This is a genomic window from Staphylococcus nepalensis (assembly GCF_014635045.1).
In the GTDB taxonomy this organism is placed as follows: domain Bacteria; phylum Bacillota; class Bacilli; order Staphylococcales; family Staphylococcaceae; genus Staphylococcus; species Staphylococcus nepalensis.
Window position 1 is genome coordinate 288,357 of record NZ_BMCF01000001.1, and the last position, 115,343, is coordinate 403,699.

Genomic DNA, 115,343 nt, shown 5'->3' on the forward strand with positions numbered 1-115,343 from the left:
TTTTGTTGACTTGTTTAAACAAACTAATGTATCAGCAGGACTAGCTGCTAGTATACTACATGATAAAGAAACAACGGTAGATGAAATCAAACAAACAATGGCACAAGGAGGTATCCCAATTAGATGACTCAACAACCAGATTTTAGTAAAGGGCTTATACCCGCAATATTACAAGATGTCAATACGAAACAAGTACTGATGCTTGGATATATGAATGAAGCAGCTTATAACAAAACAGTCACTCATGGATTAGTTTGTTTTTATTCTCGTTCTAAAGAGCGCTTATGGACTAAAGGTGAAGCATCTGGCCATACACAAGTTGTGCAAGATATTCATTTAGACTGTGATCAAGACACTTTACTAATTGATGTAATACCAAATGGCCCCACTTGTCATACTGGTAGTCAAAGCTGTTTCAATACTGATGTACCGTTTTATATACAACAATTAGAAGATGCCGTGAGCGATAGCGCAGCATCTCATAAAGAAAATTCGTATACGCAATATTTGTTAAACGAAGGTTTGGAAAAAATAACTAAAAAATTTGGTGAAGAAGCATTTGAAGTTGTCATCGGTGCGATGAAATCTGATCACCAAGAAGTGACAAACGAAACTGCTGATTTAATGTACCACCTTTTCGTACTATTACATGCTTTAAATATAGAATTTAAAGATGTTGAAGCGGTGCTTGCACAACGGCATCAAGTAGCAAATAACTTTAAAGGAGAACGTTCAGATATTAAAGATTGGTAATTCAATTACTTTGAATATATCTTTATTGAACATAAAAGCAGGAGTGATTTTGTGAATTTCACACAATCACGCCTGCTTTATTTTATCGATATAAATACAAGTTTTTAAATAATCATTATGACTTCATAAGTTCTTTTTTAAATAATTCTGCTTGTTTTTCGACAGAAATCAAGTCTGCATAAATAGCTTCGTCCATTGGATAAAAAATGACATTATCATTTTTTACAGCTTTATTGTTATGCCATATATCAGAGTTTACAAAGTTATTATTCGGTTTTTGGCCATCTTCAGTTGGTACTAATAAATAATCACCTGAGTATTCATTGAATTTTTCTTTTGGCACTTTCATGTATTTTTCTTTTGGCATCACTTCTTTAGCTTCAGGATCTTCTTTTAAGCCAAACCCTTCGTATATTGCTTCACTACCCCGCCCAAACCTGGGACCGAATTGGTAAATATCTTTAGCTTGGATATCCATAATTGAAAATGTTTTATCTTCACCGATATGTGATTGGATTGCTTTACCATCTTCCGCTAATTTTTTCGAAAGCTTGTCGGCTTGTTTTTTAGCTTTTGCTTCTTGATTGACTAACTTCCCTATTTCGATATGTGTATCTTTGTAATCCATATTTTGAACTTTAAGTGGCACAGTTGGTGCTATTTTCGATAACTTTTTATTATTTTTATTTTCTTTATATGTAATGATTAAATCTGGTTTCAATTTGGCTGCCGCTTCAACGTCCTCTGGGTCAATCTTTTTAATTTTATCCATATTTAAATATTTAGAATCAGGAAAAACACTCGTTATCGCAATAGGTTTAACACCTAATTTTTTAAAATTGCCATAATTGGCAGTTAATACTAATACCCTTTTAGGGTTTTTTGGTATTTTAACTTTACTACCATCATCCGTAGTATAGGATTTTGTACCTTTGTCCTCTTTAGAATTGGACTTACTTGAATCATCCCCGTTGCCGCATGCTGCTAAAAATAATATTAAACATAACATTGTAATTAAAATTCTTTTCAAAATAATGACCTCTTTCATAATATATTACTTTCATTATAATTGAAAACGATTATCAATATCAACTTAATTATTATTATTTTTAAAATAATAGTTATGTAATAATTTCATGTTTATTATATAGACGTTATTTAGTAAATTAACTTTTCATATTATGATACTTAACATAAATCACTGAAATAAAAATCTTTCACCAATTCACTATAATGTACAGCTATATAATATATTACCGCAATACAATAAGCGTAGGCATGTAATTGCATTATTATACTACTGTCTAGTAAAGAGGCTATATCTCATATACATATTTCAAATTAGGCATTTACAGCATATAACAAAAATTCAGGCTAAGACATTTAATTAATGTCCTAGCCTAGTTTAATTTCATCTATTATTATGTTTTTTATCTCTTATTAAAAGTAAATCACTTTAAACTACAGTTCCAATATCATTAAATCTTCATCGTAATAAATAGTACCATCGTATAGCGCTTTAGGTTCTACACCATATTTGCTAAAACCTAATTTTTTATACAATGAAATAGCAGCGTTATTTTCCGAAAGTACTGATAAGTTTATCGTTTTAATTAAACCTTGTTCAGTCACAACATCAATTATTTTTTGAATTAATTGTTGCGTGATGCCTAACTTTCTATAATTTGGGTCACAGTAAACCCCGACTAAATTACCTTTATGCTTAATTTTATTTAAGGTTTCGCTATAAAAAGTTGCAAAACAAACCAATTTTCCGCCATCAAACGCACCTATCGTAAAATGGGTAGAAGTACAAACTAACCTTTTTTTAAAATTTTCAATGGGGAAATTAATTTCTCGTTGATACGTTGATGCAAACCCTCTAGGATCCGTTTGAAGTGATTTCAAACGAAGTGAACGATATGCTTCTACATCATTGATATTAAGATACCTAAAATTCATTGTCTTCCTACTTTCCGTGGACGATATACATGTCTAATTTGCCGAATGATATCCAAAGGCATCAGAAAAATAGCTTAAACTGGCCTAACTGTTATTTCATTTACATTCACATGGCTTGGTTGTTGTAATGCATAAACTACTGCTTCTGCAATGTTTTGAGGGTCTAATTTCTTACGTCCTCCCCAATCTGTATCTCCGCTTAAAGGTGTATCCACCATGCCAGGAGATATGCTCGTAACGCGAACGCCTGTTTTAGCTAATTCCTTTTCTAATCCTTGCGTAATCGTATGTACAGCTACTTTTGTAGCACTGTAAATTGTACTCGATTTCGTGACTTCAAAACCAGAAATAGAAGCAATATTAATAATATGTCCACTGGATTGTTGTAAGAAAGTTGGCAAGACTGCATTAATACCATATAAGGTGCCTTTTACGTTTACATCAATCATTGAATCCCACGCGGTTACATCACCTTCAGAAATAGCGGAAGAAAGCATTTGTCCTGCGCTATTAACCAAGATATCTACATGACCAAACTTATCCTTTGCATACTGAACTAAACGTGCTACATCGTTTTGTTGTGTTACGTCGACTGTTAATAAGTCAATATATGTAGCATTCTCCTTAGAACGAATATGATCAGCAACATCTTTAAGTCGTGTTTCGTTACGTCCAGATAATAATACTTGTACACCCTTATTAGCTAATTCCTCTGCTATACTAGCACCTATACCACTGCTTGCGCCAGTAACGATTGCAACTTTATTTTCTATTTCAACCATTTAATCTTCCTTTCATTTCATTATTATTTATATTACTAAATTACCCTATTCACATGTATTCTACCATGGATAACCGCTTACAAAACAAAAATTCATCTTATTAAGAAGCACTTGCTATATTTCATAATTAATTATAAAGTGGGTATATAATACATATCTTAATCATTATTTCATCATATCGTTAAGGAGGGGTTATTATGGACTTTGAAGACAGCATCACACAATTAAGACAATCCATTGATAGAACCAGTTTTAGTTTCCGCTTTGAACAATTATTTGTTAAAGAAGATTGGCTTAAACTATCATTAACTAAACGACAACAATTAGAACGTGAATTCCGCAAGTTTGTAAACGAAAGTGATAAGTTACGCATTCCATACGCTTCAGAAGATCACATTCGAATGCGTATGTATAATGCTGTTTATGACTATAATGAAATCAAACATAACTTTAAAGCTTATGTTTAACATTAAAAACGTTACATGAACTTAAACGACATATAATACAAGAAAAGCCTACATTACTAAATGAACAGTAACATAGGCTTTTCTATTTTTTAAGGGCTCTAAATAAATCATGAAAGATGATACTAGGGAGAAAAATATGCATGAAGTTGAATACAAATCATACGATGAAAGATACGTGTATTCAACTTCAATACTGCTAGATGAATACAGCATATTAATTATTGACTAGTAGCTTTTTTTCTAAACCATAGTTGTATATTTTTTCTGCATCAATATAAGCTATATAATCAATACTTCTGTATCCATCTTTAATATCATTGATAATACCTTGGTTCACACCCGTACGAGTGTAAATTTCATAACTGCTTTCATTTGAAAAAATGACTTCTTCAATTACTTTTCTCATTTAATAATCACTCCGTATTTTTTCTTTCGTTAAGCATTGGTATCTTCTACACTCTTATCATAATCTATAATATTAAGAATTAAAAGGTTTTTGTGATTCATTTCACAAATTTATCACTTTTCATCTTTTTCTCTTTTTTTAGCTACCATTCAGATTGACAATCTTAATTTCCTTAATGCTAAAAATACTTTTGTTAGGTCTTTCATAGGTGTTCATAAAAAATGATTTATGCTTTATCATTTTTTGAACGCATCTGCGGTTATGCTCAGTTCGCACTTATACAATTTATATACAAGTTCTATCTTTTACATTCTAAAGTTTATTTAGACGCCTGAATATGCATTAAATTCGCCATCTACGGGTAAGACAACACCATTAACAAAACTAGAGGCTGGCTTACTTATTAAAAATAATAATGCGCCTATCAATTCATCAGGTTGCCCAAACCTTTTCATAGGTGTTGCGTTCAATATTTTTTGAGAACGCTCTGTATAAGTTCCATCTTTATTTAAGTGTAGTGATTTATTTTGATCTGTTAATAAAAATCCAGGTGCAATCGCATTAACGCTTATATTCGTTTGTGAGAAATAAACACTTAGCCATTGGGTGAAATTACTTACTGCAGTTTTAGCACCACTGTATGCCGGTATTTTAGTTAAAGGGCTAAACGCGTTCAAAGATGAAATGTTAATCATTACTGGTCCTTCTTTATCTATCATATCTTGTGCAAACACTTGTGATGGAATAAATGTACCTATAAAATTTAAATCGAAGATGAAACCTAGAGATTGTTCATCTAAATCAAAAAATGTTTTCAAATCTTTTTGACTGTTGACATCGTATCGCTCATCGTCTGTGGTACCTAGGGGTGGTTCTCCCCAGCGCCATTAATCAAAATATCTATCTTGCCAAATGTATTGTGGACGATTGTCTTAGCTTTTTCTACTGCTTTTTTGTCTATAACATTAGCAACAATGAATATTGCTTTACCTCCCATACCTTCAATGCGTTTGGCTACTGCTTCACCTTTTTCTTGATTCATACCAATGATTAATGATTGCAACATTAGCACCACATTTTGCTAAGGATTTTGATCATTTACTTCCGATAACGTCGGCGCCACTTGTTATCACAACTGTTTTATACGTTAAGTCTACTTTAAATGGTAGCATGTAACAGCCTCCTTATACTTGATTGCTTTTTTGTATTGCTTCATATAAACCATTTAAATATGTTGCACCTAGAGCGCGATCATATAAACCATATCCAGGCTTGCCTATTTCTCCCCAAATCATGCGTCCATGGTCAGGCCGAATGGGCCCTTCATACTCAAAATCATGTAATGCTTTAATAACTTTATACATATCGATTGATCCCTCTTCAGATAAGTGTGCAGACTCTTGGAATGATTTATCTCCAACTAATTTCACATTACGCGCGTGAACGAAATGTACGCGCCCTTTTTTACCAAAATAGGTTAGCATATCTGGAAAATCATTTTTCTTATCTGAACCTAGCGATCCGGAACACATCGTTAAACCATTATGTTTTGAAGGATGTAATTGAATAAAACGTTCTAGATTTGCCTTACTCGTTATAATTCTTGGTAAGCCAAATATATTCCAAGGTGGGTCATCTGGATGAATGGCCATTAATATGTCTTCTTCTTCTGCTACTGGGATTACTTTATTTATAAAATATGCTAAATGTTCCCATAATTTTTCTTCATCTATCACTTTATACGCCTCAAAAAGAGACGCCAAATCTTCTTTAGAATAACTTGAATCCCAACCAGGCAATGATAATTCTCCTTTTAGTGGGTCCATTTTAGCAATGTCATATTCATTATATATCAGTGCTGTAGAACCATCTTCTAACCGATAATCTAATTGAGATCGTGTCCAGTCAAAGACAGGCATAAAATTGTAGCAAACTACTTTGATACCGGCTTTTCCTAGGTTACGTAGGGTTTGACAATAATTTTCAATATATTGGTCTCTAGTCGGTTTACCTAATTTAATATCTTCATGTACTGGTACACTTTCTATCACTGAAAGTTCTAAGTTTGCTGATTCAATTTCTTTTTTCAAAGCGCTTATTTTTTCAAATGGCCATACATCACCTACTGGAATATCGTAAATCGCACTAACAATACCTCTCACACCTGGAATTTGCTTAATATACTCTAAACTGATTGGATCATCTTTCCCGTACCATCTAAACGTCATTTTCATAACAAATAGCAGCTCCTTTTCAAATTAATTTAAAATAATAATATGCATTGTTGTAACAAATATTTTCTATTAATTTTTTGAGTAACATTGGATCATTTGGAATTTCACCAATTTCTACTAAATTCCCTATAAATGTACATAAGATTCTACGGAAATAATCATGTCTCGAATATGAAATAAAGCTTCTTGAATCTGTTAACATGCCAACAAAGTGCATTAATAACCCTTGATCGGCGAGTGAAGTCATCTGATTTAACATGCCGCGTTTTGTATCATTAAACCACCATCCTGCACCGTGTTGTATCTTACTTTGGATGCCTGGTTCGTTTTGGAAATTTGCAATTGTTGAACCTATAATGTCATTAAACATTGGGTTCAAATTATAAAGTATTGTTTTAGGTAAATGACCTTCGGATGCCATCATATTGAGCAAATGATTTAAATTGAATGCTAAGTTTTGTTGATCACGAATGGAATCAAATCCAGCATCTGGACCTATTTCTTCAAATCCTTGACTATTATTATTTCGTATTGCGCCAAAATGTATCTGCATAACCCATTCTCTTTCGGCGTAAAATTTACTTAATTCGTTTAATAAAAAGGTTTGGAATTGGGCATTTTCGTACGATGTTACAATTTCCCCTACTTGACCTTTTTTAAATATGTCTTGAATTTCCTGTTCAGTGTAAGGTTGATATTCTAATGTATTCAGTCCATGATCTGCTAGTCGTCCGCCTTTACTATGAAAATATACTATCCTTTGCTCCAATGCATCTATAAATGTTGAAACATCACGAATGGGTTGTGTCAATGCGCTCAATGTGTCAATAAATATGACAAATGCTTTTTCACCTATTTTAAAAGCAACATCTGGTCTAAAGGCAGGTAATACTGTTGTCTTAAATTTTGTTTGAGCTTTGATTTCATCATGGTACGCTAAATCATCTGTAGGATTATCCGTTGTACAAATTAATTGTACATTAGACTGTGTAATTAATGTTTGTGTCGTCACGTGGTTTTCTTTTAAATATTGGTTCACTTCATCATAAATACGGTCAGCATTTGCTTCGTTTAAAACTTCATGTACATTAAAATACATTGCAAGTTCTAAATGAGACCAATGGTATAATGGGTTCGCTACAGCATTTTCTAACGTTTGTGCCCATTTTCTAAACTTTTCTCTGGGGTGTGCATCGCCTGTAATATAGTATTCATTAATGCCTTGAGCTCTCATGGCTCTCCATTTATAATGGTCTCCACCTAACCATAATTCTGTAATATTATCGAAGTGTCTGTTATCGCTAATTTGCTTAGGATCTAAATGACAATGGTAATCATAAATAGGCATATCTTTAGCATAATTTTGATACAATGATTTTGCTGTCTCATTGTGCAACATAAATGTTTCAGTGATAAATGATGTCATAGTATTTTTATTTCCTTTCATTTCATTAAATTTCTTCTCTTAAAGCGAGTTCTTTAACAATTTGTTTGTGACGTTTATCTGTTAATGGATAGCCAAACAGGAATATAAGTAATGCAATTAAACATCCTACGCCAGGCACACCAAAAAATAATATTTTAAGACCAGTTAACGTTTCCGCTGATTGGGCAACATTCGGTTGATATCCTATCATTGTCAGTGCAACACCTGGAATAAACCCAGCTAACGCTTGCGAAATCTTACGTGTGAAACTATAGCTTGAATATGTAATCCCTTCAGAACGAATGCCAGATTTCCATTGTCCATACTCTACAACATCTGCAATGAAAGCCCATGTCACTGTGTTAGGAATCACGAGAAAGAATGAAGAGATTGTGTTTACAATTAAGAAAGTAGTAAGATGACCCCCAAAGTATATAAAATTCAAAAACTCACAAATTACAAACCCACCGATACCTATAATAGCGGTCATCTTTTTACCAACGCTTTTACTTAACAATGTTGTTAAAAATAACGCTGGTATTAAAACAATAAAATTCAAAGTACTAACTAATCCTACTAAATTAGGTGCGTCCATCACATACTGGAAGTAATACAATTGAGATGACTGTTTCAAAAACATCGCCATAATCGTTAATAATGTATAAATTGCCAAGATTGCAAAGGCACCGTTGTTCAAAACACTCAAGAAAGCTTTTTTCCCTAATCCTTTTTGTTTCGGTCTTTGAATGACGTGTCTTTCCTTAACATTTTTATAACAAGTTAAATGCAAAATAACACCAACTACTGCCAGTATTGCTACTGCTACAGGATAACCAATCGCGTGGTTTGGAAATTGATTAACTAAAGGAATTACCACAATGCCAGCAACAAACAATGCAGCTTGTGAACCTAAATTTCTATATACAGATAGTTGCGTTCTATCTTCTGAATTAACTGTCATGGATGCTGAAAGTGAACCATAAGGTATATTCACGCAAGAATACGCTGCGTTAAATAACATATACGTAGCAAATGCCCAAATGACTTTTCCAGTTTGATCTAAATGAGGTGAAATAAATGATAAAACTGTACAAATTGCTAGAGGCACTGTTCCATAAAGTATAAAGGGCCTGAATTTACCGCGTTTGCCGATATTGGTTCTAGAATCTATATAAGTGCCTACGCCTGTATCTACAAAAGCATCAAATATTTTAGACACTAGGAAAACCAATCCTCCATAGAATGCAGATATCCCTAATATATCTGTAAAAAATTTTAATAAATAAATTTGCCCCATATCGAACATCATACCGTTCCCTAGATCTCCCAAACCGTATGATAGTTTTTCTTTAAATTTCAGTTTGGGTGTAGCTATGTTTTCAAGTCTACTTTGAGTTGAATGTGCTTGCTCGGATGTTTTAGAAACCATAACCTATCTCTCCCTAATCGTTTAATATCGTGGTTGCCTATTATTGTTCATGTCATGCGATTAAAAACACTTTAGTTATAAACTGTCACACTATGTTTATAAAACATAGATGCATATCTCATTGGATTCACATTTCTATACCAAACCCTTTCATTCTTATATAAATCGTTTCCTCAAATCTACTGATCTCGTACAAATTTCAATTGCTAAACCAAACACATCATGGGTATATATCATCTTTTTTCTTAGAAAAGTAATTAATGTAAACGTTTTCTAATAGTGCTAAAATTTTTTCTACTCTATATGCAAACTCATTTTTGTTTCGTTCACCCTTTAACAATCTCCAATTGAAACGATAATGTTAACAACCGACAGCACATCAATATTTTTTAATTTATGTACATTTACTATCTGTATGACTGTCTACTGGGTTGTTTACAAAACACACGTTAATGATAATTCTGACTGTCGCAAATCACCTAGAGACTAGATTTATATTTGTATTACTCATATCAAATAAGACTACTCGTTCTATTTTGAATAAGTGATAGCTTAGCGTTCGTACTATGATTTGGAATGTGATGACGCGCATGCTACTTATGTCGTATTGATTGAAATTTCTGTACAAATTCACGTGTTTGGGCCACAATGATATCTTCTTCGCCTTCTTTAACATTTCGGGTTAAAGCACTACCAATACCGATTGCAAAGGCGCCATTATTATACCACTGTTCCATATTTTCTAACGAAATACCACCGGACGGCATCATTTTCGCTTGTGGTAACGGACCGTGGACATCTCTTATAAATTTAGCCCCTAGTAGGTTACCAGGGAACAATTTAACGACTTCAACACCATGTTGAAGTGCGTTTGTAATTTCTGTTACTGAACTACACCCAGGTAAATAAGGAATTTGGTATAAATGACATATATGAGCTACTTGTACATCGAAATGTGGGCTAACAACGTAACGCGCACCATTCATAATGGCTATACGTGCTGTTACTGCGTCTAATACTGTACCTGCACCAATAACAACTTCTTTGTTAAACTTCTTTGTTAATGCTTTAATAGCCAATTCTGCATAAGGTGTTGTAAACGTTATTTCTATATTCAGAATACCACCTTCAATTATTTTTTCGCTTTTTAATATTGCATCTTCACTGGAATTCCCTCGGACAACTGCAACCAGATAATTATCGTTCATTTGTTGTAAAATACGTGTCTTTTCCATGCTGCTGCTCCTCTTCGTTTTATTTACATCGCTCAATTTAATTATATTTTTTATCTAATTCTAGTCAATTACTATAGTATGTATACATAACTTTGCTTCATTTATTTCAATACGCATTCGCTCGCCATAATAACTTGAAAAGTGTTGATAGTACTATATATTTGTATATTTTTTCACAATGCATAGTTAAACAATATTTTCTTAAATAAATGTTGTTTCCTACAACCTATATGGCGACTATTTTTGGTATATTCGATGTATTTTATAAATAAAATGACTTTTTTTATAAAAAAATGTCATAAACTGGCAACTTTGTGAATTTAATCACTATTTCCCGAGGAAATGGCTAGTTTTTTTTAAATATGCGTGCTAACTTTAACAGTATAAAGAAAGCGCTTTATTATATTTTAACCTTCACAGCGAATTGTCGTTTCACACTTGAAGCAAACCATTATTAATTCATTTCTTTGAGTATGTAACATACATAGCTTATCTATTATTCAATGAATATAAAGAAAGTGCGTGTCTATATCTTTAATTAAATAATCATAATGATTGTAATTTTATTTGAGAGGAACATTTAAAATGATTGATTCTTTACCGAACTACCAACCTAAGTTCAAAAAACTAATTTGTGTTGATTCAGACGGATGCGCTATTGATTCTATGACAATAAAACACGAGCGTGCATTCGGCCCTGCACTTGTTGCAGAATGGCAGTTAGAAAATATCCAGTCTGAACTATTAAAACGATGGAATGATTTAAATTTATATGAAATCACTAGAGGTATTAATCGTTTTAGAGGATTAGAACGTATGTTAAGTGAACTTGTTGAACAAGGTATAAACATTGAGGGATACAAAGATATTAAGCATTGGGTCCAAACAACACATGCCTTCTCTAATCCTGCATTGGAAGAAGCGATACAAGCGAATCCTAATCAAACCGGATTAAAAAAAGCACTCTCTTGGTCGCATAACGTCAACGCTATAATCAAAACATTACCAAGCATAGGCCCGTTTAAATATGTACAGGAATCGTTGCAAAGTGCTTCAACTTTTGCTGATATCGCAATCGTATCGTCTGCAAATTTATCAGCAGTAGAATATGAATGGGAAACTTACAAGCTTACGCCCTATTTAAGCGGTATGTTTGCACAAGAAGCAGGCACAAAAGAATACTGTTTAGCACAATTAAAGCAGCATTATAATTTAGAAGACATCATTATGTTAGGAGATGCTAAAGGCGATTTAGAAGCAGCTCAATCACATAATATGTACTTTTATCCGATACTTGCAGGCCATGAAAACCAATCTTGGCTCGATTTCAACAATAAATATCTAAAATTATTTAAAGAAGGTAAGTTCAACCAAGAGATACAAGAAGCATTAAAAGATTTATTTTTCAATAATTTTGAAGGAGAGGAATAAATTATGGTTAAAGTAGATTTAACAGCAGCACCATATTATTTAAATACGGATCAGATAACATGGGTGGAAGAAACACTTAACAATTTAACAGATGAAGAAAAAATAGGTCAGCTATTTTTTAATTTATTTTCATTAGAAGGTGGAAAAAAATTCTACGACGCCGACTTAACTAACGAAGATGTGCTTAAACGCTACCATATTGGAGGCGCACGTTATGAAGGTGGCAATAAAGAAGATGTGCAACACTTACTTAATGACTTACAAAAGCATACAAAAGTGCCCGTACTTGTAGCAGCAAACTGTGATTCAGGTGGTAATGGGGCATGTAAAGACGGTACCTACATAGCAAGTGCTGCACAATGTGAAGCAGCACAAGATACAAAAGTTGCCTATAACGCTGGCCTAGTATCGGCACGTGAATCTTCTGCATTAGGAGTGCACATTAACTTCGATCCTTGTGTTGATATTCTAAAAAATTGGCGTAATACGATTGTTAATACACGTTCATATGGCACAGATGCTGAAACAGTGATTAAATATTCAAGCGCATTTATAGACGGTTTTAACGCTGAACGTAACATGATCACGTGTATTAAGCACTTCCCAGGTGACGGTACAGAAGAACGTGATCAACACTTAGTGCTTGGCGTAAATGAATTAACAACACAAGAATGGGATGATAGCTTCCGTAAAGTTTATCAACATCATATCGATCGTGGTGTACAAATGATTATGGCTGGTCATATCGCACAACCTGCCTATTCGAAAAAATTAAACCCTAATCTTGAAGATAAAGATATCTTACCTGCAACGCTTTCTTCTGAGCTCATCACTGACTTATTAAAAGATGACATGAAATTTAATGGTTTAGTCGTTACCGATGCAAGTCACATGCTCGGTATGACCGCTTCCATGCGCCGTGAAGATTACGTCCCATTAGCAATTGCTTCCGGTTGTGATATGTTCTTATTTTTTAATGATTTAGAAGAAGATTATCAATTCATGCTTAAAGGCTATGAGAAAGGCGTTATTACTGAAGAACGGTTAAATGACGCAGTACGACGCGTACTAGGGTTAAAAGCACAGTTGAGCCTTCATAAAAAACAAAAAGATGGTTCAATTATTCAACCTAAAGAAGCGTTGGATATCATCGGTTGTACGGAACATTTGGAAATGCGTGCAGAAGCTGCAGATCTAGGTATTACGCTTGTAAAAAATACTTTAAACCAATTACCTATCCGTCCTGAAACGCATAAAAATATTATGCTTTATGTCATTGAAGGTGAAAAAGACGGCATTTACAAATCTGCTAACAACGTAGCAGACGATATTATTAAAGAACTTGAATCTCGAGGGTTCAACGTCACATTAAATGACGGTTCCACACGTATTAAAGGCAAAACGCTAGCATACCGCAACAACGTAGATGCAGCTTTAGTATTTGCAAATATTATTGGCTATGCAGCAGAAAACAACTACCGTATCAAGTGGGGCACTGCCATGAGTAATGAAATTCCATGGTACGTACATGAAGTGCCAACTGTGTTTGTTTCAACTAATTTCACTACACATCTACACGATGCAACAATGGTTAAGGCATATATTAACGCATACCATTCAAATCATGAAACAATCAAACAAACTATTGATAAAATCATGGGCGAGAGCGAATTCAAAGGCGCCTATAACGACTTAGTATGGACAGACAAATGGCAAGCAAAATTATAACCCATTATACCTGTTATCATGAAAAAATAAAATTATCAAAAAATAATAATCCTTTCAGAGTACACACAATAAGTGAAAACTTTGAAGGGATTGTTTCATCTTAATTTTAGTTATATTATATATTTCACAATTTCATTAAATAAAAACCACCTCAAATTTTACGGCTAATAACAAAATTTGGGGTGATTATGATAATATTTATTTTTATTGAGTGCGGTAACTTATGATTTATAACCAAAATCAGGTATATTTTCCCAACGCTTTTTAAAGTAATGCGCCACTGCTTTAGGACGTCGTTCACGTGTGAAGATACCTTTCTTATTTCCTTGAACTCTGATAATATCCGTAGATGTTTCAAAATCTGCAAAATTCCATGTTTGTTCACCAATAAACTGCGGATATCCATCTATTACTTCGTGGTTTGCTTCATAATATCGAACTTGATACTCTTCAGTAAATAATTCATCACTAATTGCATGTATCCCCGCTACCGTATCCGCTCCATATTCCGTAAACATAATCGGTTTATCTGGTTGTTTTTCAGTCCATCCATCTAATTCTGTTCTCAGGGCTTCTTTAGCTGCTACCAAATCACCTGTTTGTGTATACCATCCATAATATCTATTCAGACATAGTACATCTACTAAATCTTGTACTTGGCATGTGTCTGGTTGCGAAGTTAATATGGTAACTATTGTGACTGGTCGGTGTTGCGGGTCACATGCACGCGCTAAATGAACTAACGGTTCAAAATATGCTTTTGCCCCCGCTTCGGTAGAAGCAGGCTCATTAGCAATGGACCACATGACTACACAAGCATGATTTTTATCACGTTCGATTAACCCTTTAATCACTGATTCATGCGCTTCTTTCGTACCAATTTCTTCAAAAGTATTTCTTAAAGTAACACCAGACAATATCGTGCTAAAGTTAAGATGCACACCAACAGCTGTTGTTTCGTCTATTACTACAATACCTTGTTCATCTGCTAACCGCATCATCTCTTCAGAATATGGATAATGAGACGTTCGGAATGAATTACCACCAATCCACTTAATCAGATTAAAGTCCATTACATTTGCAACTTCATTTAAGCCGCGTCCGTTGTAATATGTGTCTTCGTGTTTTCCGAAGCCTTTAAAATAGAATGGTCTATTATTAATTAAAAACTGCCCTTTTTTTACTTCTACAGAACGAATGCCAAAGCGCTCAGCATAACTATCTATTATTTGATTATTATCTAATAGCGTCACTTCTAAATGATATAAGTAAGCATTTAATGGTTCCCATAAGTGAGGTTGCTCTACTTTAATAGAACCGTTAAAACCAGATGTTTCAGCAACAATATGACCTTCTTCATCGATTAATCGAACTAATACTTCATCCACTGTGGCATTGGTAACAACCGTATAACCTACTTCTGCTATATCGCCTTTAAGCTCTGGTATAATTTCAATATCTTCTATAAACGTTCTAGGTGTTGTATAAATTTTAACAGGTCTATGAAGCCCAGCATAGTTAAAGAAATCAAAATTAGGTTTGTTCTTTTTAATTAAATTGCCATCTTTATCTGTCGTTTCACTATAGTCACCAACGGGTAAAGTGGTTTCGTCTAATATATTATTTACACATACTGTTAAGCGATGCTGTCCTGAATAAAACTGGTCATTTAATTCTACTTCAAAGGGCAAGAAGCCACCTTGATGTGATGTAACTTCTTGGCCATCAATATAAACAGTTGCTTTGTGAGTTGCTGAACCAAACCGTAAAACAATGCGCTCATTTGATAAAACTTTAGGTATCGTAAATGTTCTTTCATACCAAACATTTCCAACATGATTACGTATGTTTGTCGTCACGCCTTGGTCATTATACGAACCCGGTACTGCCATCACTAAATCAGTATTTAAGGGTCGTGTTACGTCTATCGTGTCATGATTACCTTCTAACTTAAACTGCCAAATACCGTTTAAATCAATAATGCTTCTGTGTTCATTCGTTACTGGATATAGCATATCGATGCTCCTCTCATAATATTAAAATGTGAATTATCTATATTTCTTCTCTAAGCGCTAATTCTTTAACAATTTGTTTGTGCTTCTGATCCGTAAGTGGATATGCAAAGAAGAATAAGATCACTGCAATTAAACAAATTGTTGCGGGTACGACAAAGAATAAAACTTTCAAACCAAATATTGTATCTGGTGTCTGAGCCGCATTAGGGACGTAACCAATAATTGTTAACGCCATCCCTGGTATAAAACCTGCTAAACCTTGGGAAATTTTTCTTGTAAAACTATAACTTGCATAAATAATACCTTCAGATCTTAGCCCTGATTGCCATTGTCCATATTCTACAACATCTGCAATAAATGCCCATGTCACCGTATTTGGAATAACTAAAAACAATTGTGCAATCGTATTAATAATTAAAAACGGTACGATTTGTTCTGAAAATAGTGAGAAATTTAATATTTGGAAGATGATAAAACCACTTACACCGATGATCGCTGTCATCTTCTTACCTACTCGTTTACTTAAAAACGTTGTAAGGAACAACGCTGGTATTAATACAATAAAATTCAATGTACTCACAATACCAATTAAGTTATCGAATCCCAGTACGTTTTTGTAATAATACAGTTGTGCACCTTGTTGTAAGAATAAAGCTGTAATCGTTAATAAAGTATAAATGGCTAAAATAATAAATGGTCTATTTTTCAGTAAATTAAAAAACGCTTTACGACCTAGCCCTTTAATTTGAGGACGCTCTACTGTATGACGCTCTTTAACACCTTTATAACACAACATATGTAGCGTCACACCCGCAACCGCAAGAATTCCAACTGCAACTGGGTATCCGATGGCATGATTAGGAAAAAGACTCACTAAAGGAATGATAATAATACCTGAAATAAACATTGCACCTTGCGAACCTAAATTACGAAATACTGATAATTGTGTACGGTCATCCGCATTGATTGTCATTGAAGCAGATAATGAACCATAAGGAATATTAACGATAGAATAAGCAGCGTTAAATAATAAATATGTTCCAAACGCCCAAATAATCTTACCTGTTTCACTTATATCTGGAGAAATAAAGGTCAGCACCGTTAATATTGCTAATGGAATACTGCCATATAATATAAACGGTCTAAACTTCCCACGTTTAGAAAAATTCTTTTGATTGTCAACAAGCGTCCCTACACCCGTATCTACAAAAGCGTCAAAGAACTTAGCCACTAAGAATACCAGTCCACCTATGGCTGATGGAATTCCCAATATATCTGTATAAAAGAGCAGCAAATAGATTTGCCCCATATCAAACATTAGTCCATTCCCTAAATCTCCAAAGCCATAAGATAATTTCTCTTTAAATTTTAATTTTGGTGATTCGATTTCGTTAAATTTTTTCAGCTTAGAATTTGCTGGTTTTAATCTCGCTGTAACCATAAGGATTACCTCTTTCCACTATCGAAATCAAAGTTATGAGCTTTAACTTTGTCATTTCATAGTCAGTTTTAATGATTGTGGCCCTCAATCGTTATATCATCCATAGGTTTGAAAGCGCTTTCTACTATAGATAAATTTTTTTACCCCTATAAATTAATTCGATTTTTATTATCGCGTGTTTACATCTTTAACACATTATTTATAGAGAGCTTACTTTTATTATATTTTTAAAATAATAACAGTCAATGAAATAATAACAACGTTGTTATTATTAAGTAGTTATCTTTTTAATTTCTTTTCATTTTGAACTATAGTTAAAGTCTGTAACAACGCCAATCGAAATTGATACGTTACTTTGTATATTAACCTGAGCGAGATACCTATTATATACCTCTATCTTAATGTGAAGTGGTTTAATTTTAATGTTTTTTTAAAGATATTATCATATTTTTGATATTTTTCTAATTTTATTTACAAATTTTATTTGTAATTATTAATTTTTACGTTTTTTTAACTCAAATTTATTAGTAGAATTCTTTATGCTCTATGCGATATTTCAATGGCGTCACACCATAGTGCTTTTTAAAACATTGAGTGAAGTAACTTTGTTCTTTAAAACCAACATAATTTGAAACTTCAGATACAGTCATTTTTGTGCGTGCTATTAAGTCGCGTCCTTTTTTAACTCTTAAAGTTGTAATAAATTGAGACAGTGACTGATGGCATTCTTGATTAAAAATCCTTGATAAATAACTCGGTGCTAAATCTACATAATTTGCTAACTCATCTAACGTTAAATGTGTATCTAAATTTCTTTCAATATATTGAATCACTTTACTTATTTTAGGACTATACGCGTTTGCTTTTATCTTCATAGCTCTTTCAGCGTATGCTTTAACAATCGAATGCGTTAATTCATCTAATAATTCAATATCCATTGTTTGATCAATCATAGTCGCGAATCTAGCTGAAATTTCATCAATATGAATCAAACTAACCCCTGCTTTTTCACCTGCTTTACGACATAACGTATTAATTAAATATGCTTTATATTGCTCGTTTGAAATATCGTCTTTAACTCTTCTCAAACCAGCGACAGATATATTCATATTATTTAAGATGGACAAAGCTTCTTCGACATTACCATTTTCAACCGCTGTCAGTAGCTGATTCTCTAAATGATAACGATATTCTATTTCTTGTAATGTGTAATCAATTTGTGCTTTAGATTCTGCTAATATTGCTTCATTAGTATGAAAACTAAAATCAATATCTACAGTTTCATAAACAATATTTCTCTTCTTTAAAAAGCGAATTGCTAAACGACACATTTTTTGTGCTTTAACATGATGGCATAGTGGTACTTTTAATAAGTATTGTTTCAGTATCGATAGTTTAGAAATTTTAATGTTCATACTTTGCAACATTTCATTACATTGCCGTTCATTTGGTCTTTTTTCCATATATGGCCCAATAATATAAACTTGTCTGTATTTTTTAAATTTGAAAATTAAAAAACTTACATTGAAACTATTTTTATAATGGTAAATTTTATTGCTGTGCATATGCACGATAAAATGTTTTAATTCGTTTTTAAATTGCTTCCTTGTTGTATTTATAAATGGTGTCTTGATATGGTTACTAATCCCCTTCATGTCATCCATATCATAACCTTCTAATTGAATACTTAATAATTGCAAAGCATGCATTTTCAAAATTTCTAGCGCTTCATCATTCATAAAAAAACACCCCATTCCTTATAATTGTATTATATCTAAATAATAAGGAATAGAGTATCAAATTAATAGAAAATTTCAAAAATGTTTTTCTTTACACTTTATAGACCATTATGATTTAAAACGTTTATAACAATATGGTTTTTTATTTATTTTTCTTTCCAAATTTCAATTTAAATGGTGCATAAAATAGGACGAAAATGAGAACTAAACCTAAATAACCAATTAAAGGATAGAAAATAGCTACAAGGTCTGTAAAGCCTACAAAACTTAAGCATAGTCCTACAAGCACTGTAATGGTATAGAATACTTTAAAACGCATAGAGTCTACTATCGTAAATCGTGTAGCGAATGCGTAAAACATACCTAAACCTGTATTGAAAATCATGCCAAATATCACGATTGCCATAACAACACCAAGTATTGGAGATATATGGTTCACAATGCCTAACATAGGCATTTCCATGTCGCCTACGATGTTAATTTGTGTGAAAATAGCTAAGTGACTTAATACAATCATGACACCTAAGGTTAAACCACCTAGTAGTCCACCAACAGCTGCGAGTTTGCTATTTTTTTCTGCTCCTCCCATAACGATTGCCATAGATGCGCCTACTGCTGTATTAAAAGAAGCATAATTGACACCTGCTACAAACCAATTCGGTAATGTAGATGGTTTAGCATCTGAAATTGTATCCAGTTCAGCAAATGGCACGTTTGTGGTTAAGAAACTATAAACCGAAATAATTAATATAAACAAAATTAAAAAAGGTGTAATATTCCCGATAACCTTAACGACACCTTCTACACGCAACATACCTGCAAGTATAATCAATATAGTCATTAAAATTGTACCGACGATTGATGGAAGTCCAAATTGCTGGTTTAAGTTTGAGCCTGCACCTGCAATCATTACCACGCCTACGCCAAATAAAGTGAAAATAATGACTAAATCAATAACCCAGCCTAGTATTTTTCCAAATAATGTTCCACCTGTGATATTATGTATGACATTTTTATGTGAGTCTGTGTTAAATCGGCTACCTAACCATACTAACATCATCCCCACATAAGCGAATAATGCTGTAGTGATGATCGCACCTAAAGTACCTAAAATACCAAAACTGGTAAAATATTGAAGTACTTCTTGCCCGGAAGCAAAACCAGCACCTACAATGACGCCAATGAAAGCACTTGCGATAAGTAATATTCTTTTCATAATTTCCCCCCTTATTGTGTCTACTATATACAAGTTAAGTGAAATTTCAACTGTAATATATTGATGTCACATTATGCTTTTTTGAAACAAACGCTTAGCATAGCTGTATATTTACGATTTGAAAATCACTATAATTATCTAATTTTATCATTTTATCTGTAAATTATGTTGAAATACCATATACAACTATATTTTTGGTACAAATGTACCAAAACTTCAAACCTATTTTTCAATTGTTATATAAAAAAAGCAGGCTAGAAATCACAAAAACTTTGACTGATTTCATATACCTGCGTTTTAAGCATATTAATTTATTTTAATACCTTTGGTTGACTGTATTTTGTGAAACAAACCCTTAATTTGATTGATAGGTTTGACCTATAGCAGTAAATGCTATAACGCAATCTACGTTTTTATTTCCTTTAATATACTATCTAAGTAAGTATCCACCATCAACCGGTAGGGAAACACCTGTAACATAATCTGACGCTTCACTTGCTAGGAAAATAAGTGGCCCCATTAAATTTTCAGGCACACCCCACTCGCCAGATGGAATATGACTTTTAATTTCTGGGCCTCTCACTGGGTCTTCTTCTAATACTCTTGTCATATCTGTTCGAATATAACCTGGAGATAATGCATTAACTTGAATGTTATATTCTGCCAACGCATCTGCATAAGCTTTCGTGATACCTACAACACCATGTTTGCTTGCTGCATATGGAAAAATATTTTTACCTGCGCGGTAGGATTGCATTGAGCCTATATTAATAATTTTTCCTGATTGTTGTTTCGTCATCACTTTAGCCACTTCGTGAGCCATATAATAAGATGAATTTAAATTGGTATCAATTACTTTTTGCCAATCTTCATCTTTGAAGTCTAGTACATTATTTCTAATCTGCACACCAGCATTATTGACAAGAATATCTATATTTCCCCAAGTAGTTACCGCTTCATCAACTACTTTTTGAGCAGCGCCTTGTTTCGTGATATCTTGTTGTATAAATGCTATATTGCCTTCATGATCATTTACCATTTGCTTTAAATATTCCCAAGATTGTGTCGATGAACTGACGATAGTTACATTTGCACCATACATTGTTAAAGCAATGGTATAATACATGCCTAATCCACGCGCGCCCCCCGTTACAATAGCGTTCTTGCCTTTTAAAGAAAAACTATTCAAATCAAATTTTGTCATCATTTACGCCTCTTTTCTCAATATTAATGATTTCTTTTAAAAAAAGTCCTTAACTATATCATACTGTTAAGGACTTAAAAAACAACTATTCATTCATACTGCTGTACTGAATATGACATTATACAAAAATACTTAGTATTAAAATAAACACGAGTCCTGAAACAGAAATCACCGTTTCAAGTAATGACCATGTTAAAAACGTCTCTTTCACAGTTAAACCGAAATATTCTTTAAACATCCAGAAACCTGCGTCATTCACGTGAGATAAAATAACACTACCAGCGCCAATCGCTAATACGACCAATGCAACGTTAACATCAGATGCTTGTAGTAGTGGTAACACAATACCTGTTGATGAAATCGCAGCTACTGTAGATGAACCTAAGGCAATTCTTAAAACAGCTGCAACGACCCACGCTAAAAGAATTGGTGACATTTCAGTACCTTCAAACATTTTAGCTATTGTGTCACCAACTCCGCCGTCGATAAGTACTTGTTTAAAAGTACCGCCACCACCAATAATTAGGATCATCATACCTATTGGATAGATGGCATTAGAAACTGAGTCCATTATTTCTGAATTTTTTCTACCTTGTTTCACACCCATCGTAATAATAGCAAATAATACTGCAATTAACATTGCTGTGCCTGCTGTACCTATAAAGTAAATGAATGATTCAAATCCATTCGTTGCTTCTTCATTACCAGTTATTAACTGAACGATAGTGGCTAGTAACATTAAAATAACTGGTGATATTGCAGTTAATAAACTAATTCCAAATCCTGGCATTTCAGATTCTGAAAATTCCTTTTGTGCGCCTAAAGCTGAAATGTCGCCTTCTCGGCTATAGGCAGAAGGTGTAATCTTTTGTGCTACTTTATTAAATAATGGTCCAGCCACAATTGTAACTGGAATCGCAATAATAATACCATAAAGTAATACATGTCCTAAGTTAGCTTGTAACTCTTTTGCAATAACCACTGGACCTGGATGTGGTGGTAAGAAACCATGTGTAACAGATAACGCCACAACCATTGGTAAGCCAAGTTTTAATTGTGAAACGTTAGCACGTTTAGCTATCGTAAATACTAATGGAATTAATAATACGAGTCCAACTTCAAAGAAAAGCGCTATACCTACAATGAAAGCTGCAACAAGCATTGCCCATTGTACATGTTTATGACCAAATTTTTTAATAAGTGTGTCAGCAATTCTTGTAGCGCCTCCGCCGTCAGCTAATAATTTACCTAATATAGCCCCTAAACCAAAAATCAACGCAATATGACCTAATGTACTACCCATACCGTTTTCAATGGTTTCAATAATTTTATCTAAAGGCATACCAAGTAAAATTGCAGTGACAATAGATGTAATAATAAGTGAAATAAATGTATTCAATTTTAAGAAAATAATAAGTGATAATAATACGACAATCCCTATAACCACAGTAATTAATGGCCAAATTGTTTCAAACATAATCGTTCTCCCTTTCAACACTGAAAACATCATCGTAAAGATATCAAACCGACTCTCTTTTTGATAACGCTTACTTTCGTGTTTAAAATTTTTATTTTTCTATTATGGTTAAAAGTACAGCTATAAATAGCTCTAGCCCAACTAGATGATTCAGTTCTATTTATAGCCTGTCTTTTATTTAATCTCTTTCTATTTTTGTTCCTTGTCTTTAGTTATATGTTCACGCTGAAACGTAGCGATTTCAGCATAACGGTCTTCTAAAGAGCGGCTTAAATTGATAAATATTGAAATCAGTTTCTGGTAAATTTTCACATTATCTTGATTAGGTTTATGATCATTTGTAGTTCCAACCATTTCTTCGATAATAGAAAAATCATCAATTTCACCAAGTGCTTTCATACCAAGCACGCAAGCGCCTAGACATGAACTTTCATAACTTTCAGGAACAATTAAATTAGTGTCAAAGATATCAGCCATCATTTGACGCCAAACTTCACTTTTCGCAAAACCGCCTGTTGCTTTTATTGTTGAAGGTGTTTCGTTCATCACTTCTATCAAAGCTAAATAAACGGTATAAAGGTTATAAAGCACACCTTCTAAAGCTGCTCTAATCATATGTTCTTTTTGGTGCGTTAAGGTTAAGCCAAAAAATGAACCTCTTGCGTCTGCATTCCATAACGGCGCACGTTCCCCTGCTAAATATGGGTGGAATATTAATCCATCTGCACCCGGTTTAACTCGGTTCGCAATTTTAGTAAGTACATCATATGGATCGACACCTAAACGTTTTGCCGTTTCGACCTCGCTTGCCAATAATTCATCTCGTAGCCAACGTAATACCACACCGCCGTTATTGACTGGACCACCAATTACATAATGATTTTCGGTTAATACATAACAGAAAATTCTTCCCTTGTAATCTGTGCGTGGTTGATCTATCACAGTTCTAATTGCGCCTGAAGTACCGATTGTGACAGCAACTTCTCCTTTTTTAAAAGCGTTGACACCTAAATTAGAAAGTACACCATCGCTTGCACCAACAACAATTGGTGTATCTTCATCTATGCCCATCAATGTTGCATAACGACGTTTCATTCCCTTTAAAATATGTGTCGTTGGAACAACTTTAGGTAACTGTGATGCACTAATACCTAATAATCTTAAAGCCGCTTTATCCCAATCTAAATCTTCAAGATTAAACATACCTGTTGATGAAGCCATTGATTGATCAATCACATACTCTTCAAATAATTGATAAAAAATATAAGTCTTGATATCAGCAAATATGGCTGTTTGGTTATATATTTCTTGTTGTTCATGTTTCATCCAAAATATTTTAGATAACGGAGACATAGGATGAATCGGCGTACCTGTTCTTCTATATATTGCATCGCCATCGTGTTTTTCCTTAATTTCTTCTGCGTATTTAATCGCACGGTTATCAGCCCATGTTAAATTTTCAGTTAATCGTTCATTACTCGCGTTCATTGCAATCAAACTATGCATTTGCGCACTAAATGAAATTAATTTCAAATCTTTTTTATCGATGTTCGCTTCTCTCATTACATATTTGATGGTCATTAACACGGCATCGAACAGTTCATCAGGATTTTCTTCTGAAACTTCTACGTTTGGTGTGTGTAAAGGATAACCGATATTATGTTTCATTATGAATTGTCCTTTTTCATCATAAAGGACAGCTTTAGTACTTGTAGTACCTATATCAACGCCAATCATATATTTCATGATTTTACCTCCTACTATCACTTCTTATTTTAACCAAAAACTATCAATATCTTCCCCAACGTCATCAAAGTTCAAATGAAATGCATTTCTAAGTTTTGTTGCATCTTTATCTGCAATCGCATCAATAAATACTTCGTGATTATGGTGGATTCGTTCAAAGTCTTCAGGTTTTTTATTCATACGTTCACGCATTGATAATAAAATAAGCGCTTCCATCACTGGCCTTAAGTTATTCCAAAACGTTTTCAAGTATTGATGCTTTGAAGCTAATATGGTTACTTCATGAAATTTCATATCATGCACTGTAAATGCTTCTGCATCCTCAAATTTCACAGCAACTTTCATCATCTCGAGCTGTTTTCGCATCTCTTTAACAATTTGTTTGTGATTACTTGCTTTAATTTTATTAAATGCAAAAGATTCTAACATAATTCTTAGATCATATAGTTCTTTCTTTTCATTATCATTAAATGGCAAGACATCTGCGCCCATACGCTCTAAATTAATTAATTGATCTTGTTTAAGTAGCTTAAACGCGTCTCTAACTGGAGAACGACTGACATTAAATTCTTTAGCGATTTGGTTTTCAGTCAGCAGTGTATCTGGCGTAATTGTCCCATCAACAATCCTCAAACGTATTTCTGAAGCAATCATTTCACCTTTAGATACACCTTCAAGCCATTGTTCTGGATATAAATATTTCACCGCGCCGTCACCTCATTATCAATTCGATATACTTGTATACAAGTATATTAATATACAAGCAACAAAAATGCAAACGCTTGCACTTTAAAATTCACGTCTTTATTTCACAAAAAAAGCGGCATGCCTAATTTGAATAGACATACCACTTTTTTTAATATTAATTATTTGATTGAGCTCAATGTGTACCATTACACGCCCATTAATGTATTTGATTACAGTAACAGGATGACCTATTACCTTAATCGTACAAAATAACTTAAGTTAACGAATACAAGTTTGGGTTAAAAAATCTTGCCTTAGTTCAGACAGTAACTTAATTGTCAAAAACTTCAGTATGGATATTTTGCATTTTACTTTCAACCGTCGTTATTTCATTTGCACATTGTTTTAGAACTTCTCTATAATCTTCAGTATTTTTTTGATTTTTATAACGAATCTTGTGCTCTAAACTCGCCCACATATCCATACCAATTGTTCTAATTTGAATTTCTACTGGCACCTTTTCTACAGAGTGAGCTAGAAATACTGGTATTGAGACTACAATATGCAAACTTCTGTAACCGTTACCTTTCGGCGTTTTTATATAATCTTTACGCTTTATAAGTTGCACATCCGCTTGTTTTAACAATAGTTCTTCGATTACATAAATATCATCCATATAATTGCAAACAACTCTAATACCCGCAATGTCTAAAATATACTCTTTAGCTGATTCAGTATTAATTGGATAACCTTTTCGGTCTAATTTTTTAATCAAACTTCTCATTTCTTTGACTCGGCGTTCCATATGATGAATTGGATTATGCTTATACATTTGTTTGAAATGATCATCTAAGATATCAAGTTTAGTACTGATTTCTTTAAGTGCAGAAGAGTACAATTGTTCTAAAGATACAAAATCGATAACCATTTCAAATGCTTCTTCGTAGTTGTTTATATAGGCCAAACTCTCTTTAAATTCTGCTTTTAAATCATCCATATTTAGAGTAGGCTTGCGTTCAATGTACATAAATCGTACCTCCATAACTCTCACTTTATAAATATTATAGCTGAATTAAAATACATTTAAAATAAAATAGTATATAAATCAGCCATAATATTAGACTATTGAGACTAAGATATAAAGGAATTATTATCTTAGGGGGCATATCATATTAACAGTAGACAACTGTAAATACACGTGTATGCGAACGAACACTTTAAGTGACTTTCAAACGCCCACGCTCATAGTCATTTTTGATATTACTCATCCTTTTTGTGTTCAATGATTTCAGTTTTTCTATTATCTGCGATATTGCGTGCGCGTTTCATAGCATCTTCTTTTTTATCAAAACTATCAGAAGCTTGTTTCGCATCTTCTGATTTTATTTTCCAAGCATCGTCTTCATAATACACATGTACGTCCTTATTATTTAATTTTGGATTGCTTGATTCATCTTTTTCATGTACTGTAATTTTTTTATTTTTCAACTCTTCTAATTCTTTTTTAGAAGCCATTTGATACCAATTTTCTGCTTGTTTGGTCGCAATTGGTATCGTATTTTCTTCTTTATAGCCATCCTTTAACATCGCATTACCAATATCTATAGCTTTCTTCCGTTCTAAGGGCTCCATGTTTTTCCAACTTTGTGGGTAATCTTCCATAGTCCAAGGCATAAATTAAAAACCTCCTGATTATATTTATTAGTTTTCTTTTACCACCTTTTGTTTAAACTAATCAAGCCTATGCTATTTAAATTTAATGAATTGTAAAATCAATATGATTTATCTTTGATTTATCGGGAATTAATTATAGGAAGTGTAATAGTTAAAAAAGGAGGTCAAACTAACATGAAGGTCACAATCGGGTTAATACCATCTCCTGACATGCCACATAAACTCATCAACAAAATATATTCTGAACTCCCAAAGGATTTTAAAAATCACGTTGATTCAGAGGTTGAGTGGCAGTTTGATATGCATATAGCATCCATGATTGGTACTGCTGAACATATGGATAAAGCCTTAGATATCGCTGCTAATATTAAAAAGCAAAAAAATTGGGATTATACTATTTGTATCACTGATTTACCTAATTTTTCTAAAAACAAAAGTGCGTTATGTGACGTGGATTTTGATAATAAAACAGCTTTATTATCACTACCAGCATTAGGTGCTTTTAAATTAAAAAATAAATTACGAGAATGTTTAATTTTTATAATTGAGTACTTGCATACTCCAGATAAAAATCAACTTGATTTAAATTCCAAATATTTTAAGCTAACTCAGTTTAATGAAGTCATTCCTAATGAGAAGAAATCAGATCATAAATCACGCGTTATTGCTAAATCAACTATACTAGGTTGGTTTCATTTAATTTGTGGCATGACTTATGCCAATGAACCATGGTCTGCCATTTTTGATTTTAAAAAAATTATTTCTGTTTCTTTTGCTACAGGTACTTATATAGCCATTTTTTCTACACCATGGGATATCAGCTTAGATTATAGTTATTGGCGCTTTATTTTATTGATGTTTCTTTCTATTTTTGGAATGGTTGGTTGGTTGATATACTCGTACAAATTATGGGAACGACCAAGTCCGAACACGCAAAAACTTTATCGCTTTATATATAATATAACGACTTTTGCGACGCTTTCGACCATTACATTTTTCAACTTTATAGCGCTCTATATTCTATTAACTGTAAGTACATTGTTATTTGTACCACCAGAATTGTTTTCAAACTGGACGTCATTAAATAGCAAAGAACCTACTGTACTCAATTATATTAACTTAATCTGGTTTATAACTTCTCTAGGTATATTGGCAGGTGCTATGGGATCCACTGTTGAAAATGCTGAAAAAATTAAAAGAGTAACTTATTCCTTCAGACAATATTATAGAGCTAAGTCATTAGAACAAGAAGATGAAAATAACTCTAGTGATTATGCTCAAGATGATTATTATGAAGGCAAGAAACAATCACACCACGAGGAGGGATTAAATGAGCACGACAGTCGCTAAAATAGGTATTGTTGCCGCGCCAGGTATCTCTGAAAAAATTGCACGTAATCTTGAAATAGATTTACCGAATATACTCAGCAACCAATACGACAATTCAATTGAGTGGAAAGTTGAAACAGTCATCGACCCTTTAACAGGCTCTGCTGAAACGGTTCATGATATTTTTACTAAAATCACTGACTACCAAGATAACAATAATTGGAAATATACGATTGGGCTCACTGATTTACCTGTCATTGAACAACAAAAGGTGGTTGCTATTGATATTAATAGACAAAATGGCGCTAGTTTAATTTCTTTACCTGCTTATGGATGGCGTCCTATCAAAAAACGTATTCAAAATTCTATTTTAGCTATGCTTCAAGCCATCGATGAATTTAAAAATCCAGAAAAAAATAGTGAACATCATCGGGGCATGCAGCTTATGAATGCTCAATTTCCTTTATCGAATTTACAAGCGCGTACTGTTTATTTTAAAGATACTACTTCTCAACATACACAGTATTATGTCTCTTCTCGAGCCAAAGGTATGTTTCGTTTAGTTAGTGGCATGACATTTGCTAACAACCCATTCAATATGCTGAAAAGCCTAAGTAGCGTTGTCGCAATTGCATTTACCACAGGCGCATTCGGTATTATTTTCACTACTATGTGGAACTTAAGTTTTGCGTATGCTGGATGGCGGCTGCTATTGATGATGCTTGCCGCTATATTCGGAATGATGATTTGGATGATTGTCGCTCATGGCTTATGGGAATCTAAAAAAGAAAGTAATAATAAAAGGATCACAACGTTATACAATTTAACTACGACTATGACTTTAACTGTTTCTGTAATGATTTATTATACTATTCTATTCATACTATTTTTAATCGCTGCGTTAATCGTGCTCCCATCGGGTTATTTAGGACAAACGTTACAATTAAAAACATCTGCAAATTTAACAATATATATAAAGCTTGCTTGGTTTGCGGCATCTATTTCAACCGTAGCTGGTGCAATTGGTGTAGGATTAAATAACGAAGCACTCATACTTGAAAGTACTTATGGTTATAGACAAAAGCAACGTTACAAACAGTTACATGAAGAACAACAACAATCAAAAGAGCAACAAAAACAAACACAAAAAGATATTCAAGAGAAAAAACAAGAAGAAGAACAAAAAGCGAGAGAACAAAGTGATTCTAATTAAATTTCAGACTACAGTGAGGCTCACCTCGTTTTATTTCAATGCTTATCCTATATAAATCAACCGAGTTAGCCCGAGTGATATGATTGTTTTAAATTTATTTAATTGCTTTTATCATATGAATCTATATTATGTCTTTCACTATAGCGTTGTCGTTATTTAAACACAAAAAGTCACCTCCATGACATATGGAGGTGACTTTTATTTGCATCATAAATATTTGTACCCTGAAATATGATATTGGTTATAAATAATTATAGACTAACGTTTTATATCCTATTAAGCGTAAGATAATTTAACTTCTTGTCTAGCATTTTTACAATTACTTTGAATACTCATTAGAGAAGTTCTAATATACATATATTGTGGTAAAGTTGTGAGTGCTTCAACATTAATGTTTGAACCAATTTCAAAATGTTTAGCAATGTTTTCAAACACTAATAAATATTGTCCCATTGTTTCATCATCAATATGGTAACGTTGTTCATTGCTTAAAGCTCTCGTTAACATAAAGCTTATTTCTTCCAATGCATAGATACTAGGATAATAGTATTGAATAACCATTTTATTACTAAATACTTCACCATTTGCACTACTGTAAATCTGTTTCATATTATTAAGTTGAACACTTAAATGTAGCATTTCTTTTTTATCACGTTCTCTTGACGAATATTTATTACTTGAGAATAAATAATGGAAGAGGACTGCTTCATTACGTGCCACTTTAGCAAGCGTGCCAGGTAACATTGATGAAGCTGTTTTTCTTCCTATGACGAGTAAACATACAACAGCAATCAGTATACCTACGATTACATCAATAATACGTGGTAACGCAATTAAGATAGATAGATGATTAGATGCTAATCCATTTAATAAAATAACTTGGATTGTAATAAATATTACAGCAAATGAATAATTAGCACCAACAAATATTTCTGTAATACCTGCAGCAACAGCTAAGAGTATAATAGCAACTGGAACGGGTGGCATAGATAGTAATATTAAAGAGAGTACTAGAACTCCAATAATTGTGCCAATCCCTCTGGAACCTGCCCGTTCAAAGCTGTGTAATGTTGTTGACCCCAATAACACGGTATGTGTACTAAGCGGAATCCAGTATGCCTTATCAAAATCAAACATTAATGCTATAAAAATAGCAATGGCCATGATAACGCTATAACGCAAAGTATTTCTAAATACGAAAGAATCTATAGTAAGATTATTAACTAATCGGTGTCCATAAATAGGCACACGAATGTCTACTTCATGTTCTAATCGTTTTTCATCCGCATTCATGATAGCATCTACCTTAAATATGTTATCGACGAGTTTTTTGTATGTTTCTTCTATATCAACTTGTTGTGTCCATGTTTTGTTTGTCTGACCATGTGTAAATACCAAGTTGATCACGTAATCTGCCATCGCTCTAATTTCTTTAGGTAAAGGGCGTGCGTTTTCCTCATTTAATTCTAATAATTCTGAATGTATACCCTGAGCAATATTATGGAGCAATATTAAACGTTGAAATTCTGGAGATTTTTGAGATTTGGCAGAGCTTGCAGTAATCAGTTGATTATCTGTATTTCTAAACGCAGTAACAGCAAATTGTGATACTTTTGCAAATGCTTTAGGATCATCAAAATTATAAACCAATTGTTTAATAATATTATAATCATTTTTTATGGATTTAACTTCTGCAGATTCTTTTGATAGTAAAATGACGATGATAACTACAAGTGTTGCTAATAAACCGCCAATAAATACCGCTATACCTCTAGTTACAGCTTCTTCAGGCGCAACTGGTAAATTAATTGGCAAACTAAATGCTACAATAAAGAAAGTTGACGATGGGCCCGGAATGTTTAAGGAACTAAACACATAGTATGGCACAACTGCTACGATTAACAGCAATATTCCGAATATAACAGGTTGATTGACTGTTAAGGTACCGAGCATCATAGCAATTGCAAATACAATAGATGTTAAGAAGACAGTGCGAAGCTTGGACTTAGCAGTACCGCCAAACACATAAATATGAGCTAAAGTACCAGTTGAAATTAGCAGACCTATTGAAAAATACCCTACTAAGTAACCAATCATTAGAGGAAGGAACATTAATATACCTTGTCTAATACCTTTAGCAACATCGATTTTCATAGCATTAAATTTGGTAAGTGATTTTAAATATTTAATCAATGGTGGTACACATCTCCTTTTTATTTTTTAATTTAATTATTACATTTGATTTGCGTTTTCTCTAAAACATAAAAAGAGCGGGTTAGAAATCTAAAATTTATAATTTGATTTCATATTCCCGCCCCTTAAAGGTGATTTGATTTTTTAAAAAGCTTATTGATAGAAGCATCTAAACACGAGTTACTACTGCATTTTACCTGCTTTCACTCAAAATGATAGACATTAATATATGACTCAAATTACTTTAGCGCGCACAAGTATCTATGAAGGGGAAGTATCATTACAAAATCAGAACTTTTACAATTATTGATTACGAAATCATATACACTCTTTTTAATGATTACTAAACTATTTTAACACTTTTATTAATTTCTGCTAGGGTGTTTCCTACAAAACGCTTAAATAAATATGTTAAATAAATACTATTTTACATTTTATTGAGCACTTATTCCGACTGTTTTATATCCTCATGAACAGTCGAATAATCAACATCTGTTTCTAAAAAGTCTTGATTGTTTACAGGGAAATGTTGCTCTAAAGTTTCAATATTGCTTATCTCTATTTCACCATGGTTCATTTCAAAATCTAGTACATGTCCACCTATCGTTTTCTTTTCATCTACAAAATGTAAATGGAAACCACCGGCTGCGATCCCATGGAAGAGCTGCGGCGCGTAAAAACCAACAATGGTACCCTCTATTTGATCATACATATACTCAGGTTGTTGCTTTGCTGATTCAATTAATTTCGTATACGGTTTCTCTTGTCTTGGCATCATTCTGACATGTACGCTTTCAAATTTCCCAGTTATTTTCACTGCCAAAAATATATTTTTGCTTTTAGCATGATACATTGCTTTATCTAATAAAGTATCTGAATCAGTGATATGTCTCACTTCAAAACGGTTATCTGGTTTGAAAGGTGTTACAGTAGAAAATGGTGTCATCTCATCACCATTTAATTGTTTGAAATTACCTTGAGCATCAGCATGGTATGCAACACCATCTAATATAATAACTTCGCCATCAGATCCTGTTAGGGTGCCTATGCCTAAATCGCCATGTTTTAAAACTTCATTGATTTTCATTGTGCCATCTAGCAATCCTGCCATCAGCGTACCGAGCGTCCCATGTTGATATAACATGATTTTTCTCTCCTTATATAAGTATCTTTTTAAGTGTCATACCTGTTACAATTATTTACAACAAACTATTATACAATATAAATACATAGCATAATAACATTGTGCTTACAAAGCATAACAAGTTATGTAAAAAGACTGTAAACGTATGAGATTGGTTTACAGTCTTTTGATAATATATTATTTTCTTATAGCGATTTCTATTTCTGGTTCTGCAATTAAATAAGGTTCAACTTCTTTAAAAAATACTTGAAAATGCTCTGATTGATTATGCGCTTGTAAAGCCGCTTCATCTTTATATTTTTCTATAAAAGCAAATGTATCTGGCTCATCCGTTTTTTCAAAGTGAGCATAATATAATGCGCCTTCTTCTTTATTCGCTTGTAACACCAAACGCTCTACTAGGGCTAAGTAATTATCGCGTTGGTCGGGATTAACCTTCATTACTGCAGTTACTATAATCATATACTGGCCCCCCTTGATTATGGTTTGTTTCCTTTTATTGTTTACCTAAAACGTACTTTAACAAACATTATAATGTATCCTTTTCAATAATTAATGGTTGATCTGGTTTTACAAAAAACCACATTACTATTGCAAATATTACAGGAATAATGACTAACTCTAAAGTCACAGTCCAACCTACAATATCAACCAACATACCTGCTAACAATGGGCTAAGCAGTGCACCAATATTTCCCCATAAGTTCATCCACCCTGATACAGAACCAGAGAAATTACGTCCTAAATCGGTTGCTGCTGCCCAACTCATACCAGTTGCAATACCAATCCCTCCCAAACATAACGATAGCCATAAAACATTAACTACTAAATTGTTAGTTTGAATTGACATAAATAATGAAATACAAAATACTACAAATCCAATAACGGCTATCGTTGCTCTTGCAATAAACCTAGATTTGCCTTTTTGTAATAATTTATCAGAAATTGCACCGCCACATAGAATAAGTAAAAACATAGCAATCCATGGTGCACCAGCTGCCCATGCCATATCAGGATCAGTTAGTTTTACATTGTACTGTTCAGTTAAATACGTAGGTAACCATATCAAAAATAGTGATACGACAAATTGCACAACAAAATACTGTGCTGCCAATGCGTAAAAACTAAAGCGTCTTAAAAATATATTCCATGGCGCATTATTTTTTTCAATTTTGATAATGTCACGGTTTGCCATAATATATCTTTTTTCTGCTTCATTTACCATCTTATGTTGTTCTGGTAAATCTTTCGCAATGACTATCCATAACAATGCAATAACAATACCAATTGCACCAAAAATATAAAATACAGCTTGCCATCCAAACATATTAACAATCGCAATCGTTACTACTGGAGCGATAACAGGCCCAAAATAGGATCCTGCTAATAAAGCACTTGATGCGCGTCCTTTTTCTCCCTTTGCAAACCAAAATGAATTAAACACTGCATTGGAAGGATACATTGGCGCTTCACCAACCCCAAATAAAAAACGTACTGCGTATAATAGACCATGGTTTTTAACAACACCTGTTAAAATCGTGAAAGCACTCCACCAAACAAGCGCAATTGTTAACATTTTTTTCGAACCAAATTTTTCTGCTAAAAAACCCGAAGGTACTTGCATCAATGCATAGCCAAGCGAGAAAAATGAAGCTAGTAAACCAAATTGCGTTTTCGTTAAATTTAAATCTTCCATCATAGGACCAGCAATGATCGATATATTCGATCTATCCATATAAGCAATAACGCCTATAATAAAAAATGCAATAGCGAAATACCATCTTATGTTTGTTCTTTTTTGTTCCATGTTGTCTCCACACTTTCTCCCTATTTCACTAGTCATCATATGACCTATTGTGTGCCTAGATATTACCACAATATGAAATCGCTTACAATAACTTTTTTTCCTTTCATCAAAGTATTTATGGAAGTTATAAAATACACTGGCATAAACACATATAAAGTTTGAAATTATTTAATTTTGGTTAAAGTAACCTTTTAAGACAGTAAACCATTTAACTACCCATACATTATTTCGTTATCATTAGCTTCGCTTAAATCTATTAAATCATTTTAGTCTGATATTTTATTCAATTATGCATAATGTGATAACTTGGATTATAATGTATAAGTAATATAAAAATCATAGTTATAGTTATACTTTTACTATATAAAGGAGCGAATTTTGTCGCCATGGAACAAATACTGACAAATTTTATTAATACTTGGGGTTATACTGCGATTGCAATATTAATCTTGTTAGAAAATATATTGCCTTTCATACCGTCTGAAATTATTTTAACTTTTGCCGGTTTAATGACAGTTAAATCTGATTTGTCGATACCTTTACTCTTTATGATATCCACTATTGCGTCTTTGATTGGGTTAATACTACTTTATTATATAAGTAGCATTATATCTGAACCACGCTTATATCGTTTTGTAGATAAATATGGGAAATGGATTAAGCTAAGAGGTAAAGACATCGCCAGAGCGAATGAGTGGTTTAAAAAATACGGTGCCATTGCCGTATTTATTTGTCGTTTTATACCAGTGTTACGTGTATTAATTACGATACCTGCTGGCATTAATCGCATGAATATCATTTTATTTACTGTGCTCTCATTAATAGGTACGACAATTTGGAATATAGCCCTAATCTTTTTAGGAAGTATGTTAAGTAACAGTTGGGATGTACTAATGAATGGTTTACATACTTATTCATACATCATGTATATCGTTATCACCATTGCAATCATCTATCTGTGCATTCGAATCTATAAAAAGAATAGTACACAGCAATAAATATATACTTTCGTAATAATGGTTATATAACTTTATATTTATTTTCCATTAAGTTAAGTCATTAGGTGAAATGAGTTTTACCTGATTTTTCTATATAAAAAAGACTAACTTCCCCCTTAGAAGTTAGCCTTTCACGATCTATATTTTCTCCCTAAGCTTTAAAATACAAGCATTTTAAAGCATTTCTTTATTTTTGTTTAATATGATACATAGTTAATATTTTACCCCTTAATCAACTATGTTTAAGCTTTTTGATTGTCACCTTTAACCATTTGACGAACTTCTTCTAAATCGCCTTCAACGTCGATTTGAGGTTTCTTCGTTATTTTACTAACTACAATGGTAACAATGAGACTTGTTAAAAATCCTGGCACGATTTCATATAAATTAAAGAAATCATTAATGTCACCCAGAGGTTTAACAAATGCAATCCAAATGATGACTACAATTGCGCCTGATAACATTCCGCTGACTGCACCAGTACGACTTAAACCTTTCCAATATAAACTTAATAGTACAAGAGGTCCAAATGCTGATCCAAAACCAGCCCAAGCATTACCTACAAGATTTAGAATTGTATCGTTTGGTGTCCACGCAATCATAATTGATGCAATAGCGACTACAATTACAGATAGACGACCAACAAGCACAAATTCTTTTTCATGTTTTTTAGCCGCTTCTTCACCACGAAATAATTTATAAAAATCTTCGGTTAATGAACTTGAAGTCACTAATAATTGTGATGATATCGTACTCATAATCGCAGCTAAAATGGCTGCTAGTAAGAATCCACCAACAAGTGGATGGAAGAGTATTTGACCCATTAAAATAAATAATGTTTCTGGATCTTGAAGCGTTACACCGCCATCATTGACAAATGTAATGCCTACAAGACCAACACCAACTGCACCTAATAAACTAATCGCCATCCAACTAATACCAAAGCGTCTAGCTGTTGGTAATTGTTTCACTGACTTAATAGACATAAAACGCACAATAATATGTGGTTGACCAAAATAACCTAATCCCCAAGCAAAGAATGAAATAATACCGATGATTGTTGTCCCTCTAAATAAATCTAGATTTGTAGGTTTTAATTCTGCAGCTTGTGATAAAGTATCTAACCCACTCAATTGCATCATTGCTACTATCGGCACCATCACCATCGCGATTAACATAATGACACCTTGGAAGAAATCCGTTAACGATACGGCTAAATAACCTCCGAAAAATGTATACGCAATGACGATAAAGGCAACTAATAATAGACCAAAATGATAGTCCAAGCCGAAGGCGCTATCAAATAATTTACCACCTGAGACCATCCCCGAGTGCGTGTACAACGTAAAGAATACAACAATAATACCACCTGAAATAATTTTAATCACGTTAGATTTATCATCTAAACGGTTTCTAAAGAAATCAGGTAATGTAATTGCATCTCCTGCTTTTTCTGTATAAACACGTAAACGTGGCGCCACAACGAGGTAATTTATGTATGCACCAATTGTTAGACCAATGGCTAACCAAGCAGCGGATAAACCTGTAGTGTAAACTTCACCAGGTAATCCCATAATCATCCAACCACTCATATCGGATGCACCAGCAGATAACGCAGTAACATAAGGTCCAATGTTCCTACCGCCCAACATATATTCACTAATATTTCCCGTTGCTTTTTTATAACCATAATATCCAATAATTAATAAAACAACGAAGTAAGCACCAAGCATAATATATGTTTGCCAGTCTGGATTAACTTGGCTCGATAACGATGCTCCCAATGTAAACATAAAATAAACTCCCTTTATATAATTTTGTTACATGCATTTATTATACAAAACTTAAAAAGAATTTAAACCGTTATTTTGAAAAAAATTTTTATAACATAGAGACGAAATGCTGTAAATACGCCTTGAACAACTGTTATTAAAGCCTTCAGGCACATTAAAATTATAATTGTAATTTTACATTTAAAAAGACAAATAAGTAATATAGTGATTCAAAAAAATGTATGTTTCCTACAACTTTTATGTTTATACCCTAAAATACATATTTGAGTAACATCAATGTCATTTTAAATATGACGTCACAGTGCTCTCAATGAATAGTTAAAACTTAATACGCGTATGTTTTCATCCCTGACATCTTCTGCTAATATCGTAATTAAGCTTGAAATATGTTTGATATTCCAAGATGATTTATAACTAGTACTCATAAACGAATTAGAACTAGACATTCTCTCTAGAATAAATGCTACAATATCATATATACGATGAAAGCGGTTTATTATATAGAGATGAATAACAAAACAACTTAAATGGAGTGACATAAATCATGCATAATACAACAGAAAAAAGTGTAAAAGAAAGATATTTAGATTTGCTATCTCAACAATTTAATAATAAAGAAGAGTTAGCCACTGAAATTATTAATCTTGAATCTATATTAGAACTTCCCAAAGGCACTGAACATTTTGTCAGTGACTTGCACGGTGAATTTCACGCATTCCAGCATGTATTAAGAAACGGTTCAGGTAATGTACGTTCAAAAATCAACGATATATTTCAAGACACGTTAACACAAAAGGAAATCAATGAATTTGCTGCTCTTGTTTACTATCCAGAAGAAAAATTAAAGTTAGTAAAAAATAGTTTTACATCCAAAGAAAGTCTAGACGCGTGGTATATCACGACGATCAATCGTCTTATTAAATTAGTCACCTACGCCTCTTCAAAATATACACGTACCAAGTTACGTAAATCATTACCTCAAAATTACGTATTTATAATAGAAGAACTTTTATATAAAAGTAACAAATATAATAACAAACATTCTTATTATCAAACATTAATGAATCAAATTATCGAGCTTGAGCAATCAGATGATTTGATTATCGGACTATCTTTTACTATTCAACACCTAGTGGTCAATCATTTACATGTGGTTGGCGATATATATGACCGTGGTCCAGAACCAGATAAAATCATGGATACGTTGATTGATTACCCATCGGTAGATGTGCAATGGGGAAATCATGATGTACTGTGGATTGGTGCATATGCTGGTTCCAAAGTGTGTTTAGCCAATTTACTAAGAATTTGTGCGCGTTATGATAATTTAAATATTATTGAGGATGCTTATGGTATTAATTTACGCCCTTTATTGACTTTAGCTGAAAAACATTATTCAGGTGACAATTCTGCTTTCAAGCCTAAAAATGCTGAAGCATTATCTCAATCTGAAATTGAACAAATTACAAAAATCCACCAAGCGATTGCTATTATTCAATTTAAATTAGAAGCGCCTATCATTAAACGCCGTCCCGACTTTGAAATGGAAGAGCGCCTAGTATTAGAAAGTATCGATTATAAGCATAACGAAGCGACACTTTACGGTAAAACTTATCCATTAGAGCATACTTGTTTTCAAACTATAGACCCTAACAATCCTAATGAATTAACTGAAGACGAGCAAGAAGTGATAAATAAATTATTATTATCAGTACAACAATCTGAAAAACTGAAACGTCATATGACCTTCTTAATGCAAAAAGGTAAGCTGTACCTTCCATACAATGGTAACCTCTTAATCCATGGCTGTATCCCAGTAGATGAAAATGGTGAAATGGAATCTATGGTCATCGATGGGGAAAAATGTTATGGCAGAGATTTGCTTGACCACTTTGAATATTTTGTACGAGAAGCGTTCGATCATAAAGATATACATGATGATTTAGCAACTGACCTTGTATGGTATTTATGGACGGGTAAGTATTCTTCATTATTTGGAAAACGTGCAATGACAACATTTGAGCGTTATTTCATTAAAGATAAATCAGCACACAAAGAAACTAAAAATCCATATTATTATTTACGTGAAGATGTGAAAATGTGTAAAAAAATGCTCAAGGACTTTGGCCTTGACCCAGAAGAAGGACATATTATTAATGGACACACGCCAGTAAAAGAAATTGATGGTGAAAACCCAATCAAAGCTAATGGAAAAATGATTGTCATTGATGGTGGATTTTCAAAAGCTTATCAATCCACCACTGGTATCGCAGGCTACACGTTACTTTATAATTCCTTTGGTATGCAACTCGTGGCGCATCAACATTTTAATTCTAAAAAACATGTGTTACTTAATGGAGGCGATGAACTTTCTATTCGTCGTGTCGTTGATAAAGAATTAAAACGTAAGAAAATTCGTGATACCAATACTGGTCGTGAAATACAAGAGAAAATTGATGTTTTAAAAGTGTTGATGCACGACCGTTTTGTCCACTAAAGGTTCATAAATCACACACTTTTCATATCATAATCTAAATTATGATATGAAATATTTTAAGAGGTGAAGTTTAAATCAATGTTGATTTAAACTTCACCTCTTTTTTGATACCTTTTTAAATTTCAGGTCGCTTGATAGATTTTCGTTCATACAAAAAATACAAATGTATGTTTCATATAAACTTTTGTGTTTATTTCTCGTTTATTTTCAGCTAAAATAGGTACTTGTGATATTTTATTAAATAAGTGTTTTTTACAAAGTAAATTGCATGAAAGGATTCTAAGTATATGCCTAAATTAAAAGAAATGATTATAGTAGCCTTTGCCTTTGTAGGCGTTGTTGTAGGCGCAGGCTTCGCAACAGGACAAGAAATATTCCAATTTTTTACAAGTAATGGCAAATTCAGTGTGTTTGGTGTTTTTATTACTGGATTTATTATTACTATAGGGGGTGTGTTTGTTTTAAATACAGGGTACCGTTTGCGCTCACATAATCACACCGAACCTATAAAATTTTATCTTCCACGAACAATTGCTGCCATTTTTGATATTATATTAACTTTATTTTTACTTGCGTTAGCAATGATTATGACAGCTGGTGGTGTTTCAACACTTCATGAAAGCTTTGGCATACCTTACGCCATCAGTTCTTTAATTTTAGTACTTATTATATTAGCCACACTCTTTTTAAAATTTGATCGCTTGATTACCGTTTTAGGAATGGTAACGCCATTTTTAGTTATTATTGTAACAATCATTGCTATTTATTATTTTACTACTGGTAGCTTTGATTTTAATTCAGCAGATCAATACGCTAATAACGATAACCGTACAGATAAATGGTGGTGGTTTGATGCTATTAACTATGGTAGCTTACAAATTGCTGCTGCTTTTAGTTTCCTTTCTGTTATGGGAGGACGCTTAAAATACGAAAAATCTACAATATATGGTGGTATTTTAGGTGGCGCCATTGTTACATTTTTATTATTAATGTTAAACCTTGGTATGGTAACTGAATTTACAAATATAACAGACGTCGCACTACCTTCGTTATTATTAGCTAATCATATTTCACCTATTATCGGCACATTTATGGCGATTATTATGATATTAGTTATTTATAATACAGTTGTTGGTTTAATGTATGCATTTGCTTCTCGTTTTACAGAGCCATATCAAAGAAATTATTATATTTTAATCATTATAATGGCAATCGTTACATTTGCTACTACGTTTATTGGTTTTATAGAGTTGATTGGCAAGGTATTTCCAGTCATGGGTATTTTCGGTTTTATATTATTAATACCTATATTTATCAAAGGTGTTTTTCGTAAATCAAATCAATCATGATAAAGAACCCCAAATGATAATGACGCTATGATCTTCAGTCAGTTAGACAAGATAATACGTTAAATTCATCATCTGGGGCTCTTTTATAGTCAATATTTTACTATTAAATTCAGCCAACATTACATAAAATACGTAGCTTGTTATATTAATTAATCATCTTTTAATAATGATTGTCCTGCGATAATACCTTCGCGCGTCAATTCGTGACTATTTACCCACACTTGTTTTACAGTAGCGCCTCGATTTTCAAAAATATCTATAACATTTTGACTATCTTGAATTGAAACGATAGGGTCATTTTCACCCATAGATAATAATACTTCTACATTACTTAAGTCTTTATCATTTACTAAATCCACAGGGTATAATGGCGCATAAAGTAATGCTTTATTAAATGTAATATCTGGATGCAGTATCATACTAACCGCAATATTTGAACCATTTGAAAAACCTACAGGTACAGCATTAGTCAAATCGAAATGGTATGTTTCTGCCGCTTCTTTTAAAAATTGAATTAATCTGTCTGTTCTATAGTTTAAATCTTCCACGTCATATTGCCCTTCGCCATGACGTTTGAAGAAACGGTTCATTCCATTTTCTGAAATTTCTCCTCTTACACTCAATATATTATATTTAGGATTAAGCGCTTGTGCTAAAGGCAATAAATCATTTTCGTCACCACCAGTTCCATGTAATAAAATAAAGGTTGGTGCGTTTGGCTGGCCTTCTCTAAAAATATGTTCCATACTCTTCATCTCCTTTAAGTGTTTTTTAATTATATACGTATCGGTGGTAATAAACGTAATAGTTCATCTTCTCTTTCTTCGTATTGAGGGGGCATTATCAAGCGTGTACCTAAATCTTCGAAACGTTCATCGATTGTAAAGCCTGGCCCTTCAGTGGCAAATTCAAAAATAATGTCACCACGTTCTTTCATGTAGACTGCATTAAAATAATGACGATCTTTGACTTCAGTTACATGGTAACCTCTATCTAACATTTTCGTTTGCCATGCTTTATGAACATGGTTATTTGGCGCTGACCATGCGATATGATGGACCACACCTACGCCCCAACGAACATGTTCATTTGGTACATCTTTTTTTACCATAACGTGATGTTGCCAATCGCCTACTGTTTTCAAATGGATATACATATCATTTTCATTTACACATGCTAAGCCCATTTCTTCAGTTAACGTTTGAACTGTTTGATATGGATTATTAGACAACATAGTAACACCATAAAAACCAACAATATCTATGCTATGCTTATCTAAAGCTTCCTTGTCATCTTCAACAAGCGCCAAAGGCAACTCATGTGCATCTACAAATTCAAGCGTATCTTTTCCAAATAATTGTGTTCTTACTGTCTCAATTTCGTGTACCTTTAGATGTGTTTCCCATTGCTTTAATGAACCCCGGGGCACCCTAAATGCAATATGTTGCACTTGTCCCGCGCCAGTACGGCCTTTATAATGATTGGGCCAGTTAAAAAATGTCAATATCGTGCCATTGTCAACGCCACCATTTGAAAAGTATAAATGGTATGTTGATGGGTCATCAAAATTCACTGTTTTCTTTATTAATTTTAAATTGAGAATATCTCGATAAAATTGAATATTTTCTTCTGGATTACCTACAATTGCTGAAATATGATGAATGTGATGAATAGGATCCATCTCCACCCCTCCTAGTTTATTATTAAAAAAACAATCCAAAAAATTTAGTGTGATCGTTTCGTATCAAAAGGACGTACTTCCGATTCTATATAATCACGTTTTTTCTCTAAAAATGGTGGCAATGCAAGACTCTCACCTAATGTTTCATAGGGTTCATCTCCCATAAACCCTGGTCCATCTGTAGATACTTCAACTAATATATGACCAATACGGGCATACAATGCTTCAAAATAAAATCTATCTACTAAACCTGAATTTCCGATGCCATATTGTTCATATTTTTCTAACCATTTTGAAATAGCTTCATGGTCTTCTAATCTGAATGAAACATGATGCACTTCGCCGTAACCTTGTCTAGCTTCAGGGGCTGTCGTGTCTTTTCTTAAAAATACTTGACCGCCATTGCCACCTTCACCAACTTCTAATACTGCAACATCTTCCTCTTCAATAATTGTTCTCATACCAAATATTTCTTCCAAGATTTTTTTGAAATCTTCAAAGTAGCTTACAGTGATTTCAATAGGTCCCAAACCATAAATTGCTTTATCAGTAGGTACTGGCCCTTTTTTCCATGGTTGTCCTGGTGCTACGCCTTTATTATTTTCATCAGAAATTAATTGATAACTTTGTCCATCAGGCTCTTCAAATGGCAACACTTTTTTACCAAATAGCGCTTGTATGCCTTCATGTTTAACCCCATACTCATTAAATCGTGCTTCATAATACGCTAACGCTGCATCATCAGGTACGCGGAAGGAAGGACGCGTAATTGAATTTGTTCCAGAATGACCTTTAGGAACGTGAGGAAAATCAAAAAATGTCATATCTGTACCAGGTGAGCCGACATCATCTGCAAAAAATGTATGATAGGTATAAATGTCATCTTGATTTACTGTTTTTTTCACAAGTCTCATACCTAATACTTCAGTAAAAAATTTATAATTTCGTTCAGCATCATCTGTCATTGCTGTTACGTGGTGTATACCTAATAATTGATTATTCGTCATAATAAAACTCCTCTTTTTATATTTATCTCGATTTCGAAGTAATTTTAAATAAAATTTTTAAGTGCTAAGCCTAAATCATAGGTTGTGCACTTAATTTTTTCAAAACGTGCTGTAATGTTGTTAATTCTTCATCTGACAAAATTGAAAAAGTTGATTCTAATGTTGCAGCATGCTTAGGAAATATCTCATTCATCAATGTACAACCTGTTTCAGTGAGCGAAGCATTAGTCACTCGTTTGTCTTGTACATTTCGTATTCTTATTACATACCCTTTTGTCTCTAATTTATCTACAACATATGTGATACTACTACTCGCAATTAATACTCTATCACCAATACGTTGTATCGGTTGATCGCCTTTATTGTACAGTAACTCTAATACCGCGAACTCTGTCACATTTAGTCCATAACGTTGAATGTCATTCCTAACTATTTGTTCCAAATGATCGATAGTTCGGTTCAAACCAACAAATGTATTTAACGACGCTTTAGTTCGATTCATCACATCACCAACTTTCAATTTATTTCGATTTCGAGATAAATTATAATACTGTTTTTTAAACAAGTCAACACATTGAGTATAAAAATTATACTGTCATTTAAAAGTCATATAAAAATAAACTTACATTTGCTTATTTATTCAGTTTCTACCATTCAAATTAGTGGTATATATCATAATGTGGAGGTGTCATAATGAATCAATTATTTATAAACAATGAATTTGTAGAAAGCAAATCTACTGACACAATGGACGTCATTAACCCTGCAACTGAAGAAAAGATAGACACAATTACTTTCGCAACAGAATCTGAAGTTAACTCAGCTGTAGAAAAGTCAAAACATGCACAATTAGAGTGGGAAAAAGTGCCTCAACCAACACGAGCAGACCATGTAAAAATGTTAATCCCTTTATTAGAAGAACATAAAGATGAAATTGCAAAATTGTATGTTCAAGAACAAGGAAAAACACTTGCTTCGGCAAAAGGTGAAATAGATAAATCTATACATTTTATAGATTATATGACAAGCCAAAGTATGAATAATAAAGGCGAAGTCTTGCAAAACAGCCGTGAAAACGAAACGATTTTGTTAACTAAAAAACCAATTGGTGTAACAGCAGGTATTGTGCCTTGGAATGCGCCCATAATGGTGTTAATGAGAAAAGTGATCCCTGCTATTGTAACTGGTTGTTCTGTAGTTATTAAACCTAGTGAAGAAACCTCACTTGTCACGCTAAAAATTGCTGAACTATTTCGTCAATCTACTATACCTGCAGGACTTATTCAAATTCTTCCAGGTAAAGGAGAAGCGCTAGGTACGCAATTAGCTGAACACCCAGATATACAACTCATTTCAATCACGGGTAGCATGCGCGCAGGTAAATCAGTTTTTGCTAAGAGTGCAAATACAGTTAAAAAGGTAAATCTTGAACTTGGAGGTAATGCACCTGTATTAGTCACCTCAAATGCGAATTTAGATAAAGCAGTTGATTATATCGTTACAGCAAGAATTAATAATGCCGGACAGGTATGCACTTGTCCTGAACGCATTTTTGTACACAAAGCTATTCATTCAACATTTATCAATAAGTTAAAAGAAAAAATGCAGAGTTTAACTGTAGGAGATCCATTTGATAATAAATCAGACTATGGTGCGCTTATTAATCAAAAACAATTAAATAATGTGGATGAAAAAGTTCAAAATGCAGTTAACAATGGGGCTCAATTAATTACAGGTGGCCACATCATCGATCGTCCTGGCTATTTTTATGAACCTACCATTTTAGATCAAGTAGATCCAGAAGATAGCGCGTTTAAAGAAGAAATTTTCGGACCTGTGTTGCCAATTGTGCAATATAACAACTTTGACGAAGCCATCGAACAAGCAAACAACACAAATGCTGGTTTATCATCTTATATCTTTTCAGAAGATTTAAAAGAAATTATGACAGCAACCGAATCGCTTAAATTTGGTGAAGTTTATGCCAATTGCGAAGCAGAAGAAGTTGTAAACGGATATCACGCTGGTTGGAGAGAATCAGGTTTAGGTGGCGCTGACGGTGTACGCGGGCTAGAAGAATATTATAACACTACTGTTTCATATATTAGATATGATTAAGATAATTAGATATTAAGAAATGCCTCAACATTATGATTTAAAGTATCAAACTAATGTTGAGGCATTATTATTATATAACTAAATCTGTACTACTCGTTAAGTGCTTTATCTAAAGATTTCATATTTTCTTTCATCAATGATTGATAAGTGATTTCGTCATCACTTACTTCTTCTTTTGATAAAGTAGCCATATTGTGAAATTTTAGCGGTGTAGTATTGGACTCTTTTTGAATCACATCTGTTACTTTGGATGTGATATTTTGTTCATATAATACATAAGGTTGTTTTGTTTTATTCATATTTCGAACAATATTCATTAATTCCCGTTGGCTAGGTTCTTCATTATTCATGCCACTGACACCCTGCTGTTTAAAATGATAGCGATTAGCTAAATAACCTATAGAATCATGAGATATAATAACTGTGTCACGTTTAGGATGCTGTGTTATCTTTTTCATCTTATTATCAATTTGATTGATATCTTTTATCAATCGTTTATAATTCTGCATATAATAAGATTGATGTTTAGGATCTTTCTCTACCAAGTCATCTTTAATTGCTTTAACAAACTTTTTATTTAATACAGGGTCAAGCCATACGTGTGGATCTTGTCCTTCATGATTGTGACCTTCATGGCTATCATGGCCATCATGTTCTGTATGCGTTTCGTGCTCATGCTCGTGGTCGTGCTCATGTTCGTGTTCGTGACTAGCAATTAAATCACCATGATTAAGATCTTGCGCAACTGGTAACTTCAAACGATCATTATTAATTGAAGTTGCAACTTTTTTAGCAACTGGGTCCATTTCTTCATTTGAATAGATAAATAAATCACTTTTAGCAATATTAATCATTTCTTTTTGCGTAGGTTCAAAAGAATGCATGTCTGCTCCAGGTGGATAAATTGAATTGACATCTACGTATTTACCACCTATTTGCTCAGTAAAACTTTGAAATGCAAATGCCGTTGTATATATTTTAAGTTTATTGTTAGAACTGACGTCTTTTTTCTCAGTATTTATATTTCCGCAAGCACTCAACAATACGATAAATATACAAGTCAGTATAAATAATACTCTTTTTTTCAAAAAACGCCCCTCCAAATCGAAATTATTCCGTTAAAACTATAAACTTATTTTCTTAATTTTTCAATGGTTTTTACTTATTCTATAATAATTCTTAGCTAATTTTTCCCATAAATATAGATTAATTCCTATTATGAGTTTAACTTTAGCTTAAATGTGATATTAAATAAGTATGAAGTTAATCTACAAGGAGTGATTTAAATGGCGGAAATTAAACAAGGTACAAATAAATTTTATGTAGGCGATAATGAAAATAACCCTCAAGCTGAAATTACTTTTCAAAAACAAGGTGATAACCAAATCAATATTGATCATACAGGCGTACCAGACGAACTTGGCGGCCAAGGTTTAGGTTCACAACTTGTAAAATCCGTAGTTGATTACGCTCGCGATAATAATTTAAAAGTTACTGCAACATGCCCTTTTGCTAAATCTGTAATTGAGAAAAATGCAGAATATCAAGATGTGTACTCAGGTTAGTTTTTTACAAACTAAATTCAAATATAAGAAACGGGACAGAAATAAAATTTTAATTTCTGTCCCGTTTTTTAACCATTTTGCAATAAATACATATTACGATAAATACCATTTTGCTGAATTAATGTTTCATGTGTACCTTGTTCTACAATCCTACCATGATTCAACACCAATATCTTATCTGCATCTTGAATCGTAGAAAGTCTATGTGCGATGGCTAAAGTGGTTCTTCCTTGTCTCATCGTGTCTAGAGACTGTTGAATTTGTTCTTCCGTTTCGGAATCAATATTAGCTGTTGCTTCATCTAATATTAATATTCGAGGATTTGTAGCAATCGTTCTCGCAAATGCTAATAATTGGCGTTCACCACTTGAAAAAGCACTCCCTTTTTCAATCACTTTATGTTGATACTGACCTGGCAGTTTTTCAATAAAATGATTAGCGTGCACAAATTCTGCAGCAGCTTTGACTTGTTCAAATGTCATCGTCGGGTGGTACAGTTTAATATTTGATTCCACAGTACCATAAAATACAAAAGCATCTTGCAACACTAATCCTATTTTCTGCTTTAATTCTTCTTTTGGTATTGTTTTAATTGAGTAGCCATCTATTTCGATAGCGCCACGGTTAAATTCATAAAAACGCATAAACAAATTGATGATTGAACTCTTTCCAGATCCTGTGTGACCAACAAGTGCAACCATTTCACCAGGGTTAACAGTAAAATTGATATTTTTTAATACATCTGTCTCACCGTCATAACTGAAACTAACATTTTTAAACTCAATCTTCCCTTCTTGGATGCCATGGTTTAATATTGGATGCTGTTTAGGTTCATAAGTACGGTCGTCAATCAATGTAAATACTCTACTCGCTGACACCAATGCCTGTTGTAAAATATTTAAATTCTGACTTACTTGATTAATCGGTTCAAAAAAACGTTCCATATATTGTACAAAGGCAAACACGACGCCTGCAGTAATTCCTGTGGTAAAGCTAATTATTCCAAAATACCCCAAAATCATAACTGTCGCAAATACAGAAATCGCGCTAATTGCTGGTCTCAATAATAGGCTATCGAGTTTTACTGTTTTCAACATATATTGGTAATGTTCATCATTAATATCATTAAACTCTTTATTTAATCGTTTTTCTTGATTAAATGCTTGGATTATCTTCATACCTTCTATAGATTCTGCTAATTTTGTATTTAAATCTGACAATCTTTGTCTTGATTTTGCAAATAAAACAGCTGAATATTTACGATAAATTGCTAGCATTATAATGATAATGGGCAGAAAAACCAAAGCGATTAAAGCCAATTTCACATCCAAAATAAACATCATAATATAGCTTGATATCATCATAAAAAATGCTATTACAAATGTTGAAAACACGCCTACAATCATATCTACAATGGTCTCTGTATCATTAGTCAATCTAGAAACAATACTACCTCCAGGCACTTTATCAAAATAGCTCATTCCTAATTTCCCTAATTTATTAAAGGCGTCAATTCTTAACTGTTGAATGACTTTAAAGGCAAGATATTGAAAAAGATATTGACTTAAATACATTGTTAAAGCACCAATAACCTGAATACTAATAAAAATAACGACAAGCCAAATCATCGATTGTTGAGGAAAATGGCGCGGCGTAAGATAATCATCAATAAATATTTTTACCATATAAGGTGTTAGCATACTTGCAATTGTTGATAAAGTTAATGTAAAGAATGCTAAAGCAATAATGCCTTTATAAGGGACTGTATATTTGAATAATCTAACTAAAACTTGAGCTTGATCTTTTGCAGTTAAGTTAACATTTTCAGTCATTTGCATCGTCCCCTTTCGCAAGGTCATCTAAATTACGAGTGAGTTGTTGTTGTAATGCTTGAGCTCGATACGTTTCATAATACCAACCTTTTTGATTCATTAATGCTGTATGTGTCCCACTTTCAACAACCGTGCCACCTTCCATTACAATAATTTCATCAGCGTGTTTCACCGCACTCATACGATGAGCCGTTATGATATTGGTTTTACCTTTCCTCAATTTTTCTAAGTTACCCAATATCACTTCTTCAGTTTGCGCATCTACCGCGGAAAGAGAGTCATCTAAAATTAACACCTCTGGGCCAATTAATAACGCTCTAGCAATCGAAATACGCTGTTTTTGACCTCCTGATAAGGAAACACCACGCTCACCTACTACCGTTTGGTATTGGTTCGGAAAAGATAGAATATCATCATGGATATGACTGGCTCTACTAGCTTCAAAAATACTATTATCATCGATTTCCTCATTACTAAAAGCAATATTGTTTCGAATCGTAGTTGAAAATAAAAAGTGTTCCTGTGGCACATAGCCGAACTGTGCGCGTAAATTTTTCACATTATAATCTCGTATTGGATAACCGCCATACTTAATTTCATTAGCTTCTGCTGTATCAAATTCTCTAAGTAGCAATCGGATTAATGTACTTTTTCCTGAACCAGTACGACCTACAATACCTACAGTTGAACCTTGTTTAACTTCAAAATGAACATCATGAATGCCATCTTTTTTATTACCCGGGAAATGGAATTTTTTGATATGAAATTCAATATTTCCTACAGGGCTTGCATCTATTTTAAAATGTGTATCTATACCATTTGGTGTATTACCTATTTCTTCGATCCGTTCATAAGATGCTTTAGCTCTTTGGACAATATTAAAAAACAAACCTAAAGCTAATAAAGGCCAAACCAACATACCTAAATATGTTGTAAAAGTAATGAGTTGACCTAACGTGATATCATGATTAAATACTAATTTCGCTCCAAAGACGATGGATAAAAAGTAACTAATTCCTATTACCAATGTAATTGTGGGGTCAAATAATGCATCAATTTTTGAAACTTTTAAATTTTTTACTACAACATCATCGCTTAAATTTTTAAAGTCCTTTTGATCACTTGTTTCGTAACCAAACGTTTTAGTTACTTTGATACCTGCAACACTTTCTTGTGTCTTATCATTTAATCTACTAAACGCCGCTTGTGCTTTTTTAAAGCCTTTACTTAGTAGTGAACCATAATAACTTGTTAACAAAACCATAAAAGGCAATGGTATCATTGCAATCAATGTCAATTGCCAACTCACTGTCGCAGCCATTGTAATCACAACTGTTCCACCAGTTATTAAAGCATCTGCGATCATTAAAATACCTGCCCCTGCAGCATTTTGAACTGCCCTTATGTCATTCGTTGCATGTGCCATTAAATCGCCAGTCCTTCTATTTTGAAAAAAAATAGCACTCATATTTGTATATTTCTTATATAAAGAAGTTCTTAATATCTGCCCCAATTTTTGACTTGTGCCAAAAATTGATAATCTCCATACATACCTTAAAATATAAGTGAAAATAGCAACAAATACTAAAATGACAAGGTAAACAGCTAATACTTTAGGCGTTAATTTGTTCGTTGTCATCTGATCAATGGTTTTACCAATAATTTGAGGTGGTACAATTTCAATTAAAGCAATTAATAACAAAGTGATAAGTCCTAAAATGTATTTATTCTTATGTTGTTTAAAAAACCATCCCAACTTCCAAAACACCTGCATGCGCTCACCCCCAAAATTAATCCAATTGCTTATGCACACATCTTACCACAAGTTATTAAATGTAAATATACAAGTGTTTTTGCCCTTTTATAAAATTTAATCTTCCTCTGAGACAGACAAATTGACTCGGTATAATTTTTATATTAACTTATATTTATAAAGCATAAGTTAATATAAAGGAGCAAGATGATGACTTTTCACGATAAATCTGCAATACAAGTAACGAACGTTACACTAAATGTTAAAAATTTAACAGATATGGTTGATTTTTATACACATATTCTAGGCTTAACAGTTATGTCCAAAAATGAAAATACTGCGACTTTACAAGTTGGACTGAATGGTCATACAATGACATTATTCGAGATTCAAGACGGACGTCAGCCTTCTATCAGAGAAGCAGGACTGTTTCATATTGCATTACTATTACCTGAAAGAAAAGATTTAGCAGACTTTCTTTTTCACGTTTCTCAATTAAACATTCCAGTAGGTGGCGGAGATCACCTTGTAAGTGAAGCTTTATACCTTAATGATCCTGAAGGAAATGGTATCGAAGTTTATTACGATAGATCTGAAAATGAGTGGTTATGGAAAGACAATAAAGTAAAAATGGATACACTACAAGTAGACATTAATAATTTGCTTAAACAAAGAACAGAAATAGGTTGGAAAAAAATGCCATCTAACGCTAAAATTGGACATTTACATTTAAAAACTTCTGATTTAGAAATAGCTCAACGTTTTTATATTAACCAATTAGAACTCACACATATTTCCAATTTTCCCCAAGCTCTGTTTATGTCTACCAAAAATTACCATCACCACATTGCAGTAAATACTTGGCAAGCTAATATGCCTCGAGTTAAAAACGGTAAAAGTTATGGGCTGGCTCATATTGATATTTATAAACCTCATACCAACACTGTACGTACGTTTACAATTGATGGATTAGCTATTACAGTGCACAATCATACAGAATTAGTAGCTGATAAGACATAAGTAAAAAGCTTGGAACAATGAAAAACAATTCATTGTTCCAAGCTTTATATTATTCAACCCATTCTACTACGTGAGATTGAGGTTGGCGCACTTTTTCTTTTGAATCACTTTCTCTATAACCAAATGCAACCATAACAGATGGTGCAAAATGCGCTGCATCCATAATATTTTCCTCGATTAAGAATTGTGTAACTGCATCTAAATCAAAACCTTCTATAGGGCAAGAATCAATATTCAATAATGCGGCACTTGTCATCATGTTTCCTAACGCAATATAAGTTTGCTTTTTCGCCCATTCTAATAATGTATACTCACTATCATTTATATGAAAATTTGTTTGGAAATTATCAAATTTCACTTCTGTTGCAGGTATGCTTTCTTCACTATATTGTTTGATTTCACGGATCATATGTTGTACGAATGGCGATTTAGAAGTTACATTTTTACGAGCCAATATAATTACAAAATAACTTGCAGTATCTAATTGCCCTTGTGCCCCCCAACTAATTTCTTTTAATTTATTTCTAATTTCGCGATTTTGTATTACCACAAATTTCCACGGTTCTAAACCTAACGAACTTGGAGACAATCTGCCCGCTTCCAGTATAGTATTAAAATCACTTTCACTCACTTTTTTATTTGAATCAAAGCGCTTCGTTGCATGTCTAAAATTAAACGCGTTGATGATTGTTTGTTGCATATCATTCATTTCTTGTTTGCCATCCTTTCGAATTATATATTATACCTTTTAGTATAGGATAATTTATAATCCTGATTAAAATAATATGTTTATAGTCTATACTAAATGTGAGCGAAAAACTTAATTATTAATTTTAAGTACTTCATCTTCAATAACAGATAAAACGCCTTGTTTATTATTTGAAGGCGCTACATAATTTGCGGCTTCGAATAATGAGGCATCCTCACAGTTTTCCATCACATAACTATAATGTGCTAATTGCAACATATCTAAATCATTATTTGCATCTCCAAATGCCATTAATTCATTTTTAGTTAAATCCCATTTATTTAATAATCTTTCTAATGCACTTCCTTTAGTCATACCAGGTATAATAAGATCGATACTATCACGACCACTGGACACTAATGCTAAACCTTTTGAAAAGTAATTTTTTAAATCTTCATCGAGTGTAGGGTGTGTACCTCTATTAATATTTAAAGCAATTTTTACATATTCATCTTTAGGTAAATTTTGAAATGACTCAATTTCTTTCAATTGGCGATAATAAAAATGCGCCTCTTTTTTAAATGATTCTCGGTTGTCTTTTAATATGTAAGCACTATCCAAACCACACACAATGATCTCTTTAATACCACGATCTATATTTAAATAGTTAACGACACTTTGGTAAAAATCTCTTTCAAAAGCTTGATAATCATATAACGTATTTCCTTCATAAATAACAGCTCCATTTTCAGCAACAAAAAACATGTTTCTATCACCAAAAATAGATTTCAATTTAGCATATTGATTACCACTGGCCGCTATAAATTTAATATGCTCGTTTTCTAATTGTTGAAAAATACGATTAAACCTTTGTTCATCGTATTGTTTGCTTGAATCTAAAAAAGTGCCGTCCATATCTACTGCAATTGCTTTTATCATATGCTTATTCCCCTCGAATCTTATGTTATATTTGTAACCTATTATATCTACAATAATCGCTGAATCAAAGTAAATAAATCGCCCATATACATTGATTTGTACTTCATTTATATCAAAAACTGAATAAAAAACAGAGCAGGATAGAAACCTTTTCTTACAAGATTTCGTAGCCCTGCTCTGTCAAGTATGACAACAAGTCACATTATCGCAATTTTTCAATCATTCATCACTAACATGCTAAACCTAACTAAACTATCGATGTATATTTCCTATTACTGAATCAATCCTTTAAAATATATGCAGAAATGATAGCTTGATTTAATTTAAATGTCTACAATTCATATAAAACTATAATATATAATTGAAAACTGTTTTTAACTTAATTTTCCTTACTGTCTTCTTTAAAGTGTACGATAGAAATATAATTTGTTTCTTCTTTGATATCATAAATAGTTAAACCTGTAATGTCTTTTTTCTTTCCTGGTACAACAATACTTATAATATAAGCGAAAATAAATGCTACTAAAAATGAAATGATAGACACGTAGAATGGCGAATTGCCACCACCCATACCATTAAAGATATAGGCAAATATGATTCCAAATATTAATCCCATCAAAACACCAAACGTATTTGTACGACGTGTAAATATGCCTACTGCAAACACGCCTGCCAATGGTACACCTACTAATCCAGTAATAAGTAAGAATAAGTCCCAAAGATCATTAGAATCAGATGCAATTAAATAAATCGACATACCAAATCCAAACAGTCCTGCAAGTATAATTATCCATCTAGCAAACCCTACTTCACTTTTCTCATTTCCTTTTCCAAAAAATCTATGCTTAATATCGACAGAAATACAAGCTGAAATTGAATTTAAACTTGAAGAAATCGTTGACTGAGCAGCTGCAAAAATCGCCGCAATTAACAAACCTGCAACAAATGGTGGCATTTCAGTCAAAATAAAATATGGTACGACAGAAGATGTATTAAATCCTGTAGGCAAAGCAGTATTATGACTATAGAATGAATAAAGCATTGTTCCCATTCCATAGAATAATGGCGCTGATACTAAAGCTAAGACGCCATTTGTCCATAATGATTTTTTAGTCTCTGACATAGATTCAGATGCTTGATAACGTTGAACTACGTCTTGGCTTGCTGTATATTGGTGCAGGTTATTAAAAATATTCCCTAGAAAGATAATTGGGATTGCTGCTGCTGCAGTATTAAATTTCCAGTTATCCGTGCTAATAATCTTTTTATGCTCAAGCGCATCGCTCATAACAGTACCTATGCCGCCTTGAATGTTTATAACACCTAATATAATAATTGCTGCTGCGCCACCTAAAAGAATCACACCTTGAATAAAATCACTCCATACCACCCCTTCAAATCCACCAAGAAATGTGTACAATATACACAAAATGCCAACAAGACTCGCGACTACATATGGATTCATATCAGATACTGATGTAATAGCTAACGTAGGTAAATAGATGACAATTGCTACCCTACCGATATGAAATAAGACAAATAATAGCGAACCAATAACGCGAATACTAGGGCCAAAGCGAGCCTCTAAATATTCGTAAGCAGAAGTTACCTTCAATTTTTTGAAAAATGGTACATAAAAATAAATAAGTAATGGAATTATTGCTACAATCGCAATATTCCCCGCGATATACGACCAATCTGTTAAAAATGCCTTTTCAGGCGTCGACATAAATGTAATCGCGCTTAATGTTGTAGCGTAAATAGAGAAACCAACTGCCCAGGAAGGTAAACGGCCGCTAGCAGTAAAGAAACTATCTGTACTTTGACTTGCCCTTTTGGTAAAATATGCGCCTACTAACAGCATCACAACTAAATAACTAACAACTGCAACCCAGTTCCATATACCAAAACCAACTTGTTCCATTCATTTCAACCCCTTATACGGTAACCTATAAATTATACGTATTAATTAATGCTCCCAATTTTTCTCTATTATCTTCATCGAATGGTTTAAATGGTCGTTTTGGTACACCACCATCAATACCACGTGTAGCTAATATTTCTTTAAGTGTGGAATAAATGCCCATAGACAACACATTCTCGATAATGTCATTTGTATCATGTTGAATTTGATACGCTTCTTCAATCTCTCCATTTTTAGCTTTTTCAAAAATTTGTCTTGCACGTCTACCATTGACGTTATAAGTAGAACCAATTGCACCATCTACTCCAGAAATAGCTGCTTGTACTAGCATTTCATCAAATCCAGAAAGTATGAGCTTGTCTGGATAAGCTTTACGAATACGCTCTAGCAAAAAGAAGTTAGGTGCTGTGTATTTCACACCTACCACTTTTTCATGATTAAACAGCTCACCAAATTGGTCGATTGAAATGTTAACTCCAGTTAAATCTGGTATAGCATAAATAATTAAATTGTTTTGCGTGGCCTCAATTAATTCGAAATAATAGTCTTTAATTTCTTCAAATGAAAAAGGATAATAGAACGGTGTAACTGCTGAAATAGCGTCATATCCTAATTCAGTTGCATATTTACCAAGTTCTATCGCTTCATTTAAATCTAAAGAACCTACCTGTGCAATCATTTTCACATCATCGTTAACAGCTTCTTTAGCTACTTTAAAAACTTGTTTTTTTTGTTCTTTATTTAACAAGAAATTTTCGCCAGAGCTACCATTAACATAAAGCCCATCTAAGCCTTCAGTTTCAATCGCATTTTGCACAATTTGCACTAATCCCTTTTCTTTCACTTGTCCTTTTTCATCAAACGGTACTAATAACGCCGCATATAATCCTTTTAAATTCTCTTCCATTGATAACCCCTCCATCTATGTATTTAAGTTATTATTCCTAGGCATTTATATAACTATATAATGCAATAAAAAACATCTTTTATTTTTCTATTTACAGTTCAAATTGTAAACGCTATCATAAAATGTGACAATAGCTTTTTGAAAAAATACATCATTTATCAATAATATTTATGAAAATAATTTTCAAAATAATTCAGTATATTTGATAATCTGAGGAGGTTTCATAAATGAATCTATATAATATCGCTATTGATATTGGTGGTACAGAAATTAAGGCAGCTGTTTTCAATCAACAGCTAAAGTTCATAGATTACATAAAAATACAAACACCGAATAATGTCGACACATTTATTAAAGATACAGTTTACGAACTTGTAGCTATGTTTAAAGCAAAATATGGCATTGAACCACTCAATGTAGGTATTTCTAGTGCAGGGGTTGTAGATGAGCATAATGGTTTAGTTGAATATGCTGGGCCAACGATTCCAAACTACACGGGGACGAACTTCAAAACTATACTCAAGCCATTAAATGCTCAAGTACAGGTTTTTAATGATGTAAATGCAGCGTTATTAGGAGAACTTTCATTTCATGATTACGAAGCACAAAACATATTTTGTCTAACGCTTGGAACAGGCATTGGAGGTGCTTTTTATAATCAGTCGTCTCAACTCTATAATGGCGAACGAAATCGAGCCAATGAAATTGGGTATTTGCTTTATGATGCCCAAACAAAAAAGACCTTTGAACAACGCGCTTCAACATCTGCTTTGAAATCACTCATGATAGAAAAATCCTTTGCTTATAAAGATGATGTACCCAAATTATTTGAACTAGCAGATCAGCAAGATGCGCTCGCCTTATCTATACTCAATCAATGGAGTGATTCAATCGCGGAAGGGGTTGCCCAAATACAAATCATTTATGATCCTGGATTAATTCTTATCGGAGGTGGCGTCTCTTCACAAGGTCAAAATTTGTTAAAGTATATTATTCCTAAAGTTGCGCTTTACTTACCTGTTCAATATGGTCATGCTTCAATACAAACTACACGAACACAAAACCACGCTTCTCTTTATGGCGCCGTTTCTAAATTTTAAAAAATAAAGCTAAGGCATCAACAGATGCCTTAGCTTTTATTTACGTTATGAATAATAACAGCTGTAAAAAAGTAAAACAGCTAAAATTATTACTATTTTTATTCGTTTAAAATGATTTTTTTAGTATGTTGATATACATGATGCATGTAGTCATCTTCCAATAATAAATAACTCACAATATCGATTAAAAATAATGTTGCAATTTGGGTATTTATAAATTGGGTATCTCGATTTCTCGATTGATCAGTAGTAATTAATACTAAATCTGCACATTCTGTTATTGGACTTCCTTCATAATTAGTGATGACGACAACATAGGCGCCGGCGTCATGTGCGACTTTAGCTGCAGCAATTAATTCGGTTGTTTCACCACTATTTGAAATAGCTACAAATGTATCCGATTGCGTTAAAAGAGAAGCAAATATTTTCATTTGATGTGCGTCGGTAGAAACGTTACCTTTCAACCCCATCCTCATCATGCGATAATAAAACTCTGTAGCTGATAATCCAGAACTACCTAAACCTGCATATATAATTTGCCGGCTTCGAATAATTTGATTAACAAAGCTTTGAATTTTTTCATCAGAAATAAACTCTCCTGTTTGTTGAATAATATTTTGATGATATTTATGAATACGCTGAATTAATGGACTATTTTCAATCACTCTTTCTGACATTTCTTGCTGCAAATTAAACTTCAAATCTTGAAAGTTTTCATAATTTAACTTATTGCTAAATCGCGTAATAGTTGCAGGCGAAGTACCAATCGCGTATGCCAATGAATTAATTGTTGAAAATGTGTCATCAAATTCGCTGTTTTTAATATATTCTACAATGTATTTATCTGTTTTAGTAAACAAATGATGATAACGCTGAACGCGATTCTCAAATTTCATCATATACACCCTTTCCATCCCCATATTAGCTATATTATAAATGAAAATGTTTTTCAGAACAATGAAATATATTGATTATTATTTTCTCAATGTTATATTAAAACTATAAATCAATTAACAAATTAAGCATTTTATAAAATCTACTAAAGTTACGGAGTGTATAATTATGTTACCACAAGGATTGATTGTCTCATGCCAAGCCTTGGAAGATGAACCGTTACATTCGTCTTTCATTATGTCTAAAATGGCTCTAGCTGCTTACGAAGGTGGCGCTGTTGGTATCAGAGCAAACTCTAAAGAAGACATCATCGCAATTAAAAAAGAAGTGAATTTACCTGTCATCGGCATAGTAAAAAGAAATTATGCTCATTCAGACGTTTTTATCACGGCTACTAGCAAAGAAGTTGATGAATTAATAGATAGTAACTGTGAGGTCATTGCTTTGGATGCTACAAAACAAAGACGCCCTCAAGAAACTTTACAAGAACTTGTTTCATATATCCGTCATAATGCGCCAAACGTAGAAATTATGGCGGATGTATCTACGCTTGAAGAAGCACAGTACGCTGATACATTAGGTTTTGATTACATAGGCACAACACTACGTGGCTACACTTCTTATACAAAAGGGCATATTCTATACGAAAACAATTTCCAATTTTTAAAAGACGTACTAACACACGTCAATGCGAAAGTCATTGCTGAAGGAAATGTCGTCACGCCTGAAATGTTTAAGCAAGTTACAAATTTAAATGTTCACTGTACAGTGGTTGGGGGTGCAATCACACGGCCTAAAGAAATTACTAAACGTTTTATTGAAGCAATCGAAAAATAAACATTAAAAGCCTGTATTCAAGCGCACCTAAAGTAGGTTGCTATTGGAACACAGGCTTTATCTTTTTATTATTAAAATTACACCGCTTCAGCAATAAATATCTTTCTATCTTCCCACTCCCCCGTTTGCTCATTATAATTATCGCAAGTAATTAATGTCAGTTGCTTCTTGTCCGTTGGTTGCTCATCCAATATTTCTACCGCATCTGGTTTTACGTCATAGATTTCTGTAATCTTATATTCTCGTTGTGCTTCTCCAACTTTAAAATAAATCTTGCTTCCCTTTTTGGCTTCAGGTAACCTAGAAAATTGGTAATCCGAATGTCCTACCATTGTATGACCAGCAATCGCTATATTTTGATCATCTAATGATTCATTCTCCTCTGCAAAACTCACGCCCCTATCTAATTGTTCGGGCGTGGCTGGTCCAGGATAAACAGGTGTTTTAATATCTGCATCTGGTACTGATAAATAACCTGCCATTTGAGTTTTATCTTTAGGTATTTCTACTTTTTTATTTTTATTTTCTTTAGAATGTTTATCATAATGTTCTATTTTATTTTCATTGTCTTTTTGTGCGAAGTAATCATCTATTTTCGGTTTTGCAAATAAATAAATTGCAAATAAAATGAGTGCCACGCCAACTAATGTGACAAGTTTGCTTACCCATTTATTCATATAAATATGACTCCTTTTTCTTTGTAAACATATTCAATATAAGTATAGCACAACTTTTTAATAAAAAAAGTTACTTTATAACAACTTCCCAAGTTTTGAAATTTCAGTATAGTGGTATGTATGATTATGAATTAATTTATACAAAAAGGAAGTGTTTGTATGTCCGTACTTTCAAGTGACGAACGTGTTAAAATTTTATCTGATATGATTGAAATTCAATCTGTAAATGAAAAAGAACTTGATGTTGCGCATTACTTAGAAAAACTATTTAATAAACACGGTATCCAAACCCAAATTGAACAACTAGAAGGTGAATCTACGCGAGCTAACTTAGTAGCTGAGATAGGTAATGGGAAACCAGTCATCGGCGTTTCAGGACACATGGATGTTGTCACAACAGGCGATGATAGTTTATGGAATTATGATCCGTTTAAACTGACAGAAGATGACCAAGGTAGATTACATGGTCGTGGTTCAGCAGATATGAAATCTGGACTAGCTGCATTAGCAATTAGTTTAATAGAAATTAAAGAAGCTGGTACATTAGAGCAAGGTACAATTCGATTTATGGCAACAGCTGGAGAAGAAATAACAAGTAATGGCGCAGCTTTACTACATAAGAAAGGCTACATGGATGATGTAGAAGCGCTATTAATTGCAGAACCTTCACAAGATGGTATTGTGTATACACATAAAGGGACAATGGATATACAAGTTGTATCCAAGGGTAAATCTTCACATAGCTCAATGCCTGAACTAGGCTATAATGCTATTAATCCTTTAGTAGATTTTATCCATTATTTAAACAATGAATATAGTAAAGTAGATATTAAGAGTGACTTATTAGGTACACCGACCATGAATTCTACAATTATAACTGGCGGAGATCAAGTCAACTCAATACCAGCTTATGCTGAATCATTGTTTAATATGCGTACAATTCCAGACTACGATAACAATAAATTCGAAAATTTATTTAACAGCATCAAAGATCGAGTAGAACAAGAAAGCAATGCTGATATCACTGTTAATCCTTATGTCAATCGTGATCCTGTATACACTAAAGGGGATAATGAATTCTTAAAATTAGCTAAATCTTTAGGCGATGAATACTTTGACCGAGATTTAGAAGTGACATCTTCTACTGCAACTACAGACGCATCATATTTAATGAAAGACAAAGACGACAACTTTTCATTTGTTATGTATGGCCCCGGCGAAACTGGGCAAGCACACCAAGTCGATGAATATGTTTATAAGCATACTTACCTTAAATTTATAGATTTATATAGTCAATTATTACCACAGTATTTAAATAATGCTAATTAATATGAATAGAAGCGTATAGATAATGATATCTTTTCTAACAAATTTCCTAACCTCGCTTCTTGTAGGAATGGCTATAGGCTATCCTAGGATGAAACATTATTTATGTCCTAGAAAGATTATAAGAGGACGAGACGTTTATTAAATGTCTCGTCCTTTTTTCTATCAATTCGTCATACTATAGCTTAATTTTCTCTATTTTATTTCTAACCAATTAACTATTTCGTTTAAATTATTAACCGTTATTGTAGGTGTCTGTCCATTAAAATCGAAAAGCTCATTATGTCTATTGACCCAAACAGTATCAAAACCAAAATTATTTGCACCTGTAACGTCCCATGAATTAGAAGAAACAAACAAGATATCTTCTCTCTTCAAATGATAATATTTTAATATTAATGCGTAACTCGCTGGACTTGGTTTATATTGTTTAATTTCATTTACACTTATAACCGTGTTAATATAATCACCTAACTCAGAGTTATCAATCAATGGCATTAACATATTGTCATTTCCATTTGATAATATACCGACATCAATCTCTTTACTATTTAATAGTGATACCACTTGGGGAACTTCTTCAAAATATTCTAAATCTAAAAATGAATCAAATAATTGATTAACATCTTCCCTATTATATTGTATTTCATGGCTCTCCATTGTATAACGTAACGCTTCTTTTGTTAATTCATCAAATGGAATATAACGTTGCATAATTTGTTTTAAAAACATGTGATTTAATTGCGTTTTTCTCCATAATTTAGAAATTGATGTTGCTTGCGCATCATCAAACTGAACCATATCTTTCTTTAAAGAGGACATATCAAATAGTGTTCCATAGACATCAAAAATAATTGCTTTATACATAACGAACCTCCCTTTCTATTTACACACTTATATATTCATTAACACGTTTTAGTAAAATAAAACAATTTCTTCTTCAACAATTATTTATTCTAAAAAACTAAAGTTGCTTGATTTAACTATCCTTTATATTAATTTATTGTAAATTTTTCAAATATAGCATTAATACGCCTTAATTCGGTTATAAGAAAAGTAAGAGAGGAGGCAGTTTATTATGAGAAAAACATTTCTATTTGATTTATTAAGTCTCTTTTTTATCGCAATTGGTTATATGTTAATCATTACGTTAATTCTATTTTCTTTTGACTTTTTAGAAATTCAAACAACTGGTTCAAGCTTTTTAGAAACCCTTAGTACAATAACTATATTTCAGTTTTTCAATCATGATATATTTAATGGGTTATTCACATTATTTTTAATTGTCTCTTTCTTATTGTTCTTGTATAAAACCATTGAACTCTATCAAAAAAATAAGTGAATGACTTCAAAAACTTTAACCCCCAAATTTGTCGCTCTATTTTATTTAAAATGCATCACATTTATTTCATTTTAGGTTTTTATGAATTTTATATTGTAACACTATATTATAAGTTATATAATATTCTAAGAGAATGTATTGTGCTTAAGTTTTGTAGTGCCATCTATCATCATAGTTATATTCCATTCCCATAATTAAACTTTATGCACCCATTTTCACTAATGGTATTGCACTACATTCTCAGCAAATGAGTAAAATTTTACTCATTTGAAAAGAGATCTAAAACCACTTTCAGGCAGTGGTTTTAGATCTTCTTATATGAACTATTTATTTGATTTTCCGTTTGGGTATACCATCACTTTTAATGAGCCACTCTTGTTCGTTCTCGCTCTTTCCATAGCCTCTTGCGCCTCTTCTAAATCGTATGAATCAGTGAACATGGTATTTAAGTCCGCAGTAGTAGATGATAACATTTCAATGCCCATAGGATAAGTATTAGCATATCTAAAAATGCCAACAACATTAATTTCATGATTAGCAATAAACGGTATGTTTAATTCGATATTTTCTTGTTGAGGTAACCCAACAATAGCTAAAGTACCGCCATTATTTAATGCTGCTAATGCGTTTTGTAACGCTGTAGGGTTACCGGCAGTTTCAAAGGCATAATCTACACCTTTGTTATTTGTTATTTCATTGATACGCGTAGCTACGTCCTCTTGTTTAATGTTTATAGCGTGTGTTGCACCAAGTGCTAGTGCTTCTTCTAATCTTATTTGTTCAAGGTCTGACACTATAATTTTTGTAGCACCAAACGCTTTAGCCGCTACAACAGCCATTAAACCTACTGGGCCCATACCCATAATTACTACTGTGGAACCTGGTTGAACATTTGCTCGTTTACATGCTTGAACTCCAACTGAAAATGGTTCATTTAATGTAGCTTCTTCAAAAGATAACTCATCCGGGATATGGAATAAGTAACCTTCGGGATGACTAATATATTGACTAAATGCCCCATCAATCGGTGGTGTAGCTAAAAATTCAACATCAGGGCATAAATTATATTTACCAGATTTGCAATACTCACATTCTCCACATGGTACACCCGGTTCAATAGCCACTCTATCTCCTTGCTTAAAATGTGTAACTTCAGATCCGACATCTGCGACTACACCAGCACATTCATGCCCTAAAATCAAAGGTTTTTCGACTACAAACTCGCCAACTCTACCGTGTTCATAATAGTGAACATCTGACCCACAAACACCTACTGCCATTACTTTCACTAAAACATCCGTTGGACCTATTTTAGGTACTTCAACTTCTTTAAGCTCCATATCAAAAGGTTTATTTAATATTGAAATATTCATCGTTTCTGGAATGTTATTATTCATTTCAAATTCCTCCTAAAGTTAATTAATATTTAATAAGTTTTGTGTTATTTCTTTTGTTTGCTTATATATCTTTCTATAAATTTCAAAATATTGATTATATAATTTATGATTATCTAAATTAGGCTTATAAGACGTTCCTATTTCTATAAATGTGTCAGTACAGTCTTCCATAGATTCAAACCATCCTAAACCGTAAGCCGCTAGCATAGCTGCTCCCATGCTTGGCCCTTCTTCGTATTTTAATGCAGTAACTTTAGCGTTAAAAATGTCAGCTTGCATTTGTAACCAGAAGCTATTTTTTGCGCCTCCACCTATTGAAATAATCTCATCAATCTGTCTACCACGTGCTCTCATATATACTATAGATTCATATAATGAATAAGTAATGCCTTCAATAGTGGCACGCGAAAAATCTTCCTCACTCGTGTTACTATTTATTCCAATAAAACTCCCTCTAATATATGCATCTCCGTGTGGCGTGCGCTCTCCTTGTAAATAGGGTGCAAACAATAAGCCATTTGCTCCAATGGCTGATTTTGTCGCTAAATTCAAAATTTCATCAAAAGACTTTTGCTTAAAAAATGTCTCTTTCAACCAATTCAAACTGTGTCCTGCACTTAAAGTAACGCCCATTGCATAAGACATGTTGGGCATAGCATGTTTAAAGAAATGAATATTATAGCCATAATCATCTTCATTACTCTGAGTACATGATAAAATCACTCCCGAAGTACCAATGCTGCACAACGTTTGCCCCTCATCGATCACGCCTGAGCCCAGTGCACCACACGCATTATCTGCGCCACCAGCAAAAACTGCAATATCTTCTGTTAAATTTAACTCTTTTTTTATATCTTCAGTAATATGTCCGACATAACTATGAGATTGTACAAGCGGTGGGTAAATGTCACCAAGCCCCAACTGATTACCAACTGCTCTATCCCAATCATTTGTATTCGGGTTAAGTAAAAGCGTACCTGCTGCATCACTATATTCCATAGATATATTTCCAGTTAATTTATAACGCACATAATCTTTAGGTAACAGAAATACCTTTAATTGTCGCCAATGCTTTGGTTCATTCTGTTTTAGCCATAAAAGCTTAGGCAACGTAAACCCTTCAAGTATTGGGTTTTTTAATAATGTGTTTCCAAACTTACTTTTTATTTCCTCACACTGTTTAGATGTTCGAGTGTCGTTCCATAAAATTGCATTTCTAATAGGCTGATAAGCATGATCTAAAGGAACTAAACCGTGCATTTGACCAGAAAATGAAAGACCACTAATTTGCTTATCATTCATTGTTTCTCGGTTAATTAAAATTTTAATGCCTTCTTTAACTGCAATCACCCAGTCTTCAGGGTCTTGTTCATTATAACCAGGGTAAGGCTGTATCAACGTTAAAGGAACGCTTGATTGATCAATGATATGCCCTTGCTTATTTGCAGCAATAATTTTTACTGAACTTGTACCTAAATCGATACCAAGCACAACATTTTCCATTTATATCTTACCTTTCTAATAGTTTTGAGTTTGGGTATTTAATGGCGTTATTTTACTATCATCAATGCCCGGTTGATGAACTTTGATATAATAAGTGATACCTGCGCCGACGAAATAACAAATTGCAAAGGCCCAGACTACGCCTACTTCATTGAATATCGGTAAAATAATAGTTGCAATTAAAGGTGCGATAAAATTACTTAATCCTGCAGCAAGATTATGTGAAGAAAGTGTAGCACCGATATGATTAGGTTCTAATGCAGTAAAAATAGCAAAAATTGGTACAAACGCTGACTGAGTAATACCAAATAAAACAGCACATAAAATTGCGATAGCAAATACATCGCCGCTGAGTATTGGTAAATAATAGAATAATAAGGTCGTTATTCCACAACCGATACAACCAAATATCATAACTTGGCGTTTCCATCCAATTTTATCAGCAATAACACCCCAAATGACATCACCTACAATACATGTGACATGCATCGTTCCCCATGTCCATAACCATTGTTGCATTGAAAAGCCTATAGTATCCGTAAATAACACAGGGAATATAATAACTAAACCAAATAAAGATAATTGATTTATAATTCTCACTATAAATACTTTAATAATATCTGGGTTTTTATATACAATACCTATATCTTTTAGAACTTTTGAATATCTTTGTTTTACCGATAACATTATATTTGGTTTCACATCATGTTTACCAACAACTATAAACGCTATTAAACCACCGACAAAAATCCATATTAATGACATCCATAATGTTCCATTAAATCCCATAAAAGGAATTGTAAAGCTAGGTAAGTAGGTACCAATAACACCCATGCCTACTGAAAACATTGCCCAAAACCATCCAATAGCTGTCGCTAATCTAGCTTTATCAGTGATATAAGTTACCCACACTAAAAATCCGTATAAGAATAATGGATAGCCTAATCCTCTAATACCATATAAAACAAGCATCATTGGCAGACTTTCCATTCCTAACCCAAACACTAAAAACAACACATGAAATATTAACCATATTATAGTGCCTAAAGCCATGATTTTTTTCGGTCCATAAACGTCAGATAAAACAGCGGCAAGCCATGATCCAACAACAACCATCACACCATAAACAGTAAATACTAAAGATGCTTGGCCACCTGAAAAACCTATATCAACAATATTCTTTGATAAAAAAGCTTGTTCAATACCGTCTCCTGTCATAAAAATAAATATAGCAATAAGTGCTATAAAAATAATTCTTGGAATACCCATCCATGTTTTCATACTATTTTTAGAAATCGTCTCGTTATTCAAACTAATTCCCCCTTTATTTTAATAAGACTTATAAATCAGCTTAAACGTTTAAGTTTTGGCTATGAAACAAACGGGATGGAAAACAAAAACTTGATTTCTTAAGCCCGTATTTATAATAATGCGTGTTATTTCTGAATAACTAAGTAAGTATCACTTATAAGGTTCAGTCGCCAACTACAGGTAATAATATTGCAAGTATCTTCTTTTTAGTCAAAATGATTTATCTGAAACAAAAGAACAAGATTCGCGAATTAATAATTTTGTAGACAGTTCAACTGAAGCAACCGCTTTACCTTGAATAAGATTATGAATCATTTCCCCAGCGACACGCCCTATTTCTTTTGTTGGTTGTGAAATTACAGATAGTTTCGGCGTGTAAATTTCATTCCAATAACTATCATCAAAGCCAACAATGATAATATCTTCGGTTATTTTCTTTCCGCTTTCTTTTATAGCTTGTAAAGCACCCAACAACAATAAATGGTTCGTTGCTACTATAGCTCGAACACCCTGATAAATCAGCGCTCTTGTTGCGTGGTAACCACTATCAATTTGCGCATCTGTACCTAATTGTTGATTACTATAATAAATAAGTTGTTGATCTATTGTAATGTTATTTTTAGCTAAAGCTAGTTCATACCCTCTTTTTCTTTCTGACGTTGTGCTAATATCGGGATTAGCTAGTAGCAAACCTATATTTTCAGACGTGCTATCAACTATCCTTTGTGTTGCATTAAAAGCTGCTTTTTCATTATCAACACTTATAGATGGTAATGCTTCTCCATATATTTTCCTATCTATAGTCAAGATAGGGGTTTGATGCCACTCTTTTTTTAGATTCAATCGAGATTTCACAGGAACTAAAATAATAGCGCTTACATTTTGACCTATAAAAGTTTCGATTAATGCTTGTTGTTTGAGTTCATTTTCTTCTGATGAAACGACAGCTACATGTAAATGATGTTTTTGACATTCGTTGTTTAATTCTGTCAGGATTTCTGTAAAAAAAGGATTTTGATCAGGTACAATAAAAACAATCAGGTTAGATTGGCCCGTTTTTAAACTTCTTGCAAAATGGTTGGGTTCATAATTTAACTTTTCAATCGCGTCTAGCACTTTTTGTTTTGTCTTTATACCTAGTTCGGTACTTTTGTTATTTAATACATTTGAAACTGTTGCAATAGATACGTCAGCAACTTTTGCTACATCATGTAGCGTAGGTTTATTGTTTGCCATGACACTCACCTTAAACGTATAAGTAATAATTTGACTTATTTATGTCAACACGATTCATTGTAAATACTTATGTTAATTTTTGCAAGCGTTATCATAAAACTTTTTAATTTCATCTTAATTTTTATTAGTTTGTGACCAATTAACACTATTTTTAATTCATCAGGTCTTTTTATTAATCAAAATTAACTTTTTTCATTTTTTGTAAATTCTTAAAGTACGAATTATTAATTCAAACTATCACTATAATAATCTTCCCTTTTGACTCAACTATTTTTTCAGTGTCAATTGTACAATAACGTTAATAATTTAATGTGAGTCTCACATAATAAAGTAAAGGTGATATTTGTGATTAGTTCTCTGTCTATTAGGAATCATTATACAACTGAATTAGAGCGATGTATAAATGAGATTATTATTTTAATTCCTATAAATAAAGTATGCAAAATAAATTTAAATGGGACCGTAATAACTATAAATAACGGATGTATTATTAACAATGCAGACTTATATCAATACATTGATGTTGAAAATCTTGTAGAACTCAAAATTCCATTACCTTTATTTGTAGAAAAAGATAAAACCATTGCTAACGCATTTTTTGACTTTAAACAAATTAAATATGCAGAGCAATTTAGAAATTTAGTATTGCAAAAATTACATGATAATATTCAAGATAAAGCTGTTATGAATATTTATATATCAAATATTATTGATTTTTTACTAAAAGAAGCAAGAGTTAATTTAAAACATCCATATTTGCCATACTTATATACAAAACACCCTTTAGTTCAACGCTTAACCCAATATGTACATAAACATATTGATGCGTCTTTATCTACAAAACAAGTTTCCAATGTTTTTTATATTTCACAGTCCTACATCTCCATATTATTTTCTAAAATATTAAATATGAATTTTAAGCAATATACAAGTTCACTTAAGATTGCATTATCATTACATGATTTACTAAAAGAAGAACAAAGCATTTACGATGTTGCAATGAAATATAGTTTTACAAATGTTAGTACATATTCTAAAAATTTTAAAACTTATGTCAATGTACCACCTAAACACTATATTTATCAGTTTAGAAAGAATCGTTTTAACGAACCTTATCAAGTTTCATTAAAAACGCCGAATTTATCTCAAACTATTACTGAATTACATCATCTTTCCCATCAACAATATATCTCATCTAACCGTATTATTTTAGATAAACTTAAATACAATGAAAAATTTAATATGATGCACACTTTTATAAAAATTGAAGATTGGCATATGCTGCTATCTTTCAATCAGTACGATCTCCAATATAAGATTAAAGCACTGATTCCAAATCCAAATTTAATAATTATTCATACTGGTTTCGAGCATTTAAACAAACTAGAGTATCAAAAAGTATTTAATGTCCTAAAACGGTTAACTAATCAAGGTTATGATATAACATTGAAAGTTGATAATTCATCATTATCTCAGACTATTGATTATCAAATCATTAAAATACTGGATTCATTATCAACTGTTAATGATAGCCTCTCACACGTCAGTTTGCTCTTTGTCACTAATCAACATACACTATTACAAACTCAAAGCTTGATTCAAAAATTTAAGCACCAATTTCCGAGCATCGAGTGTGGCGTAAATATTGATCGTTTAATTGAAAATGGAGGCATTTTATCCAAACTTTCGCAACGCATGAGCGCCCTAAAAGCAGATTTTTATTTCATCGATATGGATTGGTTAACATTAGGTAACATCATTTCAACAAAATGGATTAATTCAAAAAATGATTTTGATATACATCAAGTAGTCACATTGTTTTTAAGACGCATACATCCCACGTTGGCTAATAAAATTATATTAGGTTGTATAACTCATAAAACACTAAAGCATTATTATAATGACATGTCACCATCACCATATATTCTATTACTCCATTCTTTAATTGAATTTCAATCTTCCATCAAAGGCTTTGCTTTTCCATATTTTTCTGAAGATGATGATCAATTTATGTTTGTTAATCGTACTCATAGTACTATGCCGCTTGTACACATTTTAAGTCTGTTGAAACCATTTTTAAATCTGAATATAGTCAAATTTAAAAATGGCATTATAGGTAAATCAAAATATCATACGCATGTATTGTTATATAATCAACTTTTTTCTTCTACAGAAAAATCCTATTTAGTAGCAAATATTATGCATAACTTTATCAGTGACTTTCCTGTTTATACGCGTATTCTCAACCAAAACCATGGTATCATTTCTCATTTAATACCAAATAATCTTGATTTGAGTTATATTGACCCAAAAATACTAGAACAAATTAACAAATCAAATCATCCACTTTCTAAACTAAGCATGCATTGTCATCATGATCCGTTAACTATCAGAATGAATACATCAGAAATCCAATACATTATGTTCCCAAACGTTTAATCATACAAAATAGACAATAAAAAAACGAGATAGAAATCAAATAAAAAGTTATGATTTCTATCTCGCTTATATAATAATCACAAGCGTATGTTTTTAAACTTATTCAAAATGTTTATATTATATTAAAAAATGTTTGTAATTTCTCTATAGTATCGTTATTAATTTCATATTGTGCTTTAACTTTTCCATCTTCTAAATGTAAAATTTCATCTGTGCAAGACAGTAACATTTCGTAGTCGTGTGTGATAACTAACACTGTGTGCCCTTCATATGCCAGACGATTGATAATTTTACTCATCTCTCTCATATGGTGGCCGTCTAACCCACTTGAAGGTTCGTCGAAAACTAATATTTCTCGTTTAGTTTCAACTGCACTAGCTATTGCTAAGCGTTGTTTTTCTCCACCTGATAATGATAACGGATGTCTTTGTAAATGTTCCGAGATACTATAATTTCTAAGGCATCGTCTAATCATCTCATCATCTAATGTTGGGTTACTTAACTTCAACTCTTCTTCTACACTTTCAGCAAATAATTGATTGTTAACATCTTGAAATACCATATATACATTTGACAGTCTATGACGCGGTTTTAACGTTACTTGATTGTAATCCACTGTGCCTTTAAATTTTTTCTCAACCCCAGTTAAACCACGTGCTAATGTTGATTTTCCTGACCCGTTTCGACCAATAATTGTTGTTACCTTGCCTTTACTAATATGAACATCATCTATATTTAACGCTAACGGCTGATTTCTTTTATATTTAAAATAAAAACGATGTAAATTCAAATATCCATTTCTACTATTGAGGCTAGATTTTGCCTTTAATTGACGCAAATGAATCATTCGTAAACCTAAATTGGTTAACTGTACATGTGATAAACGATTAAATTGCTGATTATTATATATTTTCTTTATTGATCCATACGACATAACAATAAAGCGATCTACAATTTCAGTTAAATAATGTAAACGGTGCTCTGCAATTACAATGGTTTTTCCCTCAGATTTCCAAATTTTAAGCATTTGTTTTAACTTTAAAATTGTATTAAAATCCAGGTTTGAAGATGGTTCATCTAAGATAATCAGTTTGTGTCCATATACTTGAATCGCACTACAAGCAAGCAATTGTTTTTCTCCACCTGACAAATTAAATATATCTCTGTTTAAAAGATGTTCTAAATTAAATTGCTTTACGCTTTGATTAATACGTTGTTTAATTTCATTAGGTGGGGTGCCATAATTCTCCAGTTCAAATGCTAACTCACTCGTTGTATTCAAACAAAAAAATTGAGATCTTGGGTTTTGAAAAACAGAACCGCTTTGTTGCGTTAATTCATATACCTCTTGAAGTTGTATATCCTTATCATTCATTAAAATTTGGCCGTCAATTTCTCCATTATAAAAATGAGGTATAATACCATTAAGCATCCTTGTTACAGTCGTCTTTCCACACCCTGAAGCGCCAGTTAAACAAATAACCTCTCCATCATCTATAGTAAGGTTAATATCGTTCAAAATATTTTGTTCGTTTGCTTCGTATCTAAAAGATACATCTTTAAATTGAATCATATTCTACCCTCACACTACATAATAAAAAATACAAAGTAACAGTGTTATCATCAAAAACAACCAATCTAACCAGCGTATGTTAAGTGAAATAATGGATGTACGCTGATGTGTTAAATTTAAGCCTCGTGTTATTGAAGCAATCGTTAATTCATTACCAATTTTCACGACACTGTTTAACAATGGAACCACGCGGTATTCAACGTATTGAATAGGTTTTATAAAAGCAAATTTCAATGATATGCCTCTCATTTTCATAGCGTCTTTGATGGAAATTGACTCCTCTTTGATTGTTGGTAAAAATCTAAACATGACTGCAATGGGTATAGTCACCTTTCTAGATAATTTTAACCGTTCCAAGCCTACTATTAAGACTTCAATTTGTGTAGTTTTAAAAATATAATATCCCATTGCTAAAGACGGTAAAAACCGTGTAACAATACCCGAAGGTACAAAAATTAATAAAGTTGCAACTTGATTGTGATCAATAATTACAAAAGCCTCTCCATACCAAGCTAAGATGGTTAAACACAAGATAATTAACCCTACTGTATATTGTTTTATACATATTAGTAGTAATGGTGGTATGAACATTAATAGTAATCTTATATAAACTTCGATACCTGTTACTCCACCTGTTAAGGCAACAAGAGAAATCATCAGTATGAGGCCAATTTTAATTCTAGGATCTAAGTTAAATAAATGGTCTTGTCGGATTATGTGATTATACATATTAAATCATACCTGTACGTTTGAAATGTTTTTTTAAAATCATTTTTGAGATATAAGCTCCAATCACTGCACCGATAACTGTGGTAATAATAATAACGGGTATCATTTCAACTGAAAACAAACCAGCAACAGTCGTCTCATATTCAACACCATATTTTTCTTGAATAAAAGATAAATATGAAGTTCTCATAAAGTAAAATGGTATAAAAGTACCAATTGGCCAAAATGAAAAGATAATATAGCCTAAACAATTTTGTTTCCAATTCTTATAATGTCCCCAAGCCATTATGCCATCTGAAATCAGTATAACGGGGACACTAAACACTAAAGCTATCCAAGGATGGCCCATAATAGCTAATATCAAACTAACTATAATACCACATATAGATAATGCACCAAACTTTTGAACTTTTGAAATAAGCAACATGATAGGTATACCACCTACTAAACCAACCATTGCAGGAAGCAACAACATGAAGATGGGTATAATGCCTAATATGCCTGGAGGTGCTATAAAAATGAAATATATTGCCGTAAAGAGTCCAATATTTATTAAATCCTTAACTTCTAACTTACTATTTTCCATCAGAAACTCCCTCTTTACATCATTCACTAAATATTATTAATACGCGTAAACGTAACTAATTTGCTAAACTATTACACATTAAAGATACTATAATTGAAAATCATTATCAATTACAGCGAACTAATCTCTCACCTAAATGCTATTTATATAAAAAGAGATTAGGTTAAAAAGTTACGTGAGCCATGGCTTATGCATAAGTGTCACTAACTTAATAAATTAAATTGAGACTTAGAGCTTTAAAAGTATAATACAAGCTTACTTTTATTCAGACATCTATCTCTAATTTCAAAAATAATCATGATTTCGTTTTTGTATCGTAAACGAATCATGCTCTTTATTATTATAAACGAAAAATCCCTTAAAAACTAACTATCCATTTCAGTTTACAAAAGTCATCCTAGCGCTTAATTTTGCATTAAATAAAATAACTACAAACGTAAATTGAACACACTTTCTATTATCACAAATCTAATCCCCAAAGATTATATGTGTTATATTACATATTTTTAGCGTTATTCAACTTTAAATTTTCAGAATATATTTACAATTCGGAATTTTCTTAGTATATTCATACGTATCAGCATTCTATCGTTATTAGAAAATACAATGAAAGCAAACGTATAAAAAATGCTTAACAACACAAATTCACTTTATAAAAAGGGACTAAAAGTGAATTCTTTTATTTAAGTTTTTACAACTTTTAAATCAGATGATATGCAACAAAACGTGGGAGGATTTGAATTATGGAAAAAATGAAAAAATCAGAGCAATTAATCAATCAGGATAGTCAATATTTTGCAAAACCAGGACGCATAAAATATTATCCACTAGCTATTTCTCATGGGTATGGTGCCACATTAGTAGATGTTGATGGGAATACATATATCGACTTACTTGCTAGTGCTAGTTCACAAAATGTCGGTCATGCACCTAAACAAGTAACAGAAGCGATCAAATCACAAGTAGATAAATTCATTCACTACACACCTGCTTATATGTATCATGAGCCTCTAGTAAAACTTTCAAAAAAACTTTGTGAAATTGCTCCAGGAAATTATGAAAAGCGCGTACTTTTTGGACTTTCTGGTTCAGATGCAAACGATGGTATCGTAAAACTTTCTCGCGCCTATACAGGCAGACCTTATATCATCAGTTTTGTTAATGCTTATCACGGCTCTACTTATGGTTCATTATCCATGTCTGCTATCAGTCTTAATATGAGAAAAAAATACGGTCCGATGTTACCTGGATTTTATCATATTCCTTTTCCGGATAAATACAGAGGTATGTTTGGTAGCCCAAATGTAAATACTGTGGAAGAATACTTAGCCCCCCTTAAAGAAATGTTTGAAAAATATGTACCTGCTGAAGAAGTCGCATGTATTGTTATTGAAACGATTCAAGGGGATGGTGGATTATTAGAACCAGTTGAAGGCTATTTTGAAGCATTACAAGATTTATGTAAGTCTCACGGTATTTTATTGGCTGTTGATGATATCCAACAAGGTTTAGGACGCACTGGAAAATGGAGTTCGGTGACGCATTATAATATCGAGCCCGATTTAATTACTTTTGGTAAATCTTTAGCCGGCGGATTACCGATGTCAGCCATTGTCGGTCGCGCCGAAATAATGGATACATTAGATGCCCCTGCGCATTTATTTACTACTGGTGCAAACCCAGTAAGTTGTGAAGCTGCTTTAGCCACAATTAGTATGATTGAAGATGAAAATCTGCTGCAAGGCAGTACTGATAAAGGCGCCTATGTACGTCAGCGTATGGATCAATGGAAAGAACGATTTGAATCTGTTGGGGATGTTAGAGGTAAAGGATTATCTATTGGTATAGATATTGTTTCTGATAAAAAAAATAAAACGCGTGATGGTGAAGCTGCACTGAAAATTTGTAACCGTTGTTTCGATAATGGTGTTGTTATTATTGCAGTAGCTGAAAATGTACTCCGTTTCCAGCCACCCTTAGTCATAACTTATGAGGAACTAGATACAGCGTTAAATATTTTAGAATCTGCCATTGAAGACTTAGAATCTGGAAAATTAAATGATTACGACATTGCTGGTCAAGGTTGGTAATAAATGGGAGGGACAACTATGCAACAACAAATCAAAATCACAAATATCATTAAACTTAGCGGTGCTTATATCGCTTACTTAATTGGTTCTGGTTTTGCTACTGGACAAGAAGTCATGCAATTTTTTGCATCTTTTGGTGTATACGGTATATTGGGTGCTTTAGTGAGTGCAGTACTATTTTGCTTACTTGGTTCAACATTAATGATGAAGGGTTACGACCTTCAATTAAAGCAACCAGGTCGAATATTTAAGTATTATTGCGGTAACATTGTAGGAACAATTATTGAATATTTTACAATTGTTTTCATTTTTAGCATTGTAGTTATTATGATTGCTGGCACAGGCGCCGTTGTAGCAGAACAATTTCATTTACCAAATTTAGTTGGCGTCTTAGGTATGGGTGTGGTAGCAATGCTTACAGTAATTTTAGGGTTGAATAAATTAGTTGATATTATTGGTACTGTTGGCCCAATTATTGTCATTTTAACAATAGGTATTTGTTTAATTGTCTTCTTCTCAAATATCGGTAACCTATCTAATATGCTCTATTTACCTGAAAGCGCAAAAAGCTTACAACCAACCAATCATTGGTGGCAATCTGGCGGACTCTTTTTCTGTTATAACATTTTAGCTGGAAGTATTTTCTTCTCACAACTTGGCCAACAATCAAATAGTAAAAAGGAAGCTGGCGTTACAGGTATTATTGGTGGGGCGGTATTAATGTTAACGGTCATTGTGATGATTATCGCGCTACTCGTACACTCAAATCATGTATTTGATTTAGAAGTACCAGTACTTTATCTAGGTAATACCATTGCACCGTTTATCGCGCTATTGTTTTCAGTATGTATTTTATTAGGTATTTATTCTACAACTGCACCTATGTATTGGTTAGTAAAAAATGAATTTATGAAATTGGTTCCTTCAAAATTAGGCGTACTTGTCACAGTTGTACTAGGCATTATATTTATTATTTGTGGTACGTTACCTTTTGGAGAACTCGTTTCGATTATTTACCCATTCGTTGGATACGTGGGCGCCATCGTTGTAGTTATCATCTTTGTCCGTACACTATATAACTATTTTACTCAAAAACAAAAAGCATAATCCACAAATGACACGCAGTCGTTTTATTCAAACATAAAAAAGATGACGTTCTAATCACTCAAAAGAACGTCATCTTTTTATATTTTAATATCTATTGCCTAAAGCAATATTATCTATTCCCGACGTCATGACCGATTTCTACTGTTTTATCATTTTTATTATAAACTGCAGCTTGGACGCTACCAAAGTTAGGGTCATTACGTTTTTCTTCAGTTTCAAAACCTAAACTATTAAATATATCTATGTCTTGTTTACTTGTTGCGTTTTCATAAAATACCTTGCCATTATCGTTGTAAAAACGTGGTTTATCAATCGATTCTTGTAATGTTCCGTCACCACGTAAATAGTCGATAATCACTTCGTTTAATGTAGTAGGTATTTTGTTTCCTCCAGGTGTGCCAATGCCCATGTAATAATCCGGTCCAACTATAATGCTAGGTGAAGTAAATGACCGTGGTTGCTTATGCTTCTCACCATAATTTGGACTTGCAGGATCAGAAGAGAAGTTACCTAATGAATCATTCATATAAAACCCTTCTTTCATATAGTCACCTGAACCAAAGAAACTCGCTAGTGTATTGGTAGTACTTGCTATTTCTCCGTTTTTATCAACTACTACAAAATGCGTTGTACTTGTATTATCAACATTATTTGTATTGAAATCACTACTAACATTGATTTTGTTTAATTTATCTAAAATATAACCTTGAGAAAGATATTCATCATAGTCTTCATCTTGACCGTTGACAATATCTCTATTTCCATACATTAAATTTCTAGATTTTAAAATACCAGTAATATAATCTAACCGGTCATTTGATGCTGTTTGGCTATTTGTTGCTTCATCAATTTTTAAGCCTTGTAACATCAGTGTACCTCCTAAAGGATTGGATGCAGCATAAACCGTATTATTTAAATATTGTGTACTAACTGGTTCTTTTTTCTCTGTTTTATAACTTTGAAAATCTTTTTCTGTTAATTTATTATCCATTTGTTTAGAGACGCTTTTTCCTACTTTATCATAGAAATAATCTGGCCCGTTATCTCTAATACCTTTTAAGGTTTTCGCTAAAGCTGGTTGCTTGATAACATCACCTTCTCTTTTGGTTTGTGCGCCATCAAAGAAAGGTGAATCTCTATCCACATCTGAGCCATATAACTTCAAACTTCTTTCAAGTTCTGAATCTACTTCAAATCCTTCTTCAGCTAAAGGGATAACATAATTCATCACTTTCTTTTTGTCCATCTTTCCCGCTTCATTATGCGCATCATCAATACCTCGAACGAAACCTGGCACGCCAACTTGGTCCTTTTGTTTATAATTAAACGAAGAGATGTCCTTGTATTGCCACTGTTTTGGTGCTACATTTTCTTGACCATCATAAGCTAACATTGCACCTCCGCCACCAAGCCCTGAAGAGTGTGGTTCCGTAATAGCTAAAGCATAAGAAACACCCATAGAGGCATCCACTGCGTTGCCTCCATCTTTCAATATTTTTTCTCCCACACGTTTAGCAATCGGATTATTTGAAGCAACACCGTAATTTTTATCTGATGCATCATGTTGATGATCAGCGATTTTATTCTCATATAAATCATCTTTATTATAATTATCTTTTTTCGTGACTAAAAAAAACATAAAAGAAATGATAATAGTAAGGAGTAGTATTACGATGAGCGTTTTTTTATTATAAATACTCATAGTTATGCTCCTTTAGATAAATACTGATGATGCGAAGTTTTAAGTTCATTTTGTTCATAGTGATCTAAACCTTCGTTTGCTCTCGCGAATACAATTAATATTGTGATAATAAGAATGACTGTAATTATTGTAAGACTTACCCAATGATCTTTAATGTTCATATACATAACCTCCATTCTCTTTTTTCAGTTCGACGTTTTCACCTTTGATGTTATTTAATAATTTGGTTTCTTCTATCTTGTTCGGTGTAGCTTTCGTTAGCTTACCGCCTACTGATTTGATAGGTGTTACCATAAATTTTGAATGCTCGCCATTCCAATTTTGCTGAACAGCTAAACCTTGTTTATTTTTTGATAAGAAATCTTCTGAAGTTACATTTCCTAAACTATAAAAAATATTTGTGTCTTTATAATTTTCAATTTCTTGAACTACGGTATTATGACCAATAATAGTATCTGCACCCGCGTCTGCTAAAGAATGTGCATATTGTTTTTGTCTTGTCGTAACAGACCTTTCATCTGTCATGCCCCAATCTACATTAACAACCACGTAATCATTGTTTTCTTTTAATTTTTTTATTATCGGTATATAGATATTGGGTTCTAAACTGATGGATGTAGTATTTTTTAACGGATCTGCGTAGTCAGATTCAATATCTGTAAAAGATACATTGGCAATTTTCTTGCCTTTTATTGTTTGTTGTACCGTTTTACTATTAATTGGATTTGAGCCATTTCCAGTTAAAAAATTATAACCATTTTGTGCTTCAACAGCTCTACTAAAATCTCTAGCAGTAATATTATCAGTAACTTGATTAATAATATTTAAACTTTTTATATTTAATCCTTTTAAAAACATTACATTTTCTAAATTTTTATGAATGTTGGTTTTTCTATCATCTGAAAAATCCGATAACTTCAAACTGGCTGTTGAATAATCACTTCCATGTAAAAGGTCTTTAATAGAACTAAAAGTATCATTTAAATCATTTTTTCTTATATGTTTATTTAATTCCACGTTACCTAAATATGTCAGTTTGATTTCTTCTCCATTTTTTTCCATAGCTTTAACAGGTACAAAATCTTGATTTTTTAAAACAAATCCTAATAAAACAAGTGCAACAAGCAATATTAAGCCGGTATATATGGAATTTCTTTTTTTATGGCGTTTTGTCCATTTCAATACACGCTCATTTATAGAAAATCGTTTGGATTGCTTCATATCTCTGCTCCTTACTAATTAATAAAGCTATAAAAGAATAAGATAACGTACGTAATACATGTTAGTAACATACATGTGGATAGGGTAATAACGACGCCTTGCTTTTGTATTGTGTTCGCAATAATACCAGGAATCACAACACCAATACCGGACATTTCAACCATTTCAAACGGTGTTATTGGATAAATTAAGTCAAATACAAATTTTAATACCATGCCTGTTAATATCATAGCAGCGAATTTTCTACGTCCATATAATATAACGAAGCGACTTATACCATGATTAACAATGAAGTATGTAATACAGCTAATGATTAAGACTGATAGTAGCATAATGGGTTGATCAAAAATGAGTGCTAGATACCCTGGAACGACTAAACCAGCAGGACTAATACCAAATTTTTCGGCAAAGATAAGACTAAGAACAATGCCTACAAATAATGAAAAATATAACTCTGAACCTATCATATTAATTTATCCCTTCTATATATTGCGCTATTTGTTTACCTGGTCCGTGAATATTACCTACACAAAATATCAATGCGTTTTTAGATTCTGTGTAAAGCGCATGTTCAACTTCTTTTATACTTTTGCCTTCAAAATTTAAATATTTTTTGTCAGGCAAATCATGCATCACTTCAGTGACCATTTGTGTGCTCTTTCCAGTACAAATTAATGTATCGAACGGTACATCTTTTACAAAGTCTTCAGCAAATTGTCGTGTTCGATCTACTCTGTCAGCACGACAATTTAAGACAATCACAATTTTTTGGTACGGGTAATTGTAAGATTCTACCTTATTTAAAATTGCTTTAGTAGACTGTGGTTCATTGGCTGCAAAAGCATTGACGTATACGTTTGTAGTTTCATTTGCATTAAAGTATTTTACTTCAACCGCGCCAACATCTGGCGGAGCGTTAAGCATACCTCTTAGCGCCGTATCACGATCAATACCTAAGGCTTCTGCCACACCCATTGCAATAGCCACATTATCTGGAAAGACAATGTACTCAAATTTTCTCAGATAGGATTCTGGTACTTCATCCTTATCAACAACGATTAACTTTGTCTTACGTCTTTTGGCAACTTTTGCAAAAAAGGGGGTGTAGTCATCTTTCATAACTATCAAATGCCCTTTATAAGGGATCGTAGCGGTAAATGCTTGAGCAACTTCATCTAATGTTGGTCCAAGCACATCCATATGATCTTCCATAACATTTACAATGACGCCAATATTAGCCTTCACCAAATCTTTTTGAAATATAATTTGATAATCAGGGTTGACAGCCATACATTCATTTACTAATGCATTCGCATTTTGTTTCACAACTTTTCTTACGATATCTCGTTGCTCACCAATATTTGCTCCTTGAGGTTTCCTGTATACAGGATATTCTCTAGGCGTAAACCAGTACATCATACGCGCGTCTGTACCAGTTGTTTTACCAATCACACGGTACTTATCTTCCCGTAAAATACTGTAAATCAAGCGGGTGATTGTTGATTTACCTCTGATGCCATTAATATTGATACGTATAGGAATCTTTGCTAATCTGTCAGAATGTCTTCGTTTTTCAACGATGCCTAACCAAAGAATGACGCCTACACAAATTATGATTAGTAGCAAACTTTGTCCCTCTTTTCCTGCTTATATTTTCAGTCGTGTACTAAAGTCATCAAGCTATTTGAAAACTTTAATTAAAAGAAATGGTTCAATGTGTTATAACCTTTCAATAAAGACATAATATCATCTAGTTATTGATCTCATATTAAGTCTATAAAATATCTGTTAATTAAATGTAAAATTATATTTAATCTCTCAATAAACTCTTTTATAAAATTATATTTAATATAACAACAGTTCCTTTTATAACATTGATTTAATATAAAGTCTATAAGATATCTATAGATTAAATATGAAACACTATCTACATTTTATAAAAAGTTATATTTAATGCAATAACAATTCCTTTTATAACAATGATTGCATACTTTTATTAAAAAATAAATTTGAATAAAAAATTTTATAAAAATTTTTAACAACAAGTATTCACTCTTAAAAGAAATAAATACAATATTTACTTGAAATTTACATAGTATTAAAATTCAAATGTTATCTTGAAGTTGAAAGTAATCATAGGTTGTTTAGGAGGATGGATATGAGCAAGCCAGTAAAGTTAACTGTCTCACTGTATCTTATTGTCGTTGCACTTTTATGTTGTAGTTATTTAATTATGATTTTAGTAGGAAGTTTTCAAGGTAATGATATGCGCGGCGCAGTGCTTGATACAGATAACACAAGACATATTGAAAACGTGAATGAAACAAATAACGCATCGCAATCTACAAAATCATCTACACAACAAAATCGCTCTATTCCTAAAAATTGGCAGTCTCAACACATGAATCAACCTACAACTAATCAATTCGATACTATAAAAACATGGTCTTTAGATAACGCATCCTCTAAAAACCATGTTTAATTTTTAATAAATTCACTCGGCATATATTTTTAACAATACGTTCAAAATTCCTATAAAGATGCCTTTTTCAAATGTGTCTAATTTCAAAGTGTCTGATTTTTCAGATATAATAAAAGCGATAGATGTTTTATTAATTTTGGAAAAGGGGTTTTATGATGAGTAAATTTACTAAACAAGAAAAAATTCAAATCTTAGAAGATTTAGTAAGTATTAAATCAGTTAATGACAATGAAATGGAAGTATGTAAATATCTACAGAATTTATTATCAGAGCATGGTATTAAATCTGAAATTATTAAAATAAGTGATAGTCGCGCTAACCTAGTGGCTGAAATTGGTGAAGGCGCACCCGTGCTTGGTATATCTGGCCATATGGATGTTGTATCTGCTGGCGATGAAAACAAATGGACATACGATCCATTCAAACTTACAGAAGTAGACGGCAAACTTTATGGTCGTGGCTCAGCTGATATGAAATCAGGCTTAGCCGCGTTAGTACTCAGCATGATTGATATTCACGACCAAGGTTTATTAACACATGGAAAAATACGCTTACTTGCAACTGCTGGTGAAGAGATTGTTGGAGAAGGCGCAAAAGCATTTCATGATAAAGGTTATATGAAAGACGTGGATGCATTAGTCATTGCTGAACCTTCCCAAGATAGAATTATTTATGCTCATAAAGGATCAATGGATATTCGTGTCACTTCTCATGGTAAAGCTTCACATAGTTCTATGCCACAACTCGGTTTTAACGCTATTTCACCACTTGTTAAATTTGTTTACAAAGCAGATGAAGGGTTTAACAAGTTTAATAAAAATAATGACTTATTAGGTAATGCGATTATGAATGCAACGATTTTCAATGGAGGCAATCAAGTGAACTCCATTCCCGAACACGCAACATCCGAATTTAATATTCGTACCATTCCTGAACATGATAACGATCAATTTATTTCTTATTTCAATGAAATCTTAAAACAAGTTGCTACTGAAGAAACTGATATTGAAATTGACACTTATATGTCTAGACCCCCTGTTTACACTACAGGCCAAAATAAATTAATAGCACTTGCTGTTGAAATGGGTGAAAAATATCTCAATACAACATTACCAACAGAAGCTTCGCCTGGTGTGACGGATGCCTCAGATCTATTAGTAGATAAAGACGAAAACTTTTCATTTATTATGTATGGTCCAGGTACTGTCAGTCAGGCTCACCAAGTAGATGAGCATGTAGACAAAGAAGCATATTTAACATTCGTTGATCTATTTACGGACTTCTTCCCAGCTTATTTAAACGGTTCAAAATAATTCAACATGCTTATATCCTTTTTAAGGGCAAGCCATGATTTTTTTATATCAGTCTCAATATAAAAAGAGCGAAGATACGCAACCACTATTTGATTGCATATCTTCGCTCTTTACTTTATAACTTTAATGATTCAATTGTAATTTCATCGCTGTAAAATAAAGTTTAAAATTTAATCTATAATTTCTTTTAATTTATGAATCAATTGTTCTCTTTCAGGAATAGGAAAAATAGGGTGAATGTGAAACAACTGATATCCAGGAATAAACGAATGCTGAACACCTTGTTCATTTAACATTTGAGATAATTTTACAGCATCGGGATAAAGTGTCTCTTTCGTTCCAATGGAAATCGTAATGCGCCCTAGACCATTGAAATCTCCGTAAATTGGTGAAACTCTCCAATCTGTTAAAGGTAATTTATCAGCCCACAAATTAATTAAATATTTACTCCCCTCAATTCCTAGCATTGGATCAATCTTTTCATACACACGTGCTTCAGGATGGCTTAAAGTGCCGTCTAATACAGGTGAAATCAGCACAATATCACTTGGTTGTGTTAAGTTAACCGTTTTTAAATACTGCGCAAATGATAATGCTATTTGACCGCCTGCAGAATCACCTATAATAGTAAGTTTTTGTGCATTCACTTTTTGTTCCAATTCGTTTCGATATATAGCTTCTAATAATTCAAATGTTTCTTTATATGTGGCATGCGGTATTTTTGGATAGATAGGCATGATGACTTTAGCATTAAAAGCCGTAGCGAGTTTATCTATATATTCAAAATGGTATTTAAGTGGATTTTGGAACCAAGCGCCGCCATGAACATAGATTAATGATCTTTGTTGATTATCTTCTTTATCATTTACCACATAAGTTGTGACATTTTGTATCATTTTTGTATAAACTGTATTTTCAAAATGATAATCTGTTCCTTCATATTTACCTTGAGTTTGATGCTTAACTGCCTCAAGTGCTTCTTGTGCGTATGTTGCCTTTTCAAATGCACGCTTCATCTTCGTAACTCTAAGCAGCATTTCATATAAAAAACTTTTATAACTACGTTTTTCTACAATTTCAGCGTACAAATATGAAGTAGCCACACCCATACTTGTAATAGTAGCTATTTTTTTTAACATCTCATATGACCTCCAATATATCATTATCTGAGAGCAAGACAGAAGTTTTATTTCATAATAACAATGACATGCATCGCTTTACTTGGTATTCATAACTAGAAAAAACGGATATAAATAGATTTCAAATTTGCTATCTGCTGCCAGTAAAAATTTAATGCATCCTATTTATAAATCACTTTATTTTTTAGTAAAGTGTTTATCCTAAATTATATTAGTATGTATGAAATACACGAGTTATAAATGCTCTACATACAAAACCACATTTATCATGACGCAGTTTCATCCTATAGTTGAATCTAATAAAGATGCTTGATTAATCATCATGGACATATATAATTCATCATAATAATGATCATCCATAAAAATAGATTCGTGTTTAATGCCTTCAATTTTAAAACCCAATTTTTCATAAAATTTTACTGCTGGCGTGTTCGTTGTTATTACAGTTAACTCTAACCGTCTTAACCCTTTACGTTCTGCCCATTTTATCGTTTCTTGAAACATCTTAGTCGCCAAACCTTGATGATGCATTTCATTAATTACACCCGTTAAGATATAACCTATGTGTTTTATTTTAGCTAATCTACTAATGTGCACTGATAAATAACCAACAATGTCATTTGTTTCTGTTTTTACACCGATATAAAAATTTTGCTTAATATCTTCTATTAATTTTTCTTTATTAAAACTTCTTTCATCCGGTAAATAGAGCATATATTGTGTTTCTTGATCAATCTTTTTCATACAAGTATACAGCGCTTCTGCTTCATCTGGGCAAATTCTTTCTATGCGCATAAATACTCCCCCTTTGACTCTATAGATTAATCTTATCATACAATATTTTTATTATAGATGACACTTATAATTTAATTTAACCCGTTTTTATTTCGAACTATTCATTTTCACTCAATAGTTTTAGCATAAATTGAAACATCCTATTATTACTTTTACAATAGTAAGCGAATAACAGGATGTCTAAGTGCGTTACGTGCATATTTATTTAATTTATAGTCTTATGTTTTTAAACTTTCGTACATCATTGTTAATTGATGTTCTATTTGTTGCATATCAATAAATCTGCCTTGACGATGCATTTCTTTACCATTTAAAAAAATCAAATCTACCGGTACAGTGAAAATAGATAATTCACCTGCTATTGCTTCTACTTTGCTTTGATTAATTACACCTAATGGCACGCCAGGAAATCCACGTACTAAATCTTCTATTTGGGGCAAAACTGCATGACAAACACTGCAATTATCTCTCATTACGTGGACTACTGCGAGTGGATTTTGCTCAATAAATGATTGGTATTCATCAATTGAAGTTAATATTTGAGTCATTTAGAATACCCTCCTTAAATATAAAGTGTTTTATATTATGAATCATATGCACTAGAATTAGCAATATTTATGCTCTAAACTGCAGGTGGCATATTTCAATCAGCTATCTTTCCAGTCGTTTATAAATCTTTATTAAAAGTCGGGAGTAAACGTTGGATACGTGCTCTAGTTTCTTCAGTGTAACCTTGTAGACCACCTGTATGAATAAATAAAATCGCTTTTTGATCGTCATACTTTCCTTGTTTGATTTCTTCTACTAAACCACGAAATGCTTTTCCAGTATATGTTGGATCTAACACAACGCCTTCTTGTTGTGCGATATCAATATAAAATTGTAACTCTTCATCTGTTGCTTGAGCGTATCCTAATCCGATGTATTGATCATTAATCGATAGCGTATCAAATGTTGTTATATCTTCATCTAATTCATTAATGATTTCAATCACCTTATTTTTGAAAATAGACGCACTCTCATTGACAGCATATCCAATAATTTGAGTTGATAAATTATGTATATACTTTCCATACCACAAACCTGCATATGTGCCCCCAGAACCGACAGCTAGATTGATAGAATCAAATTGAACATTTAATTCATCTGCTTGCTTTACAATTTCTTCAAAAGCATTGATATAGCCATGAGCGCCAATCCAATCTGATGCACCGCTTGGTACTATAAAAGGCGTTTTATTTTCACTTTCTAAATCTTTACTTAATCGTTCCATCGCTTTTTCCCGAGACTGATGTTCATCAATCACATGTATATGCGCACCTAACATAGCATCTAAGAATAAATTCCCTTCAAATGCTTTTAGCGCTCCTCTTAAAACAAGATGACATTCAATATTGTATTTAGCGCACAAAGCTGCTGTTGCTCTAGCATGATTAGAGGTAATGGCGCCCGTAGTAATAATCGTATCATAACCATTATCTAACACGTATTGTATGGTATATTCTAGCTTTCTCACTTTATTACCTGATATTTCAGTTCCAGTATAATCGTCTCTTTTAATATATATATCTTTACCTAATGTTTGGCTTAATGTTTCTAATTTTTGAATAGGTGTACTTAAATTGGCCACGTTTAATTTTCTTTGTAACATATCATTTCCTCCTTTATCTACATTATTCATGGTCTTGGTATAAATACTGTTGATTCACTATCTGATGGATAATAATAACCGTTAGGTATCGTCTGTAACTCGATTAAACTTCCCCATGGTGCTCTAACATATACTGTGCGGTTATCTTCAGTATCTTCGTACTTCGTATTACTATGCGGTCTTGATAATGGTTGACCACCAGCTTGCTTTATGCTTCTAAATGCCGCTTCAAAATCATCTACATAAAATGAGATGTGCGTAAAGCCAATATCTTGTAATGTATCTGCGTTGTTTTGTGTTGCACGCACAAATTCAAACATCTCTATATTCGGCCCATGATTAAACACCATCATTCTTTTTTTAATAATTTTGGCTCCATGTTCTAGTCCTAAGACGTGTTCAACAAATTCTCCACCTCTAGGATCATCCATCCTAGTTTGGCTGTCATAAGCAACCTGACCATCTAAAGCTTCTTTAAAGAAAGACGTTGCCTTTTCAATATCTGGAACAGTTAAACCAATATGGTTAATTCCTCTTGTTATCAAAACTTAAAGCCTCCTTTATACATTGCTGCTTACTTCATTTTCATATGTCATTTAATATAAAGATTACTTATTTAAAAACAACCTTATATAACCAACAATGATAGCGATTTAAAATATCTTTCATAAATATATATGATTTTAGTGATCTTGAGATAAATCAAAATCATCTTTCAATAACCTATACCGATTCATATCTCGGTAATGTTTGCCGTCATATATATCTTGAACATCCGTCGCGACAAAATGAAATCCGGCGTTTCTGGCTACTTTATTACTTGCCAAATTTCTAACGTCAGCAACAATTGTTAGTTTATTTAACCCTAGGTGGTGAAATGCATAACCACAAATAAATTTAACGCTTGCTGTAGTGATTCGTTTACCAGTATAACCTTTAGCAATCCAGTAACCAACTTCTGCTTTACTATTTTTAGTATCTATTTTATGTAAATCAATTGTACCAATGAGTGTATCTTCGTAATAAATTAAAAATAGTTGTCCTTTTTGTTCAGCTTGATGTTGAATCATCATTTTTAAATATGATTTTTCTTCATCTACTGTCATGTCTTCCGTTATAAAATCTAAAAATCTAGATAAATGTGAAAAGTTTTCTTGTATTGTTTGAAATAACGCTTTCGCCATTTGAAGATCCGGTGGTACTAGTGTGACTTTCGGCAAAATTGTTATAGATGGTCTGTAATGCATAGATTCACCTTCTTTAATAACGTCTTATTTATTATCATATTTGTAATTTCTGAATATTTCAACTTTTTAATGATTGATAACTTAAAAAATAAGAGCGACTTAGAAATCAAAAATCGTTGATTTCCAATTGCCGCTCCGCATAAGATTGACTTAATGCTATTATGAAAGTCATAAATTGATTTACAAATAAAATCTTTTATTTATATCATTTAACTTTTAACAACGTGTTCGCCTATAATTTGTTTCTAATAAGTTATCATTGGATATGTTACATTTAATAACCAATCATTAATGCAATAGACATGCCGATACAGCAAATAACTACCCAAACAACAATTAACTTCCAAGCAAATTTAAGCCATTGTGTATAAGTTATTTTCCCTACCGCTAATGCACCCATCAAGATGGCAGATGTCGGGAATAATACATTGCTAATCGCGTCTCCATATTGAAAGGCAAGTACCGTGATTTGTCTATTGATATTCAGTAAATCAGAGATAGGTACCATTAATGGCATAGTCGTTAATGCTTGTCCTGAACCGGATGGAATAAAGAAGTTTAAAAAGAATTGTAAAACAAACATAGTGATAATAACCATTGACGAAGGAACATCAGCAAGTAACGTGGTCATCCCGTGTACAATCGTATCGATAATGTGACCATTTTCTAAAATATAAATAATACCTTTAGCAAAGCCGACAATCATCGCGCCAAATAGAATATCCTTCATACCTTCTATCATCGCTTCAAACGTGCCATTAATACCTAAACCGCCTATTACGCCTGCAAGTAAGCCTGCCAATAAGAAGTTTGCGCTCATTTCATTAAACGACCAACCATAAGTGAAAATGCCATATACATTTAACACTATCGCTGCAACAATAAGTAACAATCCTATGCCTTGACGCTTCGTAAAGCGAGGCGTTTCTATTGCTTTTCCTGACTGGCTTTCAGTTTGCTCTAATTCATACACAATACTTTTGCTTGAATCATGCTTAACTTTACGCGCATATAACATAACAGTTGTAACAGCTGCTAACAAAATAAAAACATAAATAACAGAACGCAAACCCCAACCTGAGAATAAAGTTAATTCCGCAACAGATTGAGCTACGCCCACTGTAAAAGGATTTAGCATGCCTCCTATAAAGCCACTGGAGGCGCCTAATATAACCATTGCTGCGCCGGTCATCGCATCGTAACCTAAAGTTCTAGCAATAATAATACCAATAGGTACGAATATGATTGTTTCTTCTGCTAATCCGATAGAAAATCCTAATATTGAAAATATTGTCATCGTCAATGGAATCATTAACGCTTTGTATGAACCTAATACATTCATAGCTTTGTTCACACCATTTTCAAAGGCGCCTGTTTTATGTACAATACCAAACGCACCGCCGACTAAAAAAATGTAAAATACAATTTCGCCACCGCTGATTAGCCCTTCTGGTATCGCACGAAAAATATCAAAAAATGAGACACCTTGCTGTGATACTTCTTGATATGAGCCTGATACAACAAGCGTTTGTCCATCTTTTTTTTCGCGTGCATATTCTCCTGCCGGTATGATATATGTAAGTAAACTTGCTACTACTATAATGAATAGTAATAGTCCATATGTATGTGGTGTTTTAAATTTTAAATTTTTAAATAAAGATTTGAACATCTCAAATTACCCCTCACTTGGCGTTTCATATATTTGAAAAATTAACCCAAACTTCAACGAATGAATCCATCATTTCAATATAATTACTTATATCTATAATATTATACTTTATAGGTATTAAGCTGAATTTTCAATCAATTTTCAAATTATATCCTTATTTCATAGAACAAACTAACTTATAAAATAAATCAATAATAAAAGGAACCAAAATATCTTATGATGTCTTGCTCCTAATACTATATAAGCAGTAGACAACTAGACTAAAAATGTAAATAAAAAATTAATTCTAAAGCGTTACGCTTTTAGTTATTGCTTTGGGAGCACTTACGCATGCGCTTTACATGAGCTAAAGCTCATAATTCTTTTAACGTTTACCGCACTTATGTATGAACTTGATTCATGTATCACTCTTAACTTAAATATCTTTGATATAAAAAAGAGACCCAGTTGGGTCTCTAATTGTTTTATAACCACTTCAACGTTTATACTTTGAGATTTTAACAAGACGCGAAGTCATTGAGCATAATATATTGTCTCTGCCACTCTGTCTACATTATCTACTTATTTAGAAGAAACGTTTAACAGCTGTAGAAATTGGAGGTAATTCATCTAAGTCTAATTTTTTATCTTCTGTAATAGATCTAAATGCCCATTTACCATAATTCATTGCTTCTTCATTTACAATTTTACCTGGTAATGGCGCTGCGGTTTCATCTACATAAACATTAACAATTGTTGGTCTATCTTCAGCCATAGCTGATTCGACAACTTCATCAATTCTGTTTGGATCTTTAAGTGTGTATCCTACGCCACCAAAGCTTTCAGCAAATTTTTCTAAATCAATATCAGTGAAGTCAATGGCATATTCTAATTCACCTGCAGCTTGTTGTTCATATTTAATGAATGAAAGTTGTTCATTGTTTAATACAAATAATGTCATTGGTAAATCATATTGCACTGCGGTAGCAAAATCTTGCATAACCATATCAAACGCGCCATCACCAATAATACCAACAACTTGACGATTTGGATATTCACGTTTTGCTGCTAATGCTGTAGGTAAAGCACAGCCCATTGTACCTAACCAACTTGAGATAATAAATTTATTATTTACTGTTAAGTTTAGATAACGCGTAGACCATACAGTCGCTGTTCCAACATCTATAGCAAATATAGCATCATCAGTTCTAACTTTATTAATTGCACCCATTAAACGTTCTGGTCTAATTGGTTTGCTGTCATTAGCCATGTCTTCAGCCATCCAAGCGTCCCATGTAGCTTTTCTTTCTAATATTTTATTTAAGAAATCGCGGTTAGCTACATGTTTAGCTGAATCAGTTAATTGTTGTAATGCGAGTTTACTATCACCTAGAATACCCACATTTATATCAAAACGATGTCCTATATTTTCTGAATTTGTATCAATTTGTATAGCTTTGATGTTTTTCTTAGGTAGATAATCTAAATACGGATAGTTAGTACCTACCATGATTAATAAATCTGCGTTTTGAATTGCTTGATATGAAGTTTTAGTACCAATTTTACCTAGGTTACCTAAATTATAAGGGTGCGCATCTGGCAGAATCGTTTTCGCTGGTAACGTTAAGATTGTTGGTATTTTGAATGCTTCTATAAATTCACGTACTTCATCTTTGGCATGTTTTGCACCAGTACCAAGTAGCACAACTGGTTTTTTACTTTTATTAATTAACTTAGCCGCTTTTTTAATACTGCGTGGTTTAGGCGCTACGCGTGCAGGTGGTGCAGTGTCTACTTTTTGGTCTGTAGTATCTTTTACTTTACGTGTTAATAAATTATTAGGCAAGATTAAAACGGCTACACCTTTTTTCTCATAAGCTGTACGGATTGCTTCATTTACAATACCAAATATATCTTTATCATCTTCAGATACTTGGTGTTTATACACAGCTACGTCATCAACCATTTTATTAATATTCGTTTCTTGGAATGCTTTTGTGCCTAATGCTGTACTATCTGTTTGCCCTGCTAGAATTAATTGCGGCACGTTATCCATTTTTGCATCATACATACCATTTAATAAGTGAATCACCCCTGGGCCACCAATACTGAGTGCAACACCGATTTTACCTGTTAATTTTGTATACCCTGCAGCAGCTAAACTAGCAACTTCTTCATGACGCACATTAATAAATTCTATATTATTTCTTTCTGTTCTTAATCTATCCACTACTGCATCTATTGAATCACCAGGAATACCATATAAGTGATCTATATCCCATGCTTGTAATGCTTTTACTAATGCCTCATTTGCTTTAATTTTTGCCATTGTAAAAATTGCTCCTTCCGAATTTTAGCGATTTAATTTTTCATTACATAAAATAGTTAATATTTTTAATCATTGCTAGGTTTATACTTAGTATAAAAAGATCATGAGTATAGGCAGTACAATTGAACTCAATAACGCTGTCAAAATCATACCAATTGAACTAAAAGCACCTGCTTCTAAATCAATATCAAGCGCTTGTGCTGTACCAAATGCATGCGATGCGTTGCCAAATGTTAACCCCTTGGCAATTGATGTTTTAAACCTTCCAAATTTAATCAAATACGCGCCTAGAATACTACCTATTAAACCAGTAGCTATAATAAACAACACAGCAATTGCATCCACACCTCCCATTTGATGTGATACTTGAATACCAACTGCCGCCGTAATTGATCTTGGTAGCATCGTAACAATGACTTCTTTTGAATAGCCAAATGTTTTCAAAATGACGTATACAAATACGAAATTCAATATCACAGCTGCAATAACGCTACTAAATATGATTTTTCCATTAGCTAATATTTTATGACGGTTTTGATACAGCGGATATGCCAAAGCGACCACTGTACAATTTAATAAATAGTGAATCCATTTACCGCCAATCATATATTGCTGATAATCTATATTAAATATTAATAGTACAATAATAATCCCAATGGATGACACTAGTGCTGGATTTAAAAATGGGCTTCTATATTTAAACTGTAATTTTTTTGCTCCAACGTACATACAAACTGTTAATACAATCATTATTATTGCTTTTAGAAATGTCATCTAATTTTGACCATTCCCGTATTGCTCAGTTTTAACCATTTTTTCAGCAATGTACCCTGAGATTAAAGCAACGCAACACGTGCCTATTACAATCATAATAAAGAATAAAATAAAATTGAGATTAATCATAGACGCAACATCCATAACACCTACTACAGATGGGACAAAGAAAAATACCATTGTTGCTAAGAAAAATTTAGAACCTTCTTCTACCCATTTTGTTGGAATTATTTTAAATTGAAGTAACAAAAAATATAAAATCAATCCAACAATACTACCTGCAATTGGAATATGGAAAATCATTTGAATCTTATTACCAATAAAAGTAATACCCATAATAATTAACGCTTGAAACATAATTTTGACTATCTTTAATGCTACCTGCAATACTCATCATCCTTTGTTCCTTTATTGTTTTATTCACTTCGTACTTTTATATAACTATTTTATTGATTACATTATTAGTATAACGCGCCACAATTTATAATAAAAATATTGTTTTTTTATACTAGCTATTACTTTTATCTATGGAAACGTTTTTACATATTATGTAAGTCTATACTTTATCTAGAAATAGCCATATCTATCACAATTATTTACGTTATGAACTATTTATAAATGAATGCTTATATCTAAAAAATAACGGGAGCAGCACGGGACCAAATAGCTTTAATTGGATTCCCGTTCCGACTCCCACAAGTTAACTAAATTACTGTAAAAAACGCTATAATCAAACAGTAATGATTAACCTCATTTGTATATACCTTTTTCATGCAACAAAATATCTACTTTAATAAAGCGGCTTGTTTGGTTTCTCGCTTGTCTATATATTATAGTCGTTGCTTCATAAAATCTATCCATTGCCTAGTTGCATAACTTAAATATTTGTCCCTCTTCCAAATCACGCCTAATTCCCAGCGCATGCCAGGATCTTCAAGTGTTATATTTTTAAAATTACTATCCAATAAATTCACAATATTTTCAGGTAAAATACTCACACCTAAATGTGCGTTTAACAAGTTTTCAATAAAGTTCCATTGTGAAATTTTTGATACTGTATTAGGGATATAACCAGCATTTTTTGCTGCTTCAATTATTTTATCGTTTAAATAGAAATCTTCATTAAATAGTATAAAATCTTCATCTTTTAGCATGGCCATTTTCACTTTCTGGTAATTAGCTAAATGATGCTCTTGATTCAAAACCAATTTTAACTCTTCTTGATATAATGGCAACGAATGAAAAATAGATTGGTCGACTGGCAACGTTGTAATACCAATATCTATTTCATCATTAATCAATTGATGCTCAATCATTTTGCCACCATTTTCAACTAAATTATAAGTGACATTAGGATATTGTTGATGGAACTCACCTAATATATGAATAAATTTATTCATATTCATGACAGCAGATAAACCGATGCTAATATGTCCTGTTTCTAAGCCAACTAAACTATTGATTTCTCTAGGTAAATCTTTATATAGCGCTAATATTTCTTTACATTTTTGATAAAAAACCATTCCAGCATCCGTTAGCACAAGTTGACGATTACTTCGATCAAATAACGGCATATTTAATTCTTTTTCTATATCTTTAATCGCTTTACTAATCGTTGGTTGTGCAATATATAAAGATTTAGAAGCGTTCGTCATACCATGCTGGTTTACAACCTCAACAAAATATTTCATATGCTTAATATCCATATGCGTGCTCCTCTATACCTAACTTCAATTTGTACATTCTAGTATACGGCTAAATTCTAATTTTTCAATCTTTTTAATTCACAGATATCATAAAAAGAAATTGACGTGCTAAGTTATCATTGTAGATAACTTAGGTTAACACAATAAATCATTTGTTATGGCGTTCATTACTGTTATTTATCGTTTTAAGCTTCATCATTAAACTATAAATGTCTAGTTTCTACTATTGAAATAAAAATAACAATCACCTTTTTTGATTTACCTTGAATTTTTTGTAATTAACGATACACTTCTAATACTCAACCACATCTTAGCTTATCATGTTAAGTTTTAAGCCAAGTTTGCATTATCTGAGTCTTCTTTATCTATTTCTTTTAATTTAATTATTTTAAAGCCAACATAACCAAAGATAACTGAAATAATTGGTACCGTATAATTAACAATCGCAAACGGTGCGTATTCCATTACAGATACGCCTAGTGTTGATGCTATAAACACACCACACGTATTCCAGGGTACAAATACGGACGTTAACGTGCCACCATCTTCGAGTGCCCTCGATAGGTTTTTAGGATGTAAATTCTTTTCTTTAAAAGCATTAGCGTACATTCTTGACGGTACAATAATAGATATGTATTGTTCTGAGCACGTAAAGTTAGTCCCAATACAAGATATAATGACAGATGCAATTAATGAACCAGTAGTTTGCGCTACTCTTAAAATCAGTGAAATCAATGCTGATAGCATGCCTGAGTATTCGAGCACACCACCAAAAGTCATCGCTACTAAAGTCAGTGATATAGTATAAAACATCGATTCTAATCCACCACGATTAAATAGTTCATCTACAAGTTTGTTTCCTGATTCGATCGTATAACCTGTTTGTAAAGCTGTTAATGCTTCTGTTATCGATCCACCTTGTACAAATATTTGAGCAAAGAAACCAAATATAATACCAACACAAATGGCGGGTATCGCTGGCACTTTAAATATGACTAGGACGATTACTATTAAAGGTATTAATAATAACCAAGGTGTTATGACAAAGTTATCTTGCATTGTGTTAAGGATTGCATCAATTCTTTTTGTATCAAAGTTTTTATTGCCATATTGCATACCCATAAAGAAAAAAGCGATTAACGCAATGATTACAGCTGGTATCGTCGTGTAAAACATATGCTTAATATGCTCGAATAATTCAACGCCTGATAAACCTGAAGCAAGATTTGTTGTATCAGACAGTGGACTCATTTTATCACCAAAATAAGCACCACAAATAACTGCGCCAGCAACCATGCCTGGAGAAATGCCCATGCTAATACCGATGCCCATTGACGCAACACCAACAGTTGCCATTGTGGACCAGCTACTGCCAATAGCTAATGCGACAACACTACATAAAATGACCACAACTGCTAAAAAATAACGTGGATCTATTAATTGTAAACCATAATAAATCATTGTCGCCACAACACCACTGCCAATCCATGAACCAATTACTAAACCTACAAGTATAATGATTACAATAGCTGGTAACGCATGCCGTATGCCTTTATACATCATTTCTTCTACTTCACGAAATTCATAGCCATGCATCATTGTCATTATAATTGCGACTGCAGTTCCTATCATTAATGGAATATGAGGTTCTTTTTCTAATACAGCCACTGTAAATAACATAGTAATAATCATAATTGATAAGGTAATTACTGCAGATGTCACACCTAATGGCTTCTTCGTATTTACGTTATCTTCGTCATTCTTATTTTTTCGCGTAAAAATAACGAACACCTCCCTTTGTTAATTAATATCATACTTAAAAATGAATACGCTTTCAATCGTGTATTTATAACTTTTTCATAAATTTTACCTTAAATATTTTACTATTACATCAAAATACCATGAAATTTTTTAATTACAACGTACTTATTTATTACATCTATTCTTACCTGATCCCCTAAAGTACTACCATACACTGACGTTGTCTTATATATTAAAATTTACTTTTTTTGAAAATTTTTTAAAATAAAAAAACCTGTAACTAAGCAATATCAAATGACTGCTCATTACAGGTAAATATTTTAAAGTTTGATTGTGTTTAATGAAATTGGTAGCTATGGTGTCCTTTAGCGAATCCTTTTACTGTATAAACCCAAGAGCCACCATCATTTTCAATATCATTTGAACAAATAATCAGTTGATCTGTTCCTGGAATAAATGCAGGATGCGTTGAACGAAGCATATGACCTTGATCCCTTCCTGGAATCAATATTTGCCCTATTGGATAACCTCTCTTATTAAATACTAGCACTCTTCCTTGACCATACATTGCAACATATAAATTATCATCACTATCTATACAACACGAATCAGGACCTTCATGCCCTGTGAAATGATAAGGTATAGACGCTCCAAATGGTGCGATGGTCACACCGTCTTCTAATAAATCAATACGATGTAATCGGTTCGTATTCGTTTCTGTTACCCACAATGTTTTTTCATCCGTACTAAGTGCTACACCATTGGCAACCGCTAAGTTTTGTATAACAGGTGTAATAGATTGAAAGTCTGGTGAAACATAATACACGCCACCTTTAGGATTTGTAGAATAACCTCTGAAATCCGTAAAATAAAACCCGCCTTTACGATCAAATACTAAATCGTCCACACAATATTCTGTTTCAATATCTGATACAATTTCTTGAATCTTATTGCCATTTGCATCAACAGCGTAAATACCACCTGAACAATCAAAATCACCTAAATAACAGACAAATAAACGTCCATCTTTATGTATTTTAACGGCTGCTGGATTTTCTTTATGTGACTTTAATAATCGAGTTATTTTTTTATCAGGCAGGGCTACATGAAAAATAGTTCCCCCAAAAACTTCGCAAAGGAACAAGTCTCCATTTCTGTCAAAGCAGAGTCCTTCGAGTTGTAATCCCTTATCAGAAATTTCTAACCATGGTTCTGCCGTAATAGTTTGTATCCCTTGTTCATGAGCAAGGATAGGCACCTCACTTTTAGCGTTCCCCGTATATAATAATGAAGGTAATTTATTATTTATCATTAATCATTTCCCCTTTTTTTAATTTCTTCATATTTTAATTATATGGTATACAAAGTTTCAAATAAATCAATTACTTTAAAATTTACTATCTAATTTACTTATATGCAAAAAGCCCCTAAAAGTTAGATTTTCAGTCCAACTTTTGGGGCACACATCAAAATCATTCAGGGGTTATTTTAATATTATTGTTTTTGCAATCTTAATTCTTCTAACAATTGTTGTGCAACGGCTGTATTTGCACGATCTTGTGTTTTTAAGCGTTCTGCTACTTGAGCAATTTCTTCACCTTGCGCACCTACTACAATTGCTAATGATTTATATTGTAAACTCATATGGCCTTGTTGAATACCTTCAGAAACCAATGCACGACATGCCGCAAAATTTTGTGCTAACCCCACGGCAGCAACGACGTGACCTAATTCTTGCGCAGAATCAACCTTCATTAATTCTAAAGACGCTTTTGCGATTGGTAATACTTTGGTGCCACCGCCTACAGTAGCCAATGTCATAGGCACTTCAATTGTCCCTACAAGCACTTGTTTTTCTTCATTATAATGCCACGTAGCTAGGCCACGATATTGACCGTCTTTACTTGCATATGCATGCGCTGTGGCTTCAGCCCCACGAGTATCATTACCTGTCGCCAACACTACAGCGTGAATGCCATTCATCACACCTTTATTATGTGTGGCTGCACGGTGAATATCAACTTGAGCCAATACAGATGCACGTTCCATTCTTTTGGCTACATCTTGACCATCACGCCCACCTTTTGACAATGCATCAACTGTGATTTCTCCCTGTACTTTAACGACAGATGCAGTTGCATGATTAGATAAAATGCTCATCAATATATCAACATGTTCTAATTCATTTTTTAAATATGCTGTTATCCCTTCTAAAATGGTATTCAACATATTTGCGCCCATTGCATCTTTTGTATCTACGTAAACTTTTAATGACAATAAGCCTTCCTCGGGGAATGTATCTATTTCAATTTTACGAAAACCACCGCCACGCTCAATTATTGAAGGATATACTTCATCCGCAATACGTTTCATTTGTGGTTCAAGTTGTTGAAGACGTTGTTCTAAAACTGCAGTATCTAACACACCATCAAATACAATTTGCCCAATCATTAAACGCTCACTAGAAACAACTTTAAAGCCCCCAGTTTGATTTACAAGCTTTGCACCATAACTGGCTGCTGCAACTACTGAAGGTTCTTCGACCATCATTGGCACAACATATGATTTATCGTCTACTTTGATTTCAGGTAATAAACCTACAGGTAATGTCCCTTGACCAATGACATTTTCTATAAGACTATTCGCAATCTCTTCTGAAATTAAAGGGTTATTGAGTAACACACTTTTATTTTCTTCAGATAACCATCCTTTAATTACTAATTCCTCTAACTTTTCTGTTCTGGACAAATGACGAAATGTCTTGCCTAATGGATCCATTAGTTATTCTCCTTTTCAATTTGGATTGCAATGCCTAAACCGCCACCGATACAGGCAGTTGCTACGCCCGATTGTTTATCTTCTTGAGCTAAAATATTAACTAAAGTTGTGACTAAGCGAGTACCGCTTGCACCAATAGGATGACCTAATGCAATCGCCCCACCATATAAATTTAACTTATCCTCAGATATACCTAAATGGTCTCTTACAGGAATACTTTGCGCTGCGAAAGCTTCTGTCATTTCTACTACATCAAAGTCATCAATGACTTTATCTGTTTTATCTAATAATTTTGTCACAGCATGATATGGCGCATAGCCCATATACTCAGGATCACACCCGATTTCGGCATGCGCACCAACTATAGCTAAAATATCATAGCCTTCTTGTTTCGCATAGTCAGCATCCATTAAAATGATAGTTGATGCGCCATCGTTAATACTAGACGCATTACCACCTGTTACGGTACCATCTTCTTTAAATATCGTTTTTAATGTACTTAATTTCTCAACGCTACTATTTCCGCGAATACCTTCATCCGTAGTCATCATTTCTCCATTTACATCTTCTAACGGAACGATTTCATTATTAAATTTACCTGCTGCTGACGCTTGTTGTGCTTTTTGTTGAGATTCATTAGCAAAATGGTCTTGTGCTTCACGTGATACATTGTACTTTTCAGCAATTTTTTCGGCTGTAATACCCATAGGCACGTTTAAAAATGCATCAGTAAGGCCATCGTGCATAAAACTATCTACAGGGGCTTCGTCTTCATTAAGTACTAACTTAGGCGCGTTTGTCATGCTTTCTACGCCACCTACAGCTATTACTTTAGCTTCACCTAATTGGATTAATTGCTTTCCTAAAATAATAGATTTCAAGCCAGACCCACACACTTCATTAATTGTCATAGCTGGAGTTGTATTTGGAACACCAGAATGGATTGCTATTTGACGGGCAGGATTTTGACCACTCCCACTTTGCAATACATTGCCATAAATCACTTGCTCTATCATTTCTGGTTTAATATTAATTGCTGACATAGCAGCCTCCAGTGTTTTTGTGCCTAATTCTACTGCGGTATAATTGCTTAATTTCCCTCTAAATCTCCCGATTGGTGTACGTTTGGCACTTACAATTGCTATTTTTTTCATTGTTCGTCTCCTTTATCACGTGTTATAAATTATTGTATTTTATACGTATCATTTGGTATGATACAGTTGCTTATTTATATAAAGAAAGGTGTCGTTATGCTTTATGACAGTTGGTATTGATCAAATCAATTTTTATGTTCCAAGTTTTTATGTAGACATGGCTAAACTTGCTGAATCTCGACAAGTTGATCCAAATAAATTCCTTATTGGTATTGGCCAAAATGAAATGGCAGTGAGTCCTATGAGTCAAGATATTGTATCTATGGGTGCAAATGCTGCCAAAGATATTATTACAGAAGATGATAAGAAACAAATCAGCATGGTTATTGTTGCAACTGAATCTGCTATCGATTCTGCTAAGGCTTCAGCAGTTCAAATACATAATCTATTAGGTATTCAACCTTTTGCGCGTTGTATTGAAATGAAAGAAGCATGCTATGCTGCAACACCTGCTATTCAACTCGCAAAAGATTACTTAGCAAACCGCCCTGATGAAAAAGTTTTAGTCATTGCTAGTGATACTGCACGTTATGGTTTAGAATCTGGCGGCGAGCCAACTCAAGGTGCAGGCGCAGTTGCTATGATGATAACACAAAATCCACGCATTCTTGAACTAAATGATGATGCTGTAGCATTTACTGAAGATGTATATGATTTCTGGCGCCCAAGTGGTCAATCATACCCACTTGTAGACGGCGCGTTATCAAAAGATGCTTATATTCATTCATTCCAAGAAAGTTGGAACGAGTATGCGCGTAGACATCATATTTCACTAGATTATTTTAAATCCTTATGTTTCCACGTGCCTTTTACAAAAATGGGTAAAAAAGCACTTGATTCAATTTTAACAGATGATATCGATGAACAAACCAAAGAACGATTAACATCAGGGTATGATGCAGCGACTTATTACAATCGTTATGTTGGTAATATCTATACTGGTTCATTATATCTAAGTTTAATTTCATTACTAGAAACGCATCATGAACTCAATGCTGGGGATACAATTGGCTTATTCAGCTATGGATCAGGCTCAGTTGGTGAATTCTTCAGTGGTAAAATAGTAGAAGGCTATCGAGATGCACTTGACATCGAAGGCCATAAAAATTTATTAAACCATCGTACAGAAATCTCTGTTGATACGTACGAAGCGTTCTTTAAACGTTTCGATAATCTTGAGTTTAATCACGAGGTTGAATTAGCAAATGAATCAAAAGGTATATTCTACCTTGAAAGCATTCATAATCATATCCGTAATTATAATACCTTAAATTAGAATTCAAATCACTTAATCTTATCTCATTCTTCCTCATTAACCGAAAATATAAATATATAACAAAATAGTCTAGAATATCATTTCTAAGATTAAGTAAAATGCACCTTTATTTTTAAAAATAAAGGTGCATTATTATATTTAACATTTGTCGCTTATCAATCTATATACTTGCCTAGATGCCGTTTTCCTATCCTTTAAATTTAACGCTAAATATGACCATCACGCTCATAACCTAAATTTAAACATGTACGAATATAGTCTCTCAATTATTTTATATTTTAGTAATATATTTATCTCTGTTGAAAGTTTTAGAAATGAACAAGTACACTGAAATATCTAAAATGATTAATATCACAATATTTCTATATAAAAATATTAAAAAGGATGGTTTTTACGTTATTTTTAGTAAAAACCATCCTTTTTTCTAATGTAACTGAGCTATACCTGTCCAATTCTTAGTAATTATTTAATCACGATCTTGGCTTTGGATATGTCTTTTTGGTTGTAAAGATAAGCCTAAATGTTTACGTTCTTTATTACCATCTTTGTATAAAGATATCATCATTAATATCACTACAAAACTGAAAGGTAAAGCAGAGATAATGGCTGCAGATTGTAATGCGTCTAACCCAGTATCTCCACCAGCAAGTAAGAGTACGTAAGCAATAGCTGCCAATGCAACGCCCCATACAATTTTTATAAAACCTGAAGGATTTAATGTGCCATAGGCTGTTTGCATGCCTAACACAAAAGTTGCTGAATCCGCAGATGTAATAAAAAATGAAGCAATTAAGGCTAGCGCGATAATTGATAGAATAAAACCGAACGGTAATTCATTAAAAATACCAAACAATTGCGTCTCGGGCGGCATTTTAAATATTTCATTATGAGATTGGCCAGTATCTATACCAGTCATACCGAATGCACTAAACCAGATAATACTAACCACTACTGGCACACCTAAAACTGCAATCACAAATTCACGAATACTACGCCCTTTTGAGATTCTCGCGATAAAAATACCAACGAATGGACTCCAACTCATCCACCAGCCCCAATAATAAATTGTCCAGCTTTGGAGCCACTCCGCTTTTTGCTCATTTAACGGTGCGACATCTAGACTATTAAAAATAAGTGAATTGAGATAATCCCCCGTGCCACTGGTCATCATATTTAATATAAGTACTGTAGGACCTACGATAAAAATAACAATAAGTAATAATGCTGCTAAAAACATATTTAAATTACTTAAATATTGAATGCCTTTACTCAAGCCGCTCCAGGCACTATATAAAAATAATACTGTAACTACAGCGATAATAATACCTTGAACTACAGCGTTATTCGGCACACCGAACAAATAATTCAAGCCACCGTTTATTTGTATTGCGCCAACACCTAAAGAAACTGCTACCCCTATGATCGTGGCAAATACAGCTAACACATCAACAATAACACCGATGGGACCATCTACTCTATCTCCAAGCACTGGTCTTAATGTCCTTGAAATTAATCCATTTTCTCCTTTACGAAATTGTGAATATGCTAAACCTAACGCAACTACGCCATAGACTGCCCACGGGTGAAAGCCATAGTCAATAAATGATGACCTAAAGGCTTGTGCCATTGCTTCCTTTGTTTCTGGATCTGCAGTCGGTGGAGATAGAAAGTGTGATATCGGTTCAGATGAACCATAGAATACGAGACCGATACCCATACCAGCGCTAAACAACATTGCTAACCAAGACACTGTATGAAATTCTGGTTTGTCTGTTGGTTTACCTAATTTCAACTTCCCAATCGGGCTAAACAACAAAAACACACAGAAACCTAAAATCACTGTGTATAACAACATATAATACCAACCAAATGTTTTCGTTACCCAAGTAGATATAACACCTGTAATTTCTCCAAATTTAGCTGGAAAAATAGCACCAATTATTACTAATATACCAACTACTAGTGCTGAATAAATAAACACACTAGAAAATGATTTTCTTGTATTTTCCAAATTTTCCACCCCTCTAGTATAAATAGGAAAGACGTTTTTTAGGATAACACAATGAGATTAATAAGCAACTTGGTGCTAAAATAATTTTTTATTTTTTAAAAATATAATTTTTTAAATGAAAAATGAAAGTGAATAGCATTTCTAGCTTTGGCTTTATCTTAATATCTAGTTACGCTAGCTCGACACTGATAAATTGCATATATATACAATAATCTAACTTTCATATTTCTATGTTTTATACTTAATTGTTCTGAGCATAGAAAGCTACGCTATTTTGTGCGCCATTTATGGCTTAGTGCTATGTTTGGGTCTATAAAGTGGCTTCATATTGACTTGTTCAAGTTGTAATAGCTCAATTTTCGTATCGATGCCGCCTCCATAACCTGTAAGACTGCCATCTTTACCAACTACTCTATGGCAAGGGATCATTATAGAAATTGGATTGGTACCGACAGCACCGCCAACTGCTTGTGAAGACATTTTTTGTTTATTTCTTTTAATTGCTATTTTTTTCGCAATATCGCCATAAGTCACTGTTACGCCATATGGAATGTCTAATAAAATCTCCCAAACTTGTTCTCTAAATTCCGTCCCTGTAGCTTTTAATTCAAAATCAATTTTGGGATTATTTCCTGCGAAATATGCGTCAAGCCATGTAATTGCTTTTGTAAATATGGGTAATTTTGCTTCTGTTAAAGGTTCATTATAATTTAATTCAAAATCGTTATGCTTGGGCAACCATAAACCTGTAATCGCCTCTCCATCTGAAGTAATTGCTATTTGACCGATTGGCGATTCATAATATGTTTTGTATTGCATAGAACCCCCCCTTTCTCGTATATATTTGTATTAATCATAATCCTTTTAATTTTCTATGTAAAATTATGAAATGTAATTTAGTTTTATAACGTAAAAAATTAAATAAAGCGAGATAGAAATCTAATTAAAAGAATTAAATCTCTATCTCGCCCCTAACCAAAATGATTTGGGTAGTTAAAAGCTGGTATAAACATATGCCTAACGCATGCTTTCATATGTCGTTTATATAAAACTAGATCTTTTGTTTATATTCCAGAAACAGCTGGTAATTATACGTTAGCCATATTTAGTTTATTTTCCGTGTTGGTATTACAATCGCACTCGTTAGCACGCCGCATAATACTAGACAAGTACCCACAATAAAACCAATACCAGCAGCGCTGTGCACGCTTTGGCCACTCTCAATGATCCCAGTAAAAATAGAAGTCATAATCGCAATACCAAAGGCACCACCTAATGTAGAACCCATTTTAAAAATACCTGATGCCACGCCAACTTTTTCAGGAGGCGTCGTAGATACTGCTGTACTTAATGCCGGTGTAGCAAATAATCCTGTGCCCCCACCAAAGAATACGGCACCAATTAATGCAATCACCACGTAAACAGGTGTATCAAAAAACGTTAAGCTGAATAACAGAACACCTAATCCTGTAAATATCGGGCCAATAACCATTGCACGCTTTGCGCCAAATCGTTTAATACTTTTTTCTCCTAAACGTATAATAAGCAATAATGAAATTAAATACGGCAACGTCAGTAAGCCAGCTTGGAAAGCTGTTAGCTTTAACCCACCTTGCACATACATATTAAATAGTGCAATAACGCCAACCCCAGTATTTAATAAAAAGTTAGCTATGACTGCGCCAATATACGGTCTATTTTTAAATAAATCTAAATCTATAAATGGCGCTTTTTTGACACGTTCTACTTTGAAAAATATGTAAATACAAATTACAAATACAACAAATAAAATCACTGTTATAGCGTTAAGCCACCCTATTTTGTAACCTTGGGTTATTACAAAACTAATACTGCCAATCATTATAATAAAAATGGCTAAACCGATATAATCAAACGGATTAGATTCAGCTTTATTTATACGACTTTCTGGTAATTTATTCAATAAAAACAACGCTACGATTGATAATATAATTGATAATATAAAAATCGATTGCCAAAATATAAATGTAGCCATGGCTCCAGCAAAAAATGACGATAGTCCAGTGCCACCAAATGCGCCAATTGACCAAAAACTCAATGCTTTCTGCCTATCGTCTCCTTCGAAGAAATCATTTACAATTGAAATTGTTGCCGGCATAATAATCGCTGCCGAGAAACCTTGTACAATCCTACCGAGTAAAAGTAGTACAACGTTTCCTGAAACAATAAGCATAAGTGAGCCAATAATACTTAATACTAACGCTATCCTAGTCATTCTTACTTTTCCAAACTTATCTGAAATATTCCCTGCAACCACCATAAACACGCCGGTAACAAATGAAGTTAAACTCACTGAAATGTTTACGATATCTGGGCTCGCATCAAATGTCGTTTGGATCTTAGGCCCGATATTTAAAAAAGATTGGGCAAACAGCCAGTAAGTTAATATAGATAATACAATACCAGTCAATAACTTACTACCTGAAACCTTATTCGTTTTCACTGTCATAAAAACATCCCCTATGTTTTAAAATAATAATTACTTTGAACTTACTTATTAGGAATTTTATAGATGCATCATTATAAAGCAAATTATTCAATTTATAAAATCCATATAGTCCAAATTTTACCATTATTTTGTACAAAGTTCAGATTTTTATCGTTACTATTACGAATTTTCTGATAATTTTAGCCTTAAAGACTTAATTTCTTCTTAAAATTGACAAAATCAAAATAATTTTTTGATTGCTCTTGCAAAATACTTTTTAAAATAAGATATTTCATGGTTACCTCTTTTATTTGTCTCATAATAAAATGAAGCATTTTCCGAAATCATTAATTCGTTTAATATACCTACACCTAATTCTGTCTGAGTGAACATTTCTTGTTTTATGCTAATGTGTTGTCGTCCCTCTTGTTCACCCACATACCAATAGATACGCTTATCTTGTTTTATAATTTCTTGTTGTTTCATAAATTCAACAAATCTTGGATACCATATCGATGGAGATATCAGTATATAATAGCCAAATGTTTCTGGATCTTTCAATAATGTATATAAAGTAAATAACCCACCTAAAGAAACGCCACCAATCCCAATATCTTTATGTTCTTGTGATATATTAAAACATTTTCTTAAATAAGGGATCAATTGCTCTATTATCCACTTTTTATAAGTATCTGCCCCTCCATCATAATGACGCCGTCTACTACTGCATGGCATGGTGTAAGTTCAAGTTTTCTATCATTCGGAACCAAGTCTGCAAATATCACATCTGCTTCAATGTCTTTAAATAATGCATAACCTTCTTGTACTAGCATAAGCGGATATGGATGATGACGCCTTTCGTCATAGCCTTTCGGTAGCTTCACTAGGATATCGTGTTGTTGAAAATGAATTTTAACTGTTTTCGTATTCATTTTAATCACTGCTTTCTTAACAGACCACAGAAATACAACATGGGTCATTATACAAAATTGAATAATTTTATATTATTATTTTTGGCGTATTCTAAAGCTAATATTTCTAAAATATTAATGAATGCTCTATTTTCTTTAACTTTAATATACTGAAATTTAAAATCTTTTTCTACTGCTTTAATATGTTTCAGTTCTGAATCATCTAATTCATGTTGTTCGATATAAGCTTTTCTAAATTTTGCAGTTCCAGTATCTGAAGCTAAATTAAATTGCCCTAATTTATCATATAAATCTTTTTGCGTTAATTTATAACCAGTCATAAATCCACCGGCTTGCCCAACAAAAATAGGTGTTTTGTTTTCAAAGATTACAAAAACGCCCTTTTGGTCTCTAACTTTGCTTCGCTTATCATTATCAAATGTTAAAGCCTTAGAATGATCATATTTAAATAATTTTTTTAATTGCTTATTATAGTCTTCTAACAAGTCATTTATTTTTTTCTCGCCATTCAATGCAATCATCCCCTTCTATTTTTCATTTTACATATACACTAAATAGAGATATATTAAACCTTCATTTTTAATTGTTAGTTTAAATTGCATTCAAATTTATTACAATCATTTATTTCTGTTCCACAATATATGAAAGTGCAAAATCCCATACTTATCTCAAAAAAAGAGTGAGAAAGCGGTCTATGTTTAGGTCATAGGTTCCATTTTCTCACTCTCATAAATATCAATAGATGTTTAATCATTTGATTCAAATACATTGCTTAACCAAATATCTGTCACTTTAGTCTTCCTTCTATAGTAACTCCATTTTTATAACTTTCATCATTCAATATTTAGCAGGAATTGCTTTTATTTCAAATAATTTAATACAGCAATGCCTACCGCTTCAGCAGAAACACGCATCGCTTTTTCACTAATATTAAATTTAGGATGATGATGCGGGTGGATATCACCGTTTTCAGGTGAAGCACCTGCGTAGATAAATGTGCTAGGAATTGCTTTAGCATAATACGCAAAATCTTCAGATGGTGGTTGTGGCTCACATCTTTCAACATTGTTAATCGCATCTGTTTCTGCATTTTCTAATGTATCTACCACAAATTGAGTAAACTCAGGATCATTGTACAGTGCTGGATAATCATCGTGATAGTCTAATTCACATTCGACACCGAACATTGCTTCTAAACCTGCTGATAAACGGTTCACTTCTTTTTTAATTGTATTTTTGGTCTCATCAGTCAACGCACGTACATCGCCTTCTATTTCGATACTATCTTTAATAACATTAAATTGACCTTTACCATCAAATGAACCTATCGTTACGACCCCAGTTTCAAACGGGTTTAAACGTCTAGATACGATTGTTTGTATGGCATTTACAAAGTAAGCACCTGCTACGATACTGTCATTTGCTGTGTGTGGCGATGAACCATGGCCGCCTTGGCCATTCACTTTTAATTTAAAGAAGTCACGTCCAGTTTGTACGTTGCCCTCTCTGTAATATATATTGCCAGCAGGCATATGACTCATGACATGAACACCTAATACATGGTCGACGCCATCTAAGACACCGTCTTTAATCATTGCTTGCGCGCCACCAGGTGGCACTTCTTCAGCTGGCTGATGGATGACAACTACTTTGCCATTAAAGTCGTCTTTCATTTCGATTAACGTTTCTGCGAGTATTAACATGTATGCTGTATGTGCGTCATGTCCACATGCATGCATAACACCTTCATTTTTTGAAGCAAATGCTAATCCTGTATCTTCTTGAATTGGTAAAGCATCAAAATCAGCGCGAATTGCAATCGTCTTACCTGGTTTTCCACTGTCAATCGTAACTTTCAACCCGTTAGGACCCACATTTGTTTCGACTTTACAATCTTTTCCTTCATAAAATGATTCAATATATTTTGGCGTTTCTTTTTCGTGGAAAGAGAGCTCAGGATGTTGATGTAAATAACGACGTATTTCAATCATACGCGGTTCTTTTTCTTTCAATTTTTCAATTAAATGTTTCATCATGGTTATTCCTCCTATTGTAAATATATAATATCTAATTGCTATTATATACTTTTTAAACTAAAGCGTTGTATTTTAGAATTATGCTTTCATTTGCTTTTTAAAAGATGGTACTGTCAATAAAATAATAACAAATGATAAAAGTGCCATGATGACGTTCAGCCATAAGCCTGCCAATGCACCGATTTGCACGTTTGTTGCTGCCGTAACAACACCATATAATGCACCAGATAAAGCTATACCAAATGCGCCGCCTAATGAAGAAGCCATTTTATAAATACCTGAAGCTACCCCCACTTTATCTTCAGGCGAATTAGATATCGCCATATCTGTAGAAGGTGTTGCATAAAAACCTAAGCCTAAACCATATAATAAATAACCAATAATACATACAATGACATATAATACACTTGGTAAAAACGTTAATGAGATTAAAATAATACCTATCATATTAAAAGTAGTTCCTAATAACATAGGTTTTTTTGCGCCTACTTTTTGTAACACTTTTTCACCAACTCTAATCATCAATAATACAGTTACTAAATATGTGATTGATAAAAGCCCTGTTTGAAACGCATTAAAACCTAATCCCTTTTGAACAAAAGTATTTGCCACTAATAAGGCACCGGCCACGCCGTTAAGTAAGAAATTCGACAACGTTGCGCCTGTATATGCTTTATTTTTAAATAATTTAAAGTCAATAAGTGGGTTACGTTTTTTATTTTCAATTTTTATAAAGTACATTGTAGTTAATACAAATACAATAATCAGACCCAATATTAAAGGTGAAACGATGCCGAATGTACCACTTTGTGTAATAACAATATTAATACTTAACATCATCACTACAAAAAGTATGAGGCCTGTAAAATCAAATTTTAAATCGGTTGTATTATCTGATTTTGTTTCCGGCGTCCCTTTTATAAGTAACATCGCCATCAAAGCAATAATTATTGATAAGATAAAAATCCATCGCCATCCAATAAATATGGCCACCATGCCACCAAATAATGATGCCAATCCTGAACCGCCCCATGAGCCGATAGACCAGTAACTTAATGCACGTTGTCTATCTTTGCCTTCAAAATATGTTTTCATAATTGCTAATGTTGATGGCATAATTGCAGCTGCTGATAAACCTTGAATCACTCTCCCTAAAATGAGTAATACTGGTAAGTTGCTAATAATGATTAATAGTGAGCCAATAATACTCAACCATAATCCAATATAAGTTATTTTCACACGTCCTACTTTATCAGCAAGACTGCCAGCTCCAACTACAAACATCCCTGAGAATAATGCTGTAATACTTACAGCGATACTGATTGTGCCAATATTACTATCAAACGATTGTTGTAACGTTGGCACTACATTTAATAATGATTGTGCAAATAACCAAAAAGTAACGACGCCTAATACAATACCTAATATTAATTTATTGTCGCCTCTATACGTTTGCACGTTTCCCTGTTGAGTCATTTGTTCGTCCTCCTAAATTATTTTGTTAAATGACAAATAGGGAAGATTAGCTCGATTGAAAAATGTGCTTGTTTATCGACATTTTCAATAAATGATACTCGCTATCCTCTCTACAAAACATCATAACGAGTACCATTTTTGAAAAATATAGAATATTTGTGTTTCTAGTATCTAATATTTTCTACTTATTTTTTTCATTTAAAGAAGACAAAAATGTAATATATCTTTTTTGTCTTTTCATTGATAACTAAAAAAGAGAGAAACATAAAAATCATTACTTACAATAAATAAATTGATTTCTATGTTTCTCTACCTGATAAATGATTGCAGTTCCAATAAATATGCTAAAGCATTTTATATTAACGGTTGTTCTAGGATGCGTTTTAAATTGTAACCCGCTATTTATATATAACAGATGGTATTCAAACGTTTTATGAAGATGATTAAAAGTATTTTTTAAACTCAATGATTTGTATCGCGTTGGTTTGTAACTTTAAATGATAAGACACTGTATCTACTATATCCACTTCGCTAACGTCTAATTTAGGGTAAGATACTCTATTCACATAATTAATAGTTTCTTCATCCATACCATGACGCGTATTGTATTGCTGCCAAACTTGATAAAGTGCACCATTATTTTTGTCCAGAGTTAAGTGTTTAACTTTGTAAGTGCCTTTGTCTGCATTCAAAATATTGAGTTGATACTCTTTATGTAGCAAATAATCCGATTTCTCATTTATAGTGTAGTATGGGTTATAATGTTCTGCATCCCATACCACGATTTGAAATTGATCATTACACCCTAAAACTATACAGTCTTCATTCTTAAATAGCACTTGTTTAAATAATTTCTTAAAAAACATACTTGTAAAAAATGCTGGTCTTTTTCCATCAAATTGGTGATATAAATCGATACCATTCAGCTCTGATATCACATCATTTGCATTATATTGGTGATGTAATTCGTGATTTAACCAATAACCAATTGCATGGATACGATGATTCATATCAATGAGTTGTTCAAAAATAATACCTGCTCTAAAGTATTCTCCGTTAGTGAGGTGCGTGTTACCAGTTAAAGTATTCCAATTAAGAAGCACCACTGGTATATTTTTATCCTTCACTCCTAATAATCGTGTCATGGTATTATATTGTGCGATGATATGTCTTTTTGCTAAATCATACTGTTTACTTTCTATAGATTTAAAATTAATAATATCATTTTGGTTTGCGTTAAACGCTATACTATCAATATTTGTGATTGCTTCTGACAGTAGTTTTTTAGCTGTCGCTAACGCATTCATATTATCCATATCAATATTAAGTACAATATGGGCGAACTCAAAATATTGCTTAAACAAAGTGATAACGTTTAATATTTTCTGCGTATGGTTACACTTAAGATAAACAACAAGTTTAAAACAATCTCTATTAGGAACCATATTATAAATATGTTCTAATAAGCACTTTAATTCTTTTGTGTATTTTTCAAATTGTGAAGGCAACGTTGGCGGATGCATTTCGATACCTAACCCTATTTGATGCTCATATAGAAAATTTAAACATTCATCCACTTTCATATAAGGGTGCATATTGGGAATCATTTCGTCACTTTCAATCACATTACGATCAACATAACCTTTTAATATAGGGTCTTTAATTAAAATATGATCTAATCCTAAATCGTGTTGTACTTCTATTAATTGTTTTCTATATCTTTGAATGAGTAACGTGTCAAAGCTCCCAATTTGAATAACATGTTGGTAATGTGATAATTGTTGGCTTAGATTATTTTCTAATGTAATATCAATTACTTTTTGATTATCAGGAGATTGAATGATGGTTCCAAGCGTTTGTTGTATATATGAAGATAAATAATATAAATACCTTTGATAGTTTTCAAATTCTGTTGTTTTTTTTATTTTCGTTGGGTGATCTTCACTTTGATATTGGGTTCTATATTGTGATGGTGTTAGCCCAGTATTTGCTTTAAAATACTTTAATAACATAGTCGAGTTGCTAAAACCATTTTTTAAAGCAATTTGTGTGATTGATGCATTTGTATGAACCAAATCATTTTTACAATGTTCTGTTCTAATATGATTAATATAATGATTAAAACCAATGCCCATGTGTTTCGTAAATAGTTTCGAAAGATACGTCGTACTCAAATGAACTTTTTCGGCTATTTCACTTAATGTAATAGGTGTATTAAAATATTTTTCAATATATTGACATACAAATTCCAAACGTTCATCGTTAATGTCATTTTCAAGCGTTGCATTGTCATGTGTTGGTAAATAACGCACAATAATAAATATCAAATCAATTAATTGCTGTTCTAAATATAAGCGATAAAATTTCCCTTTTCTAATATAGACAATACCAATTTTAGCAATTGCATTAATAATTTGTTTATAAATCACACCTTGTAACGTTTGCTGATTTAAAATATACATTTTACCATTAAAGTCGTTAATATATTGTCGTAAATAAGCTTCCGCTAAATGAATACTGATATATAAAGCATCATCCTCTTCTATAAATTGATAACGTTCTCTATGATTAATAATAAATACATCACCTGCTTGAAAAGTCTGAAATTGACTCCCTCTTACAACTTTCAACGTACTTTTAAGCACTAATACCATACGTACGCCATCGTTAAAATTCACTACTGAATTACCACTGTCATTAAATTCTATATCGTAAAAGATTTCCATATCACACCTCTTTATTTAAATACATTTTAATAAAGTAAATATGAATTTTCATGTTCTTTTTTGATTTGTCAGTAATTAGACATAAAAAAAGAGCAATGCAGAAACCAAAATACGAATTGGTTTTCTACACTTGCTCTTTTAAAATTACGTTTAGTTTTTTCAGAAATGTTTGTAGCACATACCACATTCAAATTTTAACTGTATGCTCAAACTTTAAAAACTAATGTCTATTTATTTTTATTAATCGCTTTTTCAATTAACTCATTTAAATGACGAATATTTTCACTTTGTTGCGATAACAATTCAACAATTTGATCATCTGCATTGCCTTGTTTATTCACTTGCTTATTACGAGGTTTACGTGCTACAGATGATTGTATTTCACTTTCATCTTGTGACGATAATAAATCTTTTTTGTATGATTTTAAAGCTTCATACAAGAATTCAGGTTGTGTTGTTTGTTGCGCAATTTCGTTATATAATACTTTCGTTTTGTGATCAACGATAACCGTATGATTGTCTTCTTTAGCGTAACTTGGTTGCTTCTGAATACTAAATGAACGATCATAATTATCATGATGTGTGGACTGATTTATATTGGCATAATTGCTTGAAGGCATCTCACTTTGTAAAGCGTGTCCTTCAATATCTACATGCGGCAATATTCGGTTTAACCACGCTGGCATATACCAAGAAGCTTTACCAAATAATTGCGTTAATGCAGGAATTAATAATAGACGAACAATAAAGGCATCGAATAATATACCAAAGGCCAATGATAGCCCCATAGATTTAATCATCACGTCGTCTTGGAAGACAAATGCGATAAACACACTAAACATGATAAGCGCTGCAGCAACTACAACTGGACCACTTTCTTTAATACCTACTTTAATTGAATGCTCATTATTTCTTGTCTTACTGTATTCTTCGTGGATACGAGACATTAAGAAGACTTCGTAGTCCATAGCTAGACCAAATAGTAGACCTATTGTGATAACTGGTAAAAATGCTAATAACGGGCCGGTCGTATCTACACCAAATAAGCCTGACATAAATCCTTTTTGCATTACTAAGGTTGTGAATCCTAATGTCGCTACTAAGGACAGCACAAAACCTAATACTGCTTTTAACGGGATGATAATAGAACGGAATACTACCATTAATAGAACAAACGCTAATGCCACAATCACACCAGCAAATAATGGTATAGCTTCATTTAATTTTTGGGACATATCAATATTGATAACACTTTGTCCAGAAACTTCTGTTTTGAAATTATATTTATCTCTAGCATCGTCATCATAATCTCTTAAATCATGAACTAAATCATTTGTGGATTGTGCATTTGGTCCTTTTTCTGGGATGATTGCTACTAATGCATAATCTTTACTGTCGCTTAATTGGGGTGGCGTCGCCATATCCACATGATCCATATCATTAATATCTTTAGTTAAGCTTTGTAAATCTTTTTGTAAATCTTCTGGATTATCATTTTGGTCTTTCACATTCACAAGCATTGCGATTTGACCATTAAATCCTTCACCAAATTTATCTGAAACAATGTCATATGCTTTTTTCTGAGTAGTATCTTCTGGTTTCATACCGTCATCTGGGATACCAAGACGCATGTCATTAATCGGTATAGCAGCTACAACTAATATAATCAAGCCAATAAGCACAGCTGCTAAAGGTTTACCAACAACAAATTTAGACCATTTTGTGTCCACATCTCCATCAAACTCTGATTTCGTTTGTTTAGG

97 protein-coding genes and 1 pseudogene (2 of these 98 cut by a window edge) are annotated in these 115,343 nt (G+C 32.8%); 23 read left to right on the plus strand and 75 right to left on the minus strand.

All coding sequences use genetic code 11. The features are described from left to right. Positions 1 to 127: the 3' portion of an imidazole glycerol phosphate synthase subunit HisF gene (gene hisF, locus IEU88_RS01455; protein ID WP_103373345.1), read on the plus strand. Its footprint begins 632 nt before the window's first position; the window shows 127 of its 759 coding nt (coding positions 633-759); its start codon lies beyond the left edge, outside the window; the stop codon is at positions 125 to 127. Then, the gene (gene hisIE, locus IEU88_RS01460; protein WP_103373346.1) at positions 124 to 753 is read left to right on the plus strand and encodes a bifunctional phosphoribosyl-AMP cyclohydrolase/phosphoribosyl-ATP diphosphatase HisIE; all 630 of its coding nucleotides are present in this window, start codon (positions 124 to 126) and stop codon (positions 751 to 753) included. Before hisF ends, hisIE begins: the two co-directional genes overlap by 4 nt. A gap of 115 nt (positions 754 to 868) precedes the next feature. Here hisIE and IEU88_RS01465 read toward each other — a convergent pair whose 3' ends face one another. From IEU88_RS01465 to IEU88_RS01475, 3 genes are all read right to left on the minus strand, one after another. Next, positions 869 to 1,783 (minus strand): ABC transporter substrate-binding protein, encoded by a 915-nt coding sequence (locus IEU88_RS01465; protein ID WP_096808459.1) that lies wholly within the window; start codon positions 1,781 to 1,783, stop codon positions 869 to 871. Between the two features lie 431 nt (positions 1,784 to 2,214). Further along, a complete protein-coding gene (locus tag IEU88_RS01470) occupies positions 2,215 to 2,715 on the minus strand; it encodes a GNAT family N-acetyltransferase (protein ID WP_096808458.1) in 501 nt (166 codons plus the stop codon). 74 nt (positions 2,716 to 2,789) lie between these two features. Further along, complete coding sequence (locus IEU88_RS01475) at positions 2,790 to 3,497, minus strand: SDR family oxidoreductase (protein WP_103373591.1); 708 nt, start codon at positions 3,495 to 3,497, stop codon at positions 2,790 to 2,792. A gap of 197 nt (positions 3,498 to 3,694) precedes the next feature. Here IEU88_RS01475 and IEU88_RS01480 point away from each other — a divergent pair, with 197 nt between their 5' ends. Next, on the plus strand, positions 3,695 to 3,964 hold the full coding sequence (locus IEU88_RS01480; RefSeq protein ID WP_096808456.1) for a DUF1413 domain-containing protein: 270 nt from the start codon (positions 3,695 to 3,697) through the stop codon (positions 3,962 to 3,964). Positions 3,965 to 4,178: 214 nt separating this feature from the next. Here the strand turns inward: IEU88_RS01480 and IEU88_RS01485 are convergent, their stop codons facing one another. The 6 genes and pseudogenes from IEU88_RS01485 to IEU88_RS01510 form a co-directional block, all read right to left on the minus strand. Continuing rightward, complete coding sequence (locus tag IEU88_RS01485; protein WP_096808455.1) at positions 4,179 to 4,370, minus strand: hypothetical protein; 192 nt, start codon at positions 4,368 to 4,370, stop codon at positions 4,179 to 4,181. Positions 4,371 to 4,693: 323 nt separating this feature from the next. Next, positions 4,694 to 5,542: pseudogene (locus tag IEU88_RS13850) on the minus strand (SDR family oxidoreductase). Positions 5,543 to 5,554: 12 nt separating this feature from the next. Next, complete coding sequence (gene uxuA, locus IEU88_RS01495; protein WP_103372982.1) at positions 5,555 to 6,604, minus strand: mannonate dehydratase; 1,050 nt, start codon at positions 6,602 to 6,604, stop codon at positions 5,555 to 5,557. 19 nt (positions 6,605 to 6,623) lie between these two features. Then, positions 6,624 to 8,051, minus strand: coding sequence for a glucuronate isomerase (gene uxaC / locus IEU88_RS01500; protein WP_229718970.1), 1,428 nt, complete (start codon positions 8,049 to 8,051; stop codon positions 6,624 to 6,626). 4 nt (positions 8,052 to 8,055) lie between these two features. After that, on the minus strand, positions 8,056 to 9,459 hold the full coding sequence (locus tag IEU88_RS01505; protein WP_103372984.1) for an MFS transporter: 1,404 nt from the start codon (positions 9,457 to 9,459) through the stop codon (positions 8,056 to 8,058). Between the two features lie 593 nt (positions 9,460 to 10,052). Beyond that, positions 10,053 to 10,694: a bifunctional 2-keto-4-hydroxyglutarate aldolase/2-keto-3-deoxy-6-phosphogluconate aldolase gene (locus tag IEU88_RS01510; protein WP_096808452.1), complete on the minus strand. Its 642-nt coding sequence runs from the start codon at positions 10,692 to 10,694 to the stop codon at positions 10,053 to 10,055. A 585-nt stretch (positions 10,695 to 11,279) separates the two neighbouring features. Here IEU88_RS01510 and IEU88_RS01515 point away from each other — a divergent pair. Both IEU88_RS01515 and IEU88_RS01520 read left to right on the plus strand, forming a co-directional pair. Continuing rightward, on the plus strand, positions 11,280 to 12,125 hold the full coding sequence (locus tag IEU88_RS01515; protein WP_103372985.1) for an HAD hydrolase-like protein: 846 nt from the start codon (positions 11,280 to 11,282) through the stop codon (positions 12,123 to 12,125). A 3-nt stretch (positions 12,126 to 12,128) separates the two neighbouring features. Continuing rightward, a complete protein-coding gene (locus tag IEU88_RS01520) occupies positions 12,129 to 13,853 on the plus strand; it encodes a glycoside hydrolase family 3 protein (protein WP_096808450.1) in 1,725 nt (574 codons plus the stop codon). Between the two features lie 221 nt (positions 13,854 to 14,074). Here the strand turns inward: IEU88_RS01520 and uidA are convergent, their stop codons facing one another. From uidA to IEU88_RS01570, 10 genes are all read right to left on the minus strand, one after another. Then, positions 14,075 to 15,868, minus strand: coding sequence for a beta-glucuronidase (uidA, locus tag IEU88_RS01525; RefSeq protein WP_103372986.1), 1,794 nt, complete (start codon positions 15,866 to 15,868; stop codon positions 14,075 to 14,077). A gap of 37 nt (positions 15,869 to 15,905) precedes the next feature. Continuing rightward, complete coding sequence (locus tag IEU88_RS01530; protein WP_096808448.1) at positions 15,906 to 17,309, minus strand: MFS transporter; 1,404 nt, start codon at positions 17,307 to 17,309, stop codon at positions 15,906 to 15,908. Between the two features lie 524 nt (positions 17,310 to 17,833). Next, the gene (locus IEU88_RS01535) at positions 17,834 to 19,048 is read right to left on the minus strand and encodes a helix-turn-helix domain-containing protein (RefSeq protein WP_103372987.1); all 1,215 of its coding nucleotides are present in this window, start codon (positions 19,046 to 19,048) and stop codon (positions 17,834 to 17,836) included. A 142-nt stretch (positions 19,049 to 19,190) separates the two neighbouring features. Further along, positions 19,191 to 20,264, minus strand: coding sequence for a YkvI family membrane protein (locus IEU88_RS01540; protein ID WP_103372988.1), 1,074 nt, complete (start codon positions 20,262 to 20,264; stop codon positions 19,191 to 19,193). Positions 20,265 to 20,694: 430 nt separating this feature from the next. Continuing rightward, on the minus strand, positions 20,695 to 21,468 hold the full coding sequence (locus tag IEU88_RS01545) for an SDR family oxidoreductase (RefSeq protein ID WP_103372989.1): 774 nt from the start codon (positions 21,466 to 21,468) through the stop codon (positions 20,695 to 20,697). A gap of 118 nt (positions 21,469 to 21,586) precedes the next feature. Then, the gene (locus IEU88_RS01550) at positions 21,587 to 22,945 is read right to left on the minus strand and encodes a gluconate:H+ symporter (protein ID WP_103372990.1); all 1,359 of its coding nucleotides are present in this window, start codon (positions 22,943 to 22,945) and stop codon (positions 21,587 to 21,589) included. Positions 22,946 to 23,134: 189 nt separating this feature from the next. Continuing rightward, positions 23,135 to 24,691: a gluconokinase gene (gene gntK, locus IEU88_RS01555; RefSeq protein WP_096808444.1), complete on the minus strand. Its 1,557-nt coding sequence runs from the start codon at positions 24,689 to 24,691 to the stop codon at positions 23,135 to 23,137. A gap of 24 nt (positions 24,692 to 24,715) precedes the next feature. Further along, the gene (locus IEU88_RS01560) at positions 24,716 to 25,396 is read right to left on the minus strand and encodes a GntR family transcriptional regulator (RefSeq protein ID WP_096808443.1); all 681 of its coding nucleotides are present in this window, start codon (positions 25,394 to 25,396) and stop codon (positions 24,716 to 24,718) included. A 313-nt stretch (positions 25,397 to 25,709) separates the two neighbouring features. Further along, complete coding sequence (locus IEU88_RS01565; RefSeq protein ID WP_096808442.1) at positions 25,710 to 26,405, minus strand: GTP pyrophosphokinase; 696 nt, start codon at positions 26,403 to 26,405, stop codon at positions 25,710 to 25,712. Positions 26,406 to 26,638: 233 nt separating this feature from the next. After that, positions 26,639 to 27,052, minus strand: coding sequence for a DUF2188 domain-containing protein (locus IEU88_RS01570; protein ID WP_103372839.1), 414 nt, complete (start codon positions 27,050 to 27,052; stop codon positions 26,639 to 26,641). A gap of 174 nt (positions 27,053 to 27,226) precedes the next feature. Between IEU88_RS01570 and IEU88_RS01575 the strand changes: the two genes are divergently transcribed. Together IEU88_RS01575 and IEU88_RS01580 are read left to right on the plus strand one after the other, a co-directional pair. After that, a complete protein-coding gene (locus tag IEU88_RS01575; RefSeq protein ID WP_103372840.1) occupies positions 27,227 to 28,402 on the plus strand; it encodes a hypothetical protein in 1,176 nt (391 codons plus the stop codon). After that, complete coding sequence (locus IEU88_RS01580) at positions 28,383 to 29,594, plus strand: 5,10-methylene-tetrahydrofolate dehydrogenase (protein WP_103372841.1); 1,212 nt, start codon at positions 28,383 to 28,385, stop codon at positions 29,592 to 29,594. The genes IEU88_RS01575 and IEU88_RS01580 overlap by 20 nt, the downstream gene beginning before the upstream one ends. A 276-nt stretch (positions 29,595 to 29,870) precedes the next feature. Here IEU88_RS01580 and IEU88_RS01585 read toward each other — a convergent pair whose 3' ends face one another. The 4 genes from IEU88_RS01585 to IEU88_RS01600 all read right to left on the minus strand — a co-directional run bounded on the left by IEU88_RS01585 (position 29,871) and on the right by IEU88_RS01600 (position 34,738). Next, positions 29,871 to 31,787: an FUSC family protein gene (locus tag IEU88_RS01585; RefSeq protein WP_103372842.1), complete on the minus strand. Its 1,917-nt coding sequence runs from the start codon at positions 31,785 to 31,787 to the stop codon at positions 29,871 to 29,873. A gap of 445 nt (positions 31,788 to 32,232) precedes the next feature. Beyond that, the gene (gene budA / locus IEU88_RS01590; RefSeq protein WP_103372843.1) at positions 32,233 to 32,931 is read right to left on the minus strand and encodes an acetolactate decarboxylase; all 699 of its coding nucleotides are present in this window, start codon (positions 32,929 to 32,931) and stop codon (positions 32,233 to 32,235) included. Positions 32,932 to 33,108: 177 nt separating this feature from the next. Further along, positions 33,109 to 33,393, minus strand: coding sequence for a putative quinol monooxygenase (locus tag IEU88_RS01595; RefSeq protein ID WP_103372844.1), 285 nt, complete (start codon positions 33,391 to 33,393; stop codon positions 33,109 to 33,111). A gap of 67 nt (positions 33,394 to 33,460) precedes the next feature. After that, positions 33,461 to 34,738 (minus strand): pyruvate MFS transporter, encoded by a 1,278-nt coding sequence (locus IEU88_RS01600; protein ID WP_103372845.1) that lies wholly within the window; start codon positions 34,736 to 34,738, stop codon positions 33,461 to 33,463. A 386-nt stretch (positions 34,739 to 35,124) separates the two neighbouring features. Between IEU88_RS01600 and uptA the strand changes: the two genes are divergently transcribed. Continuing rightward, entirely contained in the window at positions 35,125 to 35,736 is a 612-nt protein-coding gene (uptA, locus tag IEU88_RS01605) for an undecaprenyl phosphate transporter UptA (RefSeq protein WP_103372846.1), read from the plus strand. A 242-nt stretch (positions 35,737 to 35,978) separates the two neighbouring features. On the opposite strand, the gene putP is transcribed toward uptA, so the two are convergent. Further along, complete coding sequence (gene putP, locus IEU88_RS01610; RefSeq protein ID WP_103372847.1) at positions 35,979 to 37,529, minus strand: sodium/proline symporter PutP; 1,551 nt, start codon at positions 37,527 to 37,529, stop codon at positions 35,979 to 35,981. 544 nt (positions 37,530 to 38,073) lie between these two features. Between putP and IEU88_RS01615 the strand changes: the two genes are divergently transcribed. Both IEU88_RS01615 and IEU88_RS01620 read left to right on the plus strand, forming a co-directional pair. Next, the gene (locus IEU88_RS01615) at positions 38,074 to 40,026 is read left to right on the plus strand and encodes a fructose-1,6-bisphosphatase (RefSeq protein ID WP_096808432.1); all 1,953 of its coding nucleotides are present in this window, start codon (positions 38,074 to 38,076) and stop codon (positions 40,024 to 40,026) included. 287 nt (positions 40,027 to 40,313) lie between these two features. Continuing rightward, entirely contained in the window at positions 40,314 to 41,375 is a 1,062-nt protein-coding gene (locus IEU88_RS01620) for a YkvI family membrane protein (RefSeq protein WP_103372848.1), read from the plus strand. Between the two features lie 149 nt (positions 41,376 to 41,524). Here the strand turns inward: IEU88_RS01620 and mhqD are convergent, their stop codons facing one another. The 4 genes from mhqD to IEU88_RS01640 form a co-directional block, all read right to left on the minus strand. After that, complete coding sequence (gene mhqD, locus IEU88_RS01625; RefSeq protein ID WP_096808430.1) at positions 41,525 to 42,121, minus strand: methylhydroquinone degradation carboxylesterase MhqD; 597 nt, start codon at positions 42,119 to 42,121, stop codon at positions 41,525 to 41,527. Positions 42,122 to 42,150: 29 nt separating this feature from the next. Next, complete coding sequence (locus IEU88_RS01630; protein ID WP_115359557.1) at positions 42,151 to 43,056, minus strand: VOC family protein; 906 nt, start codon at positions 43,054 to 43,056, stop codon at positions 42,151 to 42,153. Between the two features lie 44 nt (positions 43,057 to 43,100). Continuing rightward, the gene (mhqE, locus tag IEU88_RS01635) at positions 43,101 to 44,063 is read right to left on the minus strand and encodes a ring-cleaving dioxygenase MhqE (protein WP_103373189.1); all 963 of its coding nucleotides are present in this window, start codon (positions 44,061 to 44,063) and stop codon (positions 43,101 to 43,103) included. A 70-nt stretch (positions 44,064 to 44,133) separates the two neighbouring features. Next, complete coding sequence (locus tag IEU88_RS01640) at positions 44,134 to 44,565, minus strand: MarR family winged helix-turn-helix transcriptional regulator (RefSeq protein ID WP_103373188.1); 432 nt, start codon at positions 44,563 to 44,565, stop codon at positions 44,134 to 44,136. Positions 44,566 to 44,753: 188 nt separating this feature from the next. Here IEU88_RS01640 and aldA point away from each other — a divergent pair, with 188 nt between their 5' ends. Next, positions 44,754 to 46,181 carry an aldehyde dehydrogenase gene (gene aldA / locus IEU88_RS01645; protein ID WP_170006896.1) on the plus strand — a complete coding sequence of 476 codons (1,428 nt, stop codon included), beginning with the start codon at positions 44,754 to 44,756 and terminating at the stop codon, positions 46,179 to 46,181. Positions 46,182 to 46,270: 89 nt separating this feature from the next. On the opposite strand, the gene IEU88_RS01650 is transcribed toward aldA, so the two are convergent. Further along, entirely contained in the window at positions 46,271 to 47,269 is a 999-nt protein-coding gene (locus tag IEU88_RS01650; protein WP_096808425.1) for a metal ABC transporter solute-binding protein, Zn/Mn family, read from the minus strand. 198 nt (positions 47,270 to 47,467) lie between these two features. Here IEU88_RS01650 and IEU88_RS01655 point away from each other — a divergent pair, with 198 nt between their 5' ends. Further along, a complete protein-coding gene (locus IEU88_RS01655) occupies positions 47,468 to 47,746 on the plus strand; it encodes a GNAT family N-acetyltransferase (protein WP_096808424.1) in 279 nt (92 codons plus the stop codon). A 68-nt stretch (positions 47,747 to 47,814) separates the two neighbouring features. On the opposite strand, the gene IEU88_RS01660 is transcribed toward IEU88_RS01655, so the two are convergent. Both IEU88_RS01660 and IEU88_RS01665 read right to left on the minus strand, forming a co-directional pair. Beyond that, the gene (locus IEU88_RS01660) at positions 47,815 to 49,578 is read right to left on the minus strand and encodes an ABC transporter ATP-binding protein (protein WP_103373186.1); all 1,764 of its coding nucleotides are present in this window, start codon (positions 49,576 to 49,578) and stop codon (positions 47,815 to 47,817) included. Further along, positions 49,571 to 51,352: an ABC transporter ATP-binding protein gene (locus tag IEU88_RS01665; protein WP_103373185.1), complete on the minus strand. Its 1,782-nt coding sequence runs from the start codon at positions 51,350 to 51,352 to the stop codon at positions 49,571 to 49,573. The genes IEU88_RS01660 and IEU88_RS01665 overlap by 8 nt, the downstream gene beginning before the upstream one ends. Positions 51,353 to 51,541: 189 nt before the next feature. On the opposite strand from IEU88_RS01665, the gene IEU88_RS01670 reads away from it, so the two are divergent. Continuing rightward, a complete protein-coding gene (locus IEU88_RS01670; protein ID WP_103373184.1) occupies positions 51,542 to 52,351 on the plus strand; it encodes a VOC family protein in 810 nt (269 codons plus the stop codon). Positions 52,352 to 52,400: 49 nt separating this feature from the next. Here IEU88_RS01670 and IEU88_RS01675 read toward each other — a convergent pair whose 3' ends face one another. The 4 genes from IEU88_RS01675 to IEU88_RS01690 form a co-directional block, all read right to left on the minus strand. Then, entirely contained in the window at positions 52,401 to 53,060 is a 660-nt protein-coding gene (locus tag IEU88_RS01675; RefSeq protein WP_096808420.1) for an NAD(P)H-dependent oxidoreductase, read from the minus strand. 111 nt (positions 53,061 to 53,171) lie between these two features. Beyond that, complete coding sequence (locus IEU88_RS01680; protein ID WP_096823752.1) at positions 53,172 to 53,978, minus strand: Cof-type HAD-IIB family hydrolase; 807 nt, start codon at positions 53,976 to 53,978, stop codon at positions 53,172 to 53,174. A gap of 379 nt (positions 53,979 to 54,357) precedes the next feature. After that, positions 54,358 to 55,902: a sodium:solute symporter family protein gene (locus tag IEU88_RS01685; protein ID WP_096808418.1), complete on the minus strand. Its 1,545-nt coding sequence runs from the start codon at positions 55,900 to 55,902 to the stop codon at positions 54,358 to 54,360. Positions 55,903 to 55,927: 25 nt separating this feature from the next. Next, complete coding sequence (locus IEU88_RS01690; protein WP_103373042.1) at positions 55,928 to 56,809, minus strand: N-acetylneuraminate lyase; 882 nt, start codon at positions 56,807 to 56,809, stop codon at positions 55,928 to 55,930. A gap of 227 nt (positions 56,810 to 57,036) precedes the next feature. Here IEU88_RS01690 and IEU88_RS01695 point away from each other — a divergent pair, with 227 nt between their 5' ends. Continuing rightward, a complete protein-coding gene (locus tag IEU88_RS01695) occupies positions 57,037 to 57,909 on the plus strand; it encodes an ROK family protein (protein WP_103373043.1) in 873 nt (290 codons plus the stop codon). 98 nt (positions 57,910 to 58,007) lie between these two features. Here the strand turns inward: IEU88_RS01695 and IEU88_RS01700 are convergent, their stop codons facing one another. Next, positions 58,008 to 58,805 carry a MurR/RpiR family transcriptional regulator gene (locus IEU88_RS01700; protein ID WP_096808415.1) on the minus strand — a complete coding sequence of 266 codons (798 nt, stop codon included), beginning with the start codon at positions 58,803 to 58,805 and terminating at the stop codon, positions 58,008 to 58,010. A gap of 166 nt (positions 58,806 to 58,971) precedes the next feature. Here IEU88_RS01700 and IEU88_RS01705 point away from each other — a divergent pair, with 166 nt between their 5' ends. Beyond that, positions 58,972 to 59,640 carry an N-acetylmannosamine-6-phosphate 2-epimerase gene (locus IEU88_RS01705; protein ID WP_096808414.1) on the plus strand — a complete coding sequence of 223 codons (669 nt, stop codon included), beginning with the start codon at positions 58,972 to 58,974 and terminating at the stop codon, positions 59,638 to 59,640. A gap of 77 nt (positions 59,641 to 59,717) precedes the next feature. Here the strand turns inward: IEU88_RS01705 and srtA are convergent, their stop codons facing one another. Further along, positions 59,718 to 60,317: a class A sortase SrtA gene (gene srtA, locus IEU88_RS01710; RefSeq protein ID WP_096808413.1), complete on the minus strand. Its 600-nt coding sequence runs from the start codon at positions 60,315 to 60,317 to the stop codon at positions 59,718 to 59,720. 159 nt (positions 60,318 to 60,476) lie between these two features. Here srtA and IEU88_RS01715 point away from each other — a divergent pair, with 159 nt between their 5' ends. Then, positions 60,477 to 61,646 (plus strand): ArgE/DapE family deacylase, encoded by a 1,170-nt coding sequence (locus tag IEU88_RS01715; protein WP_103373044.1) that lies wholly within the window; start codon positions 60,477 to 60,479, stop codon positions 61,644 to 61,646. Between the two features lie 192 nt (positions 61,647 to 61,838). Here IEU88_RS01715 and IEU88_RS01720 read toward each other — a convergent pair whose 3' ends face one another. Then, positions 61,839 to 62,510 (minus strand): haloacid dehalogenase type II, encoded by a 672-nt coding sequence (locus IEU88_RS01720; RefSeq protein WP_103373045.1) that lies wholly within the window; start codon positions 62,508 to 62,510, stop codon positions 61,839 to 61,841. A gap of 211 nt (positions 62,511 to 62,721) precedes the next feature. On the opposite strand from IEU88_RS01720, the gene IEU88_RS01725 reads away from it, so the two are divergent. Further along, positions 62,722 to 62,985: a hypothetical protein gene (locus tag IEU88_RS01725; RefSeq protein WP_096808410.1), complete on the plus strand. Its 264-nt coding sequence runs from the start codon at positions 62,722 to 62,724 to the stop codon at positions 62,983 to 62,985. Positions 62,986 to 63,308: 323 nt separating this feature from the next. On the opposite strand, the gene gutB is transcribed toward IEU88_RS01725, so the two are convergent. The 4 genes from gutB to IEU88_RS01745 form a co-directional block, all read right to left on the minus strand. Next, entirely contained in the window at positions 63,309 to 64,382 is a 1,074-nt protein-coding gene (gene gutB / locus IEU88_RS01730; RefSeq protein WP_103373046.1) for a sorbitol/xylitol/iditol dehydrogenase GutB, read from the minus strand. Between the two features lie 18 nt (positions 64,383 to 64,400). Then, positions 64,401 to 65,885: a xylulokinase gene (gene xylB / locus IEU88_RS01735; RefSeq protein ID WP_103373047.1), complete on the minus strand. Its 1,485-nt coding sequence runs from the start codon at positions 65,883 to 65,885 to the stop codon at positions 64,401 to 64,403. 15 nt (positions 65,886 to 65,900) lie between these two features. Beyond that, entirely contained in the window at positions 65,901 to 67,196 is a 1,296-nt protein-coding gene (locus IEU88_RS01740) for an MFS transporter (protein ID WP_229718971.1), read from the minus strand. 210 nt (positions 67,197 to 67,406) lie between these two features. Then, a complete protein-coding gene (locus tag IEU88_RS01745; RefSeq protein WP_096808407.1) occupies positions 67,407 to 68,432 on the minus strand; it encodes a LacI family DNA-binding transcriptional regulator in 1,026 nt (341 codons plus the stop codon). Between the two features lie 345 nt (positions 68,433 to 68,777). Here IEU88_RS01745 and IEU88_RS01750 point away from each other — a divergent pair, with 345 nt between their 5' ends. After that, a complete protein-coding gene (locus IEU88_RS01750; protein ID WP_103373595.1) occupies positions 68,778 to 70,871 on the plus strand; it encodes a helix-turn-helix domain-containing protein in 2,094 nt (697 codons plus the stop codon). A gap of 112 nt (positions 70,872 to 70,983) precedes the next feature. On the opposite strand, the gene IEU88_RS01755 is transcribed toward IEU88_RS01750, so the two are convergent. From IEU88_RS01755 to IEU88_RS01765, 3 genes are read right to left on the minus strand one after another with little or no spacing between them, the layout of a single operon-like run. Beyond that, the gene (locus IEU88_RS01755; RefSeq protein WP_103373594.1) at positions 70,984 to 72,444 is read right to left on the minus strand and encodes an ABC transporter ATP-binding protein; all 1,461 of its coding nucleotides are present in this window, start codon (positions 72,442 to 72,444) and stop codon (positions 70,984 to 70,986) included. A gap of 9 nt (positions 72,445 to 72,453) precedes the next feature. Continuing rightward, on the minus strand, positions 72,454 to 73,173 hold the full coding sequence (locus IEU88_RS01760; protein ID WP_103373593.1) for an energy-coupling factor transporter transmembrane component T: 720 nt from the start codon (positions 73,171 to 73,173) through the stop codon (positions 72,454 to 72,456). A gap of 1 nt (position 73,174) precedes the next feature. Then, positions 73,175 to 73,759: an MptD family putative ECF transporter S component gene (locus tag IEU88_RS01765; RefSeq protein ID WP_096808403.1), complete on the minus strand. Its 585-nt coding sequence runs from the start codon at positions 73,757 to 73,759 to the stop codon at positions 73,175 to 73,177. Positions 73,760 to 74,511: 752 nt separating this feature from the next. On the opposite strand from IEU88_RS01765, the gene IEU88_RS01770 reads away from it, so the two are divergent. Both IEU88_RS01770 and IEU88_RS01775 read left to right on the plus strand, forming a co-directional pair. Continuing rightward, complete coding sequence (locus tag IEU88_RS01770) at positions 74,512 to 75,849, plus strand: aspartate aminotransferase family protein (RefSeq protein ID WP_103372606.1); 1,338 nt, start codon at positions 74,512 to 74,514, stop codon at positions 75,847 to 75,849. An 18-nt stretch (positions 75,850 to 75,867) separates the two neighbouring features. Continuing rightward, complete coding sequence (locus IEU88_RS01775; protein ID WP_103372604.1) at positions 75,868 to 76,956, plus strand: YkvI family membrane protein; 1,089 nt, start codon at positions 75,868 to 75,870, stop codon at positions 76,954 to 76,956. 109 nt (positions 76,957 to 77,065) lie between these two features. Here IEU88_RS01775 and IEU88_RS01780 read toward each other — a convergent pair whose 3' ends face one another. Genes IEU88_RS01780 through pgsB form a run of 5 tightly spaced genes read right to left on the minus strand, consistent with a single transcriptional unit; the run spans position 77,066 to position 81,505 of the window. Continuing rightward, on the minus strand, positions 77,066 to 78,658 hold the full coding sequence (locus IEU88_RS01780) for a gamma-glutamyltransferase (protein WP_096808401.1): 1,593 nt from the start codon (positions 78,656 to 78,658) through the stop codon (positions 77,066 to 77,068). A gap of 2 nt (positions 78,659 to 78,660) precedes the next feature. Continuing rightward, complete coding sequence (locus IEU88_RS01785) at positions 78,661 to 78,819, minus strand: hypothetical protein (RefSeq protein ID WP_096808400.1); 159 nt, start codon at positions 78,817 to 78,819, stop codon at positions 78,661 to 78,663. Then, positions 78,809 to 79,879 (minus strand): CapA family protein, encoded by a 1,071-nt coding sequence (locus tag IEU88_RS01790; protein ID WP_103372605.1) that lies wholly within the window; start codon positions 79,877 to 79,879, stop codon positions 78,809 to 78,811. Before IEU88_RS01790 ends, IEU88_RS01785 begins: the two co-directional genes overlap by 11 nt. 14 nt (positions 79,880 to 79,893) lie before the next feature. Further along, positions 79,894 to 80,346 carry a poly-gamma-glutamate biosynthesis protein PgsC gene (gene pgsC, locus IEU88_RS01795; protein ID WP_096808398.1) on the minus strand — a complete coding sequence of 151 codons (453 nt, stop codon included), beginning with the start codon at positions 80,344 to 80,346 and terminating at the stop codon, positions 79,894 to 79,896. 1 nt (position 80,347) lies between these two features. Continuing rightward, positions 80,348 to 81,505: a poly-gamma-glutamate synthase PgsB gene (gene pgsB, locus IEU88_RS01800; protein ID WP_096808397.1), complete on the minus strand. Its 1,158-nt coding sequence runs from the start codon at positions 81,503 to 81,505 to the stop codon at positions 80,348 to 80,350. 532 nt (positions 81,506 to 82,037) lie between these two features. On the opposite strand from pgsB, the gene IEU88_RS01805 reads away from it, so the two are divergent. Both IEU88_RS01805 and IEU88_RS01810 read left to right on the plus strand, forming a co-directional pair. Then, positions 82,038 to 82,361 carry a hypothetical protein gene (locus IEU88_RS01805; protein WP_096808396.1) on the plus strand — a complete coding sequence of 108 codons (324 nt, stop codon included), beginning with the start codon at positions 82,038 to 82,040 and terminating at the stop codon, positions 82,359 to 82,361. Between the two features lie 155 nt (positions 82,362 to 82,516). Continuing rightward, complete coding sequence (locus tag IEU88_RS01810; RefSeq protein WP_096808395.1) at positions 82,517 to 83,674, plus strand: ArgE/DapE family deacylase; 1,158 nt, start codon at positions 82,517 to 82,519, stop codon at positions 83,672 to 83,674. Positions 83,675 to 83,844: 170 nt separating this feature from the next. Here IEU88_RS01810 and IEU88_RS01815 read toward each other — a convergent pair whose 3' ends face one another. The 15 genes from IEU88_RS01815 to IEU88_RS01885 form a co-directional block, all read right to left on the minus strand. After that, the gene (locus IEU88_RS01815; protein ID WP_103372504.1) at positions 83,845 to 84,813 is read right to left on the minus strand and encodes an alpha/beta hydrolase fold domain-containing protein; all 969 of its coding nucleotides are present in this window, start codon (positions 84,811 to 84,813) and stop codon (positions 83,845 to 83,847) included. Between the two features lie 279 nt (positions 84,814 to 85,092). Next, complete coding sequence (locus tag IEU88_RS01820; RefSeq protein ID WP_096808393.1) at positions 85,093 to 85,608, minus strand: GNAT family N-acetyltransferase; 516 nt, start codon at positions 85,606 to 85,608, stop codon at positions 85,093 to 85,095. Between the two features lie 218 nt (positions 85,609 to 85,826). After that, positions 85,827 to 86,156, minus strand: a complete 330-nt coding sequence (locus tag IEU88_RS01825) for a thioredoxin family protein (protein WP_096808392.1) — start codon at positions 86,154 to 86,156, stop codon at positions 85,827 to 85,829. A gap of 119 nt (positions 86,157 to 86,275) precedes the next feature. Continuing rightward, on the minus strand, positions 86,276 to 87,259 hold the full coding sequence (locus IEU88_RS01830) for a D-cysteine desulfhydrase family protein (RefSeq protein WP_103372503.1): 984 nt from the start codon (positions 87,257 to 87,259) through the stop codon (positions 86,276 to 86,278). A 26-nt stretch (positions 87,260 to 87,285) separates the two neighbouring features. Continuing rightward, complete coding sequence (locus IEU88_RS01835; RefSeq protein ID WP_103372502.1) at positions 87,286 to 87,804, minus strand: VOC family protein; 519 nt, start codon at positions 87,802 to 87,804, stop codon at positions 87,286 to 87,288. Positions 87,805 to 87,942: 138 nt separating this feature from the next. Next, the gene (locus IEU88_RS01840; protein ID WP_096808389.1) at positions 87,943 to 88,506 is read right to left on the minus strand and encodes a GNAT family N-acetyltransferase; all 564 of its coding nucleotides are present in this window, start codon (positions 88,504 to 88,506) and stop codon (positions 87,943 to 87,945) included. A gap of 274 nt (positions 88,507 to 88,780) precedes the next feature. Next, positions 88,781 to 90,175 carry a YfcC family protein gene (locus IEU88_RS01845; RefSeq protein ID WP_096808388.1) on the minus strand — a complete coding sequence of 465 codons (1,395 nt, stop codon included), beginning with the start codon at positions 90,173 to 90,175 and terminating at the stop codon, positions 88,781 to 88,783. Positions 90,176 to 90,740: 565 nt separating this feature from the next. After that, positions 90,741 to 92,483, minus strand: coding sequence for a pyruvate oxidase (locus IEU88_RS01850; RefSeq protein WP_103372501.1), 1,743 nt, complete (start codon positions 92,481 to 92,483; stop codon positions 90,741 to 90,743). 87 nt (positions 92,484 to 92,570) lie between these two features. Beyond that, complete coding sequence (locus tag IEU88_RS01855; protein ID WP_096808386.1) at positions 92,571 to 93,257, minus strand: LrgB family protein; 687 nt, start codon at positions 93,255 to 93,257, stop codon at positions 92,571 to 92,573. Further along, entirely contained in the window at positions 93,258 to 93,644 is a 387-nt protein-coding gene (locus IEU88_RS01860) for a CidA/LrgA family protein (RefSeq protein ID WP_096808385.1), read from the minus strand. A gap of 443 nt (positions 93,645 to 94,087) precedes the next feature. Beyond that, on the minus strand, positions 94,088 to 94,963 hold the full coding sequence (gene cidR / locus IEU88_RS01865) for a cidABC operon transcriptional activator CidR (protein ID WP_096808384.1): 876 nt from the start codon (positions 94,961 to 94,963) through the stop codon (positions 94,088 to 94,090). A gap of 330 nt (positions 94,964 to 95,293) precedes the next feature. Further along, positions 95,294 to 96,754 (minus strand): Na+/H+ antiporter NhaC, encoded by a 1,461-nt coding sequence (gene nhaC / locus IEU88_RS01870; protein WP_103372500.1) that lies wholly within the window; start codon positions 96,752 to 96,754, stop codon positions 95,294 to 95,296. Positions 96,755 to 97,061: 307 nt separating this feature from the next. Next, the gene (locus IEU88_RS01875) at positions 97,062 to 98,036 is read right to left on the minus strand and encodes an SMP-30/gluconolactonase/LRE family protein (protein WP_103373438.1); all 975 of its coding nucleotides are present in this window, start codon (positions 98,034 to 98,036) and stop codon (positions 97,062 to 97,064) included. Positions 98,037 to 98,218: 182 nt separating this feature from the next. Then, the gene (locus IEU88_RS01880) at positions 98,219 to 99,502 is read right to left on the minus strand and encodes a hydroxymethylglutaryl-CoA reductase, degradative (protein ID WP_103373437.1); all 1,284 of its coding nucleotides are present in this window, start codon (positions 99,500 to 99,502) and stop codon (positions 98,219 to 98,221) included. Beyond that, on the minus strand, positions 99,502 to 100,656 hold the full coding sequence (locus tag IEU88_RS01885) for a thiolase family protein (RefSeq protein ID WP_103373436.1): 1,155 nt from the start codon (positions 100,654 to 100,656) through the stop codon (positions 99,502 to 99,504). Before IEU88_RS01885 ends, IEU88_RS01880 begins: the two co-directional genes overlap by 1 nt. 103 nt (positions 100,657 to 100,759) lie before the next feature. Between IEU88_RS01885 and IEU88_RS01890 the strand changes: the two genes are divergently transcribed. Further along, positions 100,760 to 101,932, plus strand: coding sequence for a hydroxymethylglutaryl-CoA synthase (locus IEU88_RS01890; protein ID WP_096808379.1), 1,173 nt, complete (start codon positions 100,760 to 100,762; stop codon positions 101,930 to 101,932). Between the two features lie 466 nt (positions 101,933 to 102,398). Here the strand turns inward: IEU88_RS01890 and IEU88_RS01895 are convergent, their stop codons facing one another. The 10 genes from IEU88_RS01895 to IEU88_RS01935 form a co-directional block, all read right to left on the minus strand. Further along, positions 102,399 to 103,943 carry a BCCT family transporter gene (locus IEU88_RS01895; RefSeq protein WP_096808378.1) on the minus strand — a complete coding sequence of 515 codons (1,545 nt, stop codon included), beginning with the start codon at positions 103,941 to 103,943 and terminating at the stop codon, positions 102,399 to 102,401. A gap of 285 nt (positions 103,944 to 104,228) precedes the next feature. Further along, on the minus strand, positions 104,229 to 104,762 hold the full coding sequence (locus IEU88_RS01900; protein WP_096808377.1) for a methylated-DNA--[protein]-cysteine S-methyltransferase: 534 nt from the start codon (positions 104,760 to 104,762) through the stop codon (positions 104,229 to 104,231). A 286-nt stretch (positions 104,763 to 105,048) separates the two neighbouring features. Further along, positions 105,049 to 106,431: an MFS transporter gene (locus IEU88_RS01905; protein ID WP_103372687.1), complete on the minus strand. Its 1,383-nt coding sequence runs from the start codon at positions 106,429 to 106,431 to the stop codon at positions 105,049 to 105,051. 219 nt (positions 106,432 to 106,650) lie between these two features. Further along, positions 106,651 to 107,073, minus strand: a complete 423-nt coding sequence (locus IEU88_RS13635) for an alpha/beta hydrolase-fold protein (RefSeq protein ID WP_229718973.1) — start codon at positions 107,071 to 107,073, stop codon at positions 106,651 to 106,653. A gap of 8 nt (positions 107,074 to 107,081) precedes the next feature. Further along, a complete protein-coding gene (locus tag IEU88_RS13640) occupies positions 107,082 to 107,342 on the minus strand; it encodes a hypothetical protein (protein WP_229718976.1) in 261 nt (86 codons plus the stop codon). A gap of 47 nt (positions 107,343 to 107,389) precedes the next feature. Further along, positions 107,390 to 107,854, minus strand: a complete 465-nt coding sequence (locus IEU88_RS01915) for a hypothetical protein (RefSeq protein WP_096808375.1) — start codon at positions 107,852 to 107,854, stop codon at positions 107,390 to 107,392. 348 nt (positions 107,855 to 108,202) lie between these two features. Continuing rightward, positions 108,203 to 109,378: a M20 family metallopeptidase gene (locus tag IEU88_RS01920; RefSeq protein ID WP_103373369.1), complete on the minus strand. Its 1,176-nt coding sequence runs from the start codon at positions 109,376 to 109,378 to the stop codon at positions 108,203 to 108,205. A gap of 78 nt (positions 109,379 to 109,456) precedes the next feature. Beyond that, positions 109,457 to 110,854, minus strand: a complete 1,398-nt coding sequence (locus IEU88_RS01925; RefSeq protein ID WP_103373370.1) for an MFS transporter — start codon at positions 110,852 to 110,854, stop codon at positions 109,457 to 109,459. Positions 110,855 to 111,297: 443 nt separating this feature from the next. Beyond that, positions 111,298 to 113,580 carry a transcriptional regulator AryK gene (aryK, locus tag IEU88_RS01930; protein WP_103373522.1) on the minus strand — a complete coding sequence of 761 codons (2,283 nt, stop codon included), beginning with the start codon at positions 113,578 to 113,580 and terminating at the stop codon, positions 111,298 to 111,300. Positions 113,581 to 113,807: 227 nt separating this feature from the next. Next, a protein-coding gene (locus IEU88_RS01935) for an MMPL family transporter (protein ID WP_103373521.1) crosses the window boundary here: on the minus strand, positions 113,808 to 115,343 show its 3' portion. 1,005 nt of this gene lie beyond the right edge of the window; only the last 1,536 of its 2,541 coding nucleotides appear in the window; the start codon falls outside the window, past its right edge — the gene reads right to left on this strand; it ends in the stop codon at positions 113,808 to 113,810.

Bases quoted from the DNA above. Each gene is read 5' to 3' on its own strand.
- IEU88_RS01820 (WP_096808393.1), bottom strand. From the start codon at position 85,608: ATGCGCATAGAAAGAATTTGCCCAGATGAAGCAGAAGCGCTGTATACT.
- IEU88_RS01520 (WP_096808450.1), top strand. From the start codon at position 12,129: ATGGTTAAAGTAGATTTAACAGCAGCACCATATTATTTAAATACGGAT.
- IEU88_RS01680 (WP_096823752.1), bottom strand. From the start codon at position 53,978: ATGATAAAAGCAATTGCAGTAGATATGGACGGCACTTTTTTAGATTCA.
- IEU88_RS01665 (WP_103373185.1), bottom strand. From the start codon at position 51,352: ATGCAGGTGTTTTGGAAGTTGGGATGGTTTTTTAAACAACATAAGAAT.
- hisIE (WP_103373346.1), top strand. From the start codon at position 124: ATGACTCAACAACCAGATTTTAGTAAAGGGCTTATACCCGCAATATTA.
- IEU88_RS01630 (WP_115359557.1), bottom strand. From the start codon at position 43,056: ATGGATCCTATTCATCACATTCATCATATTTCAGCAATTGTAGGTAAT.
- gntK (WP_096808444.1), bottom strand. From the start codon at position 24,691: ATGAAATATATGATTGGCGTTGATATAGGTACTACAAGTACTAAAGCT.
- pgsC (WP_096808398.1), bottom strand. From the start codon at position 80,346: ATGATAGGTTCAGAGTTATATTTTTCATTATTTGTAGGCATTGTTCTT.
- IEU88_RS01850 (WP_103372501.1), bottom strand. From the start codon at position 92,483: ATGGCAAAAATTAAAGCAAATGAGGCATTAGTAAAAGCATTACAAGCA.
- IEU88_RS01690 (WP_103373042.1), bottom strand. From the start codon at position 56,809: ATGGAAGAGAATTTAAAAGGATTATATGCGGCGTTATTAGTACCGTTT.
- IEU88_RS01890 (WP_096808379.1), top strand. From the start codon at position 100,760: ATGACAGTTGGTATTGATCAAATCAATTTTTATGTTCCAAGTTTTTAT.
- IEU88_RS01675 (WP_096808420.1), bottom strand. From the start codon at position 53,060: ATGAATGATATGCAACAAACAATCATCAACGCGTTTAATTTTAGACAT.
- mhqD (WP_096808430.1), bottom strand. From the start codon at position 42,121: ATGGAACATATTTTTAGAGAAGGCCAGCCAAACGCACCAACCTTTATT.
- IEU88_RS01670 (WP_103373184.1), top strand. From the start codon at position 51,542: ATGACTTTTCACGATAAATCTGCAATACAAGTAACGAACGTTACACTA.
- gutB (WP_103373046.1), bottom strand. From the start codon at position 64,382: ATGAATAATAACATTCCAGAAACGATGAATATTTCAATATTAAATAAA.
- IEU88_RS01815 (WP_103372504.1), bottom strand. From the start codon at position 84,813: ATGTTAAAAAAAATAGCTACTATTACAAGTATGGGTGTGGCTACTTCA.
- IEU88_RS13640 (WP_229718976.1), bottom strand. From the start codon at position 107,342: ATGAATACGAAAACAGTTAAAATTCATTTTCAACAACACGATATCCTA.
- IEU88_RS01880 (WP_103373437.1), bottom strand. From the start codon at position 99,502: ATGGATCCATTAGGCAAGACATTTCGTCATTTGTCCAGAACAGAAAAG.
- xylB (WP_103373047.1), bottom strand. From the start codon at position 65,885: ATGGAAAATGTTGTGCTTGGTATCGATTTAGGTACAAGTTCAGTAAAA.
- IEU88_RS01920 (WP_103373369.1), bottom strand. From the start codon at position 109,378: ATGATGAAACATTTAATTGAAAAATTGAAAGAAAAAGAACCGCGTATG.
- IEU88_RS01720 (WP_103373045.1), bottom strand. From the start codon at position 62,510: ATGTATAAAGCAATTATTTTTGATGTCTATGGAACACTATTTGATATG.
- putP (WP_103372847.1), bottom strand. From the start codon at position 37,529: ATGTTTACATTGGGAGCATCGTTATCGAGCCAAGTTAATCCAGACTGG.
- IEU88_RS01550 (WP_103372990.1), bottom strand. From the start codon at position 22,945: ATGTTTGAAACAATTTGGCCATTAATTACTGTGGTTATAGGGATTGTC.
- mhqE (WP_103373189.1), bottom strand. From the start codon at position 44,063: ATGACGAATAATCAATTATTAGGTATACACCACGTAACAGCAATGACA.
- IEU88_RS01480 (WP_096808456.1), top strand. From the start codon at position 3,695: ATGGACTTTGAAGACAGCATCACACAATTAAGACAATCCATTGATAGA.
- IEU88_RS01925 (WP_103373370.1), bottom strand. From the start codon at position 110,854: ATGACTCAACAGGGAAACGTGCAAACGTATAGAGGCGACAATAAATTA.
- IEU88_RS01900 (WP_096808377.1), bottom strand. From the start codon at position 104,762: ATGCAATACAAAACATATTATGAATCGCCAATCGGTCAAATAGCAATT.
- IEU88_RS01755 (WP_103373594.1), bottom strand. From the start codon at position 72,444: ATGATTCAATTTAAAGATGTATCTTTTAGATACGAAGCAAACGAACAA.
- IEU88_RS01695 (WP_103373043.1), top strand. From the start codon at position 57,037: ATGAATCTATATAATATCGCTATTGATATTGGTGGTACAGAAATTAAG.
- IEU88_RS01830 (WP_103372503.1), bottom strand. From the start codon at position 87,259: ATGTTACAAAGAAAATTAAACGTGGCCAATTTAAGTACACCTATTCAA.
- IEU88_RS01725 (WP_096808410.1), top strand. From the start codon at position 62,722: ATGAGAAAAACATTTCTATTTGATTTATTAAGTCTCTTTTTTATCGCA.
- IEU88_RS01855 (WP_096808386.1), bottom strand. From the start codon at position 93,257: ATGACATTTCTAAAAGCAATAATAATGATTGTATTAACAGTTTGTATG.
- IEU88_RS01540 (WP_103372988.1), bottom strand. From the start codon at position 20,264: ATGAAAAGAATATTACTTATCGCAAGTGCTTTCATTGGCGTCATTGTA.
- cidR (WP_096808384.1), bottom strand. From the start codon at position 94,963: ATGGATATTAAGCATATGAAATATTTTGTTGAGGTTGTAAACCAGCAT.
- IEU88_RS01785 (WP_096808400.1), bottom strand. From the start codon at position 78,819: ATGAACATTAAAGATCATTGGGTAAGTCTTACAATAATTACAGTCATT.
- IEU88_RS01580 (WP_103372841.1), top strand. From the start codon at position 28,383: ATGAGCACGACAGTCGCTAAAATAGGTATTGTTGCCGCGCCAGGTATC.
- IEU88_RS01510 (WP_096808452.1), bottom strand. From the start codon at position 10,694: ATGGAAAAGACACGTATTTTACAACAAATGAACGATAATTATCTGGTT.
- IEU88_RS01905 (WP_103372687.1), bottom strand. From the start codon at position 106,431: ATGACAGTGAAAACGAATAAGGTTTCAGGTAGTAAGTTATTGACTGGT.
- IEU88_RS01760 (WP_103373593.1), bottom strand. From the start codon at position 73,173: ATGTATAATCACATAATCCGACAAGACCATTTATTTAACTTAGATCCT.
- IEU88_RS01780 (WP_096808401.1), bottom strand. From the start codon at position 78,658: ATGAGTATTTATAATAAAAAAACGCTCATCGTAATACTACTCCTTACT.
- IEU88_RS01475 (WP_103373591.1), bottom strand. From the start codon at position 3,497: ATGGTTGAAATAGAAAATAAAGTTGCAATCGTTACTGGCGCAAGCAGT.
- IEU88_RS01505 (WP_103372984.1), bottom strand. From the start codon at position 9,459: ATGGTTTCTAAAACATCCGAGCAAGCACATTCAACTCAAAGTAGACTT.
- IEU88_RS01565 (WP_096808442.1), bottom strand. From the start codon at position 26,405: ATGTACATTGAACGCAAGCCTACTCTAAATATGGATGATTTAAAAGCA.
- IEU88_RS01770 (WP_103372606.1), top strand. From the start codon at position 74,512: ATGAAAAAATCAGAGCAATTAATCAATCAGGATAGTCAATATTTTGCA.
- IEU88_RS01515 (WP_103372985.1), top strand. From the start codon at position 11,280: ATGATTGATTCTTTACCGAACTACCAACCTAAGTTCAAAAAACTAATT.
- IEU88_RS01600 (WP_103372845.1), bottom strand. From the start codon at position 34,738: ATGGAACAAAAAAGAACAAACATAAGATGGTATTTCGCTATTGCATTT.
- IEU88_RS01885 (WP_103373436.1), bottom strand. From the start codon at position 100,656: ATGAAAAAAATAGCAATTGTAAGTGCCAAACGTACACCAATCGGGAGA.
- IEU88_RS01810 (WP_096808395.1), top strand. From the start codon at position 82,517: ATGAGTAAATTTACTAAACAAGAAAAAATTCAAATCTTAGAAGATTTA.
- IEU88_RS01745 (WP_096808407.1), bottom strand. From the start codon at position 68,432: ATGGCAAACAATAAACCTACGCTACATGATGTAGCAAAAGTTGCTGAC.
- IEU88_RS01705 (WP_096808414.1), top strand. From the start codon at position 58,972: ATGTTACCACAAGGATTGATTGTCTCATGCCAAGCCTTGGAAGATGAA.
- IEU88_RS01805 (WP_096808396.1), top strand. From the start codon at position 82,038: ATGAGCAAGCCAGTAAAGTTAACTGTCTCACTGTATCTTATTGTCGTT.
- IEU88_RS01620 (WP_103372848.1), top strand. From the start codon at position 40,314: ATGCCTAAATTAAAAGAAATGATTATAGTAGCCTTTGCCTTTGTAGGC.
- IEU88_RS01470 (WP_096808458.1), bottom strand. From the start codon at position 2,715: ATGAATTTTAGGTATCTTAATATCAATGATGTAGAAGCATATCGTTCA.
- IEU88_RS01530 (WP_096808448.1), bottom strand. From the start codon at position 17,309: ATGGTTACAGCGAGATTAAAACCAGCAAATTCTAAGCTGAAAAAATTT.
- srtA (WP_096808413.1), bottom strand. From the start codon at position 60,317: ATGAATAAATGGGTAAGCAAACTTGTCACATTAGTTGGCGTGGCACTC.
- IEU88_RS01575 (WP_103372840.1), top strand. From the start codon at position 27,227: ATGAAGGTCACAATCGGGTTAATACCATCTCCTGACATGCCACATAAA.
- IEU88_RS01685 (WP_096808418.1), bottom strand. From the start codon at position 55,902: ATGGAACAAGTTGGTTTTGGTATATGGAACTGGGTTGCAGTTGTTAGT.
- IEU88_RS01775 (WP_103372604.1), top strand. From the start codon at position 75,868: ATGCAACAACAAATCAAAATCACAAATATCATTAAACTTAGCGGTGCT.
- IEU88_RS01485 (WP_096808455.1), bottom strand. From the start codon at position 4,370: ATGAGAAAAGTAATTGAAGAAGTCATTTTTTCAAATGAAAGCAGTTAT.
- IEU88_RS01765 (WP_096808403.1), bottom strand. From the start codon at position 73,759: ATGGAAAATAGTAAGTTAGAAGTTAAGGATTTAATAAATATTGGACTC.
- IEU88_RS01790 (WP_103372605.1), bottom strand. From the start codon at position 79,879: ATGAAGCAATCCAAACGATTTTCTATAAATGAGCGTGTATTGAAATGG.
- IEU88_RS01595 (WP_103372844.1), bottom strand. From the start codon at position 33,393: ATGATTATAGTAACTGCAGTAATGAAGGTTAATCCCGACCAACGCGAT.
- aryK (WP_103373522.1), bottom strand. From the start codon at position 113,580: ATGGAAATCTTTTACGATATAGAATTTAATGACAGTGGTAATTCAGTA.
- IEU88_RS01570 (WP_103372839.1), bottom strand. From the start codon at position 27,052: ATGCCTTGGACTATGGAAGATTACCCACAAAGTTGGAAAAACATGGAG.
- uxaC (WP_229718970.1), bottom strand. From the start codon at position 8,051: ATGAAAGGAAATAAAAATACTATGACATCATTTATCACTGAAACATTT.
- uxuA (WP_103372982.1), bottom strand. From the start codon at position 6,604: ATGAAAATGACGTTTAGATGGTACGGGAAAGATGATCCAATCAGTTTA.
- uidA (WP_103372986.1), bottom strand. From the start codon at position 15,868: ATGCTATATCCAGTAACGAATGAACACAGAAGCATTATTGATTTAAAC.
- IEU88_RS01845 (WP_096808388.1), bottom strand. From the start codon at position 90,175: ATGTTCAAATCTTTATTTAAAAATTTAAAATTTAAAACACCACATACA.
- IEU88_RS01840 (WP_096808389.1), bottom strand. From the start codon at position 88,506: ATGCATTACAGACCATCTATAACAATTTTGCCGAAAGTCACACTAGTA.
- IEU88_RS01825 (WP_096808392.1), bottom strand. From the start codon at position 86,156: ATGACTCAAATATTAACTTCAATTGATGAATACCAATCATTTATTGAG.
- IEU88_RS01655 (WP_096808424.1), top strand. From the start codon at position 47,468: ATGGCGGAAATTAAACAAGGTACAAATAAATTTTATGTAGGCGATAAT.
- uptA (WP_103372846.1), top strand. From the start codon at position 35,125: ATGGAACAAATACTGACAAATTTTATTAATACTTGGGGTTATACTGCG.
- IEU88_RS01700 (WP_096808415.1), bottom strand. From the start codon at position 58,805: ATGAAATTTGAGAATCGCGTTCAGCGTTATCATCATTTGTTTACTAAA.
- IEU88_RS01640 (WP_103373188.1), bottom strand. From the start codon at position 44,565: ATGAATCGAACTAAAGCGTCGTTAAATACATTTGTTGGTTTGAACCGA.
- IEU88_RS01615 (WP_096808432.1), top strand. From the start codon at position 38,074: ATGCATAATACAACAGAAAAAAGTGTAAAAGAAAGATATTTAGATTTG.
- IEU88_RS01875 (WP_103373438.1), bottom strand. From the start codon at position 98,036: ATGATAAATAATAAATTACCTTCATTATTATATACGGGGAACGCTAAA.
- IEU88_RS01545 (WP_103372989.1), bottom strand. From the start codon at position 21,468: ATGACAAAATTTGATTTGAATAGTTTTTCTTTAAAAGGCAAGAACGCT.
- IEU88_RS01660 (WP_103373186.1), bottom strand. From the start codon at position 49,578: ATGACTGAAAATGTTAACTTAACTGCAAAAGATCAAGCTCAAGTTTTA.
- IEU88_RS01535 (WP_103372987.1), bottom strand. From the start codon at position 19,048: ATGAATGATGAAGCGCTAGAAATTTTGAAAATGCATGCTTTGCAATTA.
- IEU88_RS01715 (WP_103373044.1), top strand. From the start codon at position 60,477: ATGTCCGTACTTTCAAGTGACGAACGTGTTAAAATTTTATCTGATATG.
- budA (WP_103372843.1), bottom strand. From the start codon at position 32,931: ATGTTATATCAACATGGGACGCTCGGTACGCTGATGGCAGGATTGCTA.